The organism is Morganella sp. HMSC11D09, from assembly GCF_001807955.1.
GTDB lineage: Bacteria > Pseudomonadota > Gammaproteobacteria > Enterobacterales > Enterobacteriaceae > Morganella > Morganella morganii.
Genome location: NZ_KV791711.1, coordinates 55,941 through 171,283, shown reverse-complemented (window position 1 = coordinate 171,283; position 115,343 = coordinate 55,941). Strand labels below are relative to the sequence as shown.

The following is a 115,343-nucleotide window of genomic DNA, read 5'->3' as shown; positions in this document are numbered from 1 at the left end:
GGCAGGGCATGCCGCCACATCTGCGGCATAACAAAGCGGAGGAAAATGGTGGCGCGGCTCAGACCAAGCGCCTGGCCTGCTTCCCGCTGTCCGTCCGGCACCGCTTTCAGGGCGCCGCGCAGGGTTTGTGACGCATAGGCCGCATAGAGCAGAGACAGGGCGGTGATACCGCTGAAGATCGGCACATAGGGACCGTTGTCGATCTCAAGCGTCAGGGTGAAGAAGCCCAGATTGATACCGTCGCTCAGCTGAATAATCACTTCCTGTGTGCCGTAATAGACAAACAGGACCACCAGCAGCTCAGGTAAACCACGGATAAGCGTAACAAGACAGGTTCCGGCAAAGGCGACAGGTTTCCAGCGCACGGTTTCCCAGAGGGTAAACAGCATCGCGAGCACCAGACCGATCAGAAGTGCAGAAACAGCAAGGCCGACGGTTACCCCGGCGGCGCTTGCTAAAGAGAGAAAATCGTTCATTAATTTTTTATGTTATTACTCAAACCATTTCTTATAGAGGGTATCGTAAGTACCGTCCGCTTTGACCTCACCAAGCGCCTTGTTGAGTTTGTCTTTCAGCTCGCTGTTGCCCTTGCGGACCGCAATAGCCAGGCCGGTGCCGAAATATTCCGGATCGGTGACGCGCTCACCCACGGTTTTCAGATTGTCGTTGCTCTTCAGCCATTCATTGATAACAGCTGTGTCACCGAATACGGCGTCAATACGTCCGCCTTTCAGATCCAGTACCGCGTTCTGGTAGCTTTCATAAGGCACAATTTTCATGTCCTTAAACTGCTCCATCAGGTATTTCTGATGCGTGGTGCCGTTCTGGATACCAATCTGTTTCCCTTTGAGGCTGTCAATGCTATCAAATTTGCCCGCAACTGCAACGAAAACAGCAGAGTTATCATAATAGGTATTGGTGAAATCAACCTGCTTCTGACGCTCAGGTGTGACGTCAATTCCGGCCATCAGCGCGTCAAAACGCTTGTATTTCAGGCTCGGGATCAGGCTGTCAAACGCCTGGTTGGTAAAGGTGCATTCCGCATTGATTTTGGCACACATCGCCTGAGCCAGATCCACATCAAAACCGACGATTTCGTTTTTCTCATTCACGGTTTCAAACGGGGCATAACTCGCTTCTGTCGCGAAACGGATTTTTTCTTTTTCTGCCGCCGCTGCGGAGAAAGCAAACGCGCCGATTAATGCGGCAATAACCAGTTTTTTCATAGCAACATCCTATTTTTAATGTTCAGTGGCAGAAAATAATCAGTGTGACAGATAACCGGCAAATGCCTCTGTCTGCGGCGTGATAAAGCATTGGGCGCCGCCCTGTTCCACGATGCGGCCGTTTTCCATATACACCACCTTGCTGGCGGTTTTACGGGCGATATCCACTTCGTGAGTCACAATCACCTGGGTAATCCCGGTCTGTGACAGCTCTTTAATAATATCGACGACCTGAGAGGTAATCTCCGGGTCCAGTGCCGCTGTCGGCTCATCGAATAACAGTACCTGCGGCTCCATCATCAGGGCACGGGCAATTGCCACACGCTGCTGCTGGCCGCCGGATAAATGCAGCGGGAAACGGTTTGCAAAATCGGTCAGACGCAGACGTGTCAGCAGCTTTTCCGCTTTTGCCTGAGCCGCTTCTCTGGTCAGACCCAGCACCCGGATCGGTGCTTCTGTCAGGTTATCCATGACAGTCAGATGCGGCCACAGGTTATATTGCTGGAACACCATACCGACATTCTGACGCAGGGAACGGATCTCTTTGGCAGATGGCGTGGTGGTAAAATCAAAATGGTGATCCGCAATGGTCAGTTCACCGGAACGCGGCATTTCAAGCAGGTTCAGTGCCCGCAGCAGCGAACTCTTACCGGCGCCGCTCGGCCCGAGCAGTACCATGGTTTCGCCTGCACCACATTCCAGGTTGATATCAAACAGCGCCTGATGCTGTCCGTAAAAGCAATTGATGTTTTTTAATTGAATACTCATGCTGTAATTCTGCATACTCAGTGACGTTGAGTGAATATTAACGCCGTAAGAATAAATATGCAATTATTTCTGCATAAAAAACTACTAAAAAAGCAAACTAATGACTTTTACTGAGTGATTATGTCTTATCAGATGCCGGGATGACGTATGCTGCCGCCCGTTTGACGATGGTTTTCGCCATTCCTTTAAAGATGAATAAATGAGCAGGCATCATGGCGAACCAGTAGAGCAGCCCGCTGAATCCGGCGGGATGCCACCAGGCACGGACATCCAGCGTCCGCTGGTGGCCGTGGTCGCGGATGGTAAAGGTCAGCCGTCCCAGCCCGGGGGCTTTCATGCCGAACAGCAGGGAGAGCTGCTGCCGGGGTTTCACGGTGATCACTTTCCAGCCGTCGATTTTATCCCCGGGTTCGAGGGTATCGCGATCCGGGCGGCCGTAAGTGATTTTATTACCGCACAGGTCATCCAGCCGGGCGCGGACTGACCACAGAATATTGGCGTAAAAATAGCCGTCTTTGCCGCCAATCTGCTGCACAACATGCCACAGGGCATCGGCGGAGGCAGAGGTATTCAGGGTAAAACCGGCCTGTTTGGGATAGAAACCGAAACCCGGCCGCCAGCGGGCGCGGACTTCCGGGTCATAACCCCAGTCTTCATTATCCACGGCATCCGTTTCATCTTTAAGGGTTTTGCGTACGGCATTATCAAAACTGAGCAGCGTCTGCGGGATCAGCGCCTGAAGCGGTTTTCCGTCGCCGGGCAGATCATATTTCAGCCCCATAATCAGCTCTTTGGCGATACCTTCCGGCACCGTGGTGATAAGCCGCAGAAAGTGAACTGAAATCAGCCGCAGCGGGATCGGCAGCGGGATCATCAGCCGTTTTTTACCGCTGATGGTAATAAAGTGGCGGAACATCTCCAGATAGCTGAGGTAATCCGGCCCCGTGGCATCAAAACGGCGGTTTTCGGTTGCAGGGTGAGAGAGCAGGCCGGTCAGGTAATTCAGCAGGTTTTCCAGTGCCACCGGCGAGGATTTTGAACGGGCCCAGCGCGGCGGGGTCAGGATCGGCAGGTTGTACACCATGTCGCGCATGATTTCGAATGCCGCTGAGCCGGGACCGACAATAATGGCAGCGCGGATCTCGGTGACCGGCACGCGGCTGTCCGCGAGAATTTCACCGGTCAGCCTGCGGGCGGCGAGGTGCGGGGAATCGCTGTCTTTGTGCTGCATGGCGCTCAGGTAAATGACTTCCCGCACTGCAGATTTATTCAGTATCTCCTGCACGTTTTCCGCCGCCAGGCGCTCCCGTGCCAATAAATCATCCTCATCCGTCATACTGTGGACGAGGTAATACACCACATCAATGTCCTGAAACAGCGTTTCCAGGGTGGATTTATCATACAGATCCGCATAGCAGCAGCGGGTGTTTTCCCAGCCCTGCGCCTGCATCCACTCCACCCGGCGGGCGGCGGCAGTGACCTGATGACCGGCGGCAATCAGCTGCGGGATAAGATTCTGTCCGACATAACCGCTGGCACCCAGCACTAAAATCCGTTGTTGTGGCATACGTTTTCACTCTTCAGGTAAACAGGGCTATCAGCACCGGGGCAAACAGACTGAGGACAAAGCCGTGCACAATCGCGGCCGGGACAATCGACACACCACCGCTGCGCTGCAATACCGGCAGGGTAAAGTCCATCGTGGTGGCACCGCCGAGGCCGAGTGCTGCGGCGCGGTGGCGGTTGATCAGCAGCGGGATCAGCATAATTGCGGCAATCTCCCGCGCCAGGTCGTTAAAGAAGCCGACACTGCCGAGCACCGGACCGAAAGCGTCGGTCAGCAGAATACCGGACAGCGAATACCAGCCGAAGCCGGAGGAGAGCGCCATCCCGGTTTTGACCGGCAGCCCGGCAATCAGTGCCGCGAGTGCGCCTCCGAGCAGCGAGGTGACCACTACAATCAGCGAGACCAGCATACCGCGGCGGTTGATCAGGATCTGGCGCAGCGTCATGCCGCTGTTGCGCAGCTGGATCCCGACGAGAAACAGCAGGAAAATCAGTGCGTATTCACTGGCGGCGCCGGCAAAGGCGAGAAACGACCAGCCGAATAACCCGGTGGCAAAGCCAACCAGCAGCACACCACACAGTTGCAGGGATTCCAGCACCATATGCAGGCGGGAAGGCGGTTTTTGCTGTTTGTGAGCCGGAACCTGCCACGGGTATTTTTTGCCGTATAAAAACAGTCCGGCGAGGTTACAGCCCAGCACCACCACGGAGAAGGTCAGGGTGTACTGCACAATCACCAGCAGATTCGCCCCGAGGTTTTCCACCAGCGCCAGGCTTATCCCCATCAGAAACAGAATCACATACACCATCGCGCTCAGACCGCGACCGATGATTTTTTTCAGTGCCGTGCTGCTGACCGGGATGAGATAACCCGCAATGAGCGGGGCGAGAATAATTAATAACCCTGAATACATGTGTGTCGTTTCCGTAAAATAATGCCGTCTTTACTTATGTTCGTGTCAGTATCTGATTAAAAAGCAGGCGATTATAGCGGCATCCTCACCATAATTGCTACGTATCCCTCTGTTTTCGTGTTTAGTATAAGTCAAAACCGTTTTTATTTATTACATTGTGATAATACTTTATTGTGATCATTATTGTGACAGTATTGTCATAAAACAGGCGGTATCCGGCAAACAGTGAGGGAACTATGATTCTGGAAAGAGTGGAAATTCTGGGTTTTCGCGGTATTAACCGCCTGTCATTACCTCTGACCGGCAATACGGTACTGATCGGTGAGAACGCCTGGGGGAAATCCAGCCTGCTGGATGCCCTGACGCTGACGCTGTCACCGCAGGCACTGAATGCGAAATTTGTTCTGAGTGATTTTTATCACGCTGCTGACAGTGAAGCCGGACCTGTCCGTCACTTACAGATCGTCCTGACATTCCGTGAAACCCGGCCCGGACGTTCCCGCTCCCGCCGTTTCCGTGAGCTGGCACCGCTGTGGCGCACTAACGGGGATGAATATCTGCGGATCAACTACCGCGTCAGCGCGGATCTGGCGGATGATAACACCATTACCAGTCAGCGCACTTTTCTGGATGAGGCGGGCGAGCCGCTGCTGCCGGCGGAAACTGATAAGTTTATCAGTGAGATTATCCGCCTCTATCCGGTGCTGCGTCTGCGGGATGCCCGCTTTATGCGCGGCCTGAGAAAAAATGTGCCTGATTGTGAGGAAGAGGAATATGATCTCCGCACACAAACGGAGACCTTCAATAACCGGATGGCGGATCTGACCCGAGCCCTGGTAAGCAACCCGCAGACACTCTCCAATGATGATTTGCAGGATGGCCTTGAGGCCATGAAACAGCTGCTCAGCCACTATTTTGCCGAGCAGGGGGAGTACCTGCTCGATCGCCGTAAAGCCAAACGGCTGAATATCGAACCGCGCCAGCGGGCGTGGCAGGCGCTGGAAGGGATTAACCGCGTGGTGGCAGGCCCCAACCAGCGTAATGTGCGGCTGATCATCCTCGGTATGTTTGCCGCACTGCTCCAGTCCAACAGCGGTCTGAAACTCGACCCCTATGCCCGTCCGATCATTATCGTGGAAGACCCAGAAACCCGCCTGCATCCGATCATGTTGTCGGTGGCGTGGGGGCTGCTCAATCTGTTTTCCTTACAGCGCATTACCACCACCAACTCCGGTGAACTGCTTTCACTGGTACCGATTCATGATATCTGCCGCCTGGTGCGGGAATCCACCCGCGTTGCCGCCTACCGGCTGGGGGAAAACCATCTGTCACCGGAAGAGCTGCGGCGTATCTCATTCCACATCCGCTTTAACCGCCCGTCGGCGCTGTTTGCCCGCTGCTGGCTGCTGGTGGAGGGAGAGACGGAAATCTGGCTGATGAACGACCTGGCAAAACAGTGTAATTATTACTTTGAGACCGAAGGGATCAAGGTGATTGAGTTTGCCCAGTGCGGTCTTAAACCTTTGTTAAAGTTTGCCAACAAAATGGGTATAGAATGGCATACGCTGGTTGACGGCGACGAAGCCGGTAAGAAATACGCGGCCACCGCCGCACACTTCTCATCGGGGCTCAATGATGTCGAGCAGGACAGACTGACCCGTCTGCCCGCGCCGGATATGGAGCATTTCTTATATCGCGAGGGGTTCAGCCGCCTGTATCACCAGGTCGCGGATATTCCGGAAAATATAAAAATGCCGGCCCGCCGGGTCATAACCAAAGCGATTCACCGCACCTCAAAACCGGATCTGGCGATTGCGATTGCCAACAATGCGGCCAGCCGGGGTGTGGATTCTATCCCGCTGTTGCTGCGCCGGATGTTTTCCCGCGTGGCATGGCTCGCCAGAGGGCGCGCTAACTGAGGAAAAAGGTGTTAATGAAAGCAGTTTCAAAGAAAAAAATAGTGACCGCCGGCATTCTGATTGTTCTGATCGCCGGCGGTTTCTGGTTCTTCACCCGCGAAGATGCACCGGTCAGCTATATGACAGCGGATGTGCAGCGCGGCACACTCGAAAAAAAAGTGATGGCCACCGGCAAGCTGGATGCACTGCAGAAAGTGGATGTCGGTGCCCAGGTCAACGGGCAGCTGCAGACCCTGAATGTCAAAGAGGGTGATTTTGTTAAGAAGGGCGATTTGCTGGCGGTCATCGACCCGGTCAAAGCACAGAACGTGGTGATTGAGGCCGAGCAGACGGTCAGTGAAATCAAAGCGCGGCTGAAGCAGGCAGAGGCGGAGTATGCCTTTGCACAGGCAACCTATCAGCGGCGGCTGGCACTGGCAAAAACTCAGGTTATCTCAAAGCAGGATGTGGACGAGGCGCGGCGCAATATGGATGTGCAGCGTGCGGCGATTGATACCTATAAAGCGCAGGTGGCACGCAATCAGGCCACACTCGATACCGCCCGCAATGATTTGCAGTACACCAATATCCGTGCGCCGATGGACGGTGTGGTGACGGAGCTGAAAACATTACAGGGCCAGACGGTGATTGCCATGCAGCAGGCGCCGACCATCCTCTCCCTGGCGGATCTCGATACCATGCTGGTGAATGCGGAAGTCTCCGAGGCGGATGTGGTGTATCTGAAACCCGGCCAGAAAGCCACGTTCAGTGTGCTGGGCGCGCCGGATAAAACCTTCAGCGGCGTGATCACCGATATCCTGCCGAAACCGCAGAAAATCAATGACGCCATTTTCTATTATGCCCGTTTTGAAGTGCCGAACCCGCAGCATGTGCTGAAACTGGACATGACTGCCCAGGTCACTATCGCGCTGGAAAACCGCGAAAACGTGCTGAAAATCCCGCTGGCGGCACTGGGTAAAGAGATCTCCCCGACCGAATACGAAGTGCAGGTGCTGGTAAATGGTCAGCCGGAAACCCGTCAGGTGACACTCGGCACCCGTAATGATGTGGAAGCCGAGGTGGTTAAAGGCCTGGCGGAGCATGAGAAAGTGGTGACCGGTATTGATGACGGCACAGCAGGATAATTCATGAGCGCATTATTAGAACTGCGGAATATTTACCGCCGTTATCCTTCCGGAGACAGCAGTGTCACGGTGCTGGATGATGTCTCGCTGACTATCAGTGCCGGTGAAATGGTGGCGATTATCGGCCAGTCCGGCTCCGGTAAATCCACGCTGATGAATATCCTCGGCTGCCTGGACACGCCGAGTGACGGGCACTATTTTGTTGCCGGGAAAAACACGGCAGAGCTGAGCGGTGATGAACTGGCGGCGCTGCGCCGTGAACATTTCGGCTTTATTTTCCAGCGTTACCATCTGTTATCCCACCTCAGTGCTGAGCAGAATGTGGAAATGCCGGCTATCTATGCCGGACTGAGTGCCCGTGAGCGCCGTGAACGGGCCGCAGCGCTGTTGCAGCGCCTGGGGCTGGGGGAGCGGCTGATTTACCGGCCGGGACAGCTCTCCGGCGGGCAGCAGCAGCGTGTCAGTATCGCCCGTGCCCTGATGAACGGCGGGGAAGTGATCCTCGCGGATGAGCCGACCGGTGCACTCGACAGTCAGTCGGGCAAAGAGGTGATGGCTATTCTGCGCCAGCTCTGTGACGCCGGACATACGGTGATTATCGTCACCCATGATCCGTCCATTGCCGCACAGGCGGCGCGGATCATTGAAATCAAAGACGGACATATCCTCAGCGACAGCGGATCAGTCATTAACCCGCAGGCGAAAGCGCTGGCTGCGAAACCAGCGCTGAAAAGCAGCGCGTTCAGCCGTTTCCTCGGCCGCTTTAATGAAGCGCTGCTGATGGCGTGGCGCGCCATGGTGGTCAACAAGATGCGGACTCTGCTCACCATGCTGGGCATTATTATCGGGATTGCCTCCGTGGTGACCATTCTGGTGATCGGGGATGCTGCCAAAGCACTGGTGTTGTCGGATATCAAATCCATCGGTACCAACACCATTTTTGTCTATCCCGGCAAAGATTTCGGCAGTGACCCGGGGCAGGATCAGCAATCTCTGAAGCCCGGCGATGTGGATGTGATCCGCCAGCAGCCGTATGTTTATGCGGCGTCAGCGGAAATAGAGAACAGTGCGCGTCTGCGCCGGGGCAATCTTGATTCTGCAGCCCGTATCACCGGCATCGGGCCGGACTTTTTCACTGTGTATGACATGCGTTTCGGCGAAGGGCGGGCGTTCTCTCCGGAGATGTACGAGCGCCGCTCCCAGGTTGTCATCATCGATATGAATACCAAACGCAAACTCTTTCCGCATCAGAATAATGTGATCGGGGAAATGCTGCTGGTGGGCAACATGCCTGCAACGGTGGTCGGTGTGATTGCGGATCGCAAATCCATGTTCGGTAACTCAAAAACCTTACAGGTCTGGATGCCGTACACCACCCTGACCGGGCGGCTGATGCAGCGCAACTATCTGGATATGATCTCTGTGCGCATCCGCGACGGTTACAACACCAAAAATGCGGAAGAGCAGCTGGTACGGCTGATGACGCTGCGCCACGGCAAAAAAGATACCTTCACCTACAACCTCGACAGCATTGTGAAAACCGTGGATAAAACCACGACCACCATGCAGCTCTTCCTGACGCTGGTGGCGGTAATTTCGCTGGTGGTGGGGGGAATTGGTGTGATGAACATCATGCTGGTCAGTGTGACGGAGCGCACCCGCGAAATCGGCATCCGTATGGCGGTTGGTGCGCGGGCAGGGGATGTGATGCAGCAGTTTCTGATTGAGGCGGTGCTGGTGTGTCTGATGGGCGGGGCTATCGGCCTCGGGCTTTCTTATTCCATTGCCTTTGCCGCCAAAATGGCACTGCCGGACTGGGAGTTTGTTTTCCGCCCTGCGGCGATTGTCAGCGCGGTGCTCTGTTCGACCGCTATCGGGATCATCTTCGGCTTTCTGCCGGCCAGAAATGCAGCTAAACTTGATCCTATTGATGCACTGGCGCGGGAGTAACCGCGCACAGTCTGAAAATACGAATACGTCGCGGAATGACGATTGACATTGCCGCGACGATCCGCATAATTTTGTTAAATACCGTGTTACGGCGCTGTGGTGTCGTCATCTTCAGTAACCGGAATAATCACACTGACGTGATGCCCTTTTGGTCCCTGAATGGTGTCATAATTCACTTTCTGACCCGCCTTCAGCGTGCGGTAGCCGTCCATCTGAATCGTCGAATAGTGTACAAAAATATCGTCACCACCATCCGACGGGCAGATAAACCCGAAACCCTTGGCGTTGTTGAACCACTTAACAGTACCTGTTTCCATACTGTTACAACCCTCATCTGTCAAACGATTGAAAAATGCTGCACAATGCACCATATGATCCATAATACTCAGTAATGAAGTATCAGCTGTACGCGGATATACTGGTTACGTTGTACATTATTTATACTCTATTGAATTAGAGGGTAACGTCAAGCCTTTGTTTACAGCAACACTGTATTGGCCTGTAAAGTTTGATACAGATAACGCTAAGTATTGATACGCCTGATGTGGCGTACGTTTTCTATAACCGGAATAGCAATGAGTCACTATCAATCTGAATCACAAACGGATGTCACGCTCAGGGAAAAAGCGCTGCAGAAGATACAGCCACCGTCAATGTACAAGGTGGTTTTAAACAACGACGACTATACCCCTATGGACTTTGTGGTTGAAGTTTTACAAAAGTTCTTTTCTTATAATGTTGATCGTGCGACGCAGATTATGCTCGACATCCATTATCAGGGAAAAGGGATCTGCGGGGTATTTACCGCTGAAATCGCTGAAATGAAAACAACACTGGTCAATACGTACGCGAAAGACAACGATCATCCGTTGCTGTGTACACTCGAGAAGGTATAAGAATACACTTTGTTTCTCTGAATGGAGGTGCCTATGCTCAATCAAGAATTAGAGCTCAGTCTGAATATCGCCTTTGCCAAAGCAAGGGACAACCGGCATGAATTTATGACCGTAGAGCACCTGCTGCTGGCGTTATTAGGTAACAAATCAGCCCGTGAGGCGCTTGAAGCCTGCCGCGTTAACCTGGCCATCCTGCGCCAGGAACTTGAGCATTTTATTGAACAGACCACACCGCTGCTGCCGGAAGGGGATGATCGTGAAACCCAGCCGACACTCAGTTTCCAGCGCGTGTTGCAGCGCGCCGTTTTCCATGTTCAGTCATCGGGCCGTAATGAAGTCAACGGCGCGAATGTGCTGGTGGCCATTTTCAGTGAGCAGGAGTCCCAGGGGGCTTATCTGCTGCGCAAGCATGATGTCAGCCGTCTGGATATTGTGAATTTCATCTCTCACGGCACCACCAAAGGTGAGGATGAAAATGAGAGCGGCCCGTCCTTTGATGAGCCGTCACAGTCTGCTGCCGAAGAGAGTACCGGCGGTGAGGACAGTCTGGATAATTTCACCACCAATCTTAATGACCTGGCCCGTAAAGGCCAGATTGACCCGCTGATCGGCCGTCAGGCGGAGCTGGAGCGCACCATTCAGGTGCTGTGCCGCCGCCGTAAAAATAACCCGCTGTTTGTCGGGGAATCCGGGGTCGGTAAAACCGCGATTGCGGAAGGGCTCGCCTGGCGTATCGAGCAGGATGATGTACCGGAAGTGATCAAAGGCTATACCATTTTTTCTCTGGATATCGGCTCACTCCTGGCCGGTACCAAGTACCGCGGTGATTTCGAGAAGCGCTTTAAGGCACTGCTGAAAGTGCTGGAGAAAAACGAAAAAAGCATTCTGTTTATTGATGAGATCCACACCATCATTGGTGCCGGTGCGGCATCCGGTGGTCAGGTGGATGCGGCAAACCTGATTAAACCGTTATTATCCAACGGGAAGATCCGGGTGATTGGTTCCACAACCTATCAGGAATTCAGCAATATCTTTGACAAAGATAAAGCGCTGACCCGCCGTTTCCAGAAAATTGATATCAATGAACCGACTGCCGATGAAACCGTGCGTATCATTAACGGCCTGAAAGCCCGATATGAGGCACACCACGATGTGCGTTACACCGCGAAAGCTATTCAGGCGGCTGTGGATCTGTCGGTGAAATACATCACTGACCGCCATCTGCCGGATAAAGCGATTGATGTCATTGATGAAGCCGGGGCAAGAACCCGTCTGATGCCGCTGAGCCGCCGTAAGAAAACCATTGGCGTCGGTGAAATTGAGGCAATTGTGGCACGGATCGCGCGTATCCCGGAAAAAACCGTTTCCAGCAGTGACAAAGATCTGCTGCGTAACCTCGACAGCCGCCTGAAAATGCTGGTCTTCGGCCAGGATCCGGCGATTGATGCTCTGACGGAATCCATCAAAATGAGCCGTGCGGGTCTGGGGAACGAGCAGAAACCGATTGGTGCCTTCCTGCTGGCAGGGCCGACCGGGGTCGGGAAAACCGAAGTCACTGTGCAGTTATCCAAAGCAATGGGTATCAAGCTGCTGCGCTTTGATATGTCCGAGTACATGGAGCGTCACACCGTCAGTCGTCTGATTGGTGCACCTCCGGGCTATGTCGGGTTTGATCAGGGCGGATTGCTGACGGATGCGGTTATCAAACACCCGCATGCGGTGGTGCTGCTTGATGAGATCGAAAAAGCGCACCCGGATGTCTTTAACCTGTTATTACAGGTGATGGATAACGGGACACTGACCGATAACAACGGGCGCAAAGCGGATTTCCGTAACGTGATCCTGGTGATGACCACCAACGCCGGTGTGCGTGAAACCCAGCGTAAATCCATCGGGTTTACCGAGCAGGACAACAGCACTGACGCGATGGCGGAAATCAAACGGGTGTTCACACCGGAGTTCCGTAACCGTCTGGACGGCATTGTCTGGTTTAATGCGCTGTCGCAGCCGATTATCGCTCAGGTGGTCGACAAGTTCATTGTTGAACTCCAGGCGCAGCTGGATGCGAAAGGTGTTTCCATTGAAGTGTCTGCCCGTGCCCGTACATGGCTGGCAGAAAAAGGGTATGACCCGGCGATGGGCGCACGTCCGATGGCCCGTGTGATTCAGGATAAACTGAAAAAACCGCTGGCGAACGAATTACTGTTCGGTGAGCTGGTGAACGGCGGTTCGGTGATTATCGATCTTGATAAGAAGAAAGATGAACTGACTTACCGCTTCAGTGCCCTGAAAGAGAAATCCGGCGACCCGGTAGCCTGACAGAAACGATCACCACAGGACACGCACTCCGGTGCGTTGCCTGTGGTGTCTTTTTATGAGGCGTGGCCTGCAGGGATCAGCGGCTACGGAAGACGATACGGCCTTTGCTCAGGTCATATGGGGTCAGTTCTACTGTAACCTTGTCGCCTGTCAGGATGCGGATATAGTTTTTACGCATTTTACCGGAGATATGTGCAGTCACAACGTGTCCGTTTTCCAGTTCCACACGGAACATCGTGTTCGGCAGTGTATCTAACACAGTGCCTTGCATTTCAATATTGTCTTCTTTGGCCATCTAATCCTCTAATGTTAATAACCAGTATTTTCAAACCGCAAGATAATGCCGAAAAACCGGGATTATGTAAAGGAATGATATTTTTTAAGCACCGCGTCTGAAACATAAAACGGGCTGAAACATACCATTTCCTGTTGGTTTACAGCGATTTTATAAAAAAGGCGGTAGTTGTGACGGCACCGGACGTGCTAATGTCTGCGGCTGCCAGCATGACTGCGGTAAATGATTATCACGCAGCTGATAAAGCTGACGGATAAACGCCTGTCGCGGGATCTCCCGCGCACCGAATGATTCGGTGTAATGATTCAGTATCTGACAGTCAAACATCCTGCCGCCGTGGCCGGTAAAGTGGGCAAAAAAGGTCATAAAAGCGATTTTTGACCCGTTACTGACACGGCTGAACATTGACTCCCCGCAGAACAGTAACCCGGTGTTCAGGCCATACAGCCCGCCGATCAGCGCGTCATCATCCCACACTTCGACGGAATGAGCACGTCCTGCCTGATGCAGCCGGATATAGGCGGCAACAATATCGTCCCCTATCCAGGTACCCTCATCCCGCTCTGTGCAGGCCCGGATGACCTGCTCAAAGGCATGATTCAGTGTCACCCGGTACGGGTGTTTTTTCAGAATCTTGTGCAGCGAACGGCTGACATGCAGCTCCGCCGGATACAATACCGCACGCGGATCCGGCGACCACCACAGAATGGGTTCACCGGGGGAATACCACGGGAAAATCCCTTCCCGGTAGGCGAGCAGCAACCGGGAAGGAGAGAGATCCCCGCCGGTGGCCAGCAGCCCGTCCGGGTCGGTCAGCGCGTGTTCAACAGGCGGAAAGAGAAGTTCCTCATCCAGCTGATAAAACGGCATCTGATCCCCCGGTCATTACCGGAATACGGTTCACAAACTGATAATAACGGCCTCTGCGTGCCAGCAGCGCGTCGTGAGAGCCTTGTTCGGCTATCTGCCCGCCGTCCATCACGCACAGCGTGTCCATGTGTTCCAGGCCCTGTAAACGGTGGGTGATGATAAGCATGGTCCGGTCACGGCCGATATCCCGCAGCAGGGCGAGAATATGCTGCTCAGTATCTGCATCCAGGCCTTCTGTCGGCTCATCGAGCAGCAGGAACGGCGCATTATGCAGCAGGGCGCGGGCGATACCGAGACGGCGCTGTTCGCCGCCGGAAAGCAGACGGCCGCCTTCGCCGATCCAGGCATTCAGGCCCTGGTCGTTATCCAGCAGATTTTCCAGCCCGACCTGTGCCAGCACCGCATTCAGCTGTGCATCGGTTGCTTCGTTATTTCCGATCCGCAGATTACCGCGCAGTGTGTTATTGAACACATGAATACGTTGCGGAACCACTGCCATCAGTGACCGGAGGGTATTTTCATCATAAGCGGCAATCGGCTGGTCATTCAGGCGGATTTCACCTTCACTGACATCCCATGCACGGGTCAGCAGCTGCAGTAAGGTGGATTTCCCGCAGCCGGTTTTCCCCAGCAGGGCAAGGTGTTCACCGGCACGCAGTGTCAGGGAGATATCTTTCAGCACCGGCAGCGGCTGTCCCGGATAGGTAAACCCGACACCACTGAGGCTGACGCTGACCTGTGCGGAGGCTGCAGGACCACTGGCCGGGAAAGTCACTTCCGGTTTGGTGTCGACTATCTGCGATACACGCTCTGCGGAGGTCATCACCTGGCCGAGATGCTGGAAAGCCACTGCCACCGGGCCTAATGCCTCAAATGCTGCCAGGGCACAGAACACAAACAGAGCGATAATGGCGCCGCTTTCGCGGTACGGCCAACTGACTCCGGATGCCATCCACAGCATCAGCGCAACAGCAAACCCGGTCGCCAGAATGATAATCGCCTGAGAAAGCCCGGTCAGCCCGGCCTGGCGCTGCTGCTGTACCAGCCAGCGTTGTTCAGTCTCCGCCAGTTGCTCGCGGAAGCGGGACTGCGCACCGAAAATAGTCAGTTCTGCCTGTCCCTGTAATGCGCTGGTCAGCAGGGTGCGGTACTGTGCACGGAGTGTGGTCAGCTGCACGCCGATTGGCTTACCGGCGTAATAGAACACCACCGGCAGGGCAAACAGCAGGAAGGTCATAAACCCGCCCAGTGCATAAGCGATAGTCAGATCGAGAAAACCCAGCCCGAATGTCAGGACCGCAATCACCACCAGCGCGGCAACAATCGGCGAAATCACCCGCAGATAGAGGTGATCCAGCGTTTCCACATCCCCGACCAGCCGGTTGAGCAGTTCTCCCTGACGGAATCGGGCAATACCGCCCGGTGTCAGCGGCAGGATTTTTTCAAAGGCAAATACCCGCAGATGTTTCAGCACACGGAAGGTCGCGCTGTGGCTGACCAGCCGTTCCGCATAGCGTCCGGCAGTGCGGGAGATAGCGGCGCCGCGCACTCCGGCGGCAGGCAGCATATAGTTAAAAAAGGCAATCCCCGGCACACCGGCAATAGCGGTACCGGCGAGGAACCAGCCGGACAGCGTCAGCAGCCCGATACTGGCGAGCAGCGTGGCAATCGCCAGCAGGATCCCGAGCGTCAGTAAAAACCAGTGGCGGCGGTAGAGGGCTAAAAACGGCAGTAAAACACGCATGATTACAGATCCCCCGTCCGGTGTGACAGCAGCTGTGCAAATGCACCCTGTTGCTGTTGCAGGGCGGCATAGCTGCCCTGTTCAATAATCAGACCTTTATCCATCACCCAGACTTCATCATAGTCACGGGTTTCTTCCAGCAGGTGTGTCACCAGCAGGGTGGTTTGCTGATGTGCCGCCTCATTCAGGGCATGCATCACGCGCTCCTCACTGTGGGCATCCAGGCTGGCGGAAGGCTCATCCAGCAGCAGCAGATGGCACGGATTGAGCAGGGCACGTGCCACTGCAATCCGCTGTGCCTGGCCGACAGAGAGCCGCGCGGCATTATCCCCGACCACGGTATTGACCCCGTCAGGCAGCGAATCAATAAAATCGGTCACATAGGCTTTTTCCATCACCGCCGTGATTTCCTCAGCAGAGGCATCCGGGCGGCTCAGGCGGATATTGTCCAGAATGGTCTGTTCCGGCAGGTGCGGGTTTTGTCCTACCCAGCTCAGTTGTGTCCGCCAGCTTTCCGGGCGGATATCACGCAACTCCTGCTGATTGATCCGGATACTGCCTTCATACGGCAGAAAACCCAGCAGCAGATTGAGCAGCGAGCTTTTCCCGGCACCGCTCTGGCCGACAAGCGCGATACGCTGCCCGGCATTCAGGGTGAAATTCAGCGGCCCGGCCAGTTTTTCCCCTGACGGGGCAAAAATCACCAGATCGGTTGCGGTGACGGCAATCTGTTCTGCCGGTGTCAGCGGTTCTGTGCCCGGTAATTCGTCATCATTGTTTTCGGCGGATAACAGGGTAAACAGGGATTCCGCCGCGCCCACCGCCTGTGCTTTGGCGTGGTAATAGGTACCGAGGTCACGCAGCGGCTGGAAAAACTCCGGCGCGAGGATCAGAGCAATAAACCCGGCAAACAGCGTGACACCCATGCCGTAGCTGCCGAAATTCAGTTCACCGAGATAGGAAAAACCAAAATAAACCGCGACGACAGCAATCGAGATCGCCGCGAAAAACTCCAGCACAGCGGAGGAGAGGAATGCCATGCGCAGCACTTCCATGGTGCGCGAGCGGAAATCCTCGGTGGCGTCATCAATCTGTTTCACTTCCTCACGACCACGGTGGAAGAAGCGGATGGTTTCCAGCCCGCGCAGGCGGTCGAGGAAATCGCCGCTCAGGCGGCTCAGGGCCAGAAAGTTACGGCGGTTGGCATCGGCGGCACCCAGGCCCACCAGCGCCATAAAAACGGGGATCAGCGGCGCTGTCACCAGCAGAATCAGGGCTGCCGCCCAGTTGATCGGGAACAGCGTGATCAGAATCATCATTGGTATGGTGGCGGACAGGGTCATCTGCGGCAGATAGCGGGAATAGTAATCCTGCATATCATCAATCTGCTCGAGAATAATTGTCGCCCAGCTGCCCGCCGGTTTGCCTTTTACCCGTACCGGCCCGAGCTGTTCCAGTTTATCCAGTACTGTCCGGCGGATATCACGTCTCACCACCTGTCCGCAGATAAACCCGACCCGTTCGCGGATCGCGGCAACAACGGCGCGGGCAATAAACAGTATGACCAGTACAGTGAACGGAGTGAGGAGCTGTTCGCGGGGCACGTGCTCCATAATGAGGGACTGAAGGAGGACAGCGAGGCACCAGGCCTGGCCGATAATCAGTAAACCGCTGAGCACACCCAGCAACATCGAGAGGCGTAACCATCGCCGGGCCGGTGCCGCCTGAAGTTTTAACCAGCGGACGAGTTCTGACTGTCTTGATTTATCCATTTTTTCTGTATGCAGGTGATAAGTAAAAATACGGCTGAAATCAGCAGGATAATGTCATGGTACACGAAAAGGCGCTACAGATATAGCGCCCTGAAAATGCTGGATTATTTGCTGTCTGCGAGGCTGTCGAGATAGCGCTCGGCATCCAGTGCGGCCATGCATCCGGTTCCCGCAGAGGTGATCGCCTGACGGTAGATATGATCCATCACATCACCGGCGGCAAACACACCCGGAACGGATGTCTGTGTTGCATTACCGTGCGTGCCGGACTGAACACGGATATAGCCGTTTTCCAGATCCAGATGTCCCTCAAAAATACCGGTATTCGGGCTGTGGCCGATGGCGATAAAGCAGCCCATCACCGGCAGCTCTTCGGTTGCGTCACTTTTGGTGTCACGCAGACGGACAGCGGTCACACCCATCTGGTCGCCGAGTACTTCATCCAGGGTGCGGTCAGTGTGCAGAACGATATTGCCGTTCTGAACCTTATCCATCAGACGGCTGATAAGGATTTTTTCAGCACGGAAGCTGTCACGGCGGTGGATCAGATGCACTTCTGACGCGATATTGGAGAGATACAGCGCCTCTTCCACGGCAGTGTTACCGCCGCCGACCACTGCGACTTTCTGGTTACGGTAGAAAAAGCCGTCGCAGGTGGCACAGGCGGACACACCACGGCCTTTGAAGGCCTCTTCTGACGGCAGGCCGATATAACGGGCGGATGCGCCGGTGGCGATAATCAGCGCGTCACAGGTATAGGTATTTTCCCCGGTCAGGGTAAACGGGCGTTTGCTGAAATCCACGTCAGTGATGTAGTCATTGATGATTTCAGTCTCAAATTTTTCGGCGTGAGCCTGCATACGCTCCATCAGGACCGGCCCGGTCAGACCTTCCGGGTCACCCGGCCAGTTTTCCACTTCGGTGGTGGTGGTTAACTGACCACCGACTTCCACCCCGGTAATCAGTACCGGATTTAAATTCGCCCGTGCCGCATAAACCGCAGCGGTATATCCGGCAGGGCCGGAACCCAGAATAATTAATTTACTGTGTCGGGTTGCGTTCATGAACACCTCATTAACAGAATGGCAAAAAAGCGTGTACAGGATTGTAGGAGAAACGAAGGGGTAAAAAAAGGAATAAAAACGGCAGAGCACAAAATTGAAATCAGCCGGAAATGAGTAGATTTTCAGGCGATTGTACGAGAAAGTGATTATTCAGAAGATTCCTAAGTTGTTTGAATATCACACCAAAAGCACGTCCTGTTTGTCAGCGAAACGTTTTTCTGTCATTTTCTTCAACAGGTTGTTCTGATTTTTGTTCATTTGCTTTGACAATCGGCTGCGCATTTGCGAAAACATCAGTGTAAGAGATTTTTATCCGTCGGGTTAATACATCCTGTTACACCGGTGATGTGTTTGTCCTGATGACGAAGCATGGTAATTTCAGCTTACGACTATAGCGATAATAATCTGAATGTTCCGGTAAACTGGCGCCGGTTGCGTATTCTAATAATCAGAAATGCAAAGAATTGGCCTGAAAACATGTTTTCCGATGCTGATTTTGTTCCGTCAGGTAAAGGAAGTGTTATGGGTGTAGGAAAATAGTAAATAAGAGAGATAACGAGATGATTGATAACAAAAAGCGTCCGGGTAAAGATCTTGACAGAATCGACAGGAATATTCTTAACGAATTGCAGAAAGATGGCCGTATCTCTAACGTCGAACTCTCCAAACGTGTGGGTCTGTCTCCGACTCCGTGTCTGGAACGTGTGCGCCGTTTAGAGCGTCAGGGCTTTATCACCGGGTATACCGCGCTGCTGAATCCGCACTATCTGGATGCCTCCCTGCTGGTATTCGTGGAAATTACCCTTAACCGCGGGGCACCGGATGTGTTTGAACAGTTCAACACCGCCGTGCAGAAGCTGGAAGAGATTCAGGAATGTCACCTGGTTTCCGGTGATTTTGACTACCTGTTGAAAACTCGTGTGCCGGACATGTCGGCTTACCGCAAACTGCTGGGTGAAACTCTTCTGCGTCTGCCGGGCGTGAACGACACCCGTACTTACGTGGTGATGGAAGAGGTCAAACAAAGTAACCGTCTGGTCATCAAGACCCGTTAATTTGTTTCCTGCGTCATGTGCAAAACGGGATAAATCAGTTACACTCCTGTTTATGCATACAGTTTCAACGCTGAGCTACCCTCAGCGTTGTTCCGTTTTACTGACAGGAAAAAACCGGACGTTGCGTCAGGAAATGACATGAGCCAGGAATATACAGAAGACAAACACATCAAATTCAGAAAAATCAGCAGCGGCCGCCGGTTGCTGGAAGCCGTCCTTATTGTGATCGGGTTGTGCGCCGTCTTTCTGCTGGTTGCTCTCTTATCGTTTAATCCGTCAGACCCGAGCTGGTCCCAGACCACCTGGCATGAGCCGGTGAAGAATCTGGCCGGCAGTATCGGGGCCTGGTTTGCGGATATTCTCTTTTCCGCCTTTGGCATACTGGCTTACACCGTACCCCCGCTGATGATTCTGGGGTGCTGGTCGGCCTTCCGCAGTAATGAAAATAAAGATTACGTGGACTTTTTCTCACTCTCGATGCGTATCATCGGGGGGCTGACACTCATTCTCTCATCCTGTGCCCTGGCATCCCTGAATGTGGATGATATGCAGAACTTCGCGGCAGGCGGGGTGATCGGCAGTTTATTCAGCTCTGCGCTGATGCCGTGGTTTAATGCCCTCGGCGCGACACTCGCGCTGCTCAGTCTCTGGGCTATCGGTCTGATGCTGCTGACCGGCTGGTCGTGGATCACCATCGCCGAAAAAACCGGCGCGGCCGTGCTTTCGCCGATTACCTTTATCACCAATCACTCCCGTGACCGTTATGACGATCAGTATTACGACGATCGTGAATATGACGACGATGAGGAATACTACGACGATGAGGAAACGGATGAGCAGGCAGAGCACAACAGCATACCGCAGACAGCGGCGGCTGCCGCAGCTCTGACCGCCGTTGCGCCTGACAGCGAGGCACAGACTCAGACCGTACAGTATCGTGAATACGATGATGCGGACGATGTGCTGTTTTCCGCACCAAATGCGGCGGAACTGGCCCATCAGGCACATTATGAGGACCCGGCGGATAACAGCGACCCGCTGCTGACCCCGGTACAGAATCTCTCAGCATATCCGGAAACCGCCGCTGAACCTGAGGTGCCTGTTGTGCATGCACAGGAACCGGCTGCACAGGAACACACCGCACCGGCTGCGGATGAACCTGAACACTACCGTTTTGATGTCCCGGATGCTTACCGGACAACCGTTGACCTGAATGCCCCGATCAATGTGCCGGATATTCAGCCTGAACCGGCAGCACCGCAATGGGAAAACCCGTTTGCGGGAAGCGGCCGTACAGAACCGGTCTTTACGTTCGACCTGCCTGATGTGCCGGATACCGGTGATAACGGCAGCGCACATCTGAGCTCTGCGGCGGCGGCAACCGCAGCGGCGGCTTTCGGTACGGTGCAGGTCAAACAGGGTCTCGGCCCGGAACTGCCGCGTCCGAATCCGGTGCGCCTCCCGACCCGGCGCGAGCTTTACGGCATCCGCATTCCGTCTCAGCGTGACGCGGAACTTGAACGTCTGCGCCGTGAGCAGGATGAATTTGCACAACTGCATCAGCCGGAACATCAGGCCGCACAGACTGAGCCGGATGAAGATGACGTATTACAGGCGCGTCTGCGTGATGAGTTTATGACGCAGCAGCGTAACCGCTACGGTGATGATGAGACGGACATGTCTCCGGCAGCAGAGCCGGTGCAGGCAGTAACTGAACCGGAAATTACCACCGGTACATCCTCCGCCTTTATCTCGGCTGCATCTGCCTATCAGGCACCGGTCAGCCATCACTCCTTTGCATCCGCACCGCCGGTAGCGGATGTTCACCCGGCGGCAGAAGAAGACGATGAAGATGAGCAGGAAGCTCAGCGTCTTCAGGCGCAGTTTATGCAGATGCAGCAACAGCGCTACAGCGGGCAGGCTGACGCTATTTTATCTGATCTGGCCGAACTGAAAGCCTTCTCTCCGGTGGAGGATCTGGTGGATCCGGAACCGGCAGTGCCGCTGTTTATCCCGACACCGGTCACCGCCCCTGCGGCAGAACCGGCTCCGGTTTATGCCGCACCACAGCAGAATGCGGCACCGGTAACGTCACAGGAAGCACAGTTACAAAAACAGATGGAAGAGAGCCTGTTCCATCCGTTCCTGGTCCGCAATGACCAGCCGCTGCCGAAATCAACCACCCCGATGCCGTCTCTGGATCTGCTGGCTTCACCGCCGGGTACCATTGAGCCGGTGGATGAATTTGCGATGGAGCAGACAGCCCGTCTGATTGAGGCGCGGCTCAATGACTTCCGCATCAAAGCCCGTGTGGTCGGTTATGAACCGGGTCCGGTGATCACCCGCTTTGAGCTGGATCTGGCACCGGGCGTGAAAGCCTCGCGTATTTCCAACCTGTCCCGCGACCTGGCGCGTTCACTCTCGACTGTAGCGGTGCGTGTGGTGGAAGTTATCCCGGGCAAGCCGTATGTGGGGCTGGAACTGCCGAATGAAAAACGTCAGACCGTCTATCTGCGCGAAGTGCTGGACTGCGATGAATTCCGCGATACACCATCACCGCTCTCTGTGGTGCTGGGGAAAGATATCTCCGGTCAGCCGGTGGTGGCGGATCTGGGTAAAATGCCGCACCTGCTGGTCGCCGGTACAACGGGCTCCGGTAAATCGGTCGGCGTAAACGCCATGATTATCAGCATCCTGTATAAAGCGAAACCGGAAGAAGTCCGCTTTATCATGATCGACCCGAAAATGCTGGAACTCTCTGTTTATGAAGGTATTCCGCACCTGCTGACCCAGGTGGTGACCGACATGAAAGACGCCGCCAATGCTCTCGGTTGGTGTGTGGCGGAAATGGAACGGCGCTATAAACTGATGTCTGCTCTCGGGGTGCGTAACCTCGCGGGCTATAACGAAAAAATCCTGATGGCGGAATCCATGGGACGGCCGATTCCGGATCCGTTCTGGAAACCGACAGACAGCATGGAAATGACGCATCCGGTTCTGAAAAAAGAGCCGTATATTGTGGTCATGGTGGACGAATTTGCTGACCTGATGATGACCGCCGGTAAAAAAGTGGAAGAACACATCGCCCGTCTGGCACAGAAAGCCCGTGCAGCGGGGATCCACCTCGTACTGGCGACACAGCGTCCGTCAGTGGATGTTATCACCGGTCTGATTAAAGCTAACATCCCGACCCGTATTGCCTTTACCGTATCCAGTAAGATTGACTCACGAACCATCCTCGACCAGGGCGGCGCGGAATCTCTGCTGGGTAACGGGGACATGCTCTATCTGCCGCAGGGTGCCAATGCGCCGCTGCGTGTTCACGGCGCGTTTGTCCGTGACCAGGAAGTGCATGATGTGGTGAATGACTGGAAAGCCCGTGGTCGTCCGGAATATATCGATAATATCACCCGTGGTGGCGATGACGGAGAAGGCGGCAGTTCTGTCAGCGGGGAAGATCTGGATCCGTTGTTCGATCAGGCGGTACAATTCGTCACAGAAAAACAGCGGGTCTCCATTTCCGGTGTTCAGCGTCAGTTCCGCATCGGTTATAACCGGGCGGCGCGGATCGTGGAAGAAATGGAAGAACAGGGCATTGTCAGTGAACCGGGCCATAACGGTAACCGCGAAGTACTGGCTCCGTCCTCAAATAACTTTTAATGACGCCGCTGCCTGCAAAGGCGGCGTCTGATTTATCCGAACGCATCATCAGGAATGCATACATGAAAAAGGTGTTTATCACAGCCTGCCTTCTGGCAGGTGTCGCAGTCAGTGCAGCACACGCAGATACCCGCAGTGACCTTCAGTCACGTCTGGGAAAAGTGAACAGTTTCCATGCGAATTTCGCACAGACCGTCACTGATGCTGACGGCGCACTGGTTCAGGAAGGAACAGGGGATTTATGGGTGAAACGCCCGAACCTGTTCAACTGGCAGATGAGCGCGCCGGATGAAAGTGTGCTGGTCTCTGACGGCAAAACACTGTGGTTCTATAACCCGTTTGTTGAGCAGGTTACTGCCACCTGGCTGAAAGATGCCACACAAAATACCCCGTTTATGCTGATCACGCGTAACGACCCGGCTGACTGGCAGCAGTACATGGTGAGCCAGCGAGGCGACAGCTTTGAGCTGAAACCGAAAACCAGCGACGGCAATCTGAAATTATTTACTATCACTGTAACTCCGGACGGTATTATTCAGCAGTTTGCCGCCGTTGAGCAGGATGGCCAGAAAAGCAGCTATCAGCTCAAAGGGCAGCAGAGTACTGATGTGAATATGAGCAAATTCACCTTTACACCGCCGAAGGGGGTTACGCTGGACGATCAGCGTCAATGAGGCGTCAGTGACTAACTTTTCTCTCGATTTTTCGCAAAACGATTACCAGCCTCTGGCCGCCAGAATGCGGCCGGGGACACTGGAACAGTATATCGGACAGACTCACCTGCTGGCAGAGGGCAAACCGCTGCCGCGGGCTATCCGCGCCGGACAGCTCCACTCCATGATTCTGTGGGGACCGCCGGGCACCGGGAAAACCACCCTGGCGGAAGTGATCGGCCACTATGCGGATGCGGATATCGAACGCCTGTCCGCTGTGACCTCCGGGGTAAAAGAGATCCGCGAAGCTATCGAGCGGGCGCGTCAGAACCGTAATCTGGGGCGCCGCACCATTCTGTTTGTGGATGAGGTACACCGCTTCAATAAAAGCCAGCAGGATGCATTTCTGCCGCATATTGAGGATGGTACAGTCACCTTTATCGGTGCCACCACCGAAAACCCGTCATTTGAACTCAACTCCGCACTGTTATCCCGCGCCCGTGTTTATCTGCTCAAATCCCTGTCACCGGAAGATATCGAAGCGGTTCTGATTCAGGCGCTGAATGATTCTGAGCGCGGACTGGGCGGACAAAATATCGTCCTGCAGGATGAGACCCGTAAACTGCTGGCCGAACTGGTCGCCGGTGATGCCCGCCGTTCGCTGAATGTGCTGGAAATGATGGCGGATATGGCCGAAACCGGTGCTGACGGCAAACGTGTTCTGACCACAGAACTGCTGAAGGAAGTCAGCGGGGAACGCAGCGCCCGCTTTGATAACAAAGGCGACCGCTACTACGACCTGATTTCCGCGCTGCACAAGTCAGTGCGCGGCTCGGCACCGGATGCCGCACTCTACTGGTATGCCCGGATTATCACCGCAGGCGGGGATCCGCTCTATGTGGCGCGTCGTCTGCTGGCGATTGCATCAGAAGATGTCGGTAATGCGGATCCGCGCGCCATGCAGGTCGCCATTTCAGCATGGGACTGCTTTACCCGTGTGGGACCGGCGGAAGGTGAGCGGGCGATTGCCCAGGCGATTGTTTATCTCGCCTGTGCACCGAAAAGTAACGCCGTTTACACCGCCTTCAAAGCGGCGATGCGTGACGCAAAAGAAGGGCGGGATTATGACGTGCCGGAGCATCTGCGCAACGCGCCGACCAAACTGATGAAAGAAATGGGGCTCGGCAAAGAGTACCGTTACGCCCATGACGAAACGAATGCGTATGCTGCCGGAGAAGTCTATTTTCCGCCTGAAATGCGTGATACCCGTTACTATTTTCCGGCAAACCGGGGCATGGAAGGAAAAATCGGCGAGAAACTCGCCTGGCTTGCTGAGCAGGATCAAAATAGCCCGATAAAACGCTACCGTTAATGCCGCTGTTGCGGTAAGGTGTGAAATGTAAGAATAGGTAAATGGCTTAAAACACTCAGAATGTTCATCCTGCATACAGTGCGGGTTTCCGGGCGGATTAAGACGTTTCACAGTTGCGTTAATAACAGCCGCACTGCCGGAAAGCAGGAAAACACTTTTCGCCGGTTGCATCTCCGTTACTGACACTCACGTTATAACAACAAGCACAGGAATAGCATGCTCGATCCAAATTTACTGCGTAATGAGCTGGACGCGGTTGCCGAAAAACTGGCTCGCAGGGGTTTTACCCTGGATGTGGACACGCTGCGCACTCTCGAAGAGCGCCGCAAGGTTTTACAAGTTGAAACTGAAACTCTGCAGGCTGAACGCAACTCCCGATCGAAGTCCATTGGTGAAGCGAAAGCCCGCGGTGAAGACATTGAAGCAGTGCGCCGTGAAGTGAACCTGTTAGGGGATAAACTGGATGCTGCCAAATCTGCGCTGGATGAAGTGCAGGCCGAGTTACGCACCATTGCTCTGAATATTCCTAACCTTCCGGCAGACGAAGTGCCGTTTGGTAAAGATGACAGCGATAACCCTGAAGTCAGCCGCTGGGGCACACCTAAGCAGTATGATTTCGAAGTGCGCGATCACGTTTCACTGGGCGAAATGACTGATGGCCTGGATTTCCCGGCTGCCGTCAAACTGACCGGTGCGCGTTTTGTCGTGATGAAAGGCCAGATTGCCCGCCTGCATCGCGCTATCGCACAGTTCATGCTGGATCTGCACACAGAACAGCACGGCTATCAGGAAATCTATGTACCGTATCTGGTTAACCACGATACGCTGTACGGTACCGGTCAGTTACCGAAATTTGCCGGTGACCTGTTCCATACCAAACCACTGGAAGAAGAAGCGGAAACCAGCAGCTATGCGCTGATCCCGACAGCCGAAGTGCCTGTCACCAACTTGGTCCGTGACGAAATTCTGGATGAAGCTGATCTGCCGCTGCGTATGACCGCTCATACACCGTGCTTCCGTTCCGAAGCGGGTTCGTATGGCCGTGATACCCGTGGTCTGATTCGTATGCACCAGTTTGACAAGGTTGAGCTGGTTCAGATTGTGCATCCGGAAAAATCCATGGAAGCTCTGGAAGAACTGACCGGCCACGCTGAGAAAGTATTACAGCTGCTGAACCTGCCATACCGTAAAGTGCTGCTGTGCACCGGCGATATGGGCTTCGGTTCCCGTAAAACCTATGACCTCGAAGTCTGGGTTCCGGCGCAGAACACCTACCGTGAAATCTCATCCTGCTCTAACTGCTGGGATTTCCAGGCGCGCCGTATGCAGGCTCGCTTCCGTGGTAAAGATGATAAAAAACCACAGCTGGTTCATACCCTGAACGGCTCCGGTCTGGCTGTCGGCCGTACCCTTGTCGCTATCATGGAAAACTATCAGCAGGCTGATGGTCGTATCGAAATTCCGGAAGTATTACGTCCGTATATGAAAGGTCTGACACATATCGGCTGATTGCCGGTCAGTTGTCACTGATCTGATAAAAACCCCGCCGGTGAAAATCAGCGGGATTTTTTATATCCCTGAACCATTACAGGGTATTAAACAGTTTTCTGGTAGCTTCAAAGCTTTCCCGGCGCAGTGACGGGATCTCATCACTCCACAGCGGGTTATGGGGTACCATAAAGCCATGACATTCCAGCGTATGGACCACTGTCCGCAAACCCTCAATATCGTTTGCCAGCAGCATTTGCGGTAATCCGTCCAGCGGCTCCGGCAGGAAAAAGGTGGCAGGGAAATTGGCCCCCATCTCAGAAAAAGGGTTAGTGGCATCCATACTGTGATGCACGACTTCTCTGCCTTCCCCGCGAAACAGAACCGCATTAATCTGTAGGATCAGCGCGGTGATTCTCGGGGTGTTATTACCAAAATGAGGATCTTCCCTCTCCAGTAATTCACGGCGGATAATCTCTTTTGTCGACCCGCGGCGCAGCAGATAAGGCCGTTTCTCCGCAAATGCGTCTGCGCTGACATCCGGGTTATGCGGAATATCCTGACTGCCGAAATCTTCCGTACGGGGAGCCACAATCATCAGGTCATAGTCAGCGGTCAGTGGTTTATTCAGCTGCGGGGAACAGAGAACACGTACCGGTGTATCATCTTTCTGCACATAGATAGCATATAAATCATTTTCAGCCGGTTTCGCGGTGAATAAATGCAGATGACCATGAGGCGACTTGCTTTCGAGTGTGATAAATCCGTTTTTATCCGGCTGATGGCGGGTAAGTAATCCCATATCAACCAGTTCGTTTATACGCGAACCGGTTATTTGCAGATTATCTGCGATAGCATGCCCATCCCGCAGGCATTCTGCGACTTTCCTGTTCATCAGTTCAGTCTTATGTTTCTGTCCGCACAGTTTACTGTAAAACTGATCAACCGGAATAAAGCCGGCCATCGGCCCCCAGTTGGCACTTTTCCCTTTGATATTAAAATTTTTGGTCGGGTAACCGGCACTGATAAGGCCGGTTGCGGTCGCCTCAACCGGACGGAAGCTGATCACCAGTTGCTGCTTTTCAGCTAATGCCTGAAGCGGGGCAAGATGCTCTGCAGCGATACCTGTCTGTGAAATGACGGTTTGCCGGTCTGTTATCAGCCCCGGGAATGCGGCTGTGGCATCGGAAGAAAGCGGGGGCGATGATATTTCCGGGGGACTGACAGAATCGGGTAAAGAAGGTGAGCCGGAGATCTTGTACATGTGTTGATTATCCATTGTTGCCAAAAGGTCAGGATAAAAAACTGGCAGGAAAAAAGTGTCAGAAAACAACCGGAAACAGTATAAATAAGATTACAGGCTGACTATATTTTCTGTTTAGGTTGCAGATTTAGTTATTTCCGGCTCTGCCGGGAGATGTATTTTATTGGTTTTTAAATCTTAAATTTTATTCTTCTTCGGTTTCAGACGCCGCCCGGTAAGTAAAACAAAAGATAAACGAACAGGGGTGATACAAATAAAAACAGCACACCGGGGTGTGCTGTCAGAAATAGCAGTGAGATAACTTAATACATCACTTTATGACCATAGCTTTCCAGGATGGATTTCACTTTTTCCATGGTCTCTTTTGACGGCGGCTTAACACCATCAAGTTTGTATTCTTCATTCATTGCCGTCCATTTATGCTTACCTAACTCGTGGTAAGGCAGCAGTTCAATCTTCTCGATATTCTTCATATCTTTGGTGAAATCACCGAGAAGGTGGGCGGAATGCTCATCATCAGACCAGCCCGGCACGACGACATAGCGTACCCAGGTTTTCTGATTGCGTTCAGCGAGATAACGGGCGAACTGTAATGTGCGGTGATTGGATACGCCGACTAAATTCTGGTGGATGCTGTCATCGAGTTGTTTTAAATCCAGCATAACCAAATCGGTTACTTCCATCAGCTCGTCAATGACCGGGTCATAACGGCGGACAAAACCATTGGTATCCAGGCAGGTGTGAATACCTTCTTTCTTACACTCACGGAACCAGTCACGCACGAACTCAGCCTGCAGTATCGCTTCACCACCGGATGCTGTCACACCGCCGCCGGATGCATTCATAAAGTGGCGGTATGTGACCGCTTCTTTCATTAACTCGTCCACAGTGACTTCCTGACCGTCATGCAGATCCCATGTATCGCGGTTATGACAATACAGGCAACGCATCAGACAGCCCTGGAAAAAGACGATAAAACGAATGCCCGGGCCATCAACGGTCCCGCAGGATTCAAATGAGTGAATACGACCTAATACTGACATGACAGGATTACTCCAAAACTGACCAGTTATAATAAAGGCCCCGAAACAGAGGGGCCTTTTAGTTTATGTCATTTTAATAAGACAGCAAATGGTTACCGCACAAATTACATGGATTTTGTGAATGTACGGGTAATAACGTCTTTCTGCTGTTCTTTAGTCAGTGAGTTGAAACGAACTGCGTAGCCTGAAACACGGATAGTCAACTGAGGATATTTCTCAGGATTTTCCATTGCTTCTAACAGCATTTCACGGTTCATTACGTTCACGTTCAGGTGCTGACCACCTTCGATGCTTGATTCGTGGTGGAAGTAACCATCCATCAGGCCTGCCAGGTTAGTACGACGAACATCGTCATCTTTACCTAATGCGTTTGGTACGATAGAGAAGGTGTAAGAAATACCATCTTTCGCGTAAGCAAACGGCAGTTTAGCAACGGAAGTCAGAGAGGCAACAGCACCTTTCTGGTCACGGCCGTGCATAGGGTTAGCACCTGGTCCGAACGGAGCGCCTGCGCGACGGCCGTCCGGAGTGTTACCGGTTTTCTTACCATACACAACGTTAGAAGTGATGGTCAGAATTGACTGTGTAGGAACCGCGTTACGGTACATGTGGTGTTTCTGAATTTTCTTCATGAAACGTTCAACGATGTCACATGCGATGTCATCAACACGGGAGTCGTTGTTACCGAACTGCGGATATTCGCCTTCGATTTTGAAGTCAACAGCCAGGCCGCTTTCGTCAATAATCGGGCTTACTTTCGCATATTTAATAGCAGACAGGGAGTCAGCTGCAACAGACAGACCTGCGATACCACATGCCATAGTACGATATACGTCACGGTCATGCAGAGCCATCAGAGCTGCTTCGTAGCTGTACTTGTCGTGCATATAGTGGATGCAGTTCAGTGCAGTCACATAGTTAGTTGCCAGCCAGTCCATGAATTCATCCAGACGAGCCATAACAACATCATAATCCAGAACATCTGTGTGAATTGGTTCGTGTTTAGGACCAACCTGGATTTTCAGTTTTTCGTCAACACCGCCGTTGATTGCATACAGCAGGGTTTTAGCCATGTTTGCACGGGCACCGAAGAACTGCATTTGTTTACCGACAACCATCGGGCTCACGCAGCATGCGATTGCGTAGTCATCGTTATCAAAGTCAGGACGCATCAGGTCATCGTTCTCATACTGTACAGAAGAGGTATCGATAGACACTTTAGCTGCATAACGTTTGAAGTTCAGAGGCAGTTTTTCAGACCACAGGATGGTCATGTTTGGTTCCGGTGAAGGACCCATGGTGTACAGGGTGTTCAGGAAACGGAAGCTGTTTTTGGTTACCAGAGTACGGCCGTCGGTACCCATACCTGCCAGTGATTCTGTTGCCCAGATTGGGTCACCGGAGAACAGTTCATCATACTCAGGGGTACGCAGGAAGCGGACCATACGCAGTTTCATGATCAGGTGGTCAACGATTTCCTGAGCTTCAACTTCGGTGATTTTACCTTGTTCCAGGTCACGCTGAATGTAAACGTCCAGGAATGTGGAAACACGGCCGAAGGACATTGCAGCACCATTCTGAGACTTAACAGCAGCCAGGTAGCCGAAGTAAGTCCACTGTGCAGCTTCCTGAGCGTTAGCAGCAGGACGGGAGATATCCAGACCGTATTTGGCAGCCATTTCTTTCATCTGGCCTAATGCACGGTGCTGTTCTGCGATTTCTTCACGCAGCTGGATAGTTTCACGCAGATCTTCGCCGCTTTCTAATTTAGCCTGCAGAGAAGTGAACTGTGCGAATTTGTCTTTCATCAGGAAGTCGATACCGTACAGTGCAACACGACGGTAGTCACCGATGATACGACCACGGCCGTATGCGTCAGGCAGACCGGTCAGAACACCGGATTTACGGCAGCGGATGATGTCCGGAGTATAAACGTCGAACACACCCTGGTTGTGCGTTTTACGGTATTCGGTGAAGATTTTTTCGATTTCCGGGTTCATTTCGCGGCCGTAGGCTTTGCATGAACCTTCGATCATACGGATACCACCGAACGGCAGCATTGCACGTTTCAGAGGTTTTTCAGTCTGCAGACCAACGACTTTTTCTAAAGACTGGTCGATGTAACCGGCATCGTGAGAAGTGATAGTAGACGGCAGATCAGTGTCAAAATCGATAGGAGCGTGGGTACTGTTTTCGATTTTGATGCCTTCCATAACTTTCGCCCACAGAGCAGTTGTTGCCTCTGTAGCGCCCGCTAAGAAAGACTCATCGCCTTCATATGGGGTGTAGTTTTTCTGGATAAAGTCACGGACGTTAACTTCCTGTGACCAGTCACCCAGATTAAAGCCTTGCCATGCTGAAGCGAATTTTTCATTTAATTCTGACATGATACTTTACCTTTTAACAATGGAACTTAGAAATTCAGTCGTGATAAACAGAGATTAATGCTTCTGGTCACCGCGTAAATGAATCAGCCAATAAGTCAGACCTACTAAAACTGCACCACCAATAATGTTGCCGATGGTGACCGGAATCAGGTTGTTAATCACGAAATCAGAAACTGTCAGGGACGGAAACTGTTCAGGCGACGAACCAACCATAGTCCAGAATTCAGAAGGTGCAAAATTTTTAATCGCAATCCCCATCGGGATCATAAACATATTGGCGATACTGTGCTCAAATCCGCTGGCAACAAACATACCGATAGGTAAGACTAAAGCTAAAAGTTTATCGGTCAGACTACGGCCTGCGTAGCTCATCCATACCGCCAGACAAACCATTAAGTTTGCCAGAATCCCGAGACAGACGGCTTCAATAAAGGTGTGATGAAGCTTATGATCCGCTGTTTGCAGGATATTTAATCCCCACAGCCCGTCGGCTGCCATATACTGTCCGGCGTACCAGATGAGGGCGACAAAGAAGAGGGCGCCGACCAGGTTACCGAAATACACGCGGGTCCAGTTTGCAAACATCTGTCCCCAGGTGATACGCCCGGTGGCTTTTGCCACGCTGGTTAATACGGTGGAGGTGAATAAGTCAGCCCCGCAAACCACAACCAGCATCAGACCGAGCGAGAAACATAAACCACCGATAAGTTTAGCGATACCAAAAGGCACTATGCCTGCGGTACCGGTGGTGGCTGTAATATAAAAGACAAAACCTACTGAGATGAATATTCCTGCCATAAATGCAGATAAGTATGTGATGTGAGGGGCTTTCGTTGCTTTATAGACACCCACATCGTCTGCAACATGTGCCATATCGGCAGGAGATAATAAATTAAAAAGTGCGTCAGTTTTCATAATGCTAACTGTCTCTTGATTCCAAATAATTATAGCACGCAATGATAGTAACAAAGGGTGAAAAAATTAAACTTGATGTGGATCATAAAGGCGTTCAAGAGAATCGTCAAATACCCTGAAAAAAGTTGAAAAATCAATGTAAGTTTATGTATATAAAGGAAAAACAATTTTTTAAAAATTGTAATATATTTTTATTTTTTGTTTTTTATTTAATTAAAGTAAAAAATCAGGTTAACTTGTCGTTTTTGTGTTACTTAAAACGAACAAATTAACCTAATATTTACGTTTATTGCTATTTACGACGATTAAATCGCATTTTTATCGTTTAGCCAAAAATGCGCTTTTGCTTTTTGCAGCTTTTCATAAGCAGCCAGCAGTGCCTGATGCGCAGGAAATGCCGTTAAATTATTATCTGATGCACATAACCCGAAGAAACAGTTTTTGCCGTTCAGGGCATCCAGCGCCGCATTCAGGGTTTCCTGACCATACATACGGGCAAACGCCGGCAGGTATTGTTCTGTGTCCCGCTCCGGCTCCTGCGTTAACAGCAGCAGGGTATGCAGACAGCGGTAATAGTTTGCCCGTGCGGCACTGAGAACACTGGCGTTGAAGTCCTGTGTCCACTCCACCCAGGCCAGCGCCTGATCGGTATCACCACCGGCCAGTGCCAGCATGGATTTCAGCTCACCGATGCGCAGGGTGGACCAGCCGTTATCTTTACCGGCGGCAATGCCCAGCAATTCACGGACACGGGTGAAATCGTCATGGCCTTCTTCATCCAGCTGTGCCAGCAGAGAGAGATAATCTTCCTGACGGTAACGGCTTTCCGGCAGCGCGAGAATGGTTTCACGCAGATGAATACCCATGGCGTTATTGGCCATATGCAAATCTTCTACCGGATAGATATCTGACATGCCCGGCACCAGGATACGGCAGGCATACACACCGAGATGCTCATAATCGGCAATATACACTTCGTGGCCGGATGCCGCGAACTGTGCCATCAGTATGGTGAATTCTTCTTCGGTGGTGCCGCGGAACTGCCAGTCAGCGAAATCATAATCCGCATCCTGTTTAAACAGATCCCAGCTGATCAGGCCGCTTGAATCAATAAAGTGAGTTTCCAGGTTGGTCTGATCCGCCACTTCCTCGTCATCAAAGGTCGGTGCAGTGAAAACATCGAGGTCTTTCAGGCTGCGTCCCTGTAACAGCTCAGTGACAGTCCGCTCCAGTGCAACACCGAAATCAGGATGAGCGCCGAAAGAGGCAAAACAGGTACCGTTGGCCGGGTTAAACAGCACCACACAGATAACCGGATACTGACCGCCGAGAGAGGCATCAAAACAGAAGATCGGGAAACCTTCGCTTTCCAGGGTGCGGATTGACTCAGTGACCTGCGGATAACGCGCCAGCACCTCTTCCGGGATCGCCGGTAAGCTGATGCGCTCAGCAATAATGCGGTTTTTCACATAACGTTCAAAGACTTCCGATAATCCCTGCACGCGGGCTTCATTGCGGGTGTTCCCGGCGGACATGCCGTTGGACACATACAGGTTGGCGACGATATTCATCGGAATATATACCGTTTTGCCGTCAGACTGGCGGGTAAACGGCAGGGCGCAGATACCGCGCTCCTCATTGGAGGATTGCAGGTCAATCAGCTGGCTGCCCTGCAAATCATTTTCCGGATCATAATAATCGCGCAGATACTGATCGAGAATACCGTCCGGCAGTGAGTCATCCTCTGTCAGCGGGAACCATTTCTCATCCGGATAGTGAACAAACTCCCCGTTGGCAATGGTTTCGCCCAGCCAGAAATCAGCAAAAAAGTAGTTGGTGGACAGACGCTCAAAATACTCGCCCAGGGCGGAGGCCAGCGCGGCTTTTTTAGTGGCCCCTTTGCCGTTGGTAAAGCAGAGCGGGCAGTCAGTATCACGGATATGCACGGACCAGACGTTCGGCACCGGGTTGAGCCACGAGGCTTCTTCTATATTGAAACCCAGTTGCTGCAGTTTCTGCTGAAAACGGCTGATGGAATCTTCGAGAGCGGCATCTTTGCCGGGAATAAAAGTATGTGTTTGCGTCATGGGATCCACAATTGCTGTAACGGCCCGCTGCACGCGGACTCAGGAATACCGGGGAAGAAAGGCGCACATAATACGGATTTTTCGTGTCAGCGGCTACCTTTGTGAATGTAAAGTTACCACCGGGTTATTCCGCTGTATTTCCGCCGTCTGTCATGAATCCCCGGAAATACATTATATAATATCCCAATCTGATAGTCAGAGGCAGTCAGATATTCTGCCGGGCGACAAAAAGGGTTTACCGCCCATCATGCAATAAGCGTTGCAGCGAAGGGTGGGGAGTGATAAAACCGACAGACAGGGCGTATTCATATGATGGATATACAGAGCATTAATTTACAGATAGGGTGAGGTCAATGAGTCAGGTATATAACTTTAGTGCCGGTCCGGCTATGCTGCCGGTAGAAGTGCTGCGCCGTGCTGAGCAGGAACTGTGCAACTGGCGCGGGCTCGGCACCTCAGTCATGGAAATCAGTCACCGCAGTAAAGAGTTTATGTCGGTGGCAAAGGAAGCGGAAAATAATCTGCGTCAGATCCTCGCGGTGCCGGATAACTATAAAGTGCTGTTCTGTCACGGCGGCGCACGCGGACATTTTGCCGCACTGCCGATGAACCTGCTGGGCGAGAAAACCAAAGCGGATTATGTGGTGGGCGGATACTGGGCGGAATGTGCGGCAGAAGAAGCAAAAAAATATTGCACACCGAACATTATTAATGTCAGAACCGAATCGGAAGACGGTATCGGCGTGAAGCCGATGAGCGAATGGCAGCTCAGTGATGATGCAGCCTATGTTCACTACTGCCCGAATGAAACCATTGATGGTATTGCCATTCATGAAGAGCCGGATTTCGGCGATAAAATCGTGATTGCAGATTACTCGTCTGCCATCCTGTCCAAACCACTGGATGTCAGCCGTTTCGGGGTGATTTATGCGGGCGCGCAGAAAAATATCGGCCCGGCCGGGCTGACCCTGGTGATTATCCGTGAGGATCTGCTGGGCAAAGCGCGCAGAGAAACCCCGTCCATCCTCGACTATACCGTACTGAGTGAATGTGACTCTATGTTCAACACCCCGCCGACCTTTGCCTGGTATCTCTCCGGTATGGTCTTTAAGTGGCTGATTGAACAAGGTGGTTTACAGGAAATCGCCCGGATCAACTATGATAAAGCACAACTGCTTTACTCTGCGGTGGATCACAGTGATTTCTATATTAACCGTGTGGCGGCGGCCAACCGTTCCCTGATGAACGTGCCGTTCCAGATGTCTGACCCGTCACTGGACAGCAAATTCCTCGCCGAAGCACAGGCACAGGGACTGGTTTCCCTGAAAGGGCACAAAGTTGCCGGCGGGATGCGCGCCTCCATTTATAATGCGATGCCGTATGAAGGCGTGCGCGCACTGGCCGAATTTATGGCGGAGTTTGAAAGCCGCCACAGCTGATTTTTTGCAGACATTTTTCCGGGACCGGGTAAGCATCCGGCCCCGTTTTTCGTTTTTATGTTTACACACCGGAGAATAACTTCGTATGGATTCCCTGACGTTACAACCGATCGCCCGCATTAACGGGACGATTAACCTGCCCGGCTCCAAGAGTGTCTCCAACCGGGCACTGCTGCTGGCGGCACAGGCTGCGGGCACAACACGCCTTATCAACCTGCTCGACAGCGATGATATCCGCCATATGCTCAGCGCACTGCGGGAACTGGGGATCCGTTATCAGCTTTCTGACGACAAAACCGAATGTATTGTGGAAGGTCAGGGCAAACCGATCAGCGGATTTAAAGGTATTGAGCTGTTCCTCGGTAATGCCGGAACGGCGATGCGCCCGCTGACTGCGGCACTGTGTCTCGGGGATAATGACATTACCCTGACCGGCGAACCGCGTATGAAAGAGCGCCCGATTGGTCATCTGACCGATGCACTGCGCCAGGGCGGCGCACAGATTGATTTCCCGGAAAATGACGGTTATCCGCCGTTGCGGATCCGCGGTGGCTTTACCGGCGGGCGTATCAGTGTGGATGGTTCCGTATCCAGCCAGTTTCTGACCGCGCTGCTGATGGCAGCACCACCGGCGGAGAATGACACAGAAATCACTATCAGCGGTGAACTGGTGTCCAAACCGTATATTGATATCACGCTGGCGATGATGTCCTCTTTTGGCATTACGGTGGTGAATGAAGATTACCGGCGTTTCCTGATCAAAGGAAAACAGCAGTATCAGTCCCCGGGAGAATACCTGGTGGAAGGGGATGCTTCATCTGCCTCCTATTTCCTCGCGGCGGCAGCCATTAAAGGCGGCACCGTGCGGGTTACCGGCATCGGGCGTAACAGTCTGCAGGGCGACACACAATTTGCCGCTGTGCTGGAAAAAATGGGTGCGAAAGTGACGTTTGCGGACACGTATATTGAATGCACCCGCGATACCCTGCACGGCATCGATATGGACATGAACGCCATCCCGGATGCGGCGATGACGATTGCCACCACCGCGCTGTTCGCCGAAGGGACAACCACTATCCGCAATATCTATAACTGGCGGGTGAAAGAGACAGACCGTCTCAGCGCAATGGCAGCTGAACTGCGTAAAGTCGGCGCACTGGTGGAAGAGGGGCATGATTACATTCAGGTCACCCCGCCGGCAAAACTGCAGCATGCGGAAATTGAAACCTATAACGATCACCGTATCGCCATGTGTTTCTCGCTGGTGGCACTGTCAGATACCCCGGTCACGATCCTCGATCCGGGCTGTACGGCAAAAACCTTCCCCGGCTACTTCAGTGAGCTGGCGGCACTGTCAGAATAAAAAAACGCCGTTCTGCGTGCAGGGCGTTTCCTCTGCTGTCACAGATGCGTATAATACGGGCATCTTTTTTCAGGCGGCCGTTGTGACGGCCGCCGGACTGCGACAGGAGAGCGCGCATGGCAGTATATGTTCCGGTCATTACCATTGACGGCCCGAGCGGCGCGGGCAAAGGTACCCTTTGTCACGCACTGGCAAACGAAATGGGATGGCATTTACTGGACTCCGGCGCAATTTACCGCGTTCTGGCACTGGCGGCACTGCATCATCATGTGGATATCACTTCGGAAGATGCACTGGTTCCGCTGGCGGCTAATCTGGATGTGAAATTCCTGGCAAAAGACACCGGTCCTGAGACAATTCTGGAAGGTGAGGATGTCAGCCGGGCTATCCGTCAGGAAGAAGTGGGTATGACAGCCTCGCAAATCGCGGCGTTCCCGCGTGTCCGTGAAGCTCTGCTGCGCCGTCAGCGCGCATTCCGTGTGGCGCCGGGCCTGATTGCCGACGGCCGCGACATGGGCACGGTAGTATTCCCGGATGCCCCGGTGAAAATTTTCCTCGACGCGAGTGCGCAGGAGCGCGCCCACCGCCGGATGAAGCAGTTGCAGGACAAAGGCTTTAGTGTTAATTTTGACCGCCTTCTTGCTGAGATAGAAGAGCGTGATTTCCGCGACCGCAACCGTGCGGTTGCCCCGCTGGTGGCTGCCGGCGATGCGCTGATTCTGGACTCAACAACCATGTCAATTGACGACGTTATTGCCGAAGCCCTTCGTTATACGAAGGAAAAACTGGCAGAAACGGCGGAATGATAAACAAAATTTGCGGAAAATCTGACTGAAAACGTGTTTTTTAGTAGGTTTCTGTATTCGTTTTTGTTTATAATGTTAAGTTGAAGTTTTTTACCGGCAGAGAACAAGGCAAAGAAGCAGTTTTCTGCCACCCCTTTGTGACAAGGAATGTTGCAAGGTATGTGAAACAACCCCATTCGGCCGGATGCTAAATGGACGTTAATACTTAAACACTTGAAGATCAAACATGACTGAATCTTTTGCTCAACTCTTTGAAGAATCCCTGCAGGCTATCGAAACCCGTCCGGGCGCTATCGTCCGTGGTACTGTTGTCGCTATCGATAAAGACGTAGTTCTGGTTGACGCAGGTCTGAAATCAGAATCTGCTATCCCGGTAGAACAGTTCAAAAATGCTCAGGGCGAGCTGGAAATCCAGGTTGGCGACGAAGTTGATGTTGCTCTGGACGCAGTAGAAGACGGTTTCGGTGAAACTGTTCTGTCCCGCGAGAAAGCAAAACGCCACGAAGCATGGCTGATGCTGGAAAAAGCATACGAAGAAGCTGAAACTGTTACCGGTGTTATCAACGGTAAAGTTAAAGGCGGTTTCACTGTCGAACTGAACGGCATCCGTGCGTTCCTGCCGGGTTCACTGGTTGACGTGCGTCCTGTTCGTGACACCACGCATCTGGAAGGCAAAGAGCTTGAGTTCAAAGTAATCAAGCTGGATCAGAAACGCAACAACGTGGTTGTTTCCCGTCGTGCAGTTATCGAGTCAGAAAACAGCGCAGAGCGCGATCAGCTGCTGGAAAACCTGCAGGAAGGCATGGAAGTTAAAGGTATCGTTAAGAACCTCACTGACTACGGTGCATTCGTTGATCTGGGCGGCGTTGATGGTCTGCTGCATATCACTGATATGGCGTGGAAACGTGTTAAACACCCAAGCGAAATCGTGAATGTCGGCGACGAAATCACTGTTAAAGTGCTGAAATTCGACCGCGAACGTACCCGCGTATCTCTGGGCCTGAAACAGCTGGGCGAAGATCCTTGGGTCGCAATCGCTAAGCGTTACCCTGAGAACACCCGTCTGACCGGTCGCGTGACCAACCTGACTGACTACGGCTGCTTCGTTGAAATCGAAGAAGGCGTTGAAGGCCTGGTACACGTTTCTGAAATGGACTGGACCAACAAAAACATCCACCCATCTAAAGTTGTTAACGTGGGCGACGTTGTTGAAGTTATGGTTCTGGACATCGACGAAGAACGTCGTCGTATCTCCCTGGGCCTGAAGCAGTGCAAATCTAACCCATGGCAGCAGTTCGCGGAAACTCACAACAAAGGTGACCGCGTTGAAGGTAAAATCAAGTCAATCACTGACTTCGGTATCTTCATTGGTTTAGATGGCGGCATCGATGGTCTGGTTCACCTGTCTGACATCTCCTGGAACGTTGCAGGCGAAGAAGCAGTACGTGAATACAAAAAAGGCGACGAAATCGCAGCTGTTGTTCTGCAGGTTGATGCAGAGCGCGAGCGTATCTCTCTGGGCGTTAAGCAGTTAGCTGAAGATCCGTTCAACAACTACACCGCTGTTACCAAGAAAGGTGCTATCGTCACCGGTAAAGTAACTGCAGTAGACGCTAAAGGCGCAACTGTTGAGCTGATGGATGGCGTTGAAGGTTACCTGCGTGCATCAGAAGCTTCACGCGATCGCGTTGAAGATGCTACTCTGGTTCTGAGCGTTGGTGATGAAGTTGAAGCTAAATACACTGGTGTTGATCGTAAAAACCGTGTAATCAACCTGTCTGTACGTGCAAAAGACGAAGCGGATGAAAAAGACGCTATCGCTACTGTGAACAAGCAGGAAGAAGCTGGCTTCTCTAACAACGCAATGGCAGAAGCTTTCAAAGCAGCTAAAGGCGAGTAATTAAGCAGCAGCAGGCCGCGCAAGCGGTCTGCTTTTATGATAATCAGGGTAGTCCAGGAGGTTATATGACCAAATCTGAACTGATTGAGAAGCTGGCAGGCCAACAATCTCATCTTCCGGCTAAAGTTGTTGAAGAAGCAGTAAAAGAGATCCTTGAGCATATGGCAAATACGCTTGCTGACGGCGAACGTATTGAAATCCGTGGATTCGGCAGTTTTTCTCTGCACTACCGTGCACCGCGGGTAGGTCGTAACCCGAAAACCGGCGAACAGGTGGAACTGGAAGGTAAACACGTTCCTCACTTCAAACCGGGCAAAGAGTTACGCGACCGCGCAAATATCTATGCTTGATTATTGACAGAGATAATAAAAATGACGCCACCGGCGTCATTTTTTTTGCAGCAAACATTAAATTATCATTATTATAAAAATGTTAATATTGTATTAATAAATTATGGTTGTGTAAGGTTCTGGTGTTGGCAAGTTGAATTCGTTTATTAATAATAGGTTACCGGTGACATCATATTCAGTTCGCCATAAAATACTATTGGAAATTAGACAGTGTTTATAATTAAGCAAATAATTGTGAGTTGACTCTCATAAAATAATTGATTACTTGTATGCCTGAAATATAAATTCGTGACGACACGCATTTTTCTATTATCGTAATAACACGTGATACCCGTCATAACATAATACCGGCCTGTTTACCTTCCAGGTGAGTAATATGTCTGTTATGGCTGTGATGAAATATCTGTTTCCCCGTCCGTTGCCGCTCTGGCACGCTGCGGCTGCTGTTGTGACCGGGCATATGCCGCTGTTGCTGATTCCGCGGTTGTTGTTACCGGCAGAAAGCCTGCTGTTATTCACTGGTATTTGTTTGCTTTTTCTTATCCGCACCAGGCTGAGTTTTTTTATCCGCATTGTTGCCGGTACTTTTCTGGCAGTAAATATTCATATCGGTAATACATTATCACTCTTTTCCGCTGAACTACCCGATAATATCGATATTATGATCCATGATGTCATGATTAACTCATCTGACTATTATTCCGTCAGAGGGCGGATTATTAATATAAATAATAAAATGTATGATGATACTGTTTTTATTAATATAAAAATAAAAGGTTCATTTAAACCGGCATGTTCCGGTGAAGTCTGGCGTATATTTCGTCCTGTACTGAGGCCGGTACACGGTCAGTTAAATGAAGGACAGTCAAACCGGCAGCAATATTTACTGTCAGAGCGGGTTTTGTTTTCTCTGACGCCGGGACGCAGTGAAAAACTATCTTCAGACTGCAATCAGCGTCAGAAAATGATTGCGACATACCTTCCCGCAATGGATAACCTGCCGCATAACGGACTGATGGCGGCGCTGTTATTTGGCGAGCGGCGCGGCATCACTGCAGAGCAGCGCAGACTGGTGCAGGAAACCGGAGTGGCGCATGTGGTGGCTATTTCCGGGCTGCATATCGGGCTGGCGGCGTTATGGGGCTGGTGGGCCGGGCGGTTATTGTTGCTGCTGTTACCGCTGCGTATGGTGGCACCTGTTATTCCGTCTGTGTTGTCAGTTTGTGCCGCTGTTGCCTATGTCTGGCTGGCCGGGTTTGCGGTTCCGGCCTGCCGGGCATTGTCTGCGCTGCTGTTGTGGCATCTGCTGCGCTGGCGGCATTACCATCTGCCGGCGTATCAGTTTGTTGTGATCAGTGCCGCTCTGTTGCTGCTGGCGGATCCGCTGACAATTTTATCCGCCGGATTCTGGCTGTCTTATACTGCGGTTACCGCATTGCTGTTCTGGCATCACACCGGCGTTTTCTCCCGCAGTAATGTATTCATCCCGCTGACACCTTTTGCCCGCCTGTGGCGCAATATCAGGCTGTTCCTCTCTTATCAGTGCGGATTATTTTTGTTACTGCTGCCGGTTCAGGGCTATTTCTTTGGCGGCGTGAATATTCTGTCGTTTCTGAGTAATCTGTGGGTGGTACCGGTGATCTCCTTTCTGACGGTGCCGCTGCTGTTTGCCGGATTACTGATCGGGCCTGCATTGCCGCTGGCGGATTTCTCTCTGGCGCTGGCATTATGGCCGTTGCCGTTTCTGGCACAGGGCTGGATGGTTACCGGGCATATCGCTCTGATATGGATACCACTGATGTGGGCGGTTGTTTATATCATCCGGCTGGATATGTGGCGGCAGCACCCGCTGCTGCTGCCGGGAATGGTGTTCAGTTGCTGTCTGTATCTGCGGAAAACTCCGCTGCCTGAATGGTCGGTTACCGTACTGGATATCGGGCACGGGCTGGCGGCGATGGTGATAAAAGACGGCAGGGCGGTCGTATATGATACCGGCAACCGCTTCGGGTCACGGGATGACGGGCTTCGCACAGTGCTGCCTTATCTGCGTTATCACCGCCTGACTCCGGACTGGATTATGATCAGCCATGACCACCGTGACCACACCGGGGGACTGGGCTCTCTGCGCAGTGCTTATCCTGCCGCTGTGGTCAAAGGCAACATTCCGCAGGCCGATACACCTTGTCGCCGCGGGGAGCGGTGGTTATGGCAGTCATTGTATTTTGAGGTGTTATGGCCGGATGAAAAATATCAGATGAGCAAAAATGACGGCTCCTGTGTTATCCGCATCAGTGACGGGAAACATCAGGTTTTGCTGACCGGGGATATCGAAAAACAGGCAGAAAAACAGCTGATTAAGTATAAAGATGAGCTCTCTGCTACTGTACTGCAAGTTCCGCACCATGGCAGCAAAACCTCATCATCAGAATTTTTTATTCGTGCGGTAAATCCCGCTTTCGCACTGGTTTCTGTTGCGCGCTATAGCCCGTGGCGTCTGCCTTCTGATAAAGTACGCCGTCGCTATCATGATCTCGGCGTGCAGTGGCATGATACTGCGCACAGCGGCCAGATTTCTGTGTCCTTTTTTGCTGATGAGGTATCCGTCGCGACTTACCGTACCCATCTCTCCGCCCGCTGGTTCAGCGCATGGTTTGGAGATCAGCCGGTAAACGGGTAATATAGGCAGCTAATTTTTAGTATTGGTAAACGCAATAATGAAAGATATTGATATTTCAACCCGGCAAACATTCCGCCGGTTATGGCCGACAATCGCACCGTTTAAAACAGGTATCATCGTGGCGGCTATTGCGTTAGTCATCAATGCGGGCGGCGATGCATTTATGCTGTCGCTGCTGAAACCGCTGCTTGATGAAGGTTTCGGCACTGCCGACAATGATTTTCTCCGTATCATGCCGCTGATTATCCTGGGGCTGATGCTGTTACGCGGTATCTCCAGTTTTGTTTCAGGCTACTGCCTCTCCTGGGTGTCCGGCAAAGTGGTTATGACCATGCGCCGTAACCTGTTCCGGCATATGATGGGCATGCCGGTTTCCTTCTTTGATCAGCAATCCACCGGGACACTGCTTTCCCGTATCACCTATGATTCCGAACAGGTGGCTTCGTCTTCTTCCGGTGCACTGGTAACGGTCGTCCGTGAAGGCGCCTATATTATTGCGCTGTTCGGGCTGATGTTTTACAACAGCTGGCAGCTGTCGCTGATTCTGATCGTTATTGCGCCGATTGTGGCTTTTGTTATCCGTAAAGTCTCTGTCCGCTTCCGTGAAATCAGTAAAAACATGCAGAGCGGCATGGGACAGGTCAGCGCCAGTGCTGAACAGATGCTGAAAGGGCATAAAGAAGTGCTGATTTTCGGTGGTCAGAAAGTGGAAAATGATCGTTTCGATAAAGTCAGCAACCATATGCGCCGCCAGGGTATGAAACTGGTTACCGCATCATCTATTGCCGACCCGATTATTCAGATCATTGCCTCCTTTGCGCTGGCATTTGTGCTGTTTGCCGCCAGTTTCCCTGAAATTAAAGAAGCGCTGAGTGCCGGTTCCATTACGGTTGTCTTCTCCTCCATGATTGCCCTGATGCGCCCGCTGAAATCCCTGACCAACGTGAACGCCCAGTTCCAGCGCGGGATGGCGGCTTGTCAGACACTGTTTGTTCTGCTTGATATGGAGCAGGAAAAAGACACCGGCACCAAAGTGCTGAAAGATGCCAAAGGTGATGTGGCGTTTGAGAATGTGACTTTCCGTTATCAGGGGAAAGAGAACCCGGCGCTGAAAAATGTGTCGTTCACTATTCCGTCAGGCAAAACGGTGGCACTGGTCGGGCGCTCCGGCTCCGGGAAATCCACCATTGCCAATCTGATCACCCGTTTCTATGAAATTGAAAGCGGACACATTACGATCGACGGCAATGATATCCGCGATTACACGCTGGCATCACTGCGCAGTCAGGTGGCGCTGGTGTCGCAGAATGTTCACCTCTTCAATGATACGGTCGCGAATAATATCGCTTATGCCACAGAAGGGAAGTACACCCGCGAACAGATTGAAAAAGCCGCTGAAATGGCCTACGCCATGGACTTTATCAATAAGATGGAGAAGGGGCTGGATACAGAAATCGGTGAGAACGGTGTTCTGCTTTCAGGTGGTCAGCGCCAGCGTATTGCGATTGCCCGTGCACTGCTGCGTGACGCACCGATCCTGATCCTCGACGAAGCAACCTCGGCACTGGATACTGAATCTGAACGTGCGATTCAGGCCGCGCTCGATGAGTTACAGAAAAACCGTACCTGTTTGGTGATCGCTCACCGCTTATCCACCATTGAGAAGGCGGATGAAATCCTCGTGGTGCAGGACGGCGAAGTGCAGGAGCGCGGTACGCATGATGAACTGGTGAAACAGCCGGGTATCTATGCGCAGCTCTATAACATGCAGTTTGGTCACTAAGCGGCACTGCTGATGATCGATAAAATTTGGTCCGGCCGCTCAAAGCTTTACTGGCTGCTTCTGCCGCTCTCGTTTTTGTACGGGGCGGTGAGCGGTCTGCGGCGTCTGCTGTTCCGCTGCGGACTGAAAAAATCCCGCCGTATGCCGGTGCCGGTGGTGGTGGTCGGTAATCTGACCGCCGGCGGTAACGGTAAAACACCGGTGGTTATCTGGCTGACAGAGCAACTGCTGGCCCGTGGCTACCGTCCCGGAGTGGTTTCCCGCGGTTACGGCGGTAAATCAGATCATTACCCGCTGCTTATCACGAAAGACACAACGACAGCACAGGCCGGTGATGAGCCGGTGCTGATTGCCCGCCGTACCGGTGTGCCGGTTGCGGTTGCGCCTGACAGGGCGGCTGCGGTAGGGGCTATTTTGCAGCATGCACCGGTGGATGTGATCATCACCGACGATGGTTTGCAGCATTACGCACTGCAGCGCGATATGGAAATCGTGGTGATTGACGGCGAGCGCCGTTTCGGCAATGGCTGGTGGCTGCCCGCCGGGCCGATGCGGGAACGGGCAGGGCGTTTGAAACAGGTGGATGCGATGATCGTCAACGGCGGTACCGCGCAACCCGGGGAAACCGCTATGCAGCTGGTGCCGGGAGAGGCTGTTAACCTGGCTGACGGCACCCGTAAACCGGCGGCTGAAATCGGTGAGTGTGTGGCGATGGCCGGTATCGGGCACCCGCCGCGTTTTTTTGCCACGCTGAACTCCCTCGGCGTGACACCGGCACAGTGTATTGCGTTTCCGGATCACCAGTCTTACAGCCCTGAACAGCTTTCCGCACTGATAAAACCCGGCCAGTCACTCCTGATGACAGAGAAGGATGCAGTGAAATGTTTTGCCTTTTCTGCAACTGACTGGTGGTATTTACCGGTCAGTGCCGCCATTCCCGCAAAATCCGCCGATTTAATTCTGGATAAAGTCATATCTCACATAAAAAATGCATAAAGGGACTTGCGCTTTTTATCTGAATATGGCTTAATCAAAAAGTTGTATTTCTGTGATGTATTTCATATCTCACTGTGCAACCAATCCGCGTGTCAACACATATTCTGATCCCGCTGTCATAATTTTTTCACACCACCTTGTTAATCTTGTGGTGCGGATGACCGGATCCCGCGGATAAACGGTATGTTTTGCAGCAGGTGTCTGACCGGCTGCAAATCAGAATAAAAAATAATAACTATAATGTTTTGCTCATTACCGGGTGGCTGTTCGCAAAGAGAGCACCCGTGTTGCCCGGCCGGAGCAGACATAACCAGCGATGGGGTGTATACCATTCCTGGTGATATAAAAGGAGTTAATACTATGTCTAAACAATTACAACTTGGCCGCGTTAAATGGTATGACGCGAAAGAAGGTTACGGTTTCATCTCCCCGGTTAACGGCGGCGACGATATCTGGGTAACCCGTAACGGGATCGCCAATTCCCGTAACAAATTACTGTGCGAAGGTCAGGAAGTGGAATTCTCTCTGACACGAGGCAGTTATGGTATTGCAGCGAACGATGTGATCGCGCTGTAATATGGGTAAAACGCGATTATCTCAGTGATATCGCAACAACAGAGTTAACGGTGAGACCGGGCTTATGTTATTCTAAGCCAACGTTTTTATCTCATTGGGGGACGTATGGATCACCGTTTACTCGAAATCGTGGCCTGCCCTGTTTGCCACGGCAAACTCAGCTACGACAAGCAAAATCTCGAACTCATCTGCAAAGGCTGCCGTCTGGCCTATCCCGTCCGCGACGATATCCCTGTCTTATTAGAGAATGAAGCCCGCGAATTGCCGGCCTCAGAAGGATAATCTCCATGTTTACAGTTATCATTCCCGCGCGTTATGCCTCCACGCGTCTGCCCGGTAAACCACTGGCGGACATCTGCGGCAAGCCGATGATTGTCCGTGTGATGGAGCAGGCAAAACGTTCCGGTGCCGCGAGAGTCATTGTCGCCACTGACACACAGGCGGTATTTGATGCCGTGATCGCAGAGGGCGGCGAAGCCTGTATGACGCGCGAAGATCATCAGTCCGGGACCGAGCGCCTGGCGGAAGTGATTGATCACTACCGGTTTGCTGATGATGAGAGTATCGTGAATGTTCAGGGGGATGAGCCGTTAATCCCTGACAGTATTATTGCGCAGGTTGCTGAAAATCTGGCAGCCAGCGAAGCCGGTATGGCCACTCTGGCGGTAAAAATCACCTCAGCGGAAGAAGCCTTTAACCCGAATGCGGTGAAAGTGGTGATGGATAAACAGGGCTATGCGCTCTATTTCTCCCGTGCCACCATTCCGTGGGATCGCGAGCGCTTTATGCACAGCCGTGACAGCGCCGGTGATAATTTCCTGCGTCATATCGGGATTTATGCCTACCGCGCCGGGTTTATCCGCCGCTATATTCAGTGGGAAACCAGCCCGCTGGAGAAAATCGAGATGCTCGAGCAGCTGCGTGTACTCTGGTACGGTGAAAAAATTCATGTCGCGGAGGCATCCGAAGCGCCGGGCACCGGTGTTGATACTCCGGAAGATCTTGAAACCGTGCGCAGATTGTTTGCCGCCCGCTGAGAGATATCAGTCATAAGCAAAAACGCGGGATTTCCCGCGTTTTTGTTGTCTTCTATTCCTGTCCTTCATTATCTGACGTTTTCACGGACTGCCAGAGTCGCCCCAGCCCTTCATACCAGACCCGCTCACTGTGTGATAAATAGTACGCGGAAGGAATGGTTTTTTCCCAGCTGTGCAGCGGGGTGGTGACGGCCAGCTGGTTAGCGGGTGCCGGGATAGGATGCAGGCCACGCGCATCAAAGAAGGCTTTGGCGCGGGTCATATGGTTAGCGGAGGTCACCAGCAGGAACGGTGCATCACCCACTACTTTTTTCACTTCGGCAGCTTCCTCTTCGGTATCTTTCGGCAATACCAGCGGCAGTGTGCGTTCAGCGGGGATCCCCAGTGACTGCGCAACCTGCGCTGCGGCCTCTGCGCTGCTGATACTGTTTGCGCCCGGCCCGCCGGTGAAAATCAGCGTTGCCTGCGGGTAACGCAGCGCGAGACGCACACCTTCGGTGACGCGCGGCAGACTGTTACTGATCAGGTTGGCGGAAGGTGACCATTCCGGGTTATAGGTAAAGCCGCCGCCGAGCACCACGATATAGCGCAGATCCTGTTGCTGAACCTCAGCCGGGGTGATGAGCTCATAGCGTTTTTCATACGGTTTTTCTGTTGTCAGCAGCAGGGCATCCGCCACCGGTTGCAGGCTGAGCAGCACCAGCCCGATCCAGCTCACGGTGATCAGCGTTTTACCGGTTTTCTGCCACCGGGAAAACCACAGCAGCAGTAATCCGGCCAGGATCAGCAGGAGCATAAACGGCAGCGGCATCAGAAAACCGCCGAGGTATTTTTTCAGGGCAAACAGCATGAGCGCACCTTAAATATGATTGATTTATCACCGGTTAACGGCAGGAGTCTGCACAAATCGGGTGACATTAAACACGTCTGTGACACAATAGTTACCGACTTTGCATATTGCACTGCTCTGCCCGGCAATACAATTGAAGATAGCCGGATTGCGCGGGAAACCGCCGCAGACTGACCCGAAATATCCCCCGGAACTGAACACAGGTTTTCATGGTTGATCGTAATTTTGACGATATCGCGGAGAAATTCACCCGCAATATCTATGGCACAACAAAAGGGCAAATCCGCGAAGCGGTAGTCTGGCAGGATCTGGACGCCTTACTGACACGGCTGAAACCGGGCCCGCTGCGCATTCTGGATGCAGGCGGCGGTGACGGTTTTTTCTCCCGCCGTCTGGCTGCGCTGGGGCATCAGGTGGTATTGTGCGACCTGTCAGAAGAGATGATTGCCCGCGCACAACAGGCCGCGCTGGATGACGGCGTGGCAGAAAATATGTCCTTTATTCATTGTGCGGCACAGGATATCGCACTTCACACTGAAGGGGCGTTTGATCTGGTATTATTTCATGCCGTTTTGGAGTGGATCACAGATCAAAAAGGTGCAATTGAAGCACTGACCGCTATAATAGCGGGCGGTGGTGCATTATCGTTAATGTTTTACAATGCGAACGGACTTGTGATGCGAAATGCGATATTAGGCAATTTTCATCTGGCAACCCCGGAAATTCAGCGCCGCCGCAAGCGTTCGTTATCGCCGCAGAATCCCCTTATGCCGGAACAGGTTTATCAGTGGCTGGATGATTGCCGTCTGACGATTGAGGCAAAAACCGGCGTGCGGGTTTTCCATGATTATCTGCAGAGCCGCCAGTTACAAAACCGTGATTTCCCGGCGCTGCTGGCACTGGAGCAACGCTATTGCCGTCAGGAGCCTTATATCAGCTTAGGCCGCTATATTCACGTTATGGCACGAAAACCGATCAGAAGGATGGACAATGAGTGAGTTTACCCAAACAGTCCCGGAACTCGTGGCATGGGCGCGAAAGAATGATTTTTCCATCGCGCTGCCGCCGGAACGGCTGGCTTTTTTACTGTCTGTTGCGGTGCTCAACAGTGAGCGCATCGACGGTGAGATGAGCGAGGGGGAACTGGTGGATGCCTTCCGCGAAGTCTGCAAAGGCTTTGAACAGACAACGGAATCTGTTGCGGTCCGCGCGAACAATGCCATCAATGATATGGTGCGCCAGAAAATATTTAACCGCTTTACCAGTGATATCTTTGAGGGTAATGCGATTTACCGGCTGACTCCGCTCGGGATCGGCATCAGTGATTATTACATCCGTCAGCGTGAATTTTCCTCACTGCGTTTATCCATGCAGCTCTCGATTGTGGCCGGTGAACTGAGCCGCGCGGCAGATGCTGCCGAAGAGGGCGGTGATGAATTTCACTGGCACCGTAATGTGTTTGCCCCGCTGAAATATTCCGTGGCGGAGATCTTCGACAGCATTGATATGTCGCAGCGCGTTATGGATGAGCAGCAAAACGGCGTCAAAGACGATATCGCCAAACTGCTGAATCAGGACTGGCAGGCCGCGATTGCCAACTGTGAACAGCTGCTGTCAGAAACCTCTCTCACACTGCGGGAACTGCAGGATACGCTCGAAGCCGCCGGTGACAAATTACAGGCGAACCTGCTGCGCATCCAGGATGCCAATATGAGTGCCGCCACCGGCTCTGAACTGGTGGATAAACTGATTTTTGATTTGCAGGCCAAGCTCGACCGCATTATCAGCTGGGGCCAGCAATCTATTGATTTATGGATTGGTTATGACCGCCATGTCCATAAATTTATCCGTACCGCTATCGATATGGATAAAAACCGTATTTTCTCGCAGCGTCTGCGCCATTCTGTACAGCACTATTTTGACTCGCCGTGGGCCCTTAATGTGGCTAATGCGGAGCGTCTGCTGGATATGCGTGACGAAGAGATGGCACTGCGTGATGACGAAGTGACCGGGGAATTACCGCCGGATCTGGAATATGAAGAGTTCAGCGAGGTCAACGAAGAGCTTGCCGCCATGATGGAAACTGCGCTGGCTGTGTATAAAGCACAGGCGAAGCCGCTGGATCTGGGCGCGGTTCTGCGTGATTACCTCGCGAAATATCCGCGCAGCCGCCAGTTCGATGTGGCACGGATTATCGTGGATCAGGCTGTCCGCCTCGGGGTGGCTGATGCTGATTTCTCCGGCATCCCGGCGGAATGGTCAGCAATTAATGAATACGGAGCGAAGGTGCAGGCACATGTCATCGACACATATTGAACAATTTATGTCAGCAAAGCTGGCTCAGGCACTTGCCAATAACCTTTTTCCGGAACTTGACAGCCAGCTGCGCGCAGGCCGCCATATCGGTGTTGATGATCTGGATAATCATGCCTTTCTGATGGATTTCCAGGATGAACTGGAAGGCTTTTACGCCCGTTATAACGTGGAACTGGTCCGTGCACCGGAGGGGTTCTTCTATCTGCGCCCGCGTTCCACCACGCTGATCCCGCGCTCGGTGTTATCCGAACTGGAAATGCTGGTCGGCAAGGTGCTGTGCTATCTGTACCTCAGCCCGGAGCGCCTGGCCAACCAGGGCATTTTCTCTACGGCAGAGCTCTATGAAGAACTGTTGTCACTGGCGGATGAAGCCAAGTTACTGAAAGTGGTGAATAACCGCTCCACCGGCTCTGACCTGGACAAACAGAAATTACTGGAAAAAACCCGTGGTGCGCTGAACCGCCTGCGCCGCCTGGGCATGATCACGTTTGTCTCTGCGGATAACAGCCAGTTTGTGATTGCCGAATCCGTTTTCCGCTTCGGGGCAGATGTCCGCAGCGGGGATGACCCGCGTGAGGCGCAGCTGCGTCTTATCCGTGACGGTGAGGCCCAATCTTTGGCGGAAGATGAAAAACACCCGCGCCCTGAGGATCAGGACGATGATAATGAAGAATCTGATAATGACAACGCGACGGATGAAGCGGAGGATGAAGAATGATTGAACGTGGTAAATTCCGCTCGCTCACGTTAGTCAACTGGAACGGCTTTTTTGCGCGCACCTTTGATCTGGATGAGCTGGTCACCACCTTGTCCGGCGGTAACGGTGCCGGTAAATCCACCACCATGGCGGCCTTTATTACCGCCATGATCCCGGATTTAACCCTGCTGCACTTCCGTAACACCACGGAAGCCGGGGCAACATCCGGTTCCCGTGATAAAGGTCTGCACGGTAAACTGCGTCCGGGCGTGTGCTACGCCATGCTGGATGTGGTGAACTCCCGCCATCAGCGTGTGCTGGTGGGTGTGCGTCTTCAGCAGATTGCGGGACGTGATAAAAAAGTCGATATCAAATCCTTTATGATTCAGGGATTACCGACACAGTACTCCCCGACACAAATTGTCAGCGAACAGCTGAGTGAACGCCAGGTGCGGGTTCTGCCGCTGAATGACCTGAAAGTCCGCCTGGATGATATCGAAGGTGTACATTTCAAACAGTTTAACTCGATTACCGATTACCACTCGGTTCTGTTCGAGCTGGGCGTTATCCCGAAACGTCTGCGTTCTGCGGGCGACCGCAGCAAATTCTACCGTCTGATCGAAGCCTCGCTCTACGGCGGTATCTCCAGCGCTATCACCCGTTCCCTGCGTGACTATTTACTGCCTGAAAACAGCGGGGTGCGCAAAGCCTTCCAGGACATGGAAGGGGCACTGCGTGAAAACCGTATCACACTGGAAGCTATCCGCGTTACCCAGTCTGACCGTGACCTGTTCAAACACCTGATCACTGAAGCGACCGCGTATGTTTCTGCAGATTATATGCGTCACGCCAATGAGCGCCGTGTGCATATCGACCAGGCACTTTCTGTGCGCCGGGAATTGCTCGGCAGCCGCAAACAGCTGATCAGCGAACAGTTCCGTCAGGTGGAAATGTCCCGCGAGCTGGCGGAGCAGACGGCCTCATCCGCCGATCTGGAAACCGATTACCAGGCGGCCAGTGATCACCTGACGCTGGTACAGACGGCCATGCGTCAGCAGGAAAAAATTGACCGCTATCAGGCAGATGTCGAAGAGCTGACATTCCGCCTGGAAGAACAGACTGAAGTGGCGGAAGAAGCCGCAGAACAGCTGGCGGAATATGAAGAACGCAACCATGTTGCGGAAGAAGAAGTGGATGAGCTGAAAAGCCAGCTGGCCGATTACCAGCAGGCGCTGGATGTTCAGCAGACCCGCGCCATTCAGTATCAGCAGGCATTACAGGCGCTGGAACGCGCCAAAGCGGTGTGTCAGCTGCCGCAGCTGGATATTGATTCACTGGATGAATGGCTGGAAACCTTCCGCGCCCGCGAAGAGCAGGCAACCGAATCCCTGTTAGTGCTTGAGCAGAAAATGAGTGTGGCGCAGGCCGCACACAGCCAGTTCTCTCAGGCCTATGAACTGGTGAAATCGGTGGTCGGTGAAGTCAGCCGCAGTGAAGCTTACCAGACCGCCCGTGAATTATTGCGCGAACTGCCGTCACAGCAGATGATGGCCGACCGCGTCCAGCCGCTGCGCCAGCAGTTATCTGAACTGGAACAGCGTCTGCACAGCCAGCACAATGCGCAGAAATCGCTGGATGATTTCTGCAAACGCATCGGGCAGCAGGTTGAGGCGGACGGGCTCGATGAGATGCTGATGACCCTTGAGGCGCAGCAGGAAAGCCTGAGTGTCAGTGTCAGTGAAAGCGGCGAGCGCCGTATGGAAATGCGTCAGCAGACTGAGCAGCTGAAGCAGCAAATCCAGTCCCTGACCGTCAAAGCCCCGGCGTGGCTGGCGGCGCAGGAAGCTCTGACGCAATTGTGTGAGCAGTCTCATGAGACGTTCACCAGCGCCAATGATGTCACTGAATATATGCAGCAGTTGCTGGAGCGTGAGCGCGAAGTGACTGTTGAGCGTGATGAAATCGCGCTGAAAAAAGCACAGCTGGAAAAAGATATTGAACGGCTCAGTCAGCCGAGCGGCGCGGAAGATGGCCGTATGCTTGGCCTGGCAGAGCGTTTCGGTGGTATATTGCTGTCGGAAATCTATGACGACATCACGATTGATGACGCACCGTATTTCTCCGCCTTATACGGCCCGGCGCGCCATGCGATTGTGGTGCCGGATCTCAGCGCCGTGCGTCCGATGCTGGATGCCCTCGATGATTGTCCGGAAGATCTCTATCTGATTGAAGGGGATCCGCAATCCTTTGATGACAGCGTCTTCACCACCGAAGAGCTGGAGCGTGCGGTGCTGGTGCGCAGCACCGATCGCCAGTGGCGTTACTCCCGCTTCCCGTCTGTGCCGCTGTTCGGCCGTGCGGCGCGGGAAAATCAGCTGGCAGTGCTGGAACATGAACGGGATGAGCTGGCAGAACGCCTGGCGACACTCTCTTTTGATGTCCAGAAAATGCAGCGTGCTCATCAGGCATTCAGCCGTTTTGTCGGCAAAAATATCTCAGTGGCCTTTGAGGCTGACCCGGAAGCGGAAATCCGCACACTGAATCAGCGCCGTAATGAGCTGGAGCGCGAGCTGGCACAGTTTGAGGATCAGACTGCCGTTGCCCGTCAGCAGTATGCGCAGATCAAAGAAAATCTGAGCATCCTTAACCGTCTGATCCCGAATACCGCTCTGCTGCTTGATGAAACACTGGCAGATCGCGCGGATGAGATCCGTGATGCGCTGACGGATGCACAGGAATCCGCCCGTCATATTCAGCAGTACGGTGCAGCGCTGCGCAAACTGGAGCCGATGGTAGCTGTTCTCCAGAGTGATCCGGAGCAGCATGAAGCTCTGATCCGCGATTATGAAAACGCGAAACAGGTGCAGCAGCAGGCCCGTCAGCAGGCGTTTGCCCTGGAAGAAGTCGCGCAGCGCCGTCAGCACTTTAATTACGGCGGATCCGCCGGCATGCTGACAGAAAATGCCGATCTTAATGACAAACTGCGTCAGCGTCTGGAACACGCGGAGTCTGATCGTGCCCGTACACGTGAGATGCTGCGCCAGCAGCAGACCAAATGCGCGGAGTTCAATCAGGTTCTGGCCTCACTGCGCAGCTCGTATGAAACCAAATCGGACATGCTGCGCGAACTTGAGCGCGAAATGAGCGAAATTGGTGTTCAGGCGGATGCCAATGCGGAAGAGCGTGCCCGTGTGCGCCGTGATGAACTGTACAACCAGGTCAGCCATAACCGCGCCCGTATCAATCAGCTGGAAAAACAGCTGGGGATCGGCGAGTCGGAAATGGATAATCTGCAAAAACGTCTGCGCAAAGCAGAGCGCGATTACCAGCAGCTCCGCGAGCAGGTCGTGACCGCCAAAGCGGGCTGGTGTGCGGTGATGCGGATGGTGAAAGAAAGTGGCGTTGAGCGCCGCCTCCACCGCCGTGAGCTGGCTTATGAAGATGCGGACACACTGCGTTCCATGTCGGATAAAGCCCTCGGTGCACTGCGTCAGGCCGTGGCGGATAACGAACATCTGCGTGATGCACTGCGCCTGTCCGAAGATCCGAAGCGTCCGGAACGCAAAGTACAGTTCTTTATCGAAGTGTACCGCCACCTGCGCGAACGTATCCGCCAGGATATTATCAAAACTGATGATCCGATTGACGCTATTGAACAGATGGAAATCGAGCTGGCACGGCTGACCGACGAACTGACCGCCCGTGAACAGAAACTGGCGATCAGCTCGAAAAGTGTGGCCAATATCATCCGCAAAACTATTCAGCGCGAACAGAACCGTATCCGCATGCTTAACCAGGGCCTGCAGGCCGTGGCATTCGGTCAGGTCAAAGGGGTGCGCCTGAATGTGAATATCCGCGAAAGCCACGCGATACTGCTGGATGTGCTGTCCGAAGAGCACGAGCAGCATCAGGACCTGTTCGCCAGCCAGCGTCTGACCTTCTCTGAAGCGATGGCGAAACTCTATCAGCGTCTGAACCCGCAGGTGGATATGGGGCAGCGTCTGCCGCAGACCATCGGTGAGGAACTGCTGGATTACCGTAACTATCTCGAGCTGGAAGTGGAAGTCAACCGTGGTTCTGACGGCTGGCTGAAAGCCGAGAGCGGCGCGTTATCCACCGGTGAGGCGATTGGTACCGGGATGTCCATTCTGGTGATGGTGGTGCAGAGCTGGGAAGAAGAATCCCGCCGTCTGCGCAGCAAAGATATTTCGCCGTGCCGTCTGCTGTTCCTGGATGAAGCAGCGCGTCTGGATGCGAAATCTATCGCCACCCTGTTTGAGCTGTGCGATCGCTTACAGATGCAGCTGATTATTGCGGCACCAGAAAATATCAGTCCGGAGAAAGGCACAACGTACAAACTGGTACGTAAAGTCTTCAATAATCAGGAACATGTGCATGTGGTGGGATTGCGCGGCTTCGGCCAGCCGGAACCAACGCCGGCACCGGAAGCATTGCCTGAGCCGGTGACGGAAGAGGAGGATGACGGGGAAGAAGAGCAGGATTAATTTCTCCCTCCGGTCTTTTCTCTGAAGCGGATGAGCACATTGCTGTGCTCATCCGTGATTGCAGACAAAGCAGGATAAAACGTGGTTTTTCCTGCTTTGTGTTATCAGCCGAAAATCAATAAATTGATTTTCCTGGTTTATTTTTACAACCCCTGTCGGTCGTTGCCAACCCTTGCAGGTTTGTCAACGGCCTGAGATGAGCGCAGCAGTGCGCTCATCCGTTTTTTTATATCAGCGCTGTGAATCTAAAATCTCGTTGTTATTTACAACGTCCTGCGCTTTGGTATAGCTCTCAATCAGTAACTGATAGGCCGGGAAAATCTGTGTGTACGCCTGTGCCCATTCTGCCGCATCCGCACGGTTCCAGGTTTTTTGCAGTTCAGAGGCCACCGCTGCAGTATCCATCGGTACCACACCAGCCTGGACAACGCGCGCCAGGGTGATTTCCTGAGCCATCTTGGTATAGGTACCGGAAGCATCAATTACCGCAAACACCTGATAACCGTCAGCCACGGCGCTGATCGCCGGGAATGCCATACAAACGCTGGTAATGGTACCGGCGATGATTAACTGCTTTTTACCGGATGCTTTCACTGCAGCCACAAACTCCGGGTTATCCCAGGCATTAATTTCACCTTTACGGGCAATATACTGAGCATGTGGTGCATTTTGGTGAATTTCCGGGATCAGCGGTCCATTCGGACCCTGCGGCACAGACGCGGTGGTGATCACCGGAATATTGGCGAGCGTTGCCATTTTTGCCAGCACAGCGGCTCTGGCGCGTAATTCAGTCATCGGCATATCGCCGACAGTCTGGAACAATCCGCTCTGATGATCGATTAACAACATCAGTGCATCATCAGGATTAATAACAGGACGCTGACCATTAAAGTTTGCCGGATTACTCATTTTAAGACCCTCACTTATGGTAATTTGATGGTGATTTTTGTTTAAACAGTGTGTTTCTCAGAAACGTTCTGTTGTGCGGATTAAAATTAATCCATAAGCGAAAAGCTGAGTAGTGCGGATATTGATAAACAATGTTCTGAATTCAGAACAATCATGCGGCTGTCAGCCGGTATAAAGCGGCGGGGATTCCTCACCGTGTGATCTGAATAACGTTAATATGAAACCGGAATGGTTAGATTCTCACTCCGCGTGATCGACACAGAAAATTAAGGATATACAATGCGTAAACTGACCCTCACCCTGAGTGCCCTGGCACTCGCTCTGAGCCTCAACAGTGTGGCTGATGCCAAAGTGTACATGCCGGAAAAAGTCAGTGACGGCGTGACCGTTGCTCAGCTGGCAGAACAGCATGCCATTCACTGGATTTCGGTTGAACAGATTGAAGAGAGCCTGAAAGGGCAGCCGCCGATGGCGGTGGGCTTTGATATTGACGACACTGTCTTATTCTCAAGCCCGGGCTTTTACCGCGGCAAACTGGAATACTCCCCGAACGACTACAGTTATCTGAAAAACCCGGAATTCTGGGAAAAAATGAATAATGAGTGGGATAAATTCAGTATGCCGAAAAAATCCGGTATGGAACTGGTTCAGATGCACCTGAAACGTGGTGATACCGTTTATTTCATCACCGGGCGCAGCAAAACCAAAACAGAAACGGTCACCAAATATGTTCAGGAAGGGCTGCGTATCCCGGCAGATAAAATGAACCCGGTTATTTTTGCCGGTGATGAGGAAGGGCAGAATAATAAAGTCAGCTGGATGCGTGATCACAAACTGAAAATTTATTACGGTGATGCGGATGCCGATATTGCCGCAGCACGGGAACTGAATATCCGCGGTATCCGGGTATTACGCGCTTCGAACTCCTCGTATCAGCCGCTGCCGAAAGCCGGTCAGTTCGGCGAGGAAGTGGTTATTAATTCCGAATATTAATCATAACCTGTCAGTCATCTAAGCTCCGCCCCCGGCGGAGTTTTTTATTTGTGTTGTTTATTGTCCGGCGCAGATTTGTTTATCCGGGAAGAAAAGCAGAGAATGAGATGTATTTCATCGCACTCAATACATGCGTTTGCGTAATTAGTGCAGTGTATTCCTCTTAAAAAGATGTATTTGCGCCTTTTTTCTACGATTTTTTCGTTATCCTATTTTCAATTATTCTCTGACAGGTAAAATCAGCAGGGAAGTCATTTAAACGATACATTTACTATACTGACCATAAGTATTAACAATTGGCCGGAACAGACATAATAAAAAATAAGAGAGGGATGTTATGGTGACGGGAGTTAAAAAAGTTGTTCCCATTTCCGCCATGATAGGAACACTGTTACTGACGCCTGTTTCGTGGGCCTCAACAGCACCGGTAACGCATCTGACTGAAGCAGATGCCAAAGTGGAAAATCTGAAAGCATTTTCAGAATCACCGGAAAGTACAGAAGCACAGGCCGCAGAGCCGGTGGCCGGTGTTAATGCACTGCCTCTGAGCGATGTCGCTGACAGTATCCGCCGTGAAGTTCCGGCGGCAACACCGTTACTTTATACCGACACACTGACAAACATTTATGCGGAACATCAGCTGAAACCGCTATGGACCGATGAAAAAGCGCGTCTGTCCCTGGAAAATCAGCTGGCGGAAGCCGCACTTGCCGGATTCCAGCCGCAGTTCACGGCCTGGCTGAATGCCCTGGCACAACCGGATCTGTCCCCGCTGGCGCGGGATATGATTTTAACGGATGCGGCATTGGGTTATCTCTATTACCTCGACAACGTGAGCACCAAAGGCGATAAATGGCTGTACGGCGCCCGTCCGTTCACGTTTGCGGCTGTCAGTGCCCCGTCACTGGCGCGGCTGAATACAGCGGCTCATAACGGCACTCTGGCGGCATTTACCGATACGCTGTTACCGGCGAATAAGATGTATCAGCCGATGCGCAAAGCCATGCTGACAGAACTGGCGGATACCGCGCCGTGGCCGGAAATGGTGATTAACCGGACATTGCGTCCGGGGGAAAGCCATGAATCTGTCGGGGCACTGCGTGAGATCCTGCACCGCTTTAATCTGATCTCTGCCAATGACATGATGAGTGCCGGTGCCGTTTACGATAAAACGCTGGTGGCGGCCGTTAAACAGTTTCAGTTACAACACGGTCTGGAAGCTGATGGTGTTATCGGTAAACAGACCCGTGAGTGGCTGAATAAGACACCACAGATGCGTGCTGCCATTATGGCGGTGAATATTCAGCGTCTGCGCATTACGCCGGACAATGAACCGACCGCTATTCTGGTCAATATTCCGGATTTTTCCCTGTATTTCTATGTGGATAATAATCTGATCCTGGAATCCAGAACCATTGTCGGCCGTGCGGAGCGCAAAACGCCGATTATGTCCAGCGCCCTGAATAATGTGGTGATTAACCCGCCGTGGACGGTTCCGCCGACCATGAGCCGCCAGGATGTTGTACCGCGCGGCAGGGCTGATCCGAGCTACTTCAGCAGCCGTGGTTACACTATCTATAACGGCTGGAGTAACAACGCCTCTGTGGTTGATCCGTACAGCATTGACTGGAGTGTTATCACGCCGTCAAACTTCCCGTACCGGATAACCCAGGCACCGGGCCCGTCCAACTCGCTGGGACGCTATAAATTCAATATGCCGAACTCAGAGGCGATTTATCTGCACGATACCCCGAACCACAGCCTGTTTAATAAAAACATGCGGGCCATCAGTTCCGGCTGTGTGCGGGTGAATAAAGCCAAAGATCTTGCGGCGATACTCCTTGGTGACGCGGGCTGGAACGAAACCCGTGTGGATGGTGCACTGAAAGCGGGCAGTACCCGTTATGTCTCTATCCCGAACCGTATTCCGGTTTATCTCTATTATCAGACTGCCTGGGTAAACGCGGAGAATATCCCGCAATATCGCGCGGATATTTACCGCTACGATGACAGCAGCCTGAAAGGTATTGATAAATTAACTGATATCACGCCTTTCCTGATAAAAAGCTGATCACATGAAGCCGTTTATTTATTACAAATAAGCGGCTTTTTTCTTCTGAAATATAATTAACCGAAAAGCGATGTGCAGATAAAAAATAATTCACTGCGCAATATTATATTTTGTCATTCTGTTAATTAACTAAAAATGATTAATTTTGTCATATCACCGCTCCCGGCAAAGGCTCAGCGGATGCGGCATCGTGCCCGCCACACACCGGATATTCATGAAAATGTCGGTGAGGTTTACTTTCTGAGTAAAAATGTGTTTTTTTATTTGACTCCGGGGGATTGAATCGGTAAAAAAATAGATGGTCAGTTTTGTTTATTGCTGTTTTTTTCATATTGACGTTAATATTGAAATAACCTGACGGAAATTTACAGAAATAGACAAAACCGATCCGCTGCGGGTCTGAACGGTGAACACAATTATCGCTGTCCGGCCATGTAATATTTAATCAGATAAAGAGTGATTACCGTCAATGGATACAATTGATAACGACCGCCGTAAATGGCTGGGTTTTGGTGCGGCGGCGCTGGGGTTGGCTTTATTACCGAATCACGCATTTGCGTCCCTGACCACACCCCGGCCGAAAATTTTACGGTTTGAAAACCTCAATACCGGTGAATTTTTGAAAGCAGAATTTTTTGACGGTAAACGTTATAACCGCTCTGAACTGGCCCGCCTGAACAAGTTGTTCCGCGACCACCGCAGTAATAAAGTCAAAACCATTGACCCGCACCTGTTTGACCAGATGTATCTGTTACAGGTGATGATGAACATCAATAAACCTATTCAGCTGGTGTCAGGTTACCGTTCTCTGGTCACTAATAATGAACTGCGCAGAACCACCTCCGGTGTGGCGAAGAAAAGTTATCACACCCGCGGACAGGCAATGGATTTCCGTATTCCGGGCATCCAGTTAAGTCAGGTTCGTAAAGCAGCCATGAAAATGCGGGCTGGTGGTGTGGGTTACTATCCGTCCAGTAATTTCGTTCATATGGATACAGGACCGGTCAGAACGTGGTAATCTGTTGTTATTACCCGCTTTAACCGGAGTTTTGTGTCATGCAATATCATATTATCCCTGTCACCGGCTTTATGCAGAACTGCACCCTGATTTGGTGCGATGAAACTAAAGCCGCTGCTATTGTCGATCCCGGCGGTGAAGCGCCGCGTCTTATCCGTGAAATTGAACAACGCGGTCTGAAACTGGAAAAAATCCTCCTGACTCACGGTCACTTTGATCATGTCGGCGCAACTGCGGATGTGGCAGAGCACTTTAATGTGCCGATCGTCGGCCCACAGAAGGAAGATGCTTTCTGGATTGAGGGGCTGACACAGCAGAGCCAGATGTTCGGTGTGGAGCCGTGTCGTGCATTTACCCCGGATCAGTGGCTGGAAGAGGGCGACAAGGTCACTGTCGGCAATCTTGAGCTGGATGTGCTGCACTGCCCTGGTCATACGCCGGGTCATGTGGTGTTTGTGGATAAGCAGGACAAACTGATTTCAATGGGTGATGTGCTGTTCAGAGGGGGCGTCGGCCGCAGTGACTTCCCGCGCGGTAATCATCAGGATCTGATCCGCTCCATTAAAGAAAAAGTGCTGCCGCTGGGGGATGAGTACCGTTTTATCCCGGGCCACGGCCCGATGTCCACACTCGGGGAAGAGCGCCGCACAAATCCGTTCCTGCAGGATGAGCAACCGGTCTGGTAAGCAATATCATTGCAGAAATAAAAATGCCTGACACAGTCAGGCATTTTTTATGGTCAAAACGAAATTACAGTACTGCGACAATGGCTTCGCACAGCGGAACCATATTTTCCAGTGTCAGACCGGCAACGTTGATACGACCGGAGCTGACGGCATAGACCGCATATTCATCACGCAGACGTGCAACCTGCTCTTTGGTCAGGCCGCTGAAAGAGAACATACCGTTCTGGCGGATAATAAAGCTGAAGTCCTGCTTCGCGCCTTTTTCCTGTAAGGTGTTCACAAAGAGCTGACGCATGCGCTTGATGCGCTCACGCATGGTGGTCAGTTCCTGGATCCACTCTTCTTTCAGTTCCGGATCAGACAATACTGTTGTTACCACAGCACCACCGTGTGACGGCGGGTTAGAGTAGTTGGTGCGGATAACGATTTTGATCTGGCTGAACGCGCGATCAGCGGTATCCGGATCAGCCGCAACCAGGGTGCAGGCACCGACACGTTCATTGTACATGCCGAAGTTTTTGGAATAAGAGCTGGCCACCAGCATTTCAGGGTGAAATTTTGCGAAAATACGCAGCCCCTGAGCATCTTCATCCAGACCGGCAGCAAAGCCCTGATAAGCAAAGTCAAAAACCGGCAACAGACCTTTTTCTTTTACCAGAACAGATAATTGCGCCCACTGCTCAGCAGTCGGGTCAATACCGGTCGGGTTGTGGCAGCAGCCGTGCAGCAGGATCACATCACCGGCCTGTGCCGCTTCCAGGCTTGCCAGCATGCCATTGAAATCCAGAGAATGGTTTTCGGCGTCATAGTAATTGTAAGTGCAGATTTCCAGACCGGCTCCGGCAAAGATACCGTTATGGTTAGGCCAGGTCGGGTTGCTTATCCAGACACGTTTTGCGCTGGTTTGTTTAGCAATGAAATCAGCCGCGATACGCAGCGCACCAGTGCCGCCCGGAGCCTGTGCGGTACGGGCACGTTTGGCGGTGATGATATCGCTGTTATCACCAAACAGCAGTGCCTGAGTTACTGTTCCGAATTCAGGGATCCCGGTAATCGGCAGGTAGTTTTTCGTGGTTTCATTATCCAGCAGATACTTTTCCGCTTTTTTAACGCAGCTCAGTACCGGTGTTTTACCGGTTTCATCTTTATAAACACCAATACCTAAATTGATTTTGTTTTCACGGGGGTCCTGACGGAAGCTGTCAGCCAGACCTAAGATCGGGTCGGCAGGCGCGGCAGTAATATTCTCAAACATAGTTGTTGATCCCAATAGTATCTGATAGTGCGGATAAGAGGACTGTCACAAGGTTATCAGGTTAACTCCCTGTAAATCATTTGCCAACTGTTTACAGAAAAAAGACGAAGATCTTGTGAAGTGGGTGACGTCCTGTTGAGGTTTGCATGAAAATGCATCACAAAACGCGTTAAACAGATAACAAAAAACCCACGGCAAGCCGTGGGTTTTGTATTCATATTCAGCGTAAAGCTAAATCAGAACTGGTAGGTCAGACCTAAACCAACAACATCACCAGTGTTGATTTTAGCACCGCGGGTGAAGTCATTGTTGTCCAGCAGGTTGATTTTGTAATCAACAACTGCAGACATGTTTTTGTTGAAGTAGTAGTAAGCACCCAGGTCGATGTATTTAACCAGGTCTTCGCTGCCTTTGCTACCGTTATCCAGGTCTTTACCTTTAGACTGCAGGTAAGCGATGGATGGACGCAGACCGAAGTCGAACTGGTACTGTGCTACTAATTCGAAGTTCTGAGTTTTGTTAGCGATGTCATCAGCTTCGCCGTATTTGGTCATGTTACGGGTTTCACCGTACAGAGCGGCCAGGTACAGGTTGTTAGCGTCGTATTTAGCACCAACGTTCCATGCTTCAGCACGTTTACCTTCAGCACCGAACATACCTTTCTGCTGGTTGATAGTACGAGCAGAGTTAGAGTAGCCAGCACCCAGAGTCACGCCCCAGCCCAGGTCGTAAGAAGATGATAAACCGTAACCGTCACCATTCGCTTTAGCGCTGTCACGTGCTGCGATAGAGTTATCGTCGTTAGCACCCTGATACTGCAGAGCGAAGTTCAGACCATCAACGTAACCGAACATGTCGGTGTTACGGTAGGTCAGCAGGTTAGCATTACGACCGGTCATGAATACGTCGGTCTGTGCCATGGTGTCGCCACCGAACAGTGGCAGAACGTCGGTCCATGCTGCAGTGTCATATACCACACCGTAGTTACGGCCGTAGTCGATTGAACCGAATTCAGCGAATTTGAAACCAGCGTAAGCTAAACGTACTTTGTTTTTGTTGTCGCCTTCAACGCCGTTGGTTTTGATTTCGTTTTCGAAACGACCGAAACCGGTCAGTTGGTCAGTGATCTGAGTTTCACCTTTGATGCCGAAACGAACGCGTGAATCGTCGCCATCTTCTTTAGAGCCATTGTCATCAGACTTAGCGAACATGTGACGAACGTCAACTTTACCGTACAGGTCTACTTTGTTGCCGTCTTTGTTGTAGATTTCAGCTGCGTTTGCTGCACCAGCAACTAACAGAGCCGGGATAACCACTGCAAGAATATTGCGTTTCATTATTATTACCCTCATTGGTGTTATTCGGACACCTGCCACTGCCAGAAATAGTTCTGAAAAAAATTTGGAACTATTTATGAGAGTTTAGTGTCGTCTGTGTCGGCGACCAGTGTTCCATTGGTAAAATATTTTATCTACCCTGAAAGTGCTACAAAAACGAAGAATCTGTAACAAATGGCAAAAAAGTATTTCAAAATGTAAATAATAGGGAACTTTTTGAACAGTCAGATCATCAGACATAAAAAAAGCCGACCTGAAGGCCGGCTTTTTACATTCAATATTTTTGATGAAAATCAGAATGTGGCGCTGCGCGGGGTGCGCGGGAACGGGATGGTTTCACGGATATTTGAGACACCCGTCACATATGATACCAAACGCTCGAAGCCCAGACCGAAACCGGCGTGCGGCACTGTGCCGTAGCGGCGCAGATCACGGTACCACCAGTAATCTTCTTTATTCATACCCAGTTCATCGAAGCGGGCATCGAGTCTGTCCAGACGCTCTTCACGCTGGGAACCCCCGATAATTTCACCGATTCCCGGTGCCAGCACGTCCATCGCTGCCACGGTTTTGCCGTCTTCGTTTTCACGCATATAGAAGGCTTTGATAGCTTTCGGGTAGTTTTTAACGACCACAGGCGCTTTGAAGTGCTCTTCCGCCAGGTAACGTTCGTGCTCAGAGGACATATCCACGCCCCAGTACACGTCGTTTTCAAAGGTTTTGCCGCAGTTTTCCAGGATTTTGATCGCATCGGTGTAATCAACCTGTGCGAAATCGGAAGTGACAAAACGTTCCAGACGTTCGATTGCTTCTTTATTAATACGCTCAGCAAAGAATTCGAGGTCGTCGCGGCGCTCTTCCAGAACGGCTTTGAAGACATATTTCAGCATGGCTTCGGCCAGACCGGCGATATCATTCAGATTGGCAAACGCCACTTCCGGCTCAACCATCCAGAATTCTGCCAAGTGGCGGCTGGTGTTGGAGTTTTCCGCACGGAATGTCGGGCCGAAGGTGTAGATTTTGCTCAGCGCAGAGGCATAAGCCTCACCGTTCAGCTGACCGGATACAGTCAGGAAGGCTTCCCGGCCGAAAAAGTCTTCGCTGAAATCCACTTCGCCTTTGTCGTTACGCGGCAGGTTGTGGAAATCCAGCGTGGAGACGCGGAACATTTCACCGGCACCTTCGGTATCGGAGGTGGTGATCAGCGGGGTGGATACCCAGAAGAAACCCTGCTCGTCGAAGAAACGGTGTAATGCCTGGGATAAGGTATGACGGACACGGGCAACCGCGCCAATCAGGTTAGTGCGCGGACGCAGGTGCGCCACTTCACGAAGATACTCGACAGAGTGGCGTTTTGCCGCCATCGGGTAGGTATCCGGATCATCAACCATACCGACCACACGAACCTGTGAGGCATGGATTTCAAAGCTTTGTCCCTGACCCGGGGAAGCAACCACTTTCCCGGTAACTTCGACAGAACAGCCCGCCGTTAAATGAAGCACTTCATCATTATAATTAGGTAAATTATTTTCGATGACGGCCTGTACCGGATTAAAGCAGGAACCGTCGTAGACGGCGAGGAATGAGATCCCGGCTTTTGAATCTCTCCTTGTACGGACCCAACCCTGTACCGTGACTTCGCTGTCAACAGGTACACGGCCTTGCAGTACATCGACCACAGGCGCTATGCTCATAGTTGAAACTCTCTCTTCTTATATATAGGTCTGTTACACGCGTTACCCGCCATCCTCTGAGATGTGAGTAACAGAATAGTCATCAGTTGCCGTCAAACGGGCAATCTCACTATGTTACTTGCTCACTCTCAGGAAACAAGCAGAAATTAGGGGGTAACAGCCCGAAAAACAGAAAAAATAACCGTCTTTTTCTGTTCTCCGGGAGCAGGTATATAAAAGGAGGGATCAGCAGGCGCGCTGAACGTGGGGAATATCAAATGCGCGGCGCAGTTTATCGACAAATTCATCATCTTCACAGATGGTTTTGCCGGGGCTGTCAGAGAGCTTGGCAACCGGTTTACCGTTGCATTCCACCAGCTTGATAACAATATTGAGCGGCTCGACATCCGGGATATTGCAGGTCAGGCGGGTGCCGATACCGAACACCAGATTTATCCGGTCACAGAAATGGGCATAAAGCGCGAGGGCTTTGCGGAAATCCAGGTTATCTGAAAAGACCAAGGTTTTGCTCATCGGGTCGATACCCAGCTTTTCATAATGAGCAATGGCTTTTTCACCCCATTCCACCGGATCCCCGGAATCGTGGCGCAGGCCCTGATAGGCGCGGGCAAATGGGGCATCGAAATCGCGCAGGAAAGCATCCATCGTGATGCAGTCTGTTAAGGCGACACCAAGCTGATCCGGATATTCATCAAGCCAGGTCTGGAGGGCAGCGCGCTGGCTGTTGGCCAGTTCCGCACTGATCTGCTGATGTGCCTGGAACCATTCATGCGCCTGGGTGCCGACCGGCTCCAGATCGAGTTTTTCCGCCAGCAGGTAATTGCTGGTGCCGACCAGATACGGGAAATGCTGTTTCAGTTCAGTGACAATGGCTTTCTGAACATCAAAAGAGAAACGGCGGCGGGTACCGAAATCCATCAGTTTAAAGCGGCTGAGATCCAGCCCGGCCTGCTCTGCATCCTGATAAAAACGTGCTACCAGCTCACGCAGACGGATAACGGCATCTTCCGGCGTGACCTGCGGTGATTCATGATGGTGGACGAGTTCACTGATCAGCGCCAGCAGCGGCACTTCCCACAGGATAACTTCCACCCACGGGCCGCTGATACGGACAGCCAGCTGGCCGTTGCTGTCACAGCGGATATTCACCTGTGACGGATCAAAACGGAACTGACGGAACCAGGCGAGGTAGTCCGCCGAAAAGAACGGCAGGCGGGCCAGGTAGTTGTACTCGTCATCACTGACTGACAGCTCTGCCATCATTGCCACCCGGCGGCGCAGTTCATCTGCGTACTGTCCCAGCCGTTTGCTGCTCCGGCAGCGGAATTCCGCGACCACAGGAATTGAGCGGTAATGATGGAACACTGCCTGCTGCATATGCAGCTTATACGCATCGGTATCCAGCAGTGATGTGATAATCGGGGTTGCTTCTGAATTCATGGCGCTTTCAGCATCCTCACGGAGCAATCAACCTAAACAGGTTATAGCTTACTATTATCTGCGTATAGTAACACGTTATTTTCCCTGTGCGTGATGTTCAGCGCGCAATCACATTATTTGTTAACATTTTATTCATATTTAGTACTGTACCGCACCGTCAGGAAATCAGGGCGTATCACAAACTGCTAAAATTTCGTTTACCACGGCGCCTGAATTATGAGAGCCTAAGTACAGCGTAATTGTAATCATTTAATAAAACAGTGAAGAGAAAACCATGACACAACAGCGGCAGGCGAAGTATCGTCAGGACTATCAGGCTCCTGACTATACCATTACCCATATTGATCTCGATTTTGCGCTCGACCCGCAGACGACAGTGGTGACTGCCGTCAGTCAGGTGAAGCGCCTGAATGACAACGCCTCTGAGCTGGTGCTTGCCGGTGAGGGGCTGACCCTGAAGCAGCTGACCATTGACGGCAAAGTCTGGTCAGATTACCGCGAAGAACCCGGTTCGCTGCGCATTATGAATGTGCCTGAACAATTCACCCTGCAAATTATTAATGAAATCAGCCCGGCGGAAAATACCGCACTTGAGGGGCTGTATGTGTCCGGTGATGCACTTTGCACACAGTGTGAGGCGGAAGGTTTCCGTCATATCACGTATTACCCTGACCGCCCGGATGTGCTGGCGCGTTACACCACCCGGATCACGGCGGACAAAGCCCGTTATCCGTATCTGTTATCCAACGGTAACCGGATTGATGCCGGGGAATCCGGGGATAAACACTGGGTGAAATGGGAAGACCCGTTCCCGAAACCAAGTTACCTGTTTGCTCTGGTGGCCGGTGATTTTGATGTGCTGCGCGATACTTTTACCACCCGCAGCGGCCGTGATGTGGCGCTGGAGCTGTTTGTCGACAAAGGTAACCTCGATCGTGCCGGCTGGGCGATGACCTCCCTGAAAAATGCCATGAAATGGGATGAGGAGCGCTTTGGTTTCGAGTATGACCTCGACATCTATATGATTGTGGCTGTTGATTTCTTTAATATGGGCGCGATGGAGAACAAAGGGCTGAATGTCTTTAACTCCAAATATGTGCTGGCGAAGAATGAAACAGCGACGGATAAAGATTATCTCGGGATTGAATCTGTTATCGGTCATGAATATTTCCATAACTGGACCGGTAACCGTATCACCTGCCGTGACTGGTTCCAGCTCAGCCTGAAAGAAGGGCTGACCGTTTTCCGTGACCAGGAATTCAGCTCTGACCTCGGTTCCCGCCCGGTAAACCGTATCAATAATGTCCGCGTGATGCGTGCCGCTCAGTTTGCCGAGGACGCCGGTCCGATGGCGCACCCGATCCGTCCGGACAAAGTCATTGAAATGAATAACTTCTATACGCTGACGGTGTATGAGAAGGGCTCTGAAGTGATCCGCATGATCCACACGCTGCTCGGCGAAGAGCAGTTCCAGGCGGGGATGCAGCTTTATGTTCACCGCCATGACGGCAGCGCCGCGACCTGTGATGATTTTGTGCAGGCGATGGAAGATGCGTCTAATGTCGATCTGACACTGTTCCGCCGCTGGTACAGCCAGTCCGGTACGCCGCTGGTGACTGTACGTGACAGCTATGATGCGGATAAAAAACAGTATCAGCTGCATGTGACCCAGATGACCCCGCCGACACCGGATCAGCAGGACAAACAGCCGCTGCATATCCCGTTTGATATTGAACTGTACGGCAGTAACGGCGACGTGCTTGCGCTGCGTCATGAAGGGGAGCCGCTTCATTCAGTACTGAATATTACCCGTGATGAACAGACCTTCACCTTTGATGATGTCAGTGAAAAGCCGGTACCGTCACTGTTCCGCGAATTTTCCGCGCCGGTGAAAGTGGATTATCCGTACACCGATGCACAGCTGGCATTTCTGATGCAGCACGCCCGTAATGAATTTGCCCGCTGGGATGCCGCACAGTCTCTTCTGGCATTACATATAAAGGAAAACATCCGCCGTTATCAGGCCGGTGAAGACTTGCAATTACCGGAAGGGGTAACCGATGCTTTCCGTGCAGTGCTGCTTGATGAGCAGATCGATCCGGCACTGGCAGCTCAGATTCTGACCCTGCCGTCAGAAACCGAGGTTGCGGAATGGTTCCCGGTGGTGGATCCGGATGCAATTAATGCGGTAATGACCTATATCGCCGGCACATTTGCCCGTGAACTGGCGGATGAGCTGTATGCGGTGTATGTCAGCATGAAAACCGGGGCATATCAAATCGATCATGCGGATATTGCAAAACGTGATCTGCGCAATGTTTGTCTGGGCTATCTGGCACTGGATGAGGACAAAGCGCAGGCGGATAAGCGCGTGTCACAACAGTATGCGCAGGCCGACAATATGACCGATTCTCTGGCGGCTCTGACGGCGGCGGTGAAGGCCGCGCTGCCGTGCCGCGATAAACTGCTGGCGGATTACGACAACAAATGGCATCAGGATGGTCTGGTGATGGACAAGTGGTTTATTCTTCAGGCCACACGTCCGGATGCGGATGTGCTGGATAATGTGAAATCACTGCTCACTCACCGGTCCTTCACCATGGCGAACCCGAACCGGGTGCGCTCACTGGTCGGTGCGTTTGTGATGAATAACCCGAAAGCGTTCCATGATAAATCCGGTAAAGGCTATGAGTTCCTGACGGAGATCCTCTGTGATCTGAACAGCCGTAACCCGCAGGTGGCGTCACGTCTGATTGAACCGCTGATCCGCCTGAAACGGTATGACGACAGCCGTCAGAGCAAAATGCGTGATGCATTGCTGCGCCTGAAAGGGCTGGAAAATCTCTCCGGTGATCTGTTTGAAAAAATCACAAAAGCACTGGATGAGAACTGATCATTGCTTTTGCGGATAAAGGAGCGATAGCGGGCAGAGAAACGAAAAGCATGCGCGTCATGGATGACGCGCCTGAGCATACAGGGAGGTATTTACAGCGACTTTTCGTTTTTGCCCGCTGTCAGCGACTTCACTGAAGCTGATTCAGACAAACACCTCCCCGGAGGTGTTTTTTTTTGCACTGCAATACATTGTCACAGTAACAGGGCGTTATTTTTAACCGGATACGGTAAACTCAGGCCAATGACGACCTGTATATAAAAGAAAGGATTTCGTGATGAGAAATGAAATAAACCGGTACAGTCGCTGGTTACAGGGGATATTTTCCCTGTTTTTGCTGCTCTTTGCTGTGACGGCATTTGCTCAGACGGAAACATTTCCCCGTATGCAGGGATCGGTCACCGATACCGCCGGATTGCTGACCGCCGGTGAGTGCAGCAGTATTGAGCAGAAACTGAATGCACTGCGCGAGCGGACCGGTACGCAGATTGCGGTACTGACGGTGAACACTACCGGGTCGCGCGATATTGAAAGTTATGCAGAAAAAGTTTTTAACCAGTGGCGCCTTGGTCGTATCAATATTGATGACGGTATTTTATTGCTGGTGGCGTCAGATGATCGCGCGATGCGGATTGAGGTCGGATACGGGCTGGAAGGAGCGGTGAGTGATGCGGTGGCAAACCGTATTCTCAAGGATTATTTCATTCCGAATTTTAAAATGGGAAATTATGCCGGTGGTATTAATGATACCGTCGATGCGCTGATTGCCAGAGTCCGCAATGAACCACTACTGCCACCGGTTACCACTCCGGCATTCTTTATTGCCAAACAGGCAGGGCCCGTCGGCTGGATTGATATTGTGCTTGGTGCGGTACTGGCCGCGAGTGCATATCTGTGGGGCGCTTTCCTGTATGGCATGGTGAAACGCTTTAAACTGAAAGCGGCAATTCCGATCGCCATTATTCTTTATCTGACCTGGTACGCCGGCGGCTTTAATAATCCGGCCGGAAACGGTATTCATTTCGGGGAAGATTTTCTCTACACAGAATTACCGCGATGGAGTCAGTTCCTGTTCCTGCAGATTCTGCCGTTCTGGCTGGTGATAGTGTTGACATTCACCATGTTTATCGCGGCCTTCTTCTTATTCCTGCTTACGCTCGGCGGATTGTACTGGATATTGACGAAAATTGTCCGGCCTCAGAAGCTGCGGGTTTCAATCTGTGTCGGTTTTCTGTTCGGCGGATTTGCTTTTATTTTCGGATTACTGTTTTCAGAGGGGAGTCTGGCCGCCGGTGTGGTGGCGGGAGTGGGATTCGGCATGTTTGTCGGGATCGGGCACTATTTCGGTTTTGTTACTGTCGGCGGCGGAGGCGGCAGTGGTTCAGGGCGCGGCGGCCGTGGCGGGGGCAGCAGCGGCGGTGGTTACAGCGGGGGCAGCCGGAGCAGCAGCCGATCCTCATCCGGAGGCGGAGGACGCAGCGGTGGCGGCGGGGCATCCGGTCGCTGGTGATCTGATAATAAATGACGCACATTCTTTGTGCGTCATTTACTGCGTAAAAAAGCCGTGCAGAACGGACGCATTTCACCTATTATAGCCGCCTGAGATAGGCTCCCGCTGTTTCAGCTATGATTCACGACCTATTTTGTTACAGAGAAATTGCCCGGTACGGCGTGTTGTGCCGAAAACACATATCTATAGCAAAAGGTATTTAAGATGTATTATCCGCTAGTCAGGAAGGCCCTGTTCCGCCTTGATCCGGAACGTGCCCACGAATTCACCTTTCACCAGCTTAAACGTCTTTCCCGCTCTCCTTTCCGTTTTCTTATTCAGCAGCATGTCGCCACCAAACCCGTTCAGTGCATGGGACTCTCTTTTAAAAACCCGCTCGGATTAGCCGCCGGTCTTGATAAAGACGGTGAATGTATTGAAGCATTTGATGCAATGGGTTTTGGTTTTGTTGAAGTCGGTACGGTCACACCGAAACCACAGCCGGGAAATGATAAACCGCGTCTGTTCCGTATTGTCGAAGCAGAAGGGTTAATTAACCGGATGGGTTTTAATAACCTCGGGGTGGATAACCTGGTTGAGAATATTAAACAGGCCCGTTTCGGCGGTATTCTGGGAATTAATATTGGTAAAAATAAAGATACACCGGTTGAACAGGGAAAGGATGACTATCTGATTTGTATGGACAAAGTGTATACCCACGCCGGGTATATCGCTGTTAACATCTCCTCACCGAATACCCCTGGATTACGGACACTGCAATACGGCGATATGCTGGATGACCTGCTGTCAGCAATAAAAATAAAGCAGCAGGAACTGCATCAGAAGCACGGAAAATATGTACCTGTCGCGGTAAAAATTGCCCCGGATTTAACAGCGGAAGAATTAATTCAGGTCGCTGACAGCCTGGTGCGCCATAATATTGACGGTGTGATTGCCACCAATACCACATTAGACCGCTCATTAGTGCAGGGATTAAATCACTGTAATGAAACTGGTGGATTAAGTGGCCGCCCGGTGCAGAGTAAGAGCACCGAAATTATCCGTTTATTATCGAAAGAGCTGAACGGGAAATTACCAATCATCGGTGTCGGCGGAATAGATTCCCTGGTTGCCGCCCGGGAAAAAATGGAAGCGGGTGCATCTCTGATCCAAATCTATTCAGGATTTATCTACCACGGGCCCAAATTAATTAAAAATATTGTAAATTGCCTGTAATTTTCACTATTATTCCTGTCAGGGGGTTTATTTTTCCCCCTGTTTCTTTTATATTTTCAGATGTTGCCTGAAAAATTGTCACTGACAGGCAATGCACGTTAAAGCAAACAATCACTTTTAATTATTTTATTTAATGTGTAGTGAAAATATAAATCGCTAATCAGGTATTAGCCGGGAATGTGATCAGATGAAAATAAAACCTGACGATCAATGGCAGTGGTATTACGATGATACGCATGAGCGTATTATGCTGGATCTTGCCAACGGAATGGTATTCCGCTCCCATTTTGCACCACGTCTGCTGGCGCCGTACGCACGGTGTCACAGCCCGTTTTCTGTTGATGATGCCGCGTTATTTTTTATCTTTGAAGAACAGATTAAAAAATTAGATATTCCGGCACAGCAGTGTGCTGAATTAACACTGAATGCGTTAATTGCATCGCGTTTTTTAAAGCCGCAAATGCCGAAGAGCTGGTATTTCTCATTGTTCTGCGCAATGACAAAACCGGAGCAGGGGCAGCTGGTTGAAGTGGTGGCGGATAACAATCGTCAGCGCAGCAACTTTATTGTGGCGGAAGCAGGGGACAGTGCCAGTTTATGTCTGCTGGTTGATCCGGTACTTGAATTACACGATCGGAGCATGTGTTTTTGTGATCCGATAAAGATCATGAATGATCGTTTATTACCAAGAACCCCGGTAACACGGAGTTTATTAATGGGCAGAGCTGTCTGAGGCTGTCCGGTAAACGATCATAATCAGGATCAGATAACGTTATATAACCCCCGGCGGATCCTTATTATTAATAAGTGATCAATTCAGCCGGAAATACCCCCGGTAGTTTATCTGCCGGGGGTATTTTTTTACCGGTCATCCGTGACGGCCGGTTATCCGTGACGAATAGTAATATTGGTTTTCGGAATACAACTGCATGCCAGAATATCGCCGTTCTCTTTTATCGCCCCGGCTTTCAGCGGAGTCACTTCGCCGGAGACCAGCGTGACTTTGCAGCAACCGCAGACACCGGCACGGCAGGAATACGGAATATTGACCTGATGGCCTTCCAGCTGCTCCAGTAAGACGTGCTGATTATTCACCGGGTAGAGTTTACCGTTGAATGTCAGTTCCAGTGCTGCTTCCGGTTGTGCGGGCGCGGCCTGCACCTTTTCCACTTCCTGTTCCTGATACTGACGCGGCTCGCGGGTTTCCAGTATGGTGACGGTATCACCGACCTGAATCACACCACTGTTGCGGGCAATGGCATTCATACCGAAATCCACATCATCATTATCTGCGGCTTTCCGGAAGGTTTGCAGGGTGTGGAACGGCTCCATTTCCGGGTGTTTAATTCCTTTATCCGTACTGACAGTGGTGAGAATACAGCGGCTGCACGGTTTTTTCAGATCAAATACCACATCACCGACCTGAATGGTTTTCCAGCGGTCTTCCGCAAACGGCTCTGCACCAGTGACAATAATATTGCCGCGGAACTGCTCGATTTTAATACCGGCACCGCAGCGACGCTGCACCTCACGGAAAGAGGCTTCATTGACCACCAGATAGGGATAACCGTCAGCAAACGACACCGCAGTGTCCGGGAATTTTTTTACTCTGCGGGTGGATTGCGGGCTGAGCCAGCGCAGCTGTACCGGGATATCAAAGAACTGACACAGCCACTGATTGATTTTTTCCGGTGCAAGCAGTGAGGTGAAATGGTTTCCCCAGACTTCGCACGGGAGGTGATCAGGGCGGAAATCCTCAAACAGGATCGTGGCGCCGCTGCCCTCCGGGCTGCGCAGGTAAATTCCGTTGCTCAGCAGCACCGGGGTAAACAGGACCATCTGCGGGTAGCGGCGGGCGGTGATAAATTTTCCGGTCTCATCCGTTATCATAAAATTGCGGTCAAAGCCCAGCCCGGTTTCCCCGGCATGGCTCTGTGACTGGCGGATGCCCTTCATTGACTTCACAGGAAAGGTGTATAAACGGGAGAGTGTGATGGGTGTTGTCGTCATTGTTATCCGTTCTTTTCGTTATTATCAGTAATACCACAATGGCATCCCGGTTTATCCGGAAAAAGGTGAACGTCAATTTTATGATTTACCGCCCGGATCCGCTATAATGCGCTCCAATTTTTTATTTCAACGGTAAACCATGATGAACGCGTATTTTGCCAGCACCGCCCGCGGGCTCGAAGAACTCTTAAAAAATGAATTAGCGACACTGGGCGCTGAGGATCTCAGTATTACGCAGGGTGGCGTTCACTTCCGGGCGCAGCCGCGTACGATGTACACGTGTCTGATGTGGAGTCGTCTGGCATCCCGTATTTTATTACCGCTGAATGAGTTTAATGTCTATAGCGACATGGATCTTTATCTCGCGGTACAGTCCGTTGACTGGCCGTCGGTGTTCTCTGCTGACAAGACATTTGCCGTGCATTTCAACGGGACTAACGATGAGATCCGTAACAGCCAGTACGGCGCACTGAAAGTCAAAGATGCTATCGTCGACAGCTTTACCCGCAAAACCGGCACGCGCCCAGATGTGGCAAAACAGCAGCCGGATATCCGCATCAATGTCTATCTCAATAAAGAAAAAGCCTCGCTGGCAATCGACCTGAGCGGGGATTCCCTGCATATCCGCGGCTACCGCGAACTGGCCGGTCAGGCACCGCTGAAAGAGAACCTGGCGGCGGCGATTATTCTGCGTTCCGGCTGGCAAAAAGAGACCCCGATGGTGGATCCGATGTGCGGCTCCGGCACCCTGCTGATTGAAGCGGCGATGATTGCCTCTGATTGTGCACCGGGCCTGAACCGCCACCACTGGGGGTTTGAAGCCTGGGGCGGCCACGATAAAGCGGTCTGGGAATCTGTCCGTGCAGAAGCCCGCGAACGCGCTAATGCCGGCCTGGTCAGCGCAACCGCGCGCTTCTTCGGCTCTGATACTGATAAACGTGTACTGGATATGGCCCGCGCCAACGCCCGCCGCGCCGGGGTGGATAAACTGATCACTTTCCAGCAGAAAGATGCCACCAAACTGGAAAATCCGCTGCCGGAAGGCCCGAAAGGCACCATTATTTCTAACCCGCCGTACGGCGAGCGTCTGGAAAGCGAACCGGCGCTGATTGCCCTGCACAGTGTGTTCGGCCGTGTGGTGAAAACCCGTTTCCCCGGCTGGCGTCTGTCATTATTCAGTGCTTCCCCGGAACTCCTCAGCAGCCTGCAGCTGCGTGCAGAGCGTGAATTCAAGGCGAAAAACGGTCCGCTGGACTGTGTGCAGAAAAACTATCAGTTAAGTGACACACCACCGGCAACAGCGCAGGATATCGGGGCGGATTTTGCCAACCGCCTGCGCAAGAATGAGAAAAAATTAGCAAAATGGGCGAAGCAGGAAGGCGTTGAATGTTATCGCCTTTATGATGCCGATCTGCCTGAGTATAATGTCGCGGTTGACCGCTATGCGGATTATGTGGTGGTTCAGGAATATGCGCCGCCGAAAACCGTGGATCCGAACAAAGCGCGTCAGCGCCTGTTTGATGTGATCAGCGCGACACTGGCCGTGTTGGAGTTACCGGCGCACAAGCTGATCCTGAAAACCCGTCAGCGCCAGAAAGGCAAACAGCAATATGAAAAATTGGCGGAGAAACAGAACAGCTTCCTGGTGAAAGAGTATAACGCACAGTTATGGGTTAACCTGACTGATTACCTGGATACCGGTCTGTTCCTTGATCACCGTATTGCCCGCAAAATGCTGGGACAGATGAGCAAAGGCAAAGACTTCCTCAATCTGTTTGCCTACACCGGCTCGGCAACGGTTCACGCCGGTCTCGGCGGCGCGCGCAGCACCACGTCTGTGGATATGTCACGCACGTATCTGGAGTGGGCGGAACGCAACCTGCAGAGCAACGGCCTGAGCGGCAGACAGCATCGTTTAATTCAGGCGGATTGCCTGAGCTGGCTGGCACAGACCCCGGAACAGTTTGATCTGATCTTTATCGATCCGCCGACGTTCTCCAACTCCAAACGGATGGAGGACACCTTTGATGTCCAGCGTGATCACATCGACCTGATGAAACATCTGAAACGTATGCTGCGCCGCGGCGGCACCCTGATGTTCTCCAACAACAAACGCGGTTTTAAATTAGATCAGGACGGTATGGATGCTCTGGGGCTGGTTGCTCAGGAGATCACCGCCAAAACACAGTCACAGGATTTTGCCCGTAACCGTCAGATCCATAACTGCTGGCTTATCCGCCACGCAGGCGAGGAATAACAGAAATTATGTCGTTGATTAATATGGCGGGCGCCTGGCTCGCATTCAGTGATGCTCCGCTGCTGGAAAATGCGGAGATGCATATCGAAGAAAATGAGCGTGTCTGTCTGGTCGGACGCAACGGAGCGGGGAAATCCACCCTGATGCGTGTGCTGACCAAAGAGCAGCCGCTGGATGACGGTACGGTTATCTATGAACAGGATCTGATTGTTGCCCGTCTGCAGCAGGATCCGCCGCGTGATGTGGAAGGCACCGTGTTTGACTTTGTCGCCGAAGGGGTGGCAGAGCAGGCGCAGCATATCAAGGCATTCCATCAGATCTCAAAATTAGTGGAAAGTGACCCGAGTGATAAAAATCTGTCAAAAATGGCGGAACTGCAGGAAATTTTAGACACTCAGAACTTATGGCTGCTCGACAGCCGGATCGCGGATGTGATCGCGCACCTGGAATTACCGGCGGATGAAAAATTATCCGCACTGTCCGGCGGCTGGTTGCGTAAAGCGGCACTCGGCCGTGCACTGGTCAGCGGGCCGAAAGTGCTGTTTCTGGATGAACCGACCAACCACCTGGATATCGAAACCATCCAGTGGCTGGAAAGCTTCCTGAAAAATTTCAGCGGCAGCATTGTCTTTATTTCCCATGACCGTTCATTTATCCGCAATATGGCGACACGGATTATCGATCTGGATCGCGGTAAATTAGCCTCCTGGCCGGGCAGTTATGATGATTATCTGGTGGCCAAGGAAGAGGCACTGCGTGTCGAAGAGATGCAGAATGCGGAATTTGACCGCAAGCTGGCGCAGGAAGAAGTCTGGATCCGTCAGGGCATCAAAGCCCGCCGTACCCGTAATGAAGGGCGCGTCCGTGCCCTGAAAGCCCTGCGCAGCGAACGCGCGGAACGCCGTGAGGTGATGGGCAAAGCGAAGATGCAGGTGGAAGAGGCGACCCGCTCCGGCAAAATCGTCTTTGAAATCGATGATATCAGCTATGGTATTGATGGTAAGGATCTGGTCAGTCATTTCAGTGCTCAGGTAAACCGGGGGGACAAAATTGCCCTGGTCGGCCCGAACGGCTGCGGTAAAACCACATTGCTGAAACTGATGCTCGGTGATTTACAGCCGGACGACGGTAGTGTACACATCGGTACCAAACTGGAAGTGGCTTACTTCGACCAGCACCGTGCAGCGCTGGATCCGGATAAAACCGTGATGGATAACCTGGCGGAAGGCAAACAGGAAGTGCTGGTTAACGGCAAACCGCGCCATGTGCTCGGCTATTTACAGGAATTCCTGTTCCATCCGAAACGGGCGAGAACACCGGTGCGGGCCCTGTCCGGCGGGGAGCGTAACCGTCTGCTGCTGGCAAGATTGTTCCTGAAACCAAGCAACCTGCTGATCCTCGATGAACCGACCAACGACCTTGATGTCGAAACACTGGAACTGCTGGAAGAGCTGGTGGATAACTATCAGGGCACTGTCCTGCTGGTCAGCCATGACCGTCAGTTTGTTGATAACTGCGTGACCGAATGCTGGATTTTTGAAGGCAATGGTACCATCGGGCGTTATGTCGGCGGTTACTTTGATGCACAACAGCAGAGGGCACAGGTTCAGTCGCTGAAAGCCCCGGCGGAGAAAGCAGCGAAACCGGAAGCGGCGGAAGAAAAACGTAAAGATAACATTAAAAAAGCAAATACATCTGCAAAATTAAGTTATAAATTACAGCGGGAACTTGAACAACTGCCGTCATTGCTGGAATCTCTCGACGAGGAAATTCAGCAACTGCAAAGTCAGGTCAGTGCGCCTGAATTCTTTAACCAGCCGCATGATGAAACAGATAAAGTACTGAAGCTGCTGGCAGAGAAAGAGCATGCGCTGGAAGAGGCGTTTGAGCGCTGGCAGACGCTGGAAGCAATGCAGAGCGGGAACTGATCCCGCCTGTGATTTTGGAGAAATAACGAAACAGTGTGTGCTCATCATTCACATGATTCAGTCACGGTGCTGTGTCCGCAGTGCGACCTGGTGGTGGAAATCCCTGAGCTGGAACGGGGAACCAAAGCCGAATGTCCGCGCTGCCACACTCACCTGGCCGCCCGCTGGCGTGAACCGCGCCGCCAGCCGCTGATGTATGCACTCAGCGGCCTGGTGATGTTTGTACTCGCCGGGATGTTTCCGTTTGTCTCGATGAAAGTGGCAGGTATTGAAAGCGAAATCACGCTTTATCAGATACCGTCTGTGATGTTCGGGGATAACTACGGCGGGCTGGCACTGTTCTTTATGGGATTTGTGCTGGCGGTACCGGCCTTCTGCCTGTTTGCCATTACCTTACTGTGCAGCGGGATCCGTCTGCCGCCTTCGCTGGCCATTCCGGTCACGCGGCTGCTGTTCCGGCTGCGTGCCTGGTGTATGGCGGAGATTTTCCTCGCCGGTGTGCTGGTCAGTTTCGTGAAACTGATGGCGTACGGGGATATCGGGCTGGGCGTGAGTTTTCTGCCATATTGTCTGTTCTGTGTGATGCAGGTGCGGGCATTCCAGTGCCTGGATAAACACTGGGTCTGGCAGCGGATTGCACCGCGTCCGCCGCTGCCGGTGGCGCTGGAGGCAGGAAAAGGCGGTTTGTGTCAGGGGGTGCGGCTGTGCGGTACCTGTCAGGCGATTCTGCCGGCAGATATGCATGAGTGTCCGCGCTGCAGCAGCCGGGGTCATGCCCGGCGGCCGAACAGCTTACAACTGACCATGGCACTGCTGTTTACCTCCGTGATTTTATATATCCCGGCAAACCTGATGCCGATTATGATCACCGAATCCCTCGGCAGTGATTTCGGCTCGACCATTATGGCCGGGGTGATTTTGCTGTGGGGGGATGGCTCTTATCCGGTGGCGATGGTGATTTTTATCGCCAGTATCATGGTGCCGAGCCTGAAAATGCTGGCCATCGGCTGGCTGTGTCTGGATGCCAAAGGTCACGGCTGGCGTGATCCCGGCCGGATGCACTTTATTTATGAAATCGTGGAGTTTGTCGGACGCTGGTCCATGATTGATGTGTTTGTGATAGCCGTACTGGCGGCACTGGTGCGGATGGGGCGTCTGATGAGCATCTATCCGGATATCGGTGTGATTTTATTTGCGATGGTGGTCATTCTGACAATGATTGCCGCCGAAATGTTCGACCCGCGTCTGACGTGGGATCGGCTTGAAAAAAAACGGGCGGAGAGTGCTAAGGAGCCTCAGGTTGAACGATAAAACTGATGATTTGACAGAAGCGAAGGTCAGCAAACTGAAAAGCTGGTCACCGGTCTGGATAATTCCCATCGTCACGGTACTGATTGGTGCCTGGATCCTTATCAGCCACTTTCGCGGACAGGGACCGGAAATCACCCTGATCACTTATAACGCGGAAGGGGTCGAAGCCGGTAAAACCAAAATCAAAAGCCGCAGCGTGGATGTCGGTGTGGTTGAAAGTGTCATGCTGGATCAGAGTTACAGCCGCGTGATCATCAAGGCCCGCCTGAACGCAGAGATGAAAGACGTTCTGCGTAAAGATACCGTTTTCTGGGTGGTGAAACCGACGGTCGGCCGTGAAGGGGTCTCCGGGCTGGGCACACTGCTGTCAGGGGCATATATTCAGGTGCAGCCTGCCAATACCGGCGGCGAACGCCGTGAATTTGAACTGCTTGATTCACCGCCGCTGGCGTCTCCGGACGCCAAAGGGATCCGCGTGATATTAACCAGTCAGCAGGCCGGACAACTGAATCCGGGGGATGCTGTGCTGTTCCGTGGTTACCGTGTCGGTTCCGTGGAAACGGCAGAATTTAATCTTGATGAGCGCGAGATGCAGTATGAGCTCTTTATCAACGCACCTTATGACAAACTGGTGACCACCAACGCCCGCTTCTGGAAGGACAGCGGTATTGCCTTTGACATGTCCTCGCAGGGGGTAAGTGTACAGGTCGGTTCGCTCTCCACACTGTTCAGCGGCGGCGTCAGTTTTGATGTGCCGGACGGCTGGCAGCCGGGTGAGGAAGTGAATCCTAAGACCCTGTTTAAGCTGTTTGATAACCAGAAAAGCACGCAAAATTCACTCTACACCGAATATAAAAGTTATCTGCTGTTCTTCTCCGACTCCGTGCGCGGCCTGTCTCCGGGCGCACCGGTGGAATTCCGCGGTATCCGTCTCGGTACAGTGGCACAGGTTCCGTTCTACGCCAAAGGGCTGGGGCAGACATTTGATCAGGATTTCCGCATCCCGGTCCTGATCCATATCGAGCCCGAGCGTTTCGAGAAAGATGTAGGTAAAGATTTCAAACTGGCACAGGAACTGGAAACCGCATTACAGCAGGGGCTGCGCGCCTCACTGAAATCCGGTAACTTACTGACCGGCGCACTGTATGTTGATCTCGATTTCTACCCGGATCAGCCGGCGTGGAAAGCACCGATGAAAATTGCGGATTATGACATTCTGCCGACCACCAGCGGTGGCCTGGTTCAGCTGCAGCAAAAAGTACTGGCGGCGCTGGATAAAATCAACGGCATGCCGATTGAACCGATGATGAAACAGGCGACAGAGACACTGCGTGCCAGCGAAAAAACCATCGCTGAAGCACAGAAAACACTGTCTGAGCTGAATGTGTTACTCAGCAGCAAAGAGTTCAAAGCGCTGCCGAAAGATATGCAGGCCACGCTGCGTGAACTGAACCGCAGTATGCAGGGTATCCAGCCGGGGTCACCGGCGTACAACAAACTGGTTGATGATATGCAGCGTCTGGATCAGGTTCTGCGTGAATTACAGCCGGTACTGCGTACCCTGAATAACAAGAGCAATGCTCTGGTCTTTGAAGCCGCGCCGCAGGCGGATCCGCAACCTAAGAAGGCGAAGAATTAAGATGAAGAAACTGACAAAAGCACTGGCATTCCTGGGCGTTTTTGTACTGGTGGGGTGCAGCAGCACCCCGGTGAAACAGTATTATCAGTTACCAGTGGTGGCTGCGGACAGCAGCAGTGAACAGACCAGCTTCCGCAGTACCGGCAGTGACAACCGCCATCCGCAGTTATGGATCCAGCGTATCACGCTCGGGGATGTGCTGGGAAATGCCGGGATTGTCTATCAGACCAGTGATGTGGAATACAACATCGGCAGCACTAACTTATGGGCCGGTCCGCTGGAGCAGCAGTTGCTGGAAGTAATGACGACGGAACTCAGTCAGGCACTGCCGGACAGACTGGTTTCGGTGCAGCCGCTGGAAAGTAAACCGGATACCCTGACTGTCACTGTCACCGGTTTCCACGGCCGTTATGACGGCAAAGTGATTGTGGCGGGCAGCTGGATTTACACCCACGGTGACGCGGTTATCCGCCACCCGTTTAATCTGGTACTGGAACAGGCGGAAAACGGCTATCCGGCGCTGGTACGTACGCTGGGGGAAGGCTGGGCGCAGGTATCAAAATCGGTGGCTGACGAGCTGCGTAAGTAATTGCTGGTTTACTCTCTGCACCGGATGTGCAGAGAGTAAATTGTCATCAAAATGACAAATTTGTGAAACACGCCACATTAATCCGCTTAATCTGCTGATCGCTAAAACGATTCTTATTTCGTCTGAAACATCCTTCTGAATACCTTTACGGTCCCCTGAAAACTAATAATCTGATTACGCTGGTAAAATAACAGCCCTGTTTTTATTGTGTATTTTTATGAAAAGCGGAACTGACACACCCTGAACCTTCTTTACTTGCAAACTCCGGCCCGAAAGCGTATTTCTATTATGGGTTGAATAAAAATCAACCTGTTTTCAGCACTGAATAACATGAGGGAAGTAACGGCATGAAAAGACAAAAGCGTGATCGTTTAGCCAGAGCATTAACCAAAGGTTATCAGGCGGGTATTTTAGGACGTTCTAAAGAGAGTTGCCCGTATCTTAAAATTGACGAACGTTCTCATTGGTTGGGAGGCTGGCGCGAGGCCATCGATAAAAGGGCGGTCATTGCGTAACCCGGTTTGAAGGATAAAAAACCTCCGCTGTGCGGAGGTTTTTTACGGATAACACCAATAACACCACGGCAGGAAAGATTAAAACGCGCTGGTGTCTTTGAAAAGACCCACTTTCAGATCTGTTGCAGTGTAAATCAGTTTATCATCAACAAAGACTTCGCCGTCACCGATGCCCATGATCAGCTTGCGGTTGATCACACGCTTGAGGTGGATGCGGTAGGTGACCTTTTTCGAGGTCGGCAGTACCTGGCCGGTAAATTTCACTTCACCCACACCCAGTGCACGGCCTTTCCCTTCGCCGCCCAGCCAGCCGAGATAAAAACCGACTAACTGCCACATGGCATCCAGGCCCAGACAGCCCGGCATGACCGGATCATTGACGAAATGGCAACCGAAAAACCACAGCTCAGGTTTGATATCCAGCTCAGCTTCGATATAGCCTTTATCAAAATGCCCGCCGGTTTCGCTCATTTTAATGACGCGATCCATCATCAGCATGTTGCCGGATGGCAGCGGCGGCCCGTCTTCACCAAAGAGTTCGCCCCGTCCTGAGGCTTCAAGTTCTTGCTTTGTGTAGGATTCTTGTTTTGCGACCATAACTCAATCTTTGCCTTGTTTATCAGATAGGCTACACAATAGCTTACACTTGTACGCTGAACAAGTCCGATCAGATAAAAATTGTGCTATTTCCACCAGCGGGAAAACCACGAATTTCTTGGTTTATCCTGATTGTTCGCCAGGAAAATCCGATCCTGAATTATAGCTAACAGGTGTTCTCCGGACGGATTACCGTCCTCTTCATAGTACGGCATATTCATCAGGTGTGAGGCCGCCTGAGAGACGTGGCCTGCTGTCCATATGTGGAATTCACCCTGACGTACCGCTTCAACCACATCATCTGACAGGACCAGGTGACGCTCGTTGGAGGCCGGGATAATCACACCTTGTTTGCCGGTCAGCCCTCTGGCCTGACACAGCCGGAAGAAACCTTCGATTTTTTCATTTACGCCGCCGATGGCCTGCACAAACCCGAACTGGTCAACAGAACCGGTCACGGCAATCTGCTGGTCAACCGGCTGCCAGGAGAGGGCACTGATAAGTGCGCACAGCTCAGCCAGAGAGGCGCTGTCACCATCCACTTCGCCGTAGGACTGTTCAAAGACCACGGAGGTGGAGAACGGGAACGGCTGTTCCAGTTTAAGCTCCGCAATCAGGTAAGCCTGCATAATCATCATACCCTTGGCGTGAATATTACCGCCAAGCTCTGATTTGCGCTCCACATCAACAAATTCACCATCACCGATATGTGCCACACAGGTGATACGGGAGGGCTCTCCGGTCGCTTCCGGGTGTCCCGGATACTGCAGAACGGACAGTCCGTTGATCTGGCCGACAGCACTGCCCTGAGTCTGGATATACACCTGACCCTGAAGAATCTCATCCAGCCCGCGATCGGCCAGATAGCCGTGGCGCCAGCTGCGGTTGTCTTTGATTTTGCGCAGCGCTTCTGCGGTGATGGTATCCGCAGGCAGCAGGGTGGCGGCATCGCGCAGCAGAGTGGTCAGCCATGTCAGGTCGAGCGGCAGGGTCCTTTTATCTTCCTGAAAACGCATCCCCTGACGGAGCAGCTCATACCAGCCGTCAGCACTGAGCGGCGGCAGCTGATTTTGCTTCAGCAGCCCGTTGACAAACTGACACCAGACGGTCAGCTGTTCTGTTTCTTCCAGCTGACAATCAAATTCATATTCGCCGTACAGCGCTTCTTCGCTCAGTTCCGGCTCGGAGAGCATAAACTCATCCAGACTCAGGCGATCGCCCACCACGATGACCCGCAGGTTAAGCGGCATGCTGTCAACCGGGAACGGCAGCGGATGCTGTTCGGTGTGGGCCAGCCAGTCAAAACGCTGTGCGCAGACCATCTGCTTTAAACGCAGCCACATCAGCGGCTGTGCGAGCAGGCTGCGCAGTGACATGATCAGAAAGCCGCCATTAACCTGATGAATAATACCGGGCTGCAACTGCACGTGCTGGTGATGGGTATAGACCTGGCCGAACAGCTGCTCCGGTTCAATCCAGTCACAGACAGCAAACGGCTGCACTGCACTGAAATGGCCGTTATCCGACGGTGTAAAGACAAACCTGTGATTATCGAAGTGGTATTCACCGCCCATAGTGCGTTTTTGCCGGATTTTGACTTCCGGTGGCAGTAATTGCGCTATGGTATTCAGGTAGCACTCGCTTTCGTCACTTTTGACCAGCATAAAACGGCGTTTTGCTGCCGGATGGCTGAAAAGTGACAGGCTTTCCTGTAAACGCGGCTGCACGATATCAGCCTGCTGAGCAGGTAGTTCAGAAGCGGTTTGCAGGATGGTGTGGTAACTGTTTTCATCAGGCAGTAATGCCTGCCAGGTCAGCTGTTTAATATTCACTCGGTATTGTCTGCTTTTGATAATGTCGGATTTAATCGTTGCGGCAGGATCTGGTGCTCCCCGCAGTGTGCGGTTATCAGCACCGCCTTTGAATAGTAACGAAAATAGCGGGACATTGTAGCGCGTAAGCAGGCCGGATAGCTATCCTCGCGGCGTTTATTTTTACCCGTCCTGAGCGGAAAGAATTGTGCAGAGGAGCGGTTTTTTACGGGGAATATTGCTATGCTTATGTCAGTGTTACCCTGTCACTGAGAAAAATCATGAAATATCAGCAACTAGAGAATCTTGAATGTGGCTGGAAGTGGGCATATCTGGTCAAAAAACACCGCGAAGGTGAAGAAATTACCCGTTATACGGAAAAAAGCCGGGCTGAGGAAGCAGTGGCGCAGTTACTGAAACTGGAGTCACATCCGGTAAAAGTGACGGCGTGGATACAAAAACATATGGCACCGGGACTGGCGAACCGGATGAGTCAGACTATCCGCGCACGGCGCAAGCGGCATTTTAATGCTGAGCAGCAGCATACCCGCAAAAAATCGGTTGATCTGGAGTTTCTGGTCTGGCAACGGCTGTCGGCGTTATCACAGCGGCGCGGCAGTACCTTATCGGACACGATTGTGCAGTTGCTGGAAGATGCGGAGCGCAAGGAAAAGTACGCGACGAAGATGACATCGCTGAAGGAAGATCTGCAAAGCCTGCTGGGAACAGACAAAAAATAAACCCCATCCGGAGATGGGGTTTATACAATTCATTGCATCATACAACCGAATTCAGAACTTACTGAGCAGCCTGCTGAGAGACTTGTTCAGTTACACCCTGGATTTCGATTTCAACACGACGGTCTGGTGCCAGACATTCGATCAGAGCAGCGCGCTGTTTGATATTGTCACATTTGTTGCCAGTAACAGGATCTTCTTTACCGCGGCCTTCTGCACGGATGCTGCCGGCTGGGATGCCTTTAGCGACCAGGTAATCTACAACGCTCTGTGCACGTTTCTGAGACAGTGGCAGGTTGTAGTTCTGGGAACCGATGCGGTCAGTGTAACCGATAACCAGGACGTTGCCCTGAGTCGGATCGATTGACGCCAGTTCGTTGAACAGCTGGTTCAGAGCTTCCTGACCTTCAGCTTTCAGAGTAGATTTGTTGAAGTTGAACAGAACGTCTGAACGCAGGGTGAAACGTTTGTTCTCAACAACTGGTGCAACAACCGGAGCTGGTTCTGCAACTGGTGCAGCAACTTCATCCTGGCCGAAACGGTAAGCAACACCAACACTCAGCATGCCGTTATCAGGACGTGCCATAGTGGTTTCTTTATCGCCGATGTTGTTGATCCACTGATATTCTACGCGAGCTGCGATATCACGGGTGATTGCATACTCAGTACCCAGTGCGAACAGCGGAGAAACACCAGTGTCGTTGCCTTTAACGCGCTCACCATCGATAGATGCGGTTGCGTCTGCACGCCATACCATTGCACCCAGACGGGTATAAACGTCTAAGTCATCCATTACCGGATAGCTCAGTTTGGTAGTCAGCTGAACGCCCTGTGCTTTGAATGCGCCGTTGTTACCGTCGCCTTTGTAAGGCATACGACCTAACCAGTCATAACCTAATTCAAAGCCCATGTACTGGTTGTGCTGATAACCAGCATAGATACCAGCGCCGAGCTGATCTTTATGAACCGGACCAGTGTTGCCTAAGCTTTCACCGTCAAAACCAGTACCGGTGTTCTGATACTGAGACCAACCTAATTTACCACCGGTATACCAGGTATTGTCTTTTGGAGCTGCCTGCGCAACGCTTGCGAAAGCTGCCACTGCCACTGCTACTGCGATAGCTGTCTTTTTCATTTTACGCCTCGTTATCATCCAAATTGGCTCTGGCTTAATAGCCTTATTATCGCCTTTGGTTTTTAAAAATAGTCAGGGATTATGTGCGCTATTTAGTAAATAGCTCCCAACAGGGAATTTTAAGCACTACCTTAACGGTGTAAAGTCTACAGCGAACTATAAAAGTTACAAGCCTGTCCTGCGGAATTCGACTAAAAAAATGTAAAAAACTGTACTGATTCATAAACATACAAAATAGTCAATTTCTTTGGATATTTGGCTTAACACGTTGAAATAGTGTAATTTTATTAACCAAGCAGAGCAAATGATACGGGCATGTAAAAAACTCTGAGAATATTCTTAATTTTCCTTAATGATAAGGGAAAGAGTGAATTTGTAATGTATTCAGTTGTCGTGCAACAGGTGCACTGTCATGATGCCATTCCTGCGGACGCATAATAAAACCGAGGCAGCCGCCCTGTTCCGCCGCGCGCTGTAACCGGGCATTTTCCTGCTCAGTCAGTACCGGCAGCCAGCCCAGAACCACACTGTAGTTACCGCTGGCGAGTGCTTTCTCCATAGCGGCAACACTGTTGATCGCCGGGATGCGGGACAACTGCATGATTTTATCACCCGGCAGCTGATTCTGCGATAACCAGGTGCGGTTAAGTTTTGCACCCGGAGAGAGCCATAACAGCCAGCGGGACTCCCCGGCAAGCTGACGTAATAAAGGAAGCAGAATGTGGGTCAGGACGATATCATTATTGCGATAAACCAGTTCGCTGACCATTCCGTTCAGACGGCGTTCCCCCGCAAGGGCGGGTGACACAGATGCCGGTGTAACAGGGACGTATTCCCGGGTTGCCTGCTGGCGCATAGTTAACCTCACATAGTGATGCTGTATATGTGTACAGTATAATCCAATTCCGCTCAGATCAAGTAAATTTTTTTCCATACAACTCGCAAAATTCAGGTTTGCCGGATACAAATACGAATTTATCGTTGGCAATCGGGGAAACATTCCTTATTTTGTGGCGACAGCTGAGCTCAGTCAGGGAATGACACAACGATACGTTTAACCTGCTTTCAAAGGACTGATAATATGAAGGATTATTTGAAATTGTCAGATGTTCAGTTTGATCGTCTTCAACACAGCACACAGCCGTTCGGCCGGATCCGCCTGAAATCACAGTTCGGGTGTATGGGATTATCCATTGACCGGGTCACTTTTGCACTGATAGCCAACAGTCAGCTCTGGCTGAAAAGCACAGAGGCCACCCGCGAGCTGTTCTGCCGGCTGGAACTGAGTGACCGGTTTACTTATCCCAAGCGGATCCTGCCGATGCGGATTAACTATTACCGTGTTCCGGACGCGGTATGGCAGTGCCCTCAGCAGAGTGAGTTCCTTTTTTACCAGACCTACCTGCATGCACGGGAACATGCACAGTCACAGCAGCAACTGCCGTCGCGGATTAAAGATCTGCCGAATGTGGACAGAGCTCTGGAACGCCGCTTATGGCAGGCGGGGATCCGCCGGGTGGATGACCTCTATTTGCTGGGTGCCAAAGCGAGCTTTCTGAAGGTCAAAGCCCGGCCGCAGAATGAGCTGAAATTACTGTTTGCCATCGCGGGAGCCATTGAGGGGTGCCACAGTGCGGTATTACCGAAAGCACTGCGGGAGGATCTTATCCATTGGCATGGCCGGCTGAACTAAACGGCGCAGGTATCCCGGGGAAATGTTTTCCCCGGGAAGACATCAGCTGTCCGGTGTTTCTTCCGCCGCAGTCTGTTTTTTGCGGCGGAACCGCCCGGCGGAAGGCTGCAGATTATGCTCTTTATCATTGATCTGCCGGATAAGCCCGGTAATGTCCGGTGTCAGGCTGAGTAACAGGCGAATCTGTTCCAGCACCAGCTGCTCGGTACTATTATTGTCACAGGTACATTTATCCAGACGCTGTGCGAGCGCATCTGAAATAGCCTGAATCTGCAAATCTTCCCGATGTCCTTTTTGCAGTGCGATCTCGATATAGCGGATGGCATCATTCAGCAGACGCAGAATAGTGTCATCCGTGAGCTTGGTGCGGTGAGCCCCGAGCGCGGAAATATAACTGAGCAGGGTGTGGTTGAGACAGAGCAGGCGGAACGCCTCATCCTGAGATGTACGGTAACTGCTCGGCTCTGAGGATATGTTCGCTACCACAGAGGCAAACTCCCCGTCGCTGATATGCGCATCACGACGGGCAACCCGGTACTCCAGGCTGTCAGTTTTACCGTTGTAATACTGTTGCAGGATTTGTTCCAGATAACGGCCGTTTGCCTGCATGGTGCGGTCAATCACCAGCGGCAGCTGGCGGTATTTCCAGTCCGGCCAGATATAGCTGACAGCAAACCAGGCGAGTCCGCAGCCGATCAGGGTATCGATGATGCGGTGGATGGCGATATCAAACCCTTCACCCAGCAGGTTAAAACTGAACAGCACCAGCAGGGTAATAAAAATAGTGGCCTGGGCGTACTGACTGGTGCGGAACACAAAGAACATCAGCCCGGACAGTACCATCAGAATAAGCTGTCCCTCATAAGACGGCACAAAATACATGATCGGCAGGCCGATAAGGATCCCGGCGAGAGTCCCCACTATGCGCAGCATCAGGCGGCGTCGTGTGGCACTGTAGTTCGGCTGGCAGACAAACAGGCTGGTCAGCATAATCCAGTAACCGCGGGTCAGATCGAAGGTCAGGATAATGGCGTAACCGGCACACAGCAGCAGCGACATCCGGATAGCATGGCGGAACAGGGCGGAGCGTGGTGTCAGGTTCTGCCTGACCCGCGCCCAGATATCACGCAGTCCCTGCAGGTTTTCGTTGGACAGGCGTGCATCTTCCTGCATCTTTTCCGCCGGAAGCTGAGTCTGCTCTGCGGTCAGTCCTTTAAGCTGGGAATCGACACCGCGCAGGTTGGTCAGCAGATGGCGCAGAGCCATGACACTGCTGTTACCGGGCTTTTGCTGCTCCAGCAGGTTGAGGGAGTTTTCCAGATAAGAAAATGTCCGCTCAAAACGCGGGTTATGGTGATATTTGCGGCGCTGCAAAATGGCCTGCGCAACAGCGGCGCAGGCATGTCCCTGCATGGTCATCAGCCGCTGAAAGCGGAACATAATATCGCTGTAACGCAGTTCATTGCTTAAATTCTGATACTGGATATGAGACGAACTCGCCCGCTCGTGAATATCCTGGGCAACAAAGTAATATTGAAGGGCATGGCGGGTACTGCGCTGGCCGCGGTCACCTTTCAGGCGGGAAAACAGGGTCATTTTTGCCTGATGCATGGCTTCCGTCAGTGCGCTGTTCGCCATCGCCAGTTCAAAGACGGACTGCTGATAATCTTCTTCTATATCCGGGTCAAACAGGTTTGCTTTTGCCTCCAGATAATTGGAGAGCTGCATATAATAGCGGGCAAGATTATCCTGCAGCGGACGGACAGGGAAAAACAGGTGCCCGGTCAGGGTCAGCAGGTTATACCAGACCGCACCGGTCAGCAGTAACAGCGGTTGCTGATACCAGTCATCAAACAGGTTTTTACCCAGCATGGTGTAAATCGCGATCAGCAGTGCCCCGAAAGCAATGGTGGCGTAACGCTGCCCGAGCGCACCCAACAGAATAAACCCGCTGGTTGATACCGCAAGTCCTGCCATAAACAGGAGGTGGTGGTCATACAGCAGTTCAATGGCCGCAGACGCGACAAAGAAAGAGATCAGCGTGATAAACAGATTACGCAGACGCCCGGCGAGCCGGTCATCCAGGTCTGTCAGTGCGGCGGCCACCATCCCGAGTGTCAGGGCAATGGTGACTTTCGGCGGCATGTGCAGCAGCCACGGCACCAGTGTGGTACCTGTCAGCGCAATCAGGATGCGGAAATAATAAAGAAAATGGCTGTTATAAATATACCGGCTGAAGCCGAGAAACGCTGCAAGCACAATAACCTCAATGAGTCAGAAATACCCTTAACGGGAATTTGGCAGTAAACTAATTGTGTCTTTCCTGTAATATGGCAATGGTATGGCGCTGGCATACGTTTTACCACATCTGGTTTTATCACATATTGATTTCAATCTTGTAACGGTGCGGAACACATGGAATTAAAATCAACACAAATGGGGCAGACACTGGCCCGGCATCCTTACAACCGCGTGCGGTTACTTAACGCAGGTATCGAAGTCAGCGGGGCAAAACACCGGTATGTTATTCCTTTCAATGAGTTAATCAATATTCAATGTAAACGCGGTATCGTCTGGGGCGAACTGGAATTTGAACTGCCGGATGAGCAGGTTGTGCGTCTGCACGGTACCCAGTGGCAGGAAACTCAGGAATTCTATCAGTATCTTACCGATATCTGGTCACGCTGGAGTGAAGAGATGAGCGTGGTCAGCGCGGGTGTGCTGGATAAACAGGTCAGTGAAATTAAGTCGGTGATTCAGGCCGACCGCTGGCTGACACAACCGGAAAGTCAGAAACTCCGTGACAACATTCTGCACGCCTTTGCGGCACTGCCGCTGCCCCGTGCGCGTCTGGCCGGTTTTGATAATTGTGCACAGTCTTATCAGTTTTGTCTGGACTGGCTCAGCCACACCGATGAAAAACGCCGTCAGCGCAACCGCGAATGGACACAACAATGCCTTGAAACCTACGTGGATTTCTTTGCCAGTGTGGAATCCTCCCCGCTGAATACTTCGCAGAGTGAGGCGGTGGTTAATGGTGAGCCTTCCGTGCTGGTACTGGCGGGAGCCGGAAGCGGTAAAACATCGGTGCTGGTGGCACGGGCAGGCTGGCTGCTGCGCCGTCAGCAGGCGCTGCCGGAGCAGATCCTGATGCTCGCCTTCGGGCGGCAGGCGGCGGATGAGATGAATGAACGGATCCGCACCTGTCTGCACACAGAAGAGATCCGCAGTAAAACCTTTCACGCCCTCGCACTGCATATTATCCGCGAAGCATCCAATAAATCGCCGGTTATCAGTGCGCTGGAAAGCGACACAGCCGCCCGTCATGAACTGATTAAATCCGTCTGGCAGACTCAGTGCCGTGAGAAAAAAGCACAGGCAAAAGGCTGGCGCGAACTTATCAGCGGCAGTATGAACTGGCTGGTGGATGAGGAGGAATACTGGGAAGATGAAACCCTGTGCCGCCGCATGGTGCCGAGGATTGACCGCTGGCTGAGCCTGATGCGCATGAACGGCGGTAGTCAGAAAGTGATGATTGAGTCCGCACCGCCGGATATTGCACCGGAATTCACAAAACAAATCAAACTGATGGCGCCGTTTTTAAAAGCCTGGAAAAGTGCCCTGAAAGACGAGGGGGCGACAGATTTCTCCGGGCTTATCCATCAGGCGGTGAATCTGATTGAAAAAGGGCGCTTTATCTCGCCGTGGAAAGCGGTGCTGGTGGATGAGTTCCAGGATATCTCACCGCTGCGGGCAAAACTGATCCATGCCCTGCGGGCCCAGAACCCGCAGACCACACTATTTGCTGTCGGTGATGACTGGCAGGCTATTTACCGTTTCAGTGGTGCGGAACTGACACTGACCACGGATTTCAGCGCGGTCTTCGGCGAAGGGGGACAGTGTGCGCTGGATACCACATACCGCTTTAACAGCCGTATCGGGGAGATCGCCAACGAATTTATTCAGCGTAACCCGCAGCAGTTAACCAAACCCCTGAACAGCCTGACGAAAGGGGATAAAAAAGCGGTGCTGTTACTGCCGGACAGTCAGCTGGAAGCATTACTGAATAAAATGAGCGGTTATGTGACCGGAGAAGAAACGGTTCTGATCCTGGCGCGTTATCACCACCTTAAACCGGAGATTCTGTCGGTGGCAGCAACCCGCTGGCCGCATCTCAATATCCGTTTTATGACCATGCATGCCTCGAAAGGTCAGCAGGCGGATTACGTCATTATTACCGGACTGACGGATGAACGGGACGGTTTCCCGGCTGCAGCACGGGAATCGGTGATTGAGCAGGGATTACTGCCGCGGGAAGAGGAGTTTATACATGCCGAGGAGCGTCGCCTGATGTATGTGGCGCTGACCCGGGCAAAAAAACAGGTCTGGTTGCTGTATGACAAAGACTCGCCGTCCTGCTTCGCGGAAGAACTGGCGGATATGGGCGTCAGCCGGGTGAAAAAGCCCTGAAATATGAAAGAAGCGGCGGTAAATTATCACCGCCGCAGAAAGCCGTTACTGAGTCCGCTCACTTAAATAGCGGTTGTAATCCGGAATAACAATATCCACATCGTTATCGAAATCCGGCGAGTGAATAATAAAATCAGCGGTGGACATATTGGTTGCCACCGGGATATTCCAGACGGTCGACAGGCGCAGCAGCGCTTTCACATCCGGGTCATGAGGCACGGCATTGAGCGGATCCCAGAAAAAAATCAGCACATCAATTTTCCCTTCCGCAATCATTGAGCCTATCTGCTGATCCCCGCCCATCGGCCCGCTCAGCATGCCGGTGATTTCAAGCCCGGTTTCGCGGCTGATCAGTTTGCCGGTAGTGCCGGTGGCGAACAGCTCATGGCCTTCTAATTTAGCCAGATTGCGTTTAACCCAGTCCAGTAATTTGGTTTTATAGTGATCATGAGCCACAAGGGCGATTTTTTTATGCTTGGTCAGTACTCGGGTGGTCGATTCCATAACGCTCTCTTTTCCGGCGAATAAAATGTTATTCAATAACATAAGCGAAAAAAAGGGTTCCGCCAACAGGTGATTTTCAATTCAGTATGCTATAACTCAGATTGTTGCGCAGGATGATAAAAGAGGCTTCTATGAATGACACATTTCTGACCGGTATTCTTCAGCAGGTAAAAACGATCGCTGTGGCGGGGGCGAGTGATAAACCGGACCGCCCTGTTTATCATGTGATGGAGTATCTGCTGGGACAGGGATACCGGGTGATTCCGGTGAATCCGAAACTGGCGGGAAAAACCCTGATCGGGCAGATGGTGTATGCCACGCTTGCCGATATTCCGGAGCCGGTGGATATGGTGGATGTTTTCCGTAATGCGGATGCCGCACCGGGTATTGCGCAGGAAGCGATTGCCATAAAAGCGAAAGTGCTGTGGCTGCAGCAGGGGATTATCAGCAGTGAGGCGAAAGCGCTGGCGGAAAACGCCGGGCTGCTGTTTGTTGAGGATCGCTGCCCGAAAATTGAGATCCCGCGTCTGGGGCTGGAAAAGTAAGTAAAAATAAAGCCCCGGCATGTGAGTGGCGGGGCTCTTCGTATTGTTAATTGCGCAACCGGGGAGACTGTAACTGGTTGCGGATGGACTCAGCCAGTTCATCCATAGTGATGTTATCGGGGTGGTCTTCATCCATCTCATAGGTGATCTGGGCTTCTGCCAGATAGCTATGGATAGGCTCACCGTTATCGTCTTCCATCACGACGTGGTACCAGGGCGCAGAGCGCAGGTTCATATTGGATGCGATGTCGTCCTCTTCCGGCTGATCCAGTGAGTATTCAGCATCAATGTCGACAATCACGCCCAGGTAGCCAAGCAGCTTATGGCGAACTTGTTGTCCGATACCGAACTTACTTGAAATCATCATAATCACCTCCGAAGAAACTTTGCTCTGTTACTAATATGGGGGGTACTGATGACAGATTCAATCCCTTAACAGATTGTTGTTTCCTATCACTGCAATCAGCAACAGCTGACAATTTCAGGTTATCGGGGAGTGGGTAAAATTACAACCGGCGGACAGCGATACAGATTAAAATAGTGACATTTTCGGAAAAAGGAGCGATATAATGAAGATCGGACGACATTTTGCCGTATACGGACGCGTTCAGGGCGTTGGTTTCCGCTATCAAACGTTTTACTGGGCAAAACGCCATAATGTGACCGGTTTTGTCCGCAATCGTCAGGATGGCAGTGTGGAAATTGAAGCGTATGGCGATGAAAGTGTGCTGGAGGCCATGACCGCATGGCTGGAGGCGGGCGGGCCGCCGGGGGCGAAAGTGACAGATATCATCGCAACCCCCTGTGATTACAGGGAAGTTGCGGTATTCCGTGTCCGCCACGAATAAACGGCGGTCAGATACATTTCACCGGTTTCGGCAGACCGGCCAGCTTTGTTGCCTGTTTGGCCGGGCCTTTCGGAAACAGGCGGTACAGATAACGACTGTTCCCGCGCTCCTCGCCATACTTCTGTGTGATGGCTTTCACCAGCATGCGGATAGCCGGTGAGGTATTAAATTCCAGATAAAAATCCCGCACAAAGCGGATAACTTCCCAGTGCTGTTCTGTCAGGGTGATTTCTTCCTGTTCAGCCAGCAGCGGCACCATTGCTTCCTGCCAGTCCTGCACATTGAGTAAATAGCCGTGGGGGTCAGTGGCGATTTCACGCCCTTCAAACACAAACATAATCTGAACCTGCTGAAAATGAGAATGAAAATGTAGCAAAAATCTGCCGCTACCCCAAGCATCAGAAGAAAGAAAGCGGTGATAATGATGATAAAATCAGCTAACACATTGAGAAATGACTAAATTTCCGGCATTTAAACTATCCGGGACTTTACAAGGCACAGTGAGGGGACTATAGTGCACGTCATTGCGGAGGGGTGGCCGAGCGGCTTAAGGCAGCGGTCTTGAAAACCGCCGACGGGAAACCGTCCGAGAGTTCGAATCTCTCCTCCTCCGCCATCTCAACGTCTCCCAGTATCTCCTGAAGTCTCTCAATTCCTGATAAATCATTCCTTACAGTAACGTTATTTGCCCGGCTATCAGCGAAAACCTCACCAAACTGCACAGTATGAATTTCGCTGAAGTCAGATATAACAGAGTGCAGGGCGTGATATTATGATGGTGCCACTTCGCTTTGTCTGATTCGTTCCGTATTGGGTCACCGGAGTTTTATGTTTAACTTTTAACAATGTTAGAGGTTTAAAATATATTTCAGTTCTTTTATTTTTTCTTTTTGCGGCGACTGATGAATATCTGCACAGTAGCTTTTTTCATATTCATCGATTAAATTTTCCACAGAGAGTCTTTTGTTCGGAACATCCATTTTTAAATCATCTCTTGCTTCCTGCTGTAAACGCATACTATCGTAACCGCTCATTTTAGGTATTTCATCACCAAAAACAGATGTTACCCCATTCATGCGAAAATTAACCTTCGCTTGTTGATCTCCGATTTCATCAACGGCAAGCCTGCACTTCATATATTTTACGACTTTCGTTTCCTGAGTATCGCAGCCTTGTAATAAAATACATCCGATTGTAACGACAATAATACCGAAAATTTTCATCCCTCAGATACCCTTAATTTAATGGTAATAAAGTGTGATTTTCTCACAAAAAATTATCCGTGATAAATAAAAGGTTTCTCTGTTCCCTGAACCGAAACAGTTTTCTCAGATAATTTTCTTCAGGCGGACTGTCCACTCCGGCCGGAAGCTGACGTCGCCGCATTCAGCATCATGCTGCTGATTAGCACAATATTTTTTCCGGCAATATTTCCCTTCCCGTTTCGTCAAAAATGTCGATTATTGTTGTCTGACACATCAAAAAACCGATCCTTCATTGATTATAAAGCTATTTTTTACTGGCATGTAATATGCATAGATGACATTTCTTTTCTTACTCTTTTACTCCCTGGTCAGGGGAAAGGACGTCAAATGAATAAAGTCATATCTGTATGCCCGTATTGTGGCGCCGGTTGTAAACTGAATCTTTGTGTTGAAAACGGAAAAATAATCAAAGCAGAAGGTGCTGATGGTGTTACCAACCAGGGGCAGCTGTGTCTGAAAGGGTTATATGGCTGGGATTTTCTTAATGATAACAAGTTACTGACAGCCAGAATAAATCAGCCGATGATCCGCAGAGAAAAAGGCGCACCGTTTGAAGTTGTCAGCTGGCGGGAGGCGATTAATTATACCGCTCACCGGCTGAAACAGATTAAAGAAAAGTACGGTGCAAAATCCATTATGTGTACGGGCTCCTCACGCGGAACCGGCAATGAAACCAACTTTGTGATGCAGAAATTTGCCCGTGCAGTATTGGGTAACAACAATGTGGATTGCTGTGCCCGGGTGTGTCACGGCCCGTCAGTGGCCGGATTACAGGTGACATTAGGTAACGGGGCAATGAGCAATTCCATCGCGGATATTGAACACTCCGGTTGCCTGCTGGTATTCGGGTATAACTGTGCGGATTCTCATCCTATTGTCGCCCGCCGGGTGATAAAAGCAAAAGAGAACGGGGCGGAAATTATTGTCTGCGACCCGAGAAAAATAGAAACAGCTAAAATTGCCACACAATACCTTCCTCTGCGGAACGGTACCAATATGGCGCTGGTTAATGCGTTCGCCTATACCTTAATTGATGAAAATCTGTATGACAAAAATTATGTCAGCCGGTTTACAGAGGGATTTGAGGAGTACAAAAAAGCCGTTCAGGATTACAGCCCTGAGGTGGTTCAGGATATTACCGGCATTCCGGCCTCACAAATCCGTCAGGCGATGAGAACCTACGCGCGTGCAAAAACCGCAACCATTATGTGGGGGATGGGGGTGACACAATTCGGGCAGGCGGTGGATGTTGTCAAAGGCCTTTCCGGACTGGCGTTATTAACCGGCAATCTGGGAAAACCCGGTGTGGGGGTTGCACCGGTCAGAGGGCAGAATAATGTTCAGGGTGCCTGTGATATGGGGGTACTGCCTAATATGTTCCCCGGCTATCAGAATGTGACAGATGAAAATGTCAGACGTAAATTTGCGCAGGCATGGGGGATCCCGTATGAATCCCTTGACCCTGAGGCGGGCTACCGTATTACGGAAGTCCCGCATCTGGCCATTGAGGGAAAGGTAAAAGCCTATTACATCATGGGGGAGGATCCGCTGCAGACAGAAGCGGATTTACAACTCGTCCGCAATGGGTTTGATGCCCTGGAATTTGTGGTGGTGCAGGATATCTTTATGACCAAAACAGCGGAGCAGGCCGATGTTATTCTGCCGTCAACCAGCTGGGGTGAGCACGGCGGTATCTTTACCTGCGCGGACAGGGGCTTTCAGCGGTTTGAGAAAGCCATTGAACCACAGGGAAATGTAAAACGGGACTGGGAAATTATCAGTCTGCTGGCGACAGAGATGGGATACCCGATGTCTTATACTGACAACAAAGAGATTTGGGATGAACTCAGAGAACTGTGTCCGCTGTTTTACGGTGTCACCTATGAAAAACTGGAAGGGCTGGCACATATTCAGTGGCCGTGCCCGTCAGAAGATCATCCGGGGACACCATACCTCTATCAGAATAACGTCTTTGATACCCCGTCAGGCAAAGGACTGCTGTTTGCCGCACCGTGGCGGAAGCCGGCGGAACTGCCGGATGATGAATATCCGCTGATCCTTTCCACTGTCCGTGAGGTCGGGCACTATTCATGCCGTTCTATGACCGGTAACTGTAAGGCGCTGGCATCTCTGGCTGACGAACCGGGATATGTGCAGATGCATCCGGAAACCGCAGGAAAGCTGGGAATTAAAGACCAGGATATTGTGTGGGTGGAGTCACGCAGAGGGAAAGTGATGTCCCGGTGCAGTATCAATGAAACGATTAATAAACCAGCGGTTTATATGACATATCAGTGGTGGATTGGTGCCTGTAATGAACTGACACAGGATAATCTGGATCCGGTATCCAAAACACCGGAAACTAAATACTGTGCGGCGAGAGTGATCAGAATTGATAATCAGAAAGAGGCCGAAGCTCTAGTCAAAGAAAAATATGCTGTCATGCGGAACCGGTTAATCGGTTTAGTTGAAACAGCAGAAAGCCAGATTCAATAAACGGAATACATTTAATACCATGTGACCACAGGGTGTTTTACAGCACTCTGTGGTTTTTTATACCACATCATTGCTGAATGAAACACAAAAAGCCTGCAGCCGCCGGATGCAGATGAGTCCCCTGTGATTACTGGTGTCATCGTCAGCCGGAAAATGTCCCCCTGCCGGTTATCTCCTCCGCACATAAAAACAATATTTCCGTTTTCTGTGATTTTCCTCAAATAATCAAAAAGATATTTCGCTAAGATAACGGTCTTAAAGGAGCGATGTCTATGATAAGTTTATCTCATCTATCCGGTTTATTCTTAGGGGTATTACTGGGTTTTGTTATGCAGCGCGGCCGCTTTTGTTTAGCCGGTGGTTTGCGTGATCTCTATCTCTTTCGCGACAGCAGAATGCTGATTGCTATTCTGATTGTCATCTCTGTCCAGAGTATCGGACTCTTCATTTTTTCTTATTTCGGTATTGCAAAAATCCCCGGAGGCACATTTCCCTGGCTGGCAACTCTGGCCGGCGGATTACTTTTTGGCATGGGGATGGCATTTGCCGGGTCCTGCTCAACCGGTGCTTATTACCGGGCTGCGGAAGGATTGGCAGGCAGCATTACAGCCGTCGGCGGTTTTATTATTGCCAGCTGGTTTATCCGTCAGTCTGCCGTAAAACAGGTCTTTTCTCCGGTTACCACACCGAAGCTGGATTCCCCGACTATCACACAATCACTGAATATCCCGCCGTATATCGCGATTATTGTTTTGGTGCTGCTGACGGTTTTTCTGGTGAATCGTCACCTGAATAAATACAAATCTGTTCACATTCCCAAAATGAAAGCCCGGAAAACCGGGGTCGCTCACCTGCTGTTTGAAGCCCGCTGGCATCCGTTTGTTTCTGCCCTGATAATTGGTGTCATTGCTCTGCTTGCCTGGCCTTCAAGCCTGGCGGACGGACGTGTCGGCGGGTTAGGGATCAGCGGCCCGAGCGCACAATTATTTTCACTGGTGACGGCCGGCGACCTGAAATTCTTTAACTGGGCGGGTTATCTGCTGATCGGGATTTTTGCCGGGGCGTTTATCGCCGCAAAAGGCAGCCGGGAATTTCGTTTCCGCAACCCGGGTTTTCCCGTGATGATAAAAAGCCTGACCGGCGGATTACTCATGGGTATCGGCAGCGGCCTGGCCGGCGGCTGTATGCTGGGAAATACCTTAGTCAATACGGCCTGGTTCTCCTGGCAGGGCTGGGCGTTTATTCCCTGCATTATCGCCGGCAGCTGGATTGTCAGTTATTTTACGATCATACGTCCTCAGAAAATAAAGTAATAAGGTGAAACTATGAATACGCTGGAATTAGATACCCGCGGGCACCTGTGCCCCTTTCCGTTAATTGAAGCAAAAAAAGCCATTGAAACATTAGCGACCGGTGATGTACTGGTCATCAAATACGATTGCGCTCAGGCGACGGAAAATATTCCTCGCTGGGCGGCAGAAGCCGGCCATGAAGTTACTGATTTTGAACAAATCGGTGATGCGCAATGGCGGATGGAAATTAAAAAAGGGTAACGAAATGATGGCGGCCTGAAAATCGTTGCACGGAACTTTTCCGGACAGAAAAAGACGGAATTGTTCACAGGCAAATTTGAGGTCGCATCGCTCACCGGTACGCAGTGAAACACGTTCTTATTCCTGCATCTGCGCCGTTAATACACTGACCTTCTCTTTCAGCAGATTCGCCATATCCCCGCCGTGACCATCGAGTATTTTACCGATATCCTTTAGTTTGACGCCTATCTGCCGCAATATCTGAATCCGGGTAAGGCGTTCGATACTGTCAGTCCGGTCTTCTCAGCAATTTCACCAACCTGAAGTAACATATTTCCCTCTTGTAATGCTGCTCAGACTGCGGCCTTACGTGACGTAAGAGTCAATACCCGGTTTATATTTTATTGATCCTGTTTTGCAGACAGGTACACGTACAGTATTGTACCGGTTCCGTATAATAATGAGATTCAAATAAAAAAAGCAGGAGTGATCTTTGGTTACCGGACCTTTTATTAATGCCGCCGCCGTATTAATCGGCGGAATTGCCGGGGCAGGGCTGAGCCACCGGCTGCCGGAACGTATCCGGACATCCATGCCCTCTGTATTCGGCCTGGCCTCGCTCGCCATCGGGGTGTTGCTGATTATAAAATGTGCCAATATGCCGGTGATGGTATTGTCGGTACTGCTGGGGGCGGTTATCGGTGAACTGTGTTGCCTGGAAAATAAAATTAATGCGGTGGCCGGTAAAATAAAGACCCGGCTTCCGGCACGGGGCGGGGCTCAGGAAAGTTTTATCGAAAACTATGTGGTGCTGATATTCCTGTTCTGTGTCAGCGGTACCGGAATTTTCGGGGCGATGCATGAAGGCATGACCGGTGATCCGACCGTCCTGCTGACCAAAGCTTTTATGGATTTTTTCACCGCGATGATATTTGCCTGCTCACTGGGTATTGCGGTGTCGGTTATTGCCGCACCGATGCTGATTATTCAGCTGGCACTGGCGGGCAGCGGCGCGTTATTAATGCCGTTTACCACACCGGCCATGATGGCAGATTTTACTGCGGCGGGCGGGGTATTATTAATCGCGACCGGGCTTCGGATCTGCGGTATTAAAATGTTTGCGGTGATTAACCTGCTTCCGGCACTGGTACTGGTGATGCCGCTGTCACTGCTCTGGTCATCTTTCTGAATTATGATGTAAATCAGCCGGATAGATACAGCAGACGGTGGCAGTCTGTCATGCAGGGTTATTTTTTGGTTATTGATCCCGCAAAACAGCATCCGGCTGAATAAATTATCTGCAAATACAGGATTGGCTGTTTTTATCTGCTTTATTTGAACCACTTCAAGAAATTGAATTACTTCTGAAATCACAGGGTTATAATCCGGAAAACCGATTCAGTTACTTTCCGTATTCATTCCATGGATGTCATCAGTATTATCATTTCAGCGGGTAAATCCTCCGTTGATGTCGCACTTTATACCTTATTACCGATTATGGTCGTGATGCTGATCATAATGAAATACCTGTCTGTCAGAGGCGTGCTGGATGTGATAGTCCGCTGGCTGGCACCTTTACTCAAACCTTTCGGCTTAACTGGGATGAGTGCATTCGCGCTGATCCAGATAAACTTTGTCAGTTTTGCCGCACCACTGGCAACACTTGCGATTATGGATAAGCGGGGTGTCTCTGATCGCCATATGGCCGCCACCCTGGCGATGTGTTTTGCTATGGGGCAGGGGAATGTGTTTTATCCGCTGATGCCGTTCGGGCTGCACTGGACAACCTCCATTATTATCTCGGTTGCAGGGGGATTGTGTGCGGCGGCTTTCACTTGGTATGTCACCGGCCGCCGGTTATCCGCAACAGAGACCGCAAGTTCAGAGCCGCTGCCGGATGCGGAGCAGAATAATCAGGGAATTTTGTCGGTTATCAACAGCGCGGGGGCGGATGCTATCCGTCTGGCACTCGGGGCTATCCCGATGCTTATCCTGTCATTATCCATTGTCGGATTAATGCAGGCCGCCGGGGTGATTGAATGGCTGCACCATATTCTGATGCCGGTACTGAATTTTATGCATATTCCGGACAGTTTTGTACTGCCCGCCCTGGTAAAATGTGTGGCCGGGGGAACCGCCTATTTCGGGGTAATTTCTGACCTGGTACAGCAGGGCGCGGTAACCGCCAATCAGATTAATGCGTCTTCCGGTTTACTCATCCAGACATTTGATTTACCGGGGATCGGAATTTTTCTCGGCATCAGTTCGCGGTTTGTCCGCTTATTCCGTTATGTGATCCCGGCAGCACTGATCGGTATTCTCATCCGCACGGTTTTGCATATAGTATTATTTTAAGCCGCAGGAGATAAGTGATGGATATTCGTGAAGATGAAACCAGTTTTTATATTCTTTCTGAGGACGGCAAAAGCCGGATAGCGGAGATCACCTTTGTGTATACCGGGGATAATCTGGTGATTATTGACCATACTATGGTGGATGACAGCCTGCGCGGGCAGAAAGTCGGTAATAAGCTGGTTGCGGCGGTGGTTGAGAAAATGCGCCGTGAACAGCGGAAAATTATTCCGCTTTGTCCGTTTGCCAAAAGCGTGTTTGATAAAACCCGTGAGTATGACGATATCCGTCACACCAGGTAATGCACAATGCCGGAGGGGAAACCGGTTTTCCCCTCACGGCACAGACAGAACAGTTACCATCCGCAGATATTGGTTTCTTCATCCATATCGTAGCCGCGGATAATATTAATCAGATCCTTGACGATTTGCGCCGCGTTTTCAGCATCGGCTAATTCAGCAGCGGAATCCACGTCTTTATCCACTGACACACCATTATTTTTATTGGTCATGGTGACCATCAGTGCCGCATCATTAATCTTTTCTTTGCCGTCTAATTCACTGACCAGCAACGCGATTTCTTCCGCTGCAATCTCAGGGATATATAACTTTTTCGGATTCAGAAAGAGTTTTTCCGCTTTCAGGCCGTTACTTTCATTTATCAGCTCTAATAAAAAGCCTTTGTTTTCGTCGTTCATGATTGTGTTACTCCTCGGTCAGGATCTCTGGGGCGACATAAAAATCGACATTGAACACAGTATCGTCAGTAACCGCTTCTATCCGGTGCCAGGTTTCCGGCGGAAAGACACCGAACTGCCCGGCTTGGATTACCAGGGTGTCTGTTGGTTCGGGGCTGGTTTCATCCGCATAGGAATAGTAAACAATCGTGCCCTGCATAACAGACAGTTTAGGATAAACGCCCTGACGGGTGCCTTTATCCAGATGTCTTTGCCAGATAGATTTCGGTGCGGTTTCTTTGGTCCAGAGCGGGGTGCTGCGGACATGAATGTAGTTAGTCGGAATGATGATGCGTTCCATCTGTGTTCTCCTGAAGTTAAACACATGATTAAGGCTTAATCTTAAAATACTTTTCAAAATTTAAAAAGTATTTTAGATGCAACTTCAGGGGAAACAGCACGATTTACCCGCTGACAGCCGGGGGCTGTCAGCAGGGCAGACGCCGGGAAAGAGGGCTATGATTAATCGTAGGTAATCATAAAAGTGGCATCTGCGTCAGCGATGCCGGGGGTCGGGCGGTTTCCGGTGGCGATATAGTTGGCATAAAATTGTGCCTGACCGTTGCCGTTAATATCCATAGCAATTTTCGGGCTTTTGGTTTCCACCGGCAGCCGGTTTTTCTGACTGTCGAGGATCTCTACCGCTACAGAGCCCGCGGCGCTTGCCCCTTCATTATCGCCAGCAGTGAGCTGTCCTGTTTATCTTTCTTACCGCTGAAGACAAAGGTGACGGCAGAAGAAGGCGGACAGTTCTGTAACTGAAAACTGAACGGCATGGATTGTGTTTTATCACCGGCGGCGCGGAAATTTTTCAGTGCCCAGCGCCCCAGTTCGACTTTTTTATTTGCCTGGGAAACTTCGACCCCGCAACTGTAAGCGACAATTTCACCGGACAACTCAATATTGACCCGGCCGAGTTCATAGGCGGCGGCTGAATGGATCAGCAGACTACCGCAAAGCAGGGGGAGCAGAGCCTGTTTAATGTGTTTCTTCATTGCCGTGCCTGTTATTCGTAGTCAACGCGTAAATAACCGCGGGATTGGAAAACACCTTCTTTCGGTTTATTGCCGGTCACACTGACAGGCCAGGCGGTAATTGCTGTCCGGGCCGAACCTGCGCCGTCGAGCTGGAACGGAATAACGCTGCCGATATTATTCGGCGTTAATGCATTACCGTTCTGATCACCGACAATAAAACCGACATCCGGGTTATCGGAGACAATCATATTGCCGTTAACTTTTTCCGCTTCGATACGCAATGTCAGATAGGCTTTCGCTTCCACGTTGGTACACTGAATCGCGATATTTTCGAGTTTTTTATTCACCGTAGCGGGCTTATTACCGGCACCGGCCTGGCTGAATAATTGTGAACCGATTTTACCGAAGTTAATCACCACAATATCATTAACCCCGACTTTGCATTGCTGCGGTACATTAATAATGCCGCTGTAACTGATGGTATAAACCGGCGTGCTCAGCGGGTCAGTATTTGCCGTCGTGACATAGACGGTAAATAAGGTCTTTTTCGGGATCACCACCTGGTCAACGAAACGGCGGGTGACTTTCAGGCGGAAGGTAAAATTACTGTCCATAATGCCGAACGGTTTTCCCTTGGTCACGTTCGGGTGTGTGCCCATCAGAACATAGTCCTGCGGCGGGTAAAATGTACCGGCAGAGCTGTCGGTAATACTCATCGCCCCCCGCAGATAATCATTCAGCTGGAGGTATTTATAGGATCCTTCCGTTTCCACCACCGGCATATTGGCGACATAGCTGCGCATTGTCCGGTTATTGCCGGAGTGGACAGGGCATATTCCCTCAACCCGTTCGCTGAAGTTTTTGGTTAACACTTTTACCTGACCCACCTGGTTATTGGCGGAGGTAAAGCTGTCGGTCAGATCGTAAAAGACCTCACTGGTTCCGCCCGCCGCATTACTGCATACCACAGCCAGCGCCGGAAGAGGTAAAAATGCCATTAATAACGGGATTGCGTATCTCTTTTTCATCATTAACTCTCTATTTACATTCAAGCGCGGTCCGCAGTAACGGCCCTTTGATTTCCTGACGGGTAAAATCATAATCCGCGGTGCACTGGTCACCCGGCTGATTCCCCCACTGCACCAGTAATTTCCCGGTCAGCGGCAGGCCGGTTAAATACACACGTCCGTCATCATCGGCAATACTGCTGATCTGAGAGCCGGTTTCCTGCACCATACTGCCGAAGCGGATCGGTTTGCCGTTGTGGGTCAGCGAGAGCAGCGCCCGGATCCCGATACTGGTATCAAACGTGGCGCGGGCAACAGCCCCGCTGATCGGTACCACGTTCTGCACATTATTTTTAATTTCCGTATTGTCATTAAATGAATCCGGATTCAGGGCAATACGGTTGTTACGGTATGCCGAGGCATAAGGAATAATGGCGTAACCGCGCCAGTCCGTTTTCACCCCGGTGTAGTTTTCCACCGCCACACCGGCGGCACCCGGTGCTTTGACCAGCACGGTGGTGTCATTGATTGACTGGCCGAATGTCAATCCGTTTTCATGCAGCAGCACTGCGCCGGAGGCCCGGTAGTTCAGCTGATTCTGATCCGGGTCGTAGTTATAGCTGATCCCGAAATCGCCGTAAGTGCCCTGATAATCCAGGCCCGCTGAGCCGTTATAACCCTGCTGGCTGACATGCCCCTGTGAGACGGAATAGCTCAGGTTTCTGTCTTCCAGCAGTGTGCCGTTCACGCCAACGCGGTAAGCCTCGCGGCCGCCGGAGTTATTGGTGGCGGAGAAGGTGGCATACGCGTTATTAAAGGCATCATTACTGCGCGCATTACGCGACGAGAATGAGGAGAACGGTACGGACACATTCACCGACAGCATGTTATCGCGCTCTTTGAGTTCCAGCGCTTTGGTGGTACTCAGGGAAACGGAATAATTTATCCCGTTCCAGCTGTTGGAATACCCGGCCTGATACCATTCATCTTTACCGCTGCGGTTCCAGTAAGACTGCTGGTTACCGGATATATAGAGCGAGCCGTACTGGTCAAATGATTGCGAGATATTGACCTGGAAGCGCCCTTTTTTGTTATAAAGCAGGTTGTGATAATTAATAATGATCGGCTTGCCGTCATCACCATCCTCGCCGTCCGGGGCAAATTCATAGCCGGACATCTGCTTATACGCGACATCGTTTAAGGTATAGAAGCCCTTGGTGGAATAGCGGTAACCCAATAACTGGAACGTGGTCCCGGTAGTGTTCAGGGATTTCGCGTACAGGAAACGGAAGGACTGCCCGCTGTGATTCGAGCCGTCCGCCAGTTCACTGTTTGCATGGGTGACATCGAAGGAGAAGGCACCAAAGCGGCCGATATTCTGACCGACACCCACCAGTACAGATTTATATTTGTCTGCCAGCTGTGTCCCGGTATACACGGAGATATCCCGTGTCAGACCGGCGAGCAGGGTCGCCTGGACAAACTTCGGTTTATCCTGGTTGCTGTTACCGCTGCGGAATTCCCCGGCCATCACATCATATTTCACACGGCCTTCACGCTGGAGCACCGGTAGTGTGGAGTAGGGAACAATATACTGCTGCTGAGTGCCGTCTTTCTCCTCGACGGTGACCTGTAAGTCACCACTGGAGGTGGCCGGGTTTAAGTCATTTATGACAAACGGGCCCGGCGGGACATAGACCTGATAAATCACATAGCCGTTCTGGCGGATAACCACTTTGGCATCCGTTTTTGCCATACCGCGCACGGTCGGGGCATAGCCCTGCTGGCTGTCCGGATACATATTATCGACAGAAAACAGCCGCACACCACGGAACCCGGCAGAATCAAAGACACTGCCGTCCGAGTTGCCGTCACCGATAACCAGCTGGCTTTTCAGGGCAATAATCGGCCGCTGAACATAGTTCATCAGGCTGCGCCACTGGCTGTTACTGGTGTTTTTACTTTTGTTGTAATTCCAGGAGCTTGACTGACGGAACTGCCACGCACCAAGGTTAAACCCCGAGTTCAGGTTCACGTAGTAGCTGCTGGTATTATCCGAGTTGTTATTCCCGGACGCGAAATAGTTCATAAACAGTGCCGGAATACCGGATTCCCATCTGTCCGGCGGAATATAGCCGCGGGCCTGCCCGGAAAGACTGGCCTGAGGGAAACTGAGCATCAGCCGCTGTTTCTGAAAATCAAAGTGATATTCTGAACCGGGAATTTTTTCGGTAAACGGGAAGCACTGTTTATCCTGCTCTGTTAATTCCTCCGGACGGGCGATATTTACCCCGAAACCGATAATGGTCTCCGCACTGAAGCAGGGGAATAAATAAGGCTCACCCTCTTTATTTTTCAGTTCGGTAAAGGTGATTTCAGAGGAGGAAACAAAGTCATTATTAACAGACAGTTCAACCAGGTAAGTACCGGGCGGCTGATAGCCGCCCGATTCAAAGCGGGATAAATCAGAGACATCCGCGTCAGACAGGTCATCGGTTAAAAACGCGGCGTTAAAGGAAGGTTTCGCACCGGCGGTTCCCGCAGGGAAAAAACACGTCACCGCGGCAAGCACAGCAAAATAAACCGGCGTATGTGTGAAAACCTTTTTGATGTTACTCATTTCACCCTGTTCCCTGCATGACAACAATAAAATAATGAATGTCTTAATTCAGATTCACTTCGCGCTGTTTGCGCAGTCCGCCGTAATCATTAATTGTCTGATAAGTCAGTTTACGGCCGTTTTTACCGGCAATCTGATGGGTACTGAATGGCGCGACCATGACATTCTCAAGCGGACGCCCGTCTAAAATAATATTGACGAAAGTGGTGTAATACGGCGTCGGGTTATCAATCGTAATCGTGCCGCTTTTCTGCGTGATGGTAATTTTTTCTGCCGCATCTTCTGTCTGGATCGGTAAATTTACCGGTCTGACGAACAATTTAATCCGTGACAAAATAGCCAGCTGGAGCACGTTTTTTCCTTCCAGTGATTCTTTATCCACGGACGGAATCGCTTTTACGTTCAGCCAGAAAACAGACTCGCGGTCTTTCGGTAAATCCTGAGCCAGGTTAACAATCCGCAGAATATTTTCGCTGGCAGGCTCCATCACAAATAATGGCGGCGTGATAACAAAATCTTTCTCTTTGCCATTGTCGTTATCAACCCATGAGTTGATCAGAAAACGTTCTTTCGGGCTGTGGTTAATCACAGACAGTGATGTTTGTTTTGCATCCTGAGGATAAATGACCCGGGTTGCACCCAGTGCAATTCCTGAGTTCTGATTTGACGCTGAATAAGCAAACCCTGACATCAGTGTGAAAAACAATATCAATGCACTATTTTTAAAATAATCAGAAATCACAAAAGTACCTCTTAATATTCTCTGTCAGAAATAACGCATAGAGTATGGTATTTCATTTTTCGGGGTGGCTTATAATACAGAAGGTGATATATAAAACTCTCTCCGCTCCATGTTACAGGCACAATCCGTCGTCAGAATTAAGAAAAATAATTCTGTGCAGAGAGAGTTTTTATTTATTTAATTAATTACGTTCGGTAATTGATTATTCGTATTTAACAACGAAAGTTGCATCAGCATTTGCCTGACCCGGGGTAGTTGCGCCTTTGGCAACATAACGGGCAGTGAAATCTAATACGTTAGTACCTTGGATTAAGGTTTTAGTTGCTGAGAAATCAGCACCGCTTGGAGATAATACTTTAGATGCGGTATCACTGATCTGAATACCGACGTTCTGTGCAGCCGGTGCGTTAGTCCCGGAGTTAACCGCTAATAAGGTAGCGTCGCCGGTCATGCTCTGGCCTGAGAATGCAACAGCAGCAGTGGTTGCCACAGCCGGATCACAGTCAACCAGTTTGATTTTGAACGGAACCGGAGTAGACATGTCACCGGAAGCTGCTAATTTAGCAGTACGGTACTGACCTAATTCCACAGTCTGGTTGCTGCTTTCAGTGCTGACTGCACATGCTGCGTTAACAAGTTCCCCGGTAAAATGAACTGTACCGCCGTTTACGATTACCGGATCTGCTGCTGATGCAGCAGCGGAGAATAATAAAGCGGATACAACAGATGCACCAATAATATTTAATTTCATAATACTGAATTCCTAAAAAATAAACGCCATCTTCAAATTTTACTATCTCAACAGAATAGTAAACCACTACATCTGAAGAGGTTAATCTTCAGATACAATTTGAGTGTTGTGTGTATCAGAAATGAAAAAACGTAAAATGCTAAAATTAAAACATATAATCCCGGCTGTTGTTAAGATCACCAAACAGCTTTACAAAAGGCACTTCCAGAACAAGTGAAATAGTAAACAGCATATCAAGCGGAATATTGCATTCCCCGCGCTCATAGCGTGAAACCTGCTGCTGACTTAATTTTAATTTGTCACCTAATTCTGAACCGGATAATCCCTGTTCTTTTCTGTGTGCTCTGATTTGTTCTCCAACAATTTTATTTATATTCATCATGAGTCGTACTCAAAAATTACCGGGTTTCTTATGGGAATAATATGCAAGGTATTCTGAATAACTAATCAGATAATACAGACCCGAATTCCGTCATAATTAAATATGGCAGGAAAAGCGTGGTTGCATTTCGGGATTAAGTATTAGCGCTTACACAGGCTAAGTAAAGTTAGTTATAACGATCAAAGGCCAATTATTGATTGATAGAAACTATCAATAATGATTTTTTGATCGTTGTAATCTTTTTTATATGTTAACAATTTTTACGGTTATCAAAAAAATATGTTTTTATTTTCCACTGATTTTGTAATTTATTGATAAATAAGTAAATAAAATTATCATTACATTTATATTTCTTTTGTAAGTGAAGATTACCTTCATTTACTATGTATAGCTACTATTTTTACATGTATGTGTTTTTAATCTATTGATTTATAAAATATAAAAAATAAATAAAAAATTTAATCAATAATTCATTTTTTTGATAAAATATCAATAATGCGTTTATATCAAAAATAAAATAATATAAAAACACAATTTATCGTTATTTTGTTATGATTTATTGTTTTGTTTTTAAAACAAAGTCATCATTTTCACTGAAAATGTGTCGTGATGGGTAAAATTATAAATTTCTGTGTTTTTTTAAACATAAATTATACACAATAAAAACATATATTTCATAATGTAAAATTATAAAAATCATTATACTTCATGATGTTATATCGGTTTAAATACAAAACATCTGAAATATTACAAATTATTACCACAATATGCCTGTTCACAAGTTTAAAGCGTAAATGCAAATTAACACATATTGTGAGTAATTATAGGCCGAATAGTAATTTATCCGATAAAAAAGACAGAATGTATCGTAGTATGAAAAAAACTCATATCAATCATTATGTTGTGATGTGCATTGCCGGAGGGCTACAGGTTATTATCGGCGGTTATCCGGAAGACTTTAGATTTTTCGGTGGTTACGCTATAAAAGCAGAGGGGCGGAATGCCGTCATTTTTCATTCTGAGAAGGGAGAGAACCTATGATACCGGACTACACAGAAAGCAATTTTGCCGGTATTGAGCACGGTGACGGGATTTCGGTGATCCGTTTTTATGCACCCTGGTGTGAGCCGTGCCGCCGGAGTGAACAGGAGTTTGCCCGTATTTCCGGGCCGCCGCCGGCTTCTGTCTTCACACAAGCCGTACATAATGCGTTGTTATAGCATGACTGGGATGTAGTAATTAATCTCTTCCACATACTGCAGGCCGTTGGCAATAAACTCATCATGCCGCTCTGCGGGCAGCAGTTTATAGTGTTCAATATCCGGGCCCCGTCTGCGCAGCAGGTTCATTTCTGCCAGCGTACCGGAATAGGCGGCATGAATAATATTGTTGTAATCAGCGGGCAGATTTTTCAGCATAGCCGGATCAATGGTAATTCTGAGATAATGCCCGCCCGGTAAGGTCACCGGAGAAAGTGACGCGCGGCGGATGCTGTCCGCTGATAATACGGACGGAATAACCGCTGTGGTATAGGCATAACTGATATCATCTGCGGTTGATTCATACGGGGCATGTATGGCATACAAATCCGCCGGAATAATATCCACTTCCTTAAAAAACTTCTCCCAGAATTCACGCCGGAATTTCCGGTTTTCAGTCTGCCAGTCCGACAAATTTTTGCGGTGATAATGATGAGAGCCCGCTAACGATATTTCAGGTAATTCGGTCAGTTCAGACTGAAACGGAATCAGGTTTTCCGCCTGTAACGGAAAACAAAAGCCGTTGCTGTCCCAGCCTGCTTTTTTGCGGTAGGCGGAAGGAGTGGTATTAAACTGGGATTTAAAGGCGCGGCAGAATGTCTGCTGTGAATCGAAGCGGTATTTCACGGAAATATCGAGAATACTGCTGCGGGTGATCCGCAATGCCTTCGCTGCGCAGGATAAGCGCCGCGCACGGATATATTTTCCGATCACGACACCGGTGTGCTCTTTAAATAAGCGCTGTAAATGCCATTTGGAATAACCCGCCCGTGCGGCAATGATATCCAGTGATAAATCAGATTCCAGATTTTGCTCAATCCACAACACCAGACTCTGAATAATACTTCCGCGAAGCCCGTCTATGTTCATTCTTTTTATTACCGGTAAAGAGTGTTATCGCTCGGTTATCGTGCGATACAAAAGTTAACCTTTTAATATTAAATGAATTTACCTTTTATATCCGCAAGGAGTGTAAATATCTGTATGTAGTGTGCAGTAGTTTGTATTTTTTTATCAGGAATTGTCTGTTTTTGTGTGAATTTGAGACATACAGACAGAAAAATATCTTGATCCACCGAAAAACGTGCAGCTATTAACCTGAAAAACAACAAAATTTTAAAAAATCACAAAAAATTATAACTTTTGAATTTTCTGCCGATAACAGTATCCGTATGGCCCTGCCAGATCATTTTATCGCCCCTTAAAGGAAACTGTATGCAGTTACTTCGAAACTTATCCATCCGGTTCGTCATGCTGTCGATACTCGGTATTTTGTGTCTGACACTCGGATGTGTCAGTTTTTACAGTGACTGGTCACTGTCGAGAGTGTCTGACGGCAATGCGACCGATCGTCAGCTAGTCCGGCAGCTGACGGTACTGAATCAGGGAAATGACCAGTATTTCCGGTTTATTTCCCGGCTGAACCGCGAAATGCAGAAAAAAGCGGAAGGGGAAGAACCGGATTTAAAACCGTCTGCGGAAGCGATGGAGAATATGGGGCTGCACCTGGCGGAGATGAAACGGATTTCCCCGGGACCGATGGATGTGCAGATGTCAGAAAAGGTGATTGCCCGCTGGCAGGCACTCTATGATGAAGGGGTTAAAATTCAGATGCAGCTGGCGGAGCAGGGGGATCAGGCGGGTTACCGTAAGCAGTCCCATGATGTCACACCGCAGCTGAGCAAAGAATTTGGTGCTGCCAGCCTTGAATTTACGCAGGTGGCGGAGACGCGGATCGAACAGACCCGTACCCTGGTGGACGGCCTGATGACCACCACACGGATTGTGATTATCAGCGGCACACTGTTTGGTCTGCTGATCCTGATTTTTGCTGACCGCTATCTGGTGAAGATGATGCAGCGCCCGCTGAACAATGTCCGTCAGCATTTCCGCCGTATTGCCGGGGGGGACCTCAGCCAGCCGGTGGAAAGTGACGCAGCCGGGCGTAACTGTGTCGGTAAATTGTTCCCGCTGCTCAGTGAGATGCAGGACAGTCTGCGGGATGCGGTCAGTTCTATCCGTGAAGGTAGTGATACCCTGCGCGACAGTGCTTCTGAGATTGCGCGCGGCAATACGGATCTCTCCTCGCGTACCGAGCAGCAGGCGGCGGCGCTGGAAGAGACAGCGGCGAGTATGGAAGAGATCACCGCGACAGTGAAACTGAATGCGGATCATGCGCATCATGCCAGCGAACTGGCGGAAGTAACGTCCTCAACGGCACATCAGGGCCATGAGATGATCGCTGCGGTTATCCGCACAATGGACGAAATTTCCGAGAGTTCACGCAAAATTGCTGAAATCACCAATGTGATTAACAGTATCGCTTTCCAGACTAACATTCTGGCGCTGAATGCCTCGATAGAAGCGGCGCGAGCCGGTGTCCACGGACGCGGCTTTATGGTGGTGGCCGGTGAGGTGCGGACACTGGCCAGCAACAGTGCGGATGCCGCCAAAGAGATTGAACGTCTGATAGCCAATGCGGTGTCCCGTGTTGATCAGGGCATTAAACTGGTCGCCGGCGGCGGGGAAACGATGGAGGAGATTGTCCGTGCCTCCGGTGAAGTCACGGAGATCATGAAAGAAATTGCCATTGCGTCAGAGGAGCAAACCAAAGGGATCTTACAGGTCGGCACTGCAATCACCCAGATGGACACTGTGACCCAGCAGAATGCCTCGCTGGTCAGCAATGTCTCTGAAACCGCCGCCGGGCTGGAATTACAGACACAGGCGCTGCAGAACTCCGTACAGAAATTCCGCCTCAGTGCTGCGGACTGACGCGGCTCAGATTGCTGTCGTGGCCAGTAAATCGCGGTAGTAATCTATCTTTCGTTCCAGGTGCTGAAAATGATCATTCAGCACCGCTATCTGCTGTTGTAATTCCCCGCTGTGTGCCAGCAGTAAATCCATACGCGCCTGTGCCGTTTCCTCTCCCTGAGCCCGTAAATCCGCATAATGTCTGATGGATTTCAGCGGCATGCCGGTTTCTTTCAGTCGGGTGATAAACGTCACCCACTCCGCATCACGGGCGGAATAACAACGGTGATTATTTGCCCGGCGCTGCGGGATCAAAATGCCTTCTTTTTCATAAAACCGCAGGGTATGGATACTGAAACCGGTTAAGGCAGAAAACTCACTGATGGAATAATGCATGCAAGAAACCTCTTGACCTCGAGTGAACTCTATCTTTTACGCTCAGCGGACTAATGTCAAAGGAGGTTTGTATGAACAATCAGAATTATGTGGTGATCACCGGTGCCAGCGCCGGTATCGGGCGGGCAATCGCGGCTGCTTTCGCACGCCGGGGTAATAATGTGGTGCTGGTGGCACGGCGTGAGGATGCATTACTGACACTGAAGGCGGAGCTGATGCAGCAGAACCCGGACATCATGGTTGAAATCCGCGTGTGTGATTTGTCCGTGCCCGGCAATGCGGCGGCGCTGTATCACTCGTTGTCTTCACTGAATATTATTGCGTGGATTAATAATGCCGGTTTCGGCTATTACGGTACGGTGGCAGAGCAGCCGGTGGCGGAAGCGGAGAAGATGCTTGCCCTCAATGTGAATGCCCTGATGGTGTTGTCGGCGCTGTATGTGCAGGATTATCAGCATACGGAAGGTGCGCAGCTGATCAATATCAGTTCGGCGGGCGGCTATACGATTGTTCCCTCTGCGGTGACTTACTGCGCCACGAAGTTTTTTGTCAGTGCGTATACAGAAGGGCTGGCGCGTGAGCTTATCCGCAACGGGGCAAAATTGCGGGCAAAAGTACTGGCACCGGCAGCCACACAGACGGAATTTGGTCAGGTGGCGAATAATACCGATTCTTATGATTATGACCGGGCTTTCGGGCGTTATCATACCAGTGACGAAATGGCCGCGTTTGCGCTTGAACTGTATGACGCGGACAGTATCACCGGCATGATTGACCGCGATGATTTCCGTTTTCAACTGGCGGATACCCGGTTCCCG

General features: G+C 51.3%; 95 protein-coding genes, 1 tRNA gene and 1 pseudogene (2 of these 97 cut by a window edge). 55 read left to right on the top strand and 42 right to left on the bottom strand.

Translation table 11 applies throughout. The annotated features are described in order from the left end of the window. The 5 genes from artQ to HMPREF3119_RS16315 form a co-directional block, all read right to left on the bottom strand. Positions 1 to 476, bottom strand: partial view of an arginine ABC transporter permease ArtQ gene (artQ, locus tag HMPREF3119_RS16335; protein ID WP_070580322.1) — the 5' portion only. It extends 229 nt beyond the left edge of the window; 476 of the gene's 705 nt are visible here — the first part of the coding sequence; the start codon lies at positions 474 to 476; its stop codon lies beyond the left edge, outside the window. Positions 477 to 491: 15 nt separating this feature from the next. Further along, a complete protein-coding gene (gene artJ / locus HMPREF3119_RS16330) occupies positions 492 to 1,226 on the bottom strand; it encodes an arginine ABC transporter substrate-binding protein (RefSeq protein WP_004235790.1) in 735 nt (244 codons plus the stop codon). A 39-nt stretch (positions 1,227 to 1,265) separates the two neighbouring features. After that, the gene (gene artP, locus HMPREF3119_RS16325; RefSeq protein WP_024474069.1) at positions 1,266 to 1,994 is read right to left on the bottom strand and encodes an arginine ABC transporter ATP-binding protein ArtP; all 729 of its coding nucleotides are present in this window, start codon (positions 1,992 to 1,994) and stop codon (positions 1,266 to 1,268) included. A gap of 118 nt (positions 1,995 to 2,112) precedes the next feature. Beyond that, positions 2,113 to 3,561: a DUF2867 domain-containing protein gene (locus HMPREF3119_RS16320; protein ID WP_070580320.1), complete on the bottom strand. Its 1,449-nt coding sequence runs from the start codon at positions 3,559 to 3,561 to the stop codon at positions 2,113 to 2,115. Positions 3,562 to 3,574: 13 nt separating this feature from the next. Next, positions 3,575 to 4,474, bottom strand: coding sequence for a LysO family transporter (locus tag HMPREF3119_RS16315; RefSeq protein ID WP_004241746.1), 900 nt, complete (start codon positions 4,472 to 4,474; stop codon positions 3,575 to 3,577). A gap of 236 nt (positions 4,475 to 4,710) precedes the next feature. On the opposite strand from HMPREF3119_RS16315, the gene HMPREF3119_RS16310 reads away from it, so the two are divergent. From HMPREF3119_RS16310 to macB, 3 genes are read left to right on the top strand one after another with little or no spacing between them, the layout of a single operon-like run. Continuing rightward, complete coding sequence (locus tag HMPREF3119_RS16310; protein ID WP_004241747.1) at positions 4,711 to 6,393, top strand: ATP-dependent nuclease; 1,683 nt, start codon at positions 4,711 to 4,713, stop codon at positions 6,391 to 6,393. A gap of 14 nt (positions 6,394 to 6,407) precedes the next feature. Next, positions 6,408 to 7,517, top strand: coding sequence for a macrolide transporter subunit MacA (macA, locus tag HMPREF3119_RS16305; RefSeq protein ID WP_036417013.1), 1,110 nt, complete (start codon positions 6,408 to 6,410; stop codon positions 7,515 to 7,517). A 3-nt stretch (positions 7,518 to 7,520) separates the two neighbouring features. Next, positions 7,521 to 9,467, top strand: a complete 1,947-nt coding sequence (gene macB, locus HMPREF3119_RS16300; protein ID WP_049246904.1) for a macrolide ABC transporter ATP-binding protein/permease MacB — start codon at positions 7,521 to 7,523, stop codon at positions 9,465 to 9,467. Positions 9,468 to 9,553: 86 nt separating this feature from the next. Here the strand turns inward: macB and cspD are convergent, their stop codons facing one another. Continuing rightward, positions 9,554 to 9,784, bottom strand: coding sequence for a cold shock domain-containing protein CspD (gene cspD, locus HMPREF3119_RS16295; RefSeq protein ID WP_004235798.1), 231 nt, complete (start codon positions 9,782 to 9,784; stop codon positions 9,554 to 9,556). A gap of 258 nt (positions 9,785 to 10,042) precedes the next feature. On the opposite strand from cspD, the gene clpS reads away from it, so the two are divergent. Next, positions 10,043 to 10,363 carry an ATP-dependent Clp protease adapter ClpS gene (gene clpS / locus HMPREF3119_RS16290; RefSeq protein ID WP_015422570.1) on the top strand — a complete coding sequence of 107 codons (321 nt, stop codon included), beginning with the start codon at positions 10,043 to 10,045 and terminating at the stop codon, positions 10,361 to 10,363. Between the two features lie 33 nt (positions 10,364 to 10,396). Then, entirely contained in the window at positions 10,397 to 12,682 is a 2,286-nt protein-coding gene (gene clpA, locus HMPREF3119_RS16285; RefSeq protein ID WP_004235801.1) for an ATP-dependent Clp protease ATP-binding subunit ClpA, read from the top strand. A gap of 76 nt (positions 12,683 to 12,758) precedes the next feature. Here clpA and infA read toward each other — a convergent pair whose 3' ends face one another. The 5 genes from infA to trxB form a co-directional block, all read right to left on the bottom strand. Then, positions 12,759 to 12,977 carry a translation initiation factor IF-1 gene (infA, locus tag HMPREF3119_RS16280; protein WP_002211347.1) on the bottom strand — a complete coding sequence of 73 codons (219 nt, stop codon included), beginning with the start codon at positions 12,975 to 12,977 and terminating at the stop codon, positions 12,759 to 12,761. Between the two features lie 150 nt (positions 12,978 to 13,127). Next, positions 13,128 to 13,847, bottom strand: coding sequence for a leucyl/phenylalanyl-tRNA--protein transferase (aat, locus tag HMPREF3119_RS16275; protein WP_049246903.1), 720 nt, complete (start codon positions 13,845 to 13,847; stop codon positions 13,128 to 13,130). Next, positions 13,825 to 15,591 (bottom strand): heme ABC transporter ATP-binding protein/permease CydC, encoded by a 1,767-nt coding sequence (gene cydC / locus HMPREF3119_RS16270; RefSeq protein WP_046024242.1) that lies wholly within the window; start codon positions 15,589 to 15,591, stop codon positions 13,825 to 13,827. The genes aat and cydC overlap by 23 nt, the downstream gene beginning before the upstream one ends. 2 nt (positions 15,592 to 15,593) lie before the next feature. Beyond that, complete coding sequence (gene cydD, locus HMPREF3119_RS16265) at positions 15,594 to 17,363, bottom strand: heme ABC transporter permease/ATP-binding protein CydD (protein ID WP_046024243.1); 1,770 nt, start codon at positions 17,361 to 17,363, stop codon at positions 15,594 to 15,596. Between the two features lie 104 nt (positions 17,364 to 17,467). Next, positions 17,468 to 18,427, bottom strand: a complete 960-nt coding sequence (gene trxB, locus HMPREF3119_RS16260; protein WP_004235805.1) for a thioredoxin-disulfide reductase — start codon at positions 18,425 to 18,427, stop codon at positions 17,468 to 17,470. Between the two features lie 560 nt (positions 18,428 to 18,987). Between trxB and lrp the strand changes: the two genes are divergently transcribed. From lrp to serS, 5 genes are all read left to right on the top strand, one after another. Next, on the top strand, positions 18,988 to 19,482 hold the full coding sequence (lrp, locus tag HMPREF3119_RS16255; RefSeq protein ID WP_004235807.1) for a leucine-responsive transcriptional regulator Lrp: 495 nt from the start codon (positions 18,988 to 18,990) through the stop codon (positions 19,480 to 19,482). Between the two features lie 138 nt (positions 19,483 to 19,620). After that, complete coding sequence (locus HMPREF3119_RS16250; protein ID WP_070580317.1) at positions 19,621 to 23,142, top strand: DNA translocase FtsK 4TM domain-containing protein; 3,522 nt, start codon at positions 19,621 to 19,623, stop codon at positions 23,140 to 23,142. Positions 23,143 to 23,204: 62 nt separating this feature from the next. Beyond that, on the top strand, positions 23,205 to 23,816 hold the full coding sequence (lolA, locus tag HMPREF3119_RS16245) for an outer membrane lipoprotein periplasmic chaperone LolA (protein WP_015422573.1): 612 nt from the start codon (positions 23,205 to 23,207) through the stop codon (positions 23,814 to 23,816). Positions 23,817 to 23,823: 7 nt separating this feature from the next. Beyond that, complete coding sequence (locus tag HMPREF3119_RS16240; protein ID WP_070580315.1) at positions 23,824 to 25,167, top strand: replication-associated recombination protein A; 1,344 nt, start codon at positions 23,824 to 23,826, stop codon at positions 25,165 to 25,167. 216 nt (positions 25,168 to 25,383) lie between these two features. Continuing rightward, positions 25,384 to 26,676, top strand: a complete 1,293-nt coding sequence (serS, locus tag HMPREF3119_RS16235; protein WP_004235811.1) for a serine--tRNA ligase — start codon at positions 25,384 to 25,386, stop codon at positions 26,674 to 26,676. Positions 26,677 to 26,752: 76 nt separating this feature from the next. Here the strand turns inward: serS and HMPREF3119_RS16230 are convergent, their stop codons facing one another. The 5 genes from HMPREF3119_RS16230 to ycaO all read right to left on the bottom strand — a co-directional run bounded on the left by HMPREF3119_RS16230 (position 26,753) and on the right by ycaO (position 34,351). After that, positions 26,753 to 27,919 (bottom strand): CyaA/EF/ExoY family adenylyl cyclase toxin, encoded by a 1,167-nt coding sequence (locus HMPREF3119_RS16230; protein ID WP_246829296.1) that lies wholly within the window; start codon positions 27,917 to 27,919, stop codon positions 26,753 to 26,755. Between the two features lie 302 nt (positions 27,920 to 28,221). Beyond that, positions 28,222 to 28,962 (bottom strand): pyruvate formate lyase 1-activating protein, encoded by a 741-nt coding sequence (pflA, locus tag HMPREF3119_RS16225; protein ID WP_004235814.1) that lies wholly within the window; start codon positions 28,960 to 28,962, stop codon positions 28,222 to 28,224. A gap of 104 nt (positions 28,963 to 29,066) precedes the next feature. Beyond that, the gene (gene pflB, locus HMPREF3119_RS16220) at positions 29,067 to 31,349 is read right to left on the bottom strand and encodes a formate C-acetyltransferase (RefSeq protein WP_004235815.1); all 2,283 of its coding nucleotides are present in this window, start codon (positions 31,347 to 31,349) and stop codon (positions 29,067 to 29,069) included. Between the two features lie 54 nt (positions 31,350 to 31,403). Next, entirely contained in the window at positions 31,404 to 32,264 is an 861-nt protein-coding gene (gene focA, locus HMPREF3119_RS16215; protein ID WP_004235816.1) for a formate transporter FocA, read from the bottom strand. Positions 32,265 to 32,569: 305 nt separating this feature from the next. Beyond that, a complete protein-coding gene (gene ycaO, locus HMPREF3119_RS16210; protein WP_036415785.1) occupies positions 32,570 to 34,351 on the bottom strand; it encodes a 30S ribosomal protein S12 methylthiotransferase accessory factor YcaO in 1,782 nt (593 codons plus the stop codon). 353 nt (positions 34,352 to 34,704) lie between these two features. On the opposite strand from ycaO, the gene serC reads away from it, so the two are divergent. The 11 genes from serC to kdsB all read left to right on the top strand — a co-directional run bounded on the left by serC (position 34,705) and on the right by kdsB (position 47,278). After that, complete coding sequence (gene serC / locus HMPREF3119_RS16205; RefSeq protein WP_036414234.1) at positions 34,705 to 35,790, top strand: 3-phosphoserine/phosphohydroxythreonine transaminase; 1,086 nt, start codon at positions 34,705 to 34,707, stop codon at positions 35,788 to 35,790. A gap of 85 nt (positions 35,791 to 35,875) precedes the next feature. After that, positions 35,876 to 37,153 (top strand): 3-phosphoshikimate 1-carboxyvinyltransferase, encoded by a 1,278-nt coding sequence (aroA, locus tag HMPREF3119_RS16200; RefSeq protein ID WP_036417001.1) that lies wholly within the window; start codon positions 35,876 to 35,878, stop codon positions 37,151 to 37,153. Between the two features lie 116 nt (positions 37,154 to 37,269). Next, on the top strand, positions 37,270 to 37,959 hold the full coding sequence (gene cmk / locus HMPREF3119_RS16195; protein ID WP_004235820.1) for a (d)CMP kinase: 690 nt from the start codon (positions 37,270 to 37,272) through the stop codon (positions 37,957 to 37,959). Positions 37,960 to 38,185: 226 nt separating this feature from the next. Beyond that, positions 38,186 to 39,859, top strand: a complete 1,674-nt coding sequence (rpsA, locus tag HMPREF3119_RS16190) for a 30S ribosomal protein S1 (RefSeq protein ID WP_004235822.1) — start codon at positions 38,186 to 38,188, stop codon at positions 39,857 to 39,859. 65 nt (positions 39,860 to 39,924) lie between these two features. Then, positions 39,925 to 40,209: an integration host factor subunit beta gene (gene ihfB / locus HMPREF3119_RS16185; protein WP_004235823.1), complete on the top strand. Its 285-nt coding sequence runs from the start codon at positions 39,925 to 39,927 to the stop codon at positions 40,207 to 40,209. 376 nt (positions 40,210 to 40,585) lie between these two features. Beyond that, positions 40,586 to 42,886, top strand: a complete 2,301-nt coding sequence (locus tag HMPREF3119_RS16180; RefSeq protein WP_070580313.1) for a DNA internalization-related competence protein ComEC/Rec2 — start codon at positions 40,586 to 40,588, stop codon at positions 42,884 to 42,886. A gap of 37 nt (positions 42,887 to 42,923) precedes the next feature. Next, a complete protein-coding gene (msbA, locus tag HMPREF3119_RS16175) occupies positions 42,924 to 44,669 on the top strand; it encodes a lipid A ABC transporter ATP-binding protein/permease MsbA (protein WP_004241767.1) in 1,746 nt (581 codons plus the stop codon). A gap of 12 nt (positions 44,670 to 44,681) precedes the next feature. Then, on the top strand, positions 44,682 to 45,665 hold the full coding sequence (lpxK, locus tag HMPREF3119_RS16170) for a tetraacyldisaccharide 4'-kinase (protein ID WP_036414241.1): 984 nt from the start codon (positions 44,682 to 44,684) through the stop codon (positions 45,663 to 45,665). Positions 45,666 to 46,025: 360 nt separating this feature from the next. Beyond that, entirely contained in the window at positions 46,026 to 46,241 is a 216-nt protein-coding gene (locus HMPREF3119_RS16165) for a cold-shock protein (RefSeq protein ID WP_004241772.1), read from the top strand. A 105-nt stretch (positions 46,242 to 46,346) separates the two neighbouring features. Beyond that, a complete protein-coding gene (locus tag HMPREF3119_RS18960) occupies positions 46,347 to 46,523 on the top strand; it encodes a Trm112 family protein (protein WP_072056875.1) in 177 nt (58 codons plus the stop codon). A 5-nt stretch (positions 46,524 to 46,528) separates the two neighbouring features. Next, complete coding sequence (gene kdsB / locus HMPREF3119_RS16160) at positions 46,529 to 47,278, top strand: 3-deoxy-manno-octulosonate cytidylyltransferase (protein WP_070580311.1); 750 nt, start codon at positions 46,529 to 46,531, stop codon at positions 47,276 to 47,278. A gap of 52 nt (positions 47,279 to 47,330) precedes the next feature. Here the strand turns inward: kdsB and elyC are convergent, their stop codons facing one another. Next, entirely contained in the window at positions 47,331 to 48,128 is a 798-nt protein-coding gene (gene elyC / locus HMPREF3119_RS16155) for an envelope biogenesis factor ElyC (RefSeq protein ID WP_070580309.1), read from the bottom strand. 209 nt (positions 48,129 to 48,337) lie between these two features. On the opposite strand from elyC, the gene cmoM reads away from it, so the two are divergent. From cmoM to mukB, 4 genes are read left to right on the top strand one after another with little or no spacing between them, the layout of a single operon-like run. Next, positions 48,338 to 49,126, top strand: coding sequence for a tRNA uridine 5-oxyacetic acid(34) methyltransferase CmoM (gene cmoM / locus HMPREF3119_RS16150; RefSeq protein ID WP_004235834.1), 789 nt, complete (start codon positions 48,338 to 48,340; stop codon positions 49,124 to 49,126). Then, entirely contained in the window at positions 49,119 to 50,444 is a 1,326-nt protein-coding gene (mukF, locus tag HMPREF3119_RS16145; protein ID WP_004235835.1) for a chromosome partition protein MukF, read from the top strand. The genes cmoM and mukF overlap by 8 nt, the downstream gene beginning before the upstream one ends. Next, the gene (gene mukE / locus HMPREF3119_RS16140) at positions 50,425 to 51,162 is read left to right on the top strand and encodes a chromosome partition protein MukE (protein WP_070580307.1); all 738 of its coding nucleotides are present in this window, start codon (positions 50,425 to 50,427) and stop codon (positions 51,160 to 51,162) included. The genes mukF and mukE overlap by 20 nt, the downstream gene beginning before the upstream one ends. Beyond that, positions 51,159 to 55,646 carry a chromosome partition protein MukB gene (mukB, locus tag HMPREF3119_RS16135; RefSeq protein WP_070580305.1) on the top strand — a complete coding sequence of 1,496 codons (4,488 nt, stop codon included), beginning with the start codon at positions 51,159 to 51,161 and terminating at the stop codon, positions 55,644 to 55,646. The genes mukE and mukB overlap by 4 nt, the downstream gene beginning before the upstream one ends. 231 nt (positions 55,647 to 55,877) lie before the next feature. Here mukB and HMPREF3119_RS16130 read toward each other — a convergent pair whose 3' ends face one another. Continuing rightward, positions 55,878 to 56,555, bottom strand: a complete 678-nt coding sequence (locus HMPREF3119_RS16130) for a hydrolase (protein WP_004235839.1) — start codon at positions 56,553 to 56,555, stop codon at positions 55,878 to 55,880. Positions 56,556 to 56,834: 279 nt separating this feature from the next. Between HMPREF3119_RS16130 and aphA the strand changes: the two genes are divergently transcribed. The 4 genes from aphA (at position 56,835) to HMPREF3119_RS16110 (ending at position 61,323) form a co-directional block, all read left to right on the top strand. Further along, positions 56,835 to 57,548 carry an acid phosphatase AphA gene (gene aphA / locus HMPREF3119_RS16125; protein ID WP_004235840.1) on the top strand — a complete coding sequence of 238 codons (714 nt, stop codon included), beginning with the start codon at positions 56,835 to 56,837 and terminating at the stop codon, positions 57,546 to 57,548. A 337-nt stretch (positions 57,549 to 57,885) separates the two neighbouring features. Further along, positions 57,886 to 59,619, top strand: a complete 1,734-nt coding sequence (ldtD, locus tag HMPREF3119_RS16120; protein ID WP_070580302.1) for a L,D-transpeptidase — start codon at positions 57,886 to 57,888, stop codon at positions 59,617 to 59,619. Positions 59,620 to 60,088: 469 nt separating this feature from the next. Next, the gene (locus HMPREF3119_RS16115; RefSeq protein WP_004235843.1) at positions 60,089 to 60,637 is read left to right on the top strand and encodes a peptidoglycan L,D-endopeptidase MepK; all 549 of its coding nucleotides are present in this window, start codon (positions 60,089 to 60,091) and stop codon (positions 60,635 to 60,637) included. A 38-nt stretch (positions 60,638 to 60,675) separates the two neighbouring features. Then, on the top strand, positions 60,676 to 61,323 hold the full coding sequence (locus HMPREF3119_RS16110) for an MBL fold metallo-hydrolase (protein WP_004235845.1): 648 nt from the start codon (positions 60,676 to 60,678) through the stop codon (positions 61,321 to 61,323). A gap of 64 nt (positions 61,324 to 61,387) precedes the next feature. Here HMPREF3119_RS16110 and HMPREF3119_RS16105 read toward each other — a convergent pair whose 3' ends face one another. From HMPREF3119_RS16105 to pncB, 4 genes are all read right to left on the bottom strand, one after another. Beyond that, the gene (locus HMPREF3119_RS16105; protein ID WP_070580301.1) at positions 61,388 to 62,578 is read right to left on the bottom strand and encodes an amino acid aminotransferase; all 1,191 of its coding nucleotides are present in this window, start codon (positions 62,576 to 62,578) and stop codon (positions 61,388 to 61,390) included. Between the two features lie 236 nt (positions 62,579 to 62,814). Then, positions 62,815 to 63,915, bottom strand: a complete 1,101-nt coding sequence (ompC, locus tag HMPREF3119_RS16100) for a porin OmpC (protein WP_032098466.1) — start codon at positions 63,913 to 63,915, stop codon at positions 62,815 to 62,817. Between the two features lie 293 nt (positions 63,916 to 64,208). Further along, positions 64,209 to 65,609, bottom strand: coding sequence for an asparagine--tRNA ligase (asnS, locus tag HMPREF3119_RS16095; RefSeq protein WP_004235849.1), 1,401 nt, complete (start codon positions 65,607 to 65,609; stop codon positions 64,209 to 64,211). Positions 65,610 to 65,834: 225 nt separating this feature from the next. Next, entirely contained in the window at positions 65,835 to 67,049 is a 1,215-nt protein-coding gene (gene pncB / locus HMPREF3119_RS16090; protein WP_015422578.1) for a nicotinate phosphoribosyltransferase, read from the bottom strand. Positions 67,050 to 67,323: 274 nt separating this feature from the next. Between pncB and pepN the strand changes: the two genes are divergently transcribed. The 4 genes from pepN (at position 67,324) to HMPREF3119_RS16070 (ending at position 73,400) form a co-directional block, all read left to right on the top strand. After that, positions 67,324 to 69,942, top strand: coding sequence for an aminopeptidase N (gene pepN / locus HMPREF3119_RS16085; RefSeq protein WP_046024251.1), 2,619 nt, complete (start codon positions 67,324 to 67,326; stop codon positions 69,940 to 69,942). Positions 69,943 to 70,219: 277 nt separating this feature from the next. After that, positions 70,220 to 71,452 (top strand): TPM domain-containing protein, encoded by a 1,233-nt coding sequence (locus HMPREF3119_RS16080; RefSeq protein ID WP_070580299.1) that lies wholly within the window; start codon positions 70,220 to 70,222, stop codon positions 71,450 to 71,452. 204 nt (positions 71,453 to 71,656) lie between these two features. Further along, positions 71,657 to 72,667, top strand: a complete 1,011-nt coding sequence (gene pyrD, locus HMPREF3119_RS16075) for a quinone-dependent dihydroorotate dehydrogenase (RefSeq protein ID WP_004235854.1) — start codon at positions 71,657 to 71,659, stop codon at positions 72,665 to 72,667. A 187-nt stretch (positions 72,668 to 72,854) separates the two neighbouring features. Beyond that, a complete protein-coding gene (locus HMPREF3119_RS16070) occupies positions 72,855 to 73,400 on the top strand; it encodes a cell division protein ZapC (protein ID WP_004235855.1) in 546 nt (181 codons plus the stop codon). A gap of 152 nt (positions 73,401 to 73,552) precedes the next feature. Here the strand turns inward: HMPREF3119_RS16070 and HMPREF3119_RS16065 are convergent, their stop codons facing one another. Continuing rightward, positions 73,553 to 74,623, bottom strand: a complete 1,071-nt coding sequence (locus HMPREF3119_RS16065) for an MOSC domain-containing protein (RefSeq protein WP_004241790.1) — start codon at positions 74,621 to 74,623, stop codon at positions 73,553 to 73,555. Positions 74,624 to 74,819: 196 nt separating this feature from the next. On the opposite strand from HMPREF3119_RS16065, the gene rlmKL reads away from it, so the two are divergent. The 6 genes from rlmKL to rmf all read left to right on the top strand — a co-directional run bounded on the left by rlmKL (position 74,820) and on the right by rmf (position 82,916). Beyond that, positions 74,820 to 76,934: a bifunctional 23S rRNA (guanine(2069)-N(7))-methyltransferase RlmK/23S rRNA (guanine(2445)-N(2))-methyltransferase RlmL gene (rlmKL, locus tag HMPREF3119_RS16060; RefSeq protein ID WP_032098462.1), complete on the top strand. Its 2,115-nt coding sequence runs from the start codon at positions 74,820 to 74,822 to the stop codon at positions 76,932 to 76,934. Between the two features lie 8 nt (positions 76,935 to 76,942). Then, on the top strand, positions 76,943 to 78,862 hold the full coding sequence (locus tag HMPREF3119_RS16055) for an ABC transporter ATP-binding protein (protein ID WP_004241793.1): 1,920 nt from the start codon (positions 76,943 to 76,945) through the stop codon (positions 78,860 to 78,862). A gap of 33 nt (positions 78,863 to 78,895) precedes the next feature. Then, positions 78,896 to 80,173, top strand: a complete 1,278-nt coding sequence (gene pqiA / locus HMPREF3119_RS16050; RefSeq protein WP_015422580.1) for a membrane integrity-associated transporter subunit PqiA — start codon at positions 78,896 to 78,898, stop codon at positions 80,171 to 80,173. Further along, positions 80,163 to 81,812: an intermembrane transport protein PqiB gene (gene pqiB / locus HMPREF3119_RS16045; RefSeq protein WP_004235862.1), complete on the top strand. Its 1,650-nt coding sequence runs from the start codon at positions 80,163 to 80,165 to the stop codon at positions 81,810 to 81,812. The genes pqiA and pqiB overlap by 11 nt, the downstream gene beginning before the upstream one ends. A gap of 1 nt (position 81,813) precedes the next feature. After that, positions 81,814 to 82,401: a membrane integrity-associated transporter subunit PqiC gene (gene pqiC, locus HMPREF3119_RS16040; protein ID WP_070580298.1), complete on the top strand. Its 588-nt coding sequence runs from the start codon at positions 81,814 to 81,816 to the stop codon at positions 82,399 to 82,401. Between the two features lie 347 nt (positions 82,402 to 82,748). Beyond that, positions 82,749 to 82,916 (top strand): ribosome modulation factor, encoded by a 168-nt coding sequence (gene rmf, locus HMPREF3119_RS18955; RefSeq protein WP_015422581.1) that lies wholly within the window; start codon positions 82,749 to 82,751, stop codon positions 82,914 to 82,916. A 78-nt stretch (positions 82,917 to 82,994) separates the two neighbouring features. On the opposite strand, the gene fabA is transcribed toward rmf, so the two are convergent. Both fabA and HMPREF3119_RS16030 read right to left on the bottom strand, forming a co-directional pair. Next, on the bottom strand, positions 82,995 to 83,513 hold the full coding sequence (gene fabA, locus HMPREF3119_RS16035) for a bifunctional 3-hydroxydecanoyl-ACP dehydratase/trans-2-decenoyl-ACP isomerase (protein ID WP_004241796.1): 519 nt from the start codon (positions 83,511 to 83,513) through the stop codon (positions 82,995 to 82,997). A gap of 86 nt (positions 83,514 to 83,599) precedes the next feature. Continuing rightward, positions 83,600 to 85,345 carry an AAA family ATPase gene (locus tag HMPREF3119_RS16030; protein WP_015422582.1) on the bottom strand — a complete coding sequence of 582 codons (1,746 nt, stop codon included), beginning with the start codon at positions 85,343 to 85,345 and terminating at the stop codon, positions 83,600 to 83,602. A gap of 260 nt (positions 85,346 to 85,605) precedes the next feature. Here HMPREF3119_RS16030 and matP point away from each other — a divergent pair, with 260 nt between their 5' ends. Beyond that, positions 85,606 to 86,064, top strand: coding sequence for a macrodomain Ter protein MatP (gene matP, locus HMPREF3119_RS16025; protein ID WP_015422583.1), 459 nt, complete (start codon positions 85,606 to 85,608; stop codon positions 86,062 to 86,064). A 58-nt stretch (positions 86,065 to 86,122) separates the two neighbouring features. On the opposite strand, the gene ompA is transcribed toward matP, so the two are convergent. Together ompA and sulA are read right to left on the bottom strand one after the other, a co-directional pair. Then, positions 86,123 to 87,196 carry a porin OmpA gene (ompA, locus tag HMPREF3119_RS16020; RefSeq protein WP_032098458.1) on the bottom strand — a complete coding sequence of 358 codons (1,074 nt, stop codon included), beginning with the start codon at positions 87,194 to 87,196 and terminating at the stop codon, positions 86,123 to 86,125. A gap of 349 nt (positions 87,197 to 87,545) precedes the next feature. Next, positions 87,546 to 88,052: an SOS-induced cell division inhibitor SulA gene (gene sulA, locus HMPREF3119_RS16015; RefSeq protein ID WP_004241800.1), complete on the bottom strand. Its 507-nt coding sequence runs from the start codon at positions 88,050 to 88,052 to the stop codon at positions 87,546 to 87,548. 225 nt (positions 88,053 to 88,277) lie between these two features. On the opposite strand from sulA, the gene HMPREF3119_RS16010 reads away from it, so the two are divergent. After that, positions 88,278 to 88,889, top strand: coding sequence for a TfoX/Sxy family DNA transformation protein (locus HMPREF3119_RS16010; protein WP_004235870.1), 612 nt, complete (start codon positions 88,278 to 88,280; stop codon positions 88,887 to 88,889). Positions 88,890 to 88,931: 42 nt separating this feature from the next. On the opposite strand, the gene yccS is transcribed toward HMPREF3119_RS16010, so the two are convergent. Then, positions 88,932 to 91,148 (bottom strand): YccS family putative transporter, encoded by a 2,217-nt coding sequence (gene yccS / locus HMPREF3119_RS16005; protein ID WP_070580297.1) that lies wholly within the window; start codon positions 91,146 to 91,148, stop codon positions 88,932 to 88,934. Between the two features lie 156 nt (positions 91,149 to 91,304). Between yccS and helD the strand changes: the two genes are divergently transcribed. Further along, positions 91,305 to 93,359: a DNA helicase IV gene (gene helD / locus HMPREF3119_RS16000; protein WP_046024256.1), complete on the top strand. Its 2,055-nt coding sequence runs from the start codon at positions 91,305 to 91,307 to the stop codon at positions 93,357 to 93,359. Positions 93,360 to 93,404: 45 nt separating this feature from the next. Here helD and HMPREF3119_RS15995 read toward each other — a convergent pair whose 3' ends face one another. Next, a complete protein-coding gene (locus HMPREF3119_RS15995; RefSeq protein ID WP_070580414.1) occupies positions 93,405 to 93,863 on the bottom strand; it encodes a methylglyoxal synthase in 459 nt (152 codons plus the stop codon). Positions 93,864 to 93,994: 131 nt separating this feature from the next. Here HMPREF3119_RS15995 and HMPREF3119_RS15990 point away from each other — a divergent pair, with 131 nt between their 5' ends. Continuing rightward, positions 93,995 to 94,408, top strand: coding sequence for a CoA-binding protein (locus tag HMPREF3119_RS15990; protein ID WP_004235874.1), 414 nt, complete (start codon positions 93,995 to 93,997; stop codon positions 94,406 to 94,408). Positions 94,409 to 94,454: 46 nt separating this feature from the next. Here the strand turns inward: HMPREF3119_RS15990 and hspQ are convergent, their stop codons facing one another. Beyond that, positions 94,455 to 94,775, bottom strand: a complete 321-nt coding sequence (gene hspQ / locus HMPREF3119_RS15985) for a heat shock protein HspQ (protein WP_004235876.1) — start codon at positions 94,773 to 94,775, stop codon at positions 94,455 to 94,457. A gap of 202 nt (positions 94,776 to 94,977) precedes the next feature. Here hspQ and HMPREF3119_RS15980 point away from each other — a divergent pair, with 202 nt between their 5' ends. After that, positions 94,978 to 95,256, top strand: a complete 279-nt coding sequence (locus tag HMPREF3119_RS15980) for an acylphosphatase (RefSeq protein WP_004235877.1) — start codon at positions 94,978 to 94,980, stop codon at positions 95,254 to 95,256. A gap of 7 nt (positions 95,257 to 95,263) precedes the next feature. Here HMPREF3119_RS15980 and tusE read toward each other — a convergent pair whose 3' ends face one another. Next, a complete protein-coding gene (gene tusE, locus HMPREF3119_RS15975; RefSeq protein ID WP_004241806.1) occupies positions 95,264 to 95,593 on the bottom strand; it encodes a sulfurtransferase TusE in 330 nt (109 codons plus the stop codon). Between the two features lie 191 nt (positions 95,594 to 95,784). On the opposite strand from tusE, the gene HMPREF3119_RS15970 reads away from it, so the two are divergent. Beyond that, a tRNA-Ser gene (locus HMPREF3119_RS15970) sits at positions 95,785 to 95,872 on the top strand. Between the two features lie 232 nt (positions 95,873 to 96,104). On the opposite strand, the gene HMPREF3119_RS15965 is transcribed toward HMPREF3119_RS15970, so the two are convergent. Then, a complete protein-coding gene (locus HMPREF3119_RS15965; RefSeq protein ID WP_015422585.1) occupies positions 96,105 to 96,479 on the bottom strand; it encodes a hypothetical protein in 375 nt (124 codons plus the stop codon). Positions 96,480 to 96,848: 369 nt separating this feature from the next. On the opposite strand from HMPREF3119_RS15965, the gene fdhF reads away from it, so the two are divergent. The 6 genes from fdhF (at position 96,849) to HMPREF3119_RS15935 (ending at position 103,203) form a co-directional block, all read left to right on the top strand. After that, positions 96,849 to 99,017: a formate dehydrogenase subunit alpha gene (gene fdhF, locus HMPREF3119_RS15960; protein ID WP_004235882.1), complete on the top strand. Its 2,169-nt coding sequence runs from the start codon at positions 96,849 to 96,851 to the stop codon at positions 99,015 to 99,017. A 272-nt stretch (positions 99,018 to 99,289) separates the two neighbouring features. Next, a complete protein-coding gene (locus HMPREF3119_RS15955; protein WP_004235883.1) occupies positions 99,290 to 100,330 on the top strand; it encodes a YeeE/YedE family protein in 1,041 nt (346 codons plus the stop codon). Positions 100,331 to 100,342: 12 nt separating this feature from the next. Next, positions 100,343 to 100,570, top strand: a complete 228-nt coding sequence (locus tag HMPREF3119_RS15950) for a sulfurtransferase TusA family protein (protein WP_004235884.1) — start codon at positions 100,343 to 100,345, stop codon at positions 100,568 to 100,570. A 472-nt stretch (positions 100,571 to 101,042) separates the two neighbouring features. Further along, entirely contained in the window at positions 101,043 to 101,738 is a 696-nt protein-coding gene (locus HMPREF3119_RS15945) for a DUF554 domain-containing protein (RefSeq protein WP_004235887.1), read from the top strand. 233 nt (positions 101,739 to 101,971) lie between these two features. Beyond that, a complete protein-coding gene (locus HMPREF3119_RS15940) occupies positions 101,972 to 102,904 on the top strand; it encodes a nucleoside recognition domain-containing protein (protein ID WP_046024258.1) in 933 nt (310 codons plus the stop codon). A 17-nt stretch (positions 102,905 to 102,921) separates the two neighbouring features. Then, positions 102,922 to 103,203: a GNAT family N-acetyltransferase gene (locus HMPREF3119_RS15935; protein WP_046024259.1), complete on the top strand. Its 282-nt coding sequence runs from the start codon at positions 102,922 to 102,924 to the stop codon at positions 103,201 to 103,203. A 53-nt stretch (positions 103,204 to 103,256) separates the two neighbouring features. Here HMPREF3119_RS15935 and HMPREF3119_RS15930 read toward each other — a convergent pair whose 3' ends face one another. The 8 genes and pseudogenes from HMPREF3119_RS15930 to HMPREF3119_RS15895 form a co-directional block, all read right to left on the bottom strand. Next, positions 103,257 to 103,598, bottom strand: a complete 342-nt coding sequence (locus HMPREF3119_RS15930; RefSeq protein WP_004235890.1) for a DUF1869 domain-containing protein — start codon at positions 103,596 to 103,598, stop codon at positions 103,257 to 103,259. Positions 103,599 to 103,605: 7 nt separating this feature from the next. Continuing rightward, positions 103,606 to 103,938, bottom strand: coding sequence for a TehB family protein (locus HMPREF3119_RS15925; protein WP_004235891.1), 333 nt, complete (start codon positions 103,936 to 103,938; stop codon positions 103,606 to 103,608). A 161-nt stretch (positions 103,939 to 104,099) separates the two neighbouring features. Then, positions 104,100 to 104,632: pseudogene (sfmF, locus tag HMPREF3119_RS15920) on the bottom strand (fimbria assembly protein). 11 nt (positions 104,633 to 104,643) lie between these two features. Next, positions 104,644 to 105,645: a fimbrial adhesin FimH gene (locus HMPREF3119_RS15915; RefSeq protein WP_004235893.1), complete on the bottom strand. Its 1,002-nt coding sequence runs from the start codon at positions 105,643 to 105,645 to the stop codon at positions 104,644 to 104,646. 7 nt (positions 105,646 to 105,652) lie between these two features. Continuing rightward, the gene (gene fimD, locus HMPREF3119_RS15910) at positions 105,653 to 108,241 is read right to left on the bottom strand and encodes an outer membrane usher protein FimD (RefSeq protein ID WP_004235895.1); all 2,589 of its coding nucleotides are present in this window, start codon (positions 108,239 to 108,241) and stop codon (positions 105,653 to 105,655) included. Between the two features lie 43 nt (positions 108,242 to 108,284). Next, the gene (locus HMPREF3119_RS15905) at positions 108,285 to 108,980 is read right to left on the bottom strand and encodes a fimbria/pilus periplasmic chaperone (protein WP_370531216.1); all 696 of its coding nucleotides are present in this window, start codon (positions 108,978 to 108,980) and stop codon (positions 108,285 to 108,287) included. 205 nt (positions 108,981 to 109,185) lie between these two features. Further along, a complete protein-coding gene (gene fimA / locus HMPREF3119_RS15900; RefSeq protein WP_032098450.1) occupies positions 109,186 to 109,734 on the bottom strand; it encodes a type 1 fimbrial major subunit FimA in 549 nt (182 codons plus the stop codon). 145 nt (positions 109,735 to 109,879) lie between these two features. Beyond that, entirely contained in the window at positions 109,880 to 110,116 is a 237-nt protein-coding gene (locus HMPREF3119_RS15895) for a helix-turn-helix domain-containing protein (protein WP_004241835.1), read from the bottom strand. Between the two features lie 873 nt (positions 110,117 to 110,989). Between HMPREF3119_RS15895 and HMPREF3119_RS19450 the strand changes: the two genes are divergently transcribed. Beyond that, the gene (locus tag HMPREF3119_RS19450; protein WP_004241836.1) at positions 110,990 to 111,157 is read left to right on the top strand and encodes a hypothetical protein; all 168 of its coding nucleotides are present in this window, start codon (positions 110,990 to 110,992) and stop codon (positions 111,155 to 111,157) included. Beyond that, positions 111,154 to 111,336, top strand: coding sequence for a protein disulfide isomerase family protein (locus HMPREF3119_RS15890; protein ID WP_046024261.1), 183 nt, complete (start codon positions 111,154 to 111,156; stop codon positions 111,334 to 111,336). Before HMPREF3119_RS19450 ends, HMPREF3119_RS15890 begins: the two co-directional genes overlap by 4 nt. Here HMPREF3119_RS15890 and HMPREF3119_RS15885 read toward each other — a convergent pair. Then, on the bottom strand, positions 111,331 to 112,245 hold the full coding sequence (locus tag HMPREF3119_RS15885) for an effector binding domain-containing protein (RefSeq protein WP_046024262.1): 915 nt from the start codon (positions 112,243 to 112,245) through the stop codon (positions 111,331 to 111,333). The genes HMPREF3119_RS15890 and HMPREF3119_RS15885 overlap by 6 nt on opposite strands. A gap of 345 nt (positions 112,246 to 112,590) precedes the next feature. On the opposite strand from HMPREF3119_RS15885, the gene HMPREF3119_RS15880 reads away from it, so the two are divergent. Continuing rightward, on the top strand, positions 112,591 to 114,150 hold the full coding sequence (locus HMPREF3119_RS15880; protein WP_015422589.1) for a methyl-accepting chemotaxis protein: 1,560 nt from the start codon (positions 112,591 to 112,593) through the stop codon (positions 114,148 to 114,150). 6 nt (positions 114,151 to 114,156) lie between these two features. On the opposite strand, the gene HMPREF3119_RS15875 is transcribed toward HMPREF3119_RS15880, so the two are convergent. Further along, positions 114,157 to 114,525, bottom strand: a complete 369-nt coding sequence (locus HMPREF3119_RS15875; RefSeq protein WP_070580296.1) for a MerR family transcriptional regulator — start codon at positions 114,523 to 114,525, stop codon at positions 114,157 to 114,159. 71 nt (positions 114,526 to 114,596) lie between these two features. Between HMPREF3119_RS15875 and HMPREF3119_RS15870 the strand changes: the two genes are divergently transcribed. After that, positions 114,597 to 115,343, top strand: partial view of an SDR family NAD(P)-dependent oxidoreductase gene (locus tag HMPREF3119_RS15870; RefSeq protein WP_004238545.1) — the 5' portion only. The gene runs 42 nt beyond the window's last position; 747 of the gene's 789 nt are visible here — the first part of the coding sequence; its start codon is at positions 114,597 to 114,599; its stop codon lies off the right edge, out of view.

Bases quoted from the DNA above. Each gene is read 5' to 3' on its own strand.
- aroA (WP_036417001.1), top strand. From the start codon at position 35,876: ATGGATTCCCTGACGTTACAACCGATCGCCCGCATTAACGGGACGATT.
- cydC (WP_046024242.1), bottom strand. From the start codon at position 15,591: ATGCGTGTTTTACTGCCGTTTTTAGCCCTCTACCGCCGCCACTGGTTT.
- HMPREF3119_RS16080 (WP_070580299.1), top strand. From the start codon at position 70,220: ATGAGAAATGAAATAAACCGGTACAGTCGCTGGTTACAGGGGATATTT.
- HMPREF3119_RS15895 (WP_004241835.1), bottom strand. From the start codon at position 110,116: ATGATGAATATAAATAAAATTGTTGGAGAACAAATCAGAGCACACAGA.
- HMPREF3119_RS15950 (WP_004235884.1), top strand. From the start codon at position 100,343: ATGAATACGCTGGAATTAGATACCCGCGGGCACCTGTGCCCCTTTCCG.
- rpsA (WP_004235822.1), top strand. From the start codon at position 38,186: ATGACTGAATCTTTTGCTCAACTCTTTGAAGAATCCCTGCAGGCTATC.
- HMPREF3119_RS15955 (WP_004235883.1), top strand. From the start codon at position 99,290: ATGATAAGTTTATCTCATCTATCCGGTTTATTCTTAGGGGTATTACTG.
- HMPREF3119_RS16055 (WP_004241793.1), top strand. From the start codon at position 76,943: ATGTCGTTGATTAATATGGCGGGCGCCTGGCTCGCATTCAGTGATGCT.
- lpxK (WP_036414241.1), top strand. From the start codon at position 44,682: ATGATCGATAAAATTTGGTCCGGCCGCTCAAAGCTTTACTGGCTGCTT.
- ompA (WP_032098458.1), bottom strand. From the start codon at position 87,196: ATGAAAAAGACAGCTATCGCAGTAGCAGTGGCAGTGGCAGCTTTCGCA.
- HMPREF3119_RS16110 (WP_004235845.1), top strand. From the start codon at position 60,676: ATGCAATATCATATTATCCCTGTCACCGGCTTTATGCAGAACTGCACC.
- serC (WP_036414234.1), top strand. From the start codon at position 34,705: ATGAGTCAGGTATATAACTTTAGTGCCGGTCCGGCTATGCTGCCGGTA.
- macB (WP_049246904.1), top strand. From the start codon at position 7,521: ATGAGCGCATTATTAGAACTGCGGAATATTTACCGCCGTTATCCTTCC.
- pflB (WP_004235815.1), bottom strand. From the start codon at position 31,349: ATGTCAGAATTAAATGAAAAATTCGCTTCAGCATGGCAAGGCTTTAAT.
- HMPREF3119_RS15990 (WP_004235874.1), top strand. From the start codon at position 93,995: ATGAATGACACATTTCTGACCGGTATTCTTCAGCAGGTAAAAACGATC.
- tusE (WP_004241806.1), bottom strand. From the start codon at position 95,593: ATGTTTGTGTTTGAAGGGCGTGAAATCGCCACTGACCCCCACGGCTAT.
- ycaO (WP_036415785.1), bottom strand. From the start codon at position 34,351: ATGACGCAAACACATACTTTTATTCCCGGCAAAGATGCCGCTCTCGAA.
- sulA (WP_004241800.1), bottom strand. From the start codon at position 88,052: ATGCGCCAGCAGGCAACCCGGGAATACGTCCCTGTTACACCGGCATCT.
- rmf (WP_015422581.1), top strand. From the start codon at position 82,749: ATGAAAAGACAAAAGCGTGATCGTTTAGCCAGAGCATTAACCAAAGGT.
- trxB (WP_004235805.1), bottom strand. From the start codon at position 18,427: ATGAACGCAACCCGACACAGTAAATTAATTATTCTGGGTTCCGGCCCT.
- cmk (WP_004235820.1), top strand. From the start codon at position 37,270: ATGGCAGTATATGTTCCGGTCATTACCATTGACGGCCCGAGCGGCGCG.
- mukE (WP_070580307.1), top strand. From the start codon at position 50,425: ATGTCATCGACACATATTGAACAATTTATGTCAGCAAAGCTGGCTCAG.
- HMPREF3119_RS19450 (WP_004241836.1), top strand. From the start codon at position 110,990: ATGAAAAAAACTCATATCAATCATTATGTTGTGATGTGCATTGCCGGA.
- serS (WP_004235811.1), top strand. From the start codon at position 25,384: ATGCTCGATCCAAATTTACTGCGTAATGAGCTGGACGCGGTTGCCGAA.
- HMPREF3119_RS15930 (WP_004235890.1), bottom strand. From the start codon at position 103,598: ATGAACGACGAAAACAAAGGCTTTTTATTAGAGCTGATAAATGAAAGT.
- HMPREF3119_RS16070 (WP_004235855.1), top strand. From the start codon at position 72,855: ATGAAAATAAAACCTGACGATCAATGGCAGTGGTATTACGATGATACG.
- HMPREF3119_RS16010 (WP_004235870.1), top strand. From the start codon at position 88,278: ATGAAGGATTATTTGAAATTGTCAGATGTTCAGTTTGATCGTCTTCAA.
- HMPREF3119_RS15980 (WP_004235877.1), top strand. From the start codon at position 94,978: ATGAAGATCGGACGACATTTTGCCGTATACGGACGCGTTCAGGGCGTT.
- kdsB (WP_070580311.1), top strand. From the start codon at position 46,529: ATGTTTACAGTTATCATTCCCGCGCGTTATGCCTCCACGCGTCTGCCC.
- HMPREF3119_RS16180 (WP_070580313.1), top strand. From the start codon at position 40,586: ATGTCTGTTATGGCTGTGATGAAATATCTGTTTCCCCGTCCGTTGCCG.
- asnS (WP_004235849.1), bottom strand. From the start codon at position 65,609: ATGAGCATAGCGCCTGTGGTCGATGTACTGCAAGGCCGTGTACCTGTT.
- clpS (WP_015422570.1), top strand. From the start codon at position 10,043: ATGAGTCACTATCAATCTGAATCACAAACGGATGTCACGCTCAGGGAA.
- HMPREF3119_RS15915 (WP_004235893.1), bottom strand. From the start codon at position 105,645: ATGATGAAAAAGAGATACGCAATCCCGTTATTAATGGCATTTTTACCT.
- rlmKL (WP_032098462.1), top strand. From the start codon at position 74,820: ATGAACGCGTATTTTGCCAGCACCGCCCGCGGGCTCGAAGAACTCTTA.
- pncB (WP_015422578.1), bottom strand. From the start codon at position 67,049: ATGAATTCAGAAGCAACCCCGATTATCACATCACTGCTGGATACCGAT.
- mukF (WP_004235835.1), top strand. From the start codon at position 49,119: ATGAGTGAGTTTACCCAAACAGTCCCGGAACTCGTGGCATGGGCGCGA.
- HMPREF3119_RS16250 (WP_070580317.1), top strand. From the start codon at position 19,621: ATGAGCCAGGAATATACAGAAGACAAACACATCAAATTCAGAAAAATC.
- elyC (WP_070580309.1), bottom strand. From the start codon at position 48,128: ATGCTGTTTGCCCTGAAAAAATACCTCGGCGGTTTTCTGATGCCGCTG.
- msbA (WP_004241767.1), top strand. From the start codon at position 42,924: ATGAAAGATATTGATATTTCAACCCGGCAAACATTCCGCCGGTTATGG.
- ldtD (WP_070580302.1), top strand. From the start codon at position 57,886: ATGGTGACGGGAGTTAAAAAAGTTGTTCCCATTTCCGCCATGATAGGA.
- HMPREF3119_RS16230 (WP_246829296.1), bottom strand. From the start codon at position 27,919: ATGTACAAGATCTCCGGCTCACCTTCTTTACCCGATTCTGTCAGTCCC.
- HMPREF3119_RS15925 (WP_004235891.1), bottom strand. From the start codon at position 103,938: ATGGAACGCATCATCATTCCGACTAACTACATTCATGTCCGCAGCACC.
- ompC (WP_032098466.1), bottom strand. From the start codon at position 63,915: ATGAAACGCAATATTCTTGCAGTGGTTATCCCGGCTCTGTTAGTTGCT.
- lrp (WP_004235807.1), top strand. From the start codon at position 18,988: ATGATTGATAACAAAAAGCGTCCGGGTAAAGATCTTGACAGAATCGAC.
- HMPREF3119_RS18960 (WP_072056875.1), top strand. From the start codon at position 46,347: ATGGATCACCGTTTACTCGAAATCGTGGCCTGCCCTGTTTGCCACGGC.
- HMPREF3119_RS15965 (WP_015422585.1), bottom strand. From the start codon at position 96,479: ATGAAAATTTTCGGTATTATTGTCGTTACAATCGGATGTATTTTATTA.
- aat (WP_049246903.1), bottom strand. From the start codon at position 13,847: ATGCCGTTTTATCAGCTGGATGAGGAACTTCTCTTTCCGCCTGTTGAA.
- HMPREF3119_RS15875 (WP_070580296.1), bottom strand. From the start codon at position 114,525: ATGCATTATTCCATCAGTGAGTTTTCTGCCTTAACCGGTTTCAGTATC.
- hspQ (WP_004235876.1), bottom strand. From the start codon at position 94,775: ATGATGATTTCAAGTAAGTTCGGTATCGGACAACAAGTTCGCCATAAG.
- HMPREF3119_RS15940 (WP_046024258.1), top strand. From the start codon at position 101,972: ATGGATGTCATCAGTATTATCATTTCAGCGGGTAAATCCTCCGTTGAT.
- clpA (WP_004235801.1), top strand. From the start codon at position 10,397: ATGCTCAATCAAGAATTAGAGCTCAGTCTGAATATCGCCTTTGCCAAA.
- HMPREF3119_RS16130 (WP_004235839.1), bottom strand. From the start codon at position 56,555: ATGAGTAATCCGGCAAACTTTAATGGTCAGCGTCCTGTTATTAATCCT.
- HMPREF3119_RS16105 (WP_070580301.1), bottom strand. From the start codon at position 62,578: ATGTTTGAGAATATTACTGCCGCGCCTGCCGACCCGATCTTAGGTCTG.
- pflA (WP_004235814.1), bottom strand. From the start codon at position 28,962: ATGTCAGTATTAGGTCGTATTCACTCATTTGAATCCTGCGGGACCGTT.
- macA (WP_036417013.1), top strand. From the start codon at position 6,408: ATGAAAGCAGTTTCAAAGAAAAAAATAGTGACCGCCGGCATTCTGATT.
- HMPREF3119_RS15935 (WP_046024259.1), top strand. From the start codon at position 102,922: ATGGATATTCGTGAAGATGAAACCAGTTTTTATATTCTTTCTGAGGAC.
- HMPREF3119_RS16115 (WP_004235843.1), top strand. From the start codon at position 60,089: ATGGATACAATTGATAACGACCGCCGTAAATGGCTGGGTTTTGGTGCG.
- ihfB (WP_004235823.1), top strand. From the start codon at position 39,925: ATGACCAAATCTGAACTGATTGAGAAGCTGGCAGGCCAACAATCTCAT.
- HMPREF3119_RS15880 (WP_015422589.1), top strand. From the start codon at position 112,591: ATGCAGTTACTTCGAAACTTATCCATCCGGTTCGTCATGCTGTCGATA.
- mukB (WP_070580305.1), top strand. From the start codon at position 51,159: ATGATTGAACGTGGTAAATTCCGCTCGCTCACGTTAGTCAACTGGAAC.
- artJ (WP_004235790.1), bottom strand. From the start codon at position 1,226: ATGAAAAAACTGGTTATTGCCGCATTAATCGGCGCGTTTGCTTTCTCC.
- infA (WP_002211347.1), bottom strand. From the start codon at position 12,977: ATGGCCAAAGAAGACAATATTGAAATGCAAGGCACTGTGTTAGATACA.
- helD (WP_046024256.1), top strand. From the start codon at position 91,305: ATGGAATTAAAATCAACACAAATGGGGCAGACACTGGCCCGGCATCCT.
- fimA (WP_032098450.1), bottom strand. From the start codon at position 109,734: ATGAAATTAAATATTATTGGTGCATCTGTTGTATCCGCTTTATTATTC.
- focA (WP_004235816.1), bottom strand. From the start codon at position 32,264: ATGAAAACTGACGCACTTTTTAATTTATTATCTCCTGCCGATATGGCA.
- cspD (WP_004235798.1), bottom strand. From the start codon at position 9,784: ATGGAAACAGGTACTGTTAAGTGGTTCAACAACGCCAAGGGTTTCGGG.
- HMPREF3119_RS16310 (WP_004241747.1), top strand. From the start codon at position 4,711: ATGATTCTGGAAAGAGTGGAAATTCTGGGTTTTCGCGGTATTAACCGC.
- HMPREF3119_RS16065 (WP_004241790.1), bottom strand. From the start codon at position 74,623: ATGAAGGGCATCCGCCAGTCACAGAGCCATGCCGGGGAAACCGGGCTG.
- cydD (WP_046024243.1), bottom strand. From the start codon at position 17,363: ATGGATAAATCAAGACAGTCAGAACTCGTCCGCTGGTTAAAACTTCAG.
- pepN (WP_046024251.1), top strand. From the start codon at position 67,324: ATGACACAACAGCGGCAGGCGAAGTATCGTCAGGACTATCAGGCTCCT.
- HMPREF3119_RS15890 (WP_046024261.1), top strand. From the start codon at position 111,154: ATGATACCGGACTACACAGAAAGCAATTTTGCCGGTATTGAGCACGGT.
- fimD (WP_004235895.1), bottom strand. From the start codon at position 108,241: ATGAGTAACATCAAAAAGGTTTTCACACATACGCCGGTTTATTTTGCT.
- matP (WP_015422583.1), top strand. From the start codon at position 85,606: ATGAAATATCAGCAACTAGAGAATCTTGAATGTGGCTGGAAGTGGGCA.
- HMPREF3119_RS16165 (WP_004241772.1), top strand. From the start codon at position 46,026: ATGTCTAAACAATTACAACTTGGCCGCGTTAAATGGTATGACGCGAAA.
- HMPREF3119_RS15995 (WP_070580414.1), bottom strand. From the start codon at position 93,863: ATGGAATCGACCACCCGAGTACTGACCAAGCATAAAAAAATCGCCCTT.
- pyrD (WP_004235854.1), top strand. From the start codon at position 71,657: ATGTATTATCCGCTAGTCAGGAAGGCCCTGTTCCGCCTTGATCCGGAA.
- HMPREF3119_RS15885 (WP_046024262.1), bottom strand. From the start codon at position 112,245: ATGAACATAGACGGGCTTCGCGGAAGTATTATTCAGAGTCTGGTGTTG.
- artP (WP_024474069.1), bottom strand. From the start codon at position 1,994: ATGAGTATTCAATTAAAAAACATCAATTGCTTTTACGGACAGCATCAG.
- aphA (WP_004235840.1), top strand. From the start codon at position 56,835: ATGCGTAAACTGACCCTCACCCTGAGTGCCCTGGCACTCGCTCTGAGC.
- fdhF (WP_004235882.1), top strand. From the start codon at position 96,849: ATGAATAAAGTCATATCTGTATGCCCGTATTGTGGCGCCGGTTGTAAA.
- HMPREF3119_RS16320 (WP_070580320.1), bottom strand. From the start codon at position 3,561: ATGCCACAACAACGGATTTTAGTGCTGGGTGCCAGCGGTTATGTCGGA.
- cmoM (WP_004235834.1), top strand. From the start codon at position 48,338: ATGGTTGATCGTAATTTTGACGATATCGCGGAGAAATTCACCCGCAAT.
- lolA (WP_015422573.1), top strand. From the start codon at position 23,205: ATGAAAAAGGTGTTTATCACAGCCTGCCTTCTGGCAGGTGTCGCAGTC.
- HMPREF3119_RS16315 (WP_004241746.1), bottom strand. From the start codon at position 4,474: ATGTATTCAGGGTTATTAATTATTCTCGCCCCGCTCATTGCGGGTTAT.
- fabA (WP_004241796.1), bottom strand. From the start codon at position 83,513: ATGGTCGCAAAACAAGAATCCTACACAAAGCAAGAACTTGAAGCCTCA.
- pqiC (WP_070580298.1), top strand. From the start codon at position 81,814: ATGAAGAAACTGACAAAAGCACTGGCATTCCTGGGCGTTTTTGTACTG.